Genomic DNA, 115,343 nt, shown 5'->3' on the forward strand with positions numbered 1-115,343 from the left:
ATTCCGGGGATCGTCGACATGATCGCGTCACGAGCGGAACCTGCGGAAGGACCGGGTCCGGTCGGGAGCCGGACCGCGGACTCCGGATCCGACGGGTTGTCGGGGGCCTGGACGCTGTCCCGTATCGGACGTCCGCCGCTACCGTCGACGTCCACACTGTCGGAACTGGGCGTACGTGACGGCGACCTGCTGGTGTTGGGTGTCGCCGAGCGTCCGGCACCGACTCCGTTGTTCGACGATCTCATGGATGCCGTGGCCCGGGCCGGCAACGACGACGTCGCTCAGTGGACCGCGCGTACTGCACGCACGGTCGGTTCGATCATCACGGGCTCGACGGTCCTGCTCGCCTGCGGAATCGTTCTGAGTGACCCGGTGCGAGCCGGTGCCGAGAACACGAGCAGCCCGGTCGAGGCAGTCGCCGCGGTCACGGCCGCGGTCCTGTTCGCCGTTGCGGGGATGATTCTCGGCCGGCTGTACGAGCAGGTGGCCGTCGCGGTGCTTTTCGGGGGATGCGCCTCGGCGCTGATGTTCACCGGTGGAACGCTGTTCGTACCCGGCCAGTTCGGGGCAGCTCACGTGATGTTGGGTTCGGCCATGGCAGGCTCGATCGCGCTGTTGTCTCTGCGAATCGGCGGTGCCGGGCTCGCCGTGTTCACCGGGTCGATCGTGCTGGCAGTGTCGGCGTTCGCCGCGGCGGCCTGCGCGTTGTTCACCGTGATGACGCCGGCGGCCATCGGTACCGTCGCGGCACTGGTAGGTCTGACCGGAATCGCCGTGTCGGCCCGACTGTCGATGATGCAGGCGCGGCTTCCGTTGCCTCCGGTCCCCACCGCCGGTGCCCCACTGGACACCGCCCAGGAGGCAGAGCTCGATTCGATGTCGTTCGCAGATCTGCAGGTGGCAGCCACGCGCGCACGGAGCTACCTGACGGGATTGCTCACGGCGTTCACGATCGTGGTGGTGATGGGAGTACTCGCTGCGGCGGCGAGCGACACCGCGACCGGTTCCGGGTGGCCCGGCATCGCCCTCGCCGCACTGTGCGCGCTGGTGCTACTTCTGCGCGGACGCACGTATGCCGTTGTGACACATGCCGTCCCACTCGTCGGTGGTGGTGCGGTCGTCCTGTTCTCGCTCTCGGTCGGGGCAGTGATCACATTTCCGGACCGTGCACTCGAGTTGTTCGGCGCGGCGTTGGCCGCCGCCGTCGTCGCATCCGTGTTCGGAGCCCTGGTTCCGACCCGCAACTATTCGCCGGTGATGCGGCGATCGGCCGAACTGGCGGAATACGCCGCGATCGCCCTCGTCATTCCGATCGCAGTATGGGTGTGCGGTCTGTACAGCGTCGTCCGCGGACTGTGACCGCGCGCCGGCGTCGAGCGCACACCGTTGCCGCGCTCACCGTCCTGACCCTCACCTACGAAGCCCTGATGGGACCGTCCTTCGCGCACGCCGAACGCCCGCTCATCGATCCGGTGCAACTGCCACCGCCCAGCCCTCCCGCGCCTTTGGAACCGACCGAGCAGAAGAACGCGTGCGCCGTCCCCTCCGAAACGATCGACGCCCGGGAAATTCCGACGGCGCAGCAAGCACTCGACTTCGCGTCCGTATGGCCGATCACTCGCGGAGCCGGTCAACTGATTGCCGTCATCGATACGGGCGTCACGCCTCACCCACGTCTGCCGGGTCTGATTCCGGGGGGCGACTACGTCGGCACCGGCGACGGATTGCTCGACTGTGACGCGCACGGCACGATGGTGGCCGGTCTCATCGCCGCACAGACGGCCTCCGGCAGCGGTTTCGCCGGCGGCGCTCCGGACGCCCGTGTCCTGTCGATCCGTCAGTCCAGCAACGTGTTTCAAGTCGTGGACAACAGGACCGACCAGGAGAAGACGACCGAACCCGAGAACGCTGCCGGGTACGGAAACGTACGGACGATGGCCATGGCAATCCGGGCGGCGGCCGACGCAGACGCATCGGTCATCAACATCTCCGAAGTGGCGTGCGTACCTGCCGGCGCAGGCGTCGCCGACGGCCCACTCGGTGCAGCAGTGCAGTACGCCGTTCGTGAGAGTGACGCCGTCGTCGTGGCTGCGGCAGGCAACTTCGGAAGCGGCGCGTGCAGGACACAGAACCCCATGCCCGATCCGGTCCGGCCCGAGGCGGACCCGTGGGAAGGGTTTGCGACCATCGCGACACCTGCCTGGTTCGACGACGTGTTGACCGTCGGTTCGGTCGAGTTGGACGGTTCGCCGTCGTCGTTCAGCCTGGCCGGACCATGGGTGGACGTGGCTGCTCCGGGCTCCAACATGACGTCGCTGTCGCCGGCGGGCAACGGCCTGGCCAACGGCATTCGGGGCACCGACGGCGTAGTACCGATGACCGGAACCAGTTTCGCCGCACCGCTCGTCGCTGCGACAGCGGCACTGGTGCGGGCGTACAGGCCCGATCTGTCCGCTCTCCAAGTGATCGACCGCATCGAGCGAACAGCTCATGCGCCGGCCGACGGATGGAATCCGTCGGTCGGCCACGGTGTCGTCGATCCACTCGCTGCGGTAACCGACGTCGTGACACCGACGCAGCGAACCGTCCCCGCAGATGCGGTCGCGATCGGTGCGCCGCTCCCACCGCTCGCCGTCGATCATCGGCCCCGCGATGCGGCGGTGGCCGGGTCGGTAGTGGTCGCGGTGATTCTGGGCCTCGGAACGGCAGTCTCCATTCCCCTGCGCCGACGACTGTGATCGGCTCGCCCACTCACCGGGACTACTTGGACGGAAGCGCGGCTGCCTGCGGGTCCGCCGCGACCCCGTCGTGCATGGTCAGCGCCTGACCACGCCCCAGAGTCGGCCCGCTGCCCAGCAACTGCAGAATCTGCCACGGTGCAGGAGCCGGAAGTCCGAAGCCCAATGCCGACGCTGCATCCGCACCCTCGACTCCGTAACGAACTCCCGTGTCGGCGACGAAGAAGACGCTGTCCTGACGGGTACTGGCCGTCGAGATACCGGTGCTTCGAACGAATCCGCCGCTACCCGGCGACAGATGGACCTGGTCGACCGCATCACCGCCGCCGTCCGCCTGAGCCAGTGCCACCGGTGAAGCGGTGGTATCGAGTGGCAACGACCGTCCTGCGGATTCGACCAGCTGCGCAGTCGGACCACCGTCGGCGACATCGAGTGGTGACCATGTCAGACACCCGACGGGCCTCTGGCCCGAGTCGACGATGTCGGGAGTCGTCGGTGGGAAGGTCGATATGTCGAGTCCGGACATCGTCTTGGGAGCGTCGGCCAGGACGTCGGGATTGACGGCCGTGATGTCGGGGCTGCCCTGCGAGTCGGCGAACTTGACGAGTAGGGCTGCGGTTTCGCTGATGGCTTGGATGCCGTCCTCGAGCACGACGTAGTACCGAACGTCGCGGCCGGCAACCTTGACCACGGAGCCGATAGGCCGGTTGTCGAACGGGTAGGCGGGGATCTCACCCGCTCGCGCTATGAACGGAGCCGTCACCGCAGGCGACTGCGGTACCGCGTTGAGCAGACCGGCACTGACGGGCGTCGGCGTCGCATCCTCGAGGCCCAGCGCCCGAACGACAGCTCTGTCCGCCAGATCGACCGGCGACTTGGTGCCGTCGTGGACGAGATACGCCGCACCGCCCGAAGTCCACAGGAATGCCTCGGATGGGCCGAGCGCAGCCGCGTTCTCGCCGTAGCGGGGCTCCCCCACGATCACTGTCGTGGACGTGACGCCGGCGATCGGATCGACGGTGTCACACACGGTCCACGACTCGGCCTCGCCGTCCGGGTCGTGCGGCAACGCCGACGGGGCACCTGGAATTCCGACCAGCGCACCGCGAGGTCGCGACGCCAGTTCCGACTCCTTCACCGTCACAGGGTTGTCGGGCCTTCCCACGATCAACCGCGCCGAAGCAAGGTTCAGCACCGGATGGAACACGCCGTCGACGCTGACGAACATGGCGGCCGACTCCTTACCGACCACGATCGACGCGTCGCCGATCTTGTCCTGAGGCCGAAACAGCGCCAGGGCAGCGCAGCCCGCCAGACCCACGCATGCGACGACGACACCCACCATGAGCGCGCGCGACTGCGACTTCATCGGGTCGTGCAGCATCCGCGCGTCGCGCCTGATGAGGGCATGTTCCATTCGTCGGACGAGAAAGCGGTATCCGCCGACCTGCCATTTCGTCGTCGGAGTAGATGCCACGATTCCTCCCCAGGATTGTGCCGACCCGATCCCCCATCGGGTCACGCGACACAGTACAGTTCGTCCGCACCCATCGGCGACCGCGTCGGCGACGATCGATCGGGCTGCAACCTTCGGGGGGAGGGTATGTGATGACGCGTTCGAGGAGACGACGGCGCACGTCGGTCGTGTCGTTCGCCGTGCCAACTGTTCGAGGGTTGCTCGCGGCCGAAATAACTACTGTGACAACAACTCTCGCACTACTCGCGACCGACATGCCCGTCGAGTTGACGCTCACCGCCGCAGCGACGGTGTCGCTCGTACCGTTCGTCGCCTTTCGGCGAACGTCGATCGCCGGCTGGCTGGTCGTCGCTCTACGCTTCGGATCCGGCCGAGTCCCTGCCGTCGGGGTGACAACAGAACATGTCGACCCCGACGGCCGGCCCGTCGGTGTGCACTGGCAGCGCGATACCGTCACGTGCACCGTGGAGATCATTGCACCGGAACACGACACGACGGTGCTGGCGCGAACGCGAGCCGACACACGACACACGCTGCCCATCGAGGCGTTGACGTCGTGCTTTCGGCAGCACGACGTCGAGGTTGCCGCAATCGACATCGTCGCGCTCGGGTTTCGAACCGCCGACGGTTCGGTGGCCACCGACGTGTACGAGGGCCTCATCGGCCCGTTGCCCGCCGTCGCGCAGCGGACGGTGTGGGTGTCCGTCACTCTGGACGTACGGGCCAACGCCCGGGCGATGGCAGCGAGGGGCACGGGCCGGACGGGGGCGGCCCGAACCGCGGTCGTTGCAGCCCTCCGCATTGCACGCGCCTTGGAATCTCATGGACTGTCCACACGGCTGTCGACGGCCACAGAACTCCGAGCCGCGGCATTGCACCTGAGCCGCGGTGTCGACACCGACGACCTGACTCAGGTGTGGTCCTACGCTCCATTGCCCGGCGTCGCGAGTACGGGTTACGGAATCGATTGCAGCACAATCACTGTCGAGGATCTTTCGGCCTTGTGGGCGACACCGTCGCTGGGTACGACCATGTCCGTTCACCTGCGCCCCACCGACGAGCCGAGCCGCGTCCGCGTTCGTGCGTCGTGCAGATTCGCTGCGCGAGAGGCAATCTCGAGGCCCGATGTTGCTTCACTGACCTCGATGGCCGGACGTCAACGAGACGGCATTTTCGCTCAATTGCCACTGGCTGTGGCAACACACTCGGCAGTGATGCCGGTCGGAACCCTCTCGACCTCCGCACTGCGGGCCTGGGCGTTCCCGGTGAGTGGTTGCGGCCAACTACTGGGATCGGATACGAACGGAAACGGTGTGGCAGTGCGAATCTTCGGGGCGAACCTGCCGCGGGTCAGCATCGTGGGCGAGCTCTACCTCGCCCAACAGCTTCTGTTCCGAGCCGTGGCGATCGGAGCGCGAGTTGTCGTCAGAACGGACAGACCGCACGCCTGGGGAGCCCTCCGCGACGCCATCGGGGAGCCCGAGCGGTTTCTGGTCGACAGCGACCACACACGGGTGCGGCCCTCGTACGACGTCGTCGTGGTCGACTTCGCAGACGGCTCCATCTCGCTCGATCACCAATCTGTCCCCGGCGTCACTGTGTTCTCGCTGACCGAGCACGAACCGCCGCATGATCCGGCGGCACCCGGGCCGACCCGACAGAGATTCGCCGCGACACTGTCGATCGTTCAGCCGCGTGCGTCCGGTGACCGAATTCGGGTGCGTTCGGGTCCGATCGACATCGAACTGACGCTGGTCACCATTCCGCAGGAAACGGCGTTCATCGGTCGCCCGAGAAGTCTTCGACCCGCCGTCCGAGTCTGACAGTGTCAGCCGGGGTACGGGACGCGCGACCGCGCGCTCGACACAGCGCCGGCCCACCACTCGAGTTGGTCGAGCAATCGCCCCAAGGAGTCGACAGCAGCGGGATCGTCGACGCCACCGGCCTCGTCGAAACGACGACGCACGCGATGGAGTGATACCGAATCCCGTACCGACACCATGTGTAGCTCTGCGGCGATGAGGCGCAGTTGCTCGGTCGCTCGCACACCACCCGCCAGACCGCCATAGGACACGAAGCCCACTGGCTTGGAACGCCATTCGTACTTCACCGTGTCGAGCGCGGTCTTCAGTGAGCCGGGCACACCGTGGTTGTATTCGGGAGTGACGAGGACGAACGCGTCGGCCTCGCCCATGATGCGGGTGAAACGATCGGAGCCCTCGCTCGACGTCAAGCTGTTCTGGAGATCGAAGTCCGCGAGATCGACATCCACAACCGTGAGGGAGTCGCGCGCCGACGCCACGCTCCGTACCCAGGATGCGACGGTGGGGCCCACCCGCCCCTCCCGAACGCTGCCGGTGACCACCGCGAGACGAATCGGCTGCATCGTGACGGCACCGGACCCGGCGCGATCATCGCTCATCCTTCTCCTCCACAACATTCGTCGCCGACGATTGCCGGTCGAGTCTCCCGGGTGGCAGCATTGCGCGCGGCCAACATGTCGGCTGGTGGATAGTCGACCCGCACCAGGGCAAGTCCGTGGGCCGGGGCCACTGCCACCTCGCTCGCGCGTTCTCGACGACCGAGCAGGGAACGTGCCCAGTCGGGGGTTCGTCGTCCTTCGCCGACGGCCTGCATCGCCCCGACCAGACTGCGCACCATCGACCAGCAGAACGCATCGGCGCTGACGTACGCGGTCAATCGATCCCCCTCGCGTTCCCAGTCGAAGCGCTGCAGTTCTCGCACTGTCGTGGCACCGTCTCGCCTCTTGCAGAACGCTGCGAAATCGTGCAGTCCGATCAGTGCCTGCGACGCCTCGCGTACCGCGTCCAGATTGATCGGCCGAGGCCAGGACACGACTCCGGCGACATCCAGAGGATCGACGCCGTAGAGCGCTGAGCCGAACCGGTACTCGTAGTGACGGCGATACGCCGAGAACCGCGCGTCGAAGTCGGGCGAGACCTCCGTGATCGCACGAACCCGCACGTCGGCGGGAAGAAAGCGCGCCATTCTTCGAATCAACCGGTCGTGCTCGTCCGGCACACCCACGGCGTCGAAATGTGCAACCTGACCGGTCGCGTGCACTCCGGCGTCGGTTCGACCTGCCACCGTCAGCTCGACCGGTTGACGGAGCACAGTGGAGAAAGCCTCCTCGAGCACGCCACACACGGTTCGGATACCGGGTTGCCGAGCCCAGCCGGAGAAGTTCGTGCCGTCGTACGAGATGTCGAGCCGATATCTGGTGGGGACCGACAAAGCGGGCCCGCCATCTCCTGAGGAAATGGCGGGCCCGCTTCGGTCGTGCTCGGAGCTCACAAGGACTAGTCCTTCTTCGCATCCTCGGCCTCGGGGGCGTCCGACGCGTGAGCGTCGTTGTCCTCGATGCCTTCGATGACTGCGTCGGCGTTGGCCACCTCGGCGTCGGTCGCGTCGGCTTCGACAGCCTCGACGACGTTGTCGTCTGCCGTGTCCTCGGCCGGAGCCTCGGTTGCGGCGGGAGCAGCCTTCGATGCCTTCACGCGGCGTGCGCGGTCGGCTTCGTTGGACACCGTCTGCTCGTTGACGAGCTCGATGATGGCCATCGGCGAGTTGTCACCCTTACGGGGGACGGTCTTGATGATGCGCGTGTAGCCACCGTCGCGATCGGCGAAGAAAGGCCCGATCTCGGCGAAGAGCTTGTGCACGACATCTTTGTTGTTGATCGTCTTGAGAACCTCACGACGATGGGCCAGATCACCCTTCTTGGCATGGGTGACGAGCTTCTCGGCGTGGGGACGAAGGCGCTTGGCCTTCGACTCGGTGGTGGTGATGCGGCCGTGCTCGAAGAGTGACGTCGCCAGGTTGGCCAGGATGGCCTTCTGGTGTGACGCCGACCCGCCGAGACGGCGGCCCTTGGTGGGCTTGGGCATGATGAATCTCCTAGTAAGAGCTCCAGCGAGCTGATTACAGCTGTTCTGTCTCGGCGTAGTCCTGCTCGGCGCCTTCGGTATCGCCGAAGGAGCCTGCGTCGGTGTCACTCCACGTGCCGGTGGTGGCGTCGTAGCCAGGCACGGTGCTCGGATCGAACGACGCGGGGCTGTCCTTGAGGGAAAGGCCGAGCGAGTGCAGCTTGACCTTCACCTCGTCGATGGACTTCTGCCCGAAGTTACGGATGTCGAGCAGATCGGACTCGGTACGACCAACCAGCTCACCGACGGTGTGAACACCTTCGCGCTTGAGGCAGTTGTAGGAACGAACCGTCAGGTCCAGATCCTCGATGGGGAGTCCGAAGGATGCGATGTGATCGGCCTCGGCGGGCGAGGGTCCGATCTCGATGCCTTCTGCTTCGACGTTCAGCTCACGGGCGAGGCCGAAGAGCTCAACCAGGGTCTTGCCCGCCGAAGCGAGCGCGTCCCGCGCGGTGATGGAATTCTTGGTCTCCACGTCGAGAACGAGCCGATCGAAGTCGGTGCGCTGTTCGACGCGGGTGGCCTCCACCTTGTAGGTGACCTTGAGCACGGGCGAGTAGATCGAGTCGACCGGAATACGGCCGATCTCGGCACCCGATGCCTTGTTCTGAACGGCGGGGACATAGCCGCGACCGCGCTCGACGACGAGCTCGATCTCCAACTTGCCCTTGTCGTTCAGGGTCGCGATGTGCAGATCCGGATTGTTCACCGTGACGCCGGCCGGAGGCACGATGTCGCCTGCGGTGACAGCGCCGGGGCCCTGCTTGCGGACGTACATGGTGACCGGCTCGTCTTCTTCGGAGCTCACCACGAGTCCCTTGAGGTTCAGGATGATGTCGGTGACATCTTCCTTGACTCCGGGAACGGTGGTGAATTCGTGGAGGACGCCGTCGATACGGATGCTGGTGACAGCAGCGCCGGGGATCGACGACAGCAGGGTGCGGCGGAGCGAGTTGCCGAGTGTGTAACCGAAGCCGGGCTCGAGCGGCTCGATGACGAATTTCGAGCGGTTGTCGGCGATGACCTCTTCGGTCAACGTCGGGCGCTGTGAAATGAGCATTCTGTGTTCCTCCTGTACGGGCGTCCGCTATTTGACGCCCACGTGTGGAGGCGAAGACGCATGTGAGCCTCGCGGGGAGACTCACATGCGTGCCGCGCCTTACTTCGAGTAGTACTCGACGATGAGCTGCTCCTGGAGCGGCACATCGATCTGTGCGCGCTCCGGCACCCGGTGAACCAGGATGCGAAGACGGTTGGGGACGACCTGCAGCCACGGAGCCACCGGACGATCGCCGTAGCTCTCACGGGCGATCTGGATCGGCAGGGTCTGCGCGGACTTCTCGCGGACATCGATGATGTCGTACTGCGAGACGCGGTAGCTGGGGATGTCCACTCGCTTGTTGTTCACGAGGAAGTGGCCATGGGTGACCAGCTGGCGTGCCTGACGACGCGTACGTGCGAGACCCGCACGGTAGACGACGTTGTCGAGGCGAGTCTCGAGGATGGTCAGCAGGTTCTCACCGGTCTTGCCGGCGGCCCTGTTGGCTTCCTTGTAGTACAGACGGAACTGCTTCTCCATGACGCCGTAGGTGAAGCGAGCCTTCTGCTTCTCCTGCAGCTGGAGCAGGTACTCGCTCTCCTTGATCCGCGCGCGGCCGTGCTGGCCGGGCGGGTAGGGACGACGCTCGAACGCCTGGTCGCCTCCGACGAGGTCGACGCGCAGACGACGCGACTTGCGGGTGATAGGACCGGTATAACGTGCCATTTTCTAAACCTTTCCTTCCCGCTAGACCCGACGCCGCTTGGGCGGACGGCAGCCGTTGTGCGGCTGAGGGGTGACATCGGAGATGGTGCCGACCTCGAGGCCTGCGGCCTGAAGTGAGCGGATCGCGGTCTCACGGCCGGAGCCGGGACCCTTGACGAACACGTCGACCTTCTTGACGCCGTGCTCCTGAGCCTTGCGCGCAGCGTTCTCGGCTGCGAGCTGTGCGGCGAACGGAGTCGACTTGCGCGAGCCCTTGAAGCCCACGTGTCCCGAGGACGCCCACGAGATGACGTTTCCGGCGGGGTCGGTGATCGACACGATCGTGTTGTTGAACGTGCTCTTGATGTGCGCAGATCCGTGCGGGACGTTCTTCTTGTCCCTGCGACGCGTCTTCTGCGCCTTCTTCGGACCGGTACCGCGTGCTTTGGGGGGCATTACTTCGCCTTCTTCTTGCCGGCAATGGTGCGCTTGGGTCCCTTACGGGTACGCGCATTGGTCTTGGTGCGCTGTCCACGGACGGGCAGACCACGACGGTGGCGAAGACCCTGGTAGCAGCCGATTTCGATCTTGCGTCGGATGTCGGCCTGCACCTCGCGGCGCAGATCGCCCTCGACCTTGAGGGACTCGTTGATGTAATCGCTGAGCTTGCGCAGATCGTCGTCGCCGAGATCCTTGCTGCGCAGGTCGGGGCTGACGCCCGTTGCTGCGAGAATTTCCTTGGAGCGGGTACGGCCGACGCCGTAGATGTAAGTCAGTGCGATCTCCATGCGCTTTTCGCGCGGCAGATCCACACCTGCGAGACGTGCCATGTGGCATTTCCTTTTCTTGTCCGGAGGTCTGCTCCCAGTCCGTCCCCTGTGTCCTTCTCACCGCTGGGGTGGGAAGCGTCTTTCAACAAACTCAGTGGGGCCCCGGCCTCCGTGCCGGGGGTCTGCCGCAACGCGTGTGTTGCGGTTGGTGCTGGGAGGTCATCTTCTAGCTGTTGCCAAGCCGACGTGCGTGATGCTCGGTGGTTATCCCTGACGCTGCTTGTGACGCAGGTTGTCGCAGATCACCATGACGCGTCCGTTACGACGAATCACCTTGCACTTCTCGCAGATCTTCTTGACGCTCGGCTGAACCTTCACGTCGTTGATCTCCTGTGTGTAGCTCGGACGCGCTGCGAGCAGCGGACCGAGCATGGTTCTCCCCGACCGGACATGGCCGAGGAAGCTCTTACTTGTAGCGGTAAACGATGCGTCCACGCGTGAGGTCGTAGGGCGAAAGCTCTACCACGACGCGATCCTCGGGAAGGATGCGGATGTAGTGCTGACGCATCTTTCCGCTGATGTGGGCGAGTACCTTGTGGCCGTTTTCGAGCTCAATGCGAAACATCGCATTGGGCAGCGGTTCGACAACTCGGCCCTCTACCTCGATAGCACCGTCTTTCTTGGCCATATCCTCCGCGATCCTGGCTCTCACACCTGGTTGATTGCATCTGTTTCCGTCACCGTGATGCCCACTGACCGACTCCTCGGAACCGAGTCGGAGTATCGCCGGAGGGCCGCACAGCCCTCGAGGCATGCGGACATCCGGTACGCAGGGCGCACCGTCGATCTATGTTACCGGCAAAGACACATCTGGCCAAATGCGCGCGAAGCGGGCACGAAACGCGTCGGATGGCGACGTTAGATTAACTGAGCTAACCTTTCGTCCGCCCGCCATCGTTCAGCCACCGAGCCCGCAAGGTGCCCTCTTGAGTTCCAACCCGTCCGGCCCAGCCGTCTCCGTGATCATTCCCGTACACAACGCCAGAGATGTGCTCGACGAGCAACTACGCGCGCTCGCCCACCAGGACTACGACGGCCCGTTCGAGGTCGTCGTCAGCGACAACGGCTCGACCGACGGAGTGCGCGAGTTCGTGCAGGACCACGCACTACGGGCCCGCTTGAATCTGAAGTACGTCGATTCGTCCGGCACCCCGGGCGCGTCGCATGCCCGCAATCGCGGTGCGGAAGCAGCCGAGGGCCCGCTGCTGGCCTTCTGCGATGCCGACGACGTCGTACACCCGACATGGCTGCGGCGCATCACCGCCGAACTGAACAGCTACGACCTCGTGGGAACCGGCCTGAGCACCGAGGCGCTGAACTCCGAAGCGACGCGCGCCGCAGTTCCGTTCGCCCCACCTTCGAATCAGGGCAAGTCGCCCTTTCGCCCGTTCGTCATCGGGGCGAGTATGGCGTGCCGCGCGTCGACCTACCGAGATCTCGGCGGGATGTTCGAATTCGTTCATGCCAGCGAGGACATGGAATTCTCCTGGCGCGCACAGCAATCGGGTGCCCGCCTGCACTTCATAGCCGAGCCGCTGGTCGAATATCGTCTGCGTACCGGCTACCGGGACAATTGGAAACAGGCGGGGGCACTCGGATACGGATCGGCCCACGTCCGCGGAATGTATCGGGCTGCCGGATGCCCGCCCTTCCGAATCCGCACAATTTCCGTAGCGCTCCTCGCGCTCGCGGTACGAAACCCATTGCTGCCGACCGCAGTGACTCGGATGCCGACTCGCCTCTGGCTACGCCTGACGGCCGCCCACCTCGGACTCATCCGAGGGGGCCGCCGGTACTCGTCACTCACCTGGTGAGCGTTGACCTGGTAGTTCTAACGAGGCCGAACCGTCAGGATTCGCGGGCCGTCCTCGGTCACCGCGACCGTGTGTTCCCAGTGCGCCGCACGAGAACCATCGGTGGTCACCACGGTCCACCCGTCGTCGAGAATGTCGGTCTCGTAGGTACCGAGCGTCAACATCGGTTCGATGGCCAGCGTGGAACCCACCACGAGCTCCGGTCCTTTGCCCGGCGCGCCCTCGTTCGCGAGGAACGGGTCCATATGCATTTCGCGGCCGATTCCGTGGCCGCCGTAACCGTCGACAATTCCGTATTTGCGACCGTGAGCATCCTCGGCCGCGTGCGTACCGGACTCGATGGCGTGGGAGATGTCGGTCAGACGATTGCCGGGGATCATCGCAGCGATCCCGGCCTCCATGGAAAGCCTGGTCGCGTCGCTCAGCAACGCATCGGCCTCGATGATGTCGCCGACGCCGAACGTCCACGCCGAATCTCCGTGCCAACCGTCCAGAACGGCACCGCAGTCGATGGACACGAGATCACCGGCGACCAACAACTCGTCCGCCGACGGAATGCCGTGCACGACGCGGTCGTTCACCGAGGAGCAGATGCTGCCGGTGAAACCGTGGTACCCCAGGAAAGAGGGCACCGCACCGGCATCACGGATGACCGCCTCGGCAACTCGGTCGAGTTCGAGCGTCGAGACCCCGGGCTTGGCTGCATCTCGTACGGCGACGAGAGCGGCACCTACCACGGCACCGGCTGCCGCCATCGCGTCGAGCTCACCGGCGCTCTTGAACGGGACAACTTTTCGTTTACGGCCGAACGCCATTACTTGCCGTGGTCCTCGATGGACTTCAGCGCGCGGGCGTTGACTTCGTCCACCTCACCGATCGCATCGACGGTGACCAGCTTGTCGGAGTAGTAGTCCAACAGCGGTGCCGTCTCGTCGCGGTATACCTTGAGCCGATTACGGATGACGTCCTCTTTGTCGTCCTCACGGCCGCGCGCCAGCATGCGGTCCACGACGACGTCCTCGTCGACGACAAAGGACAGCACTGCATCGAGATGCGCGTTCAGGTCGGAGAGGATGTCGACCAGAGCTTCGGCCTGGCCGACCGAACGCGGGAAACCGTCGAGCAGGAATCCGTTGACGGCGTCGGGCTCGGCGAGTCGACTGCGCACCATGTCCACGGTGAGTTCGCTCGGCACGAGGTCGCCCGCGTCGAGGTACTTCTTCGCTTCCAATCCGAGCGGGGTCTTCTCGCCGATGTTGGCGCGAAAGAGATCGCCTGTCGAAATGTGTGGCACGCCCAGCTTCTCGGAGAGGAGGACGGCCTGAGTGCCTTTGCCGGCACCGGGGGGACCGAGCAGAACAAGTCTCACTTGAGGAACCCTTCGTAGTTACGCTGCATCAGCTGGCTTTCGATCTGCTTGACGGTGTCGAGGCCCACGCTGACCATGATCAACACGGCGGTACCACCGAACGGAAGGTTTTGAGCTCCGCCCGAACTGCCGATGTCGAGGAACAGGTTGGGAAGCACCGCAATGGTGCCCAGGTACACCGCACCGGGCAGCGTGATGCGACTGAGAACGTAGTTGAGGTAATCGGCTGTCGGCTTACCCGGTCGGATGCCCGGGATGAATCCACCGAACTTCTTCATCTCGTCGGCCCGCTCTTCGGGGTTGAACGTGATCGCCACGTAGAAGTACGTGAAGAAGACGATCAGCCCGAAGAAGATAGCGATGTACACCGGGTTCGCCGGGTTCACCAGATACTCGTTGATGATCCGCTGCCACCAGCTCGGATCGGTTGCGGTGCTGGCGGACGTGAGCTGGGCGATGAGATTTGGTAGGTAGAGGAGCGAGGACGCGAAGATCACCGGGATGACGCCGGCCTGGTTGACCTTGAGCGGCAGATACGTGGACGAGCCGCCGTACATCTTCCGGCCGACCATGCGCTTGGCGTACTGGACCGGGATTCGGCGCTGACCCTGCTCGACGAAGACCACACCGGTGATGATGAGGAACGCTGCGAAGCAGACGAACCCGAAGACCAACCCGCCGCGGCTCTCCAGAATCGAGTTGCCCTCGGACGGGATGCGCGAGGCAATTCCGGCGAAGATCAGCAGCGACATTCCGTTGCCGACACCGCGCTCGGTGATGACCTCGCCGAACCACATCACGACGGCTGCGCCTGCAGTCATGACCAGCACGATGATGACGAGCCCGAAGATGGACTGGTCGGCGATGATGTCCTGCTGACATCCCTGGAGCAACTGGCCGCGCGAAGCGAGGGCCACCAGGCCGGTCGCCTGCAGGATGGCCAGTGCGATCGACAGGTAACGCGTGTACTGCGTCATCTTGGCCTGGCCCGACTGTCCCTCCTTGCGGAGTTCCTCGAACTTGGGGATGACGACGGTGAGCAGCTGCACGATGATGCTGGCGGTGATGTACGGCATGATGCCGATCGCGAACACCGAGAGCTGGAGGAGCGCTCCACCGGAGAACAAGTTGATCAACGAGTAGATGCCCGCCGAATCTCCACCGGAGACCTGGTCGATGCATGCTCGGACATTGGCGTAGTCGACACCCGGCGACGGCAGTGTTGCACCGAAGCGATACAGGGCCACCAGACCGAGCGTGAAGAGGATCTTCCGTCTCAGGTCAGGAGTCCTGAGGGCCGACACGAAGGCGGAAAGCAAAGATCCTCCTGGCACGACTGCGTTGACGTCGCGAGTGCTTCGTCGGGAGCGACTGATGCTCCCGTGAGCCTCACGAGCATGGACTGCGGACGACATGCGTCGACCGCATCGATACGAACTTCTCTGAACTCTAGAACTCTAACAGTGCGCATCGAACGGACCGACGGTCAGTGTTGGACCCTGGCCGATCGGTCGACACACACGACATTCCGTGTAGGCAACGATGGCCGCAGCTCAGCTACGAGAGCTGTGGCTGCGGCCATCGTCACGAACTGCTGCTCGACGCGCTGCTACTCAGCACATCGAAGCAATGCTCATACCTCGGTTGCAGAACCGCCGGCAGCGGCGATCTTTTCCTTGGCGGAGCCCGTGAACTTGTTGGCCGAGATATCGACCTTCACGGTGAGGTTTCCGTCTCCGAGAACCTTGACGAGCTCGTTCTTGCGAACAGCTCCCTTGGCGATCAGCTCGGGGATACCGATCTGACCACCCTCGGGGAACAGGCGCTCGATGTCGCGCAGGTTCACGACCTGGAACACGACACGGTTGCGGTTGGTGAAGCCCTTGAGCTTCGGGAGCCGCATGTGGAGGGGCATCTGGCCACCCTCGAAGCGTGCCGGCACGTTCTTGCGTGCGCCGGTTCCCTTGGTACCGCGACCTGCGGTCTTGCCGCGCTTGCCACCTTCACCACGGCCGACGCGAATCTTCGTCGACTTGGATCCGGCTGCGGGGCGCAGGTGGTGCAGTTTGATGGTCATGGTTAGACCTCCTCAACAGTTACGAGGTGGCGCACCGTGTTGACCAGTCCGCGGTTCTGCGGGTTGTCCTCGCGGACGACCGTCTGGCGGATGCCCTTGAGCCCGAGAGTACGCAGGCTGTCACGCTGGTTCGCCTTCTGGCCGATGGTGCTCTTGATCTGAGTGACCTTCAGCTGAGCCATTACTTCACCGCTCCTGCCTGTGCGCGTGCGCGCAGCATTCCGGCGGGTGCAACCTCTTCGAGGGTCAGGCCGCGGCGAGCCGCAACTTCCTCGGGACGCTGCAGACCCTTGAGGGCTGCGACGGTCGCGTGCACGACGTTGATGGCGTTGTCGCTACCGAGCGACTTCGACAGCACGTCGTGGACACCGGCGCACTCCAACACTGCGCGAACAGCACCACCGGCGATGACGCCGGTACCGGCGCTGGCCGGACGCAACATGACGACGCCGGCAGCGGCTTCGCCCTGGATGGGGTGGGTGATGGTGCCAGCGATCATCGGGACGCGGAAGAAGCTCTTGCGAGCCTCCTCGACACCCTTCTGGATGGCCGCGGGAACTTCCTTGGCCTTGCCGTAGCCGACGCCGACCAGTCCGTTGCCGTCACCGACGATGACGAGGGCGGTGAAGCTGAAGCGTCGACCACCCTTGACCACCTTGGAGACGCGGTTGATCGTGACGACCTTCTCGATGAAGTTCGACTTGTCCGCAGCGTTGCCGCCACGGCCGTTGTCACGACGATCGCGACCGCCACCACCGCGGTTGTCGCCGCGCTGGTTGTTGTCGCCACCTGCGTTGGGGCCACTGTTCTGTCCGGCGGGGCCGCTTCCGCCGTCACGCCGTTGACGTCCCGGCATCAGGCTGTCCTTCCGTTGTCAGTCATTGTCATCATCAGAACGTCAACCCGCCTTCGCGGGCAGCGTCTGCGAGTGCCGCGATGCGGCCGCTGTAGTTGTTGCCGCCGCGGTCGAACACGACTGCCTCGACGCCGGCTGCCTTCGCACGGCTGGCGATGAGCTCGCCGACCTTCGCGCTGACGGCCTTCTTGTCGCCCTCGAGTGCGCGCACATCGGCTTCGATGCTCGACGCGCTGGCCAGCGTGTGGCCCGCCAGGTCGTCGATCAACTGCACGTGGATGTGACGCGAGGACCGGTTGACGACCAAGCGCGGACGCTCGGGCGTTCCGGAGATCTTCTTGCGAAGGCGGAAGTGACGACGTGCCTTCGACAGGCGACGCTTCGTCGAGACGTCGGTGCCGCGCGGTGTGCGCTTGACGACGTTCGCCTTGTCTGCTGTTTGCTGGCTCATATCACTTACCCGTCTTTCCGACCTTGCGGCGGATCACTTCACCCTCGTAGCGGATGCCCTTACCCTTGTACGGGTCCGGACGCCGCAGACGACGAATGTTGGCAGAGATCTGACCGACCTTCTGCTTGTCGATGCCGACAACGGTGAATCGCGTGGGCGACTCGACCGTGAACGTGATGCCCTCGGGTGCTTCGATCAGCACGGGATGGCTGTAACCGAGTGCGAACTCGAGGTCCTTGCCCTTGAGTACGACGCGGTAACCGACGCCGTGAATCTCCATCTTGGTGGTGTAACCGTTGGTGACACCGGTGATGAGGTTCGCGACGAGAGTGCGCGAGAGACCATGCAGCGAGCGGCTCTTACGCTCGTCGTCGGGCCGAGTGACGGCGATGGTGCCGTCGTCGGCGCGGGCGATCTTGATGGGCTCGGCGACTGTCAGGCTCAGGGCACCCTTGGGGCCCTTGACCGCAACGTCCTGGCCGTCGATGGTGATATCGACGCCAGCGGGGACTGCGACCGGCAATTTTCCAATACGTGACATGGTGTGGCCTCCCCTACCAGACGTAGGCGAGGACTTCTCCGCCCACACCCTGCTTGGCAGCCTGACGCTCCGTGAGCAGACCGGTGGACGTGGAGATGATCGCCACGCCCAGGCCGCCGAGAACCTTGGGCAGATTGGTGGATTTTGCGTACACCCGGAGACCGGGCTTGGAGACGCGTCGCACGCCGGCGAGGCTGCGCTCACGGCTCGGGCCGTACTTCAGATCGACGATGAGGGTCTTGCCCACCTCGGCGTCTTCCGTGCGGTAATCGGAGATGTAGCCCTCACGCTTGAGGATCTCGGCGATGTTCGCCTTGAGCTTCGAGTGGGGAAGCTTCACCTCGTCGTGGTACGCCGAGTTGGCGTTGCGCAGACGGGTCAAGAAGTCTGCAATTGGATCGGTCATCGTCATGGTGTGACCTGTGCACCTTTCTCGCAGCGGTTCCCATGCAGCACGCGCGGGCTGGTGCCTTCCGGTTCCGGAGAACCCATCGGGCCTGGCTCGTCACATCGTGGGCCTACAGCGAAGTGAACATGTCCTGACCGACTGTTGCCGGTCAGGGGTTGCGCTCCAAGCAATGCATCGCTGCACTGCCAGGTGTTACGAGCTTCCGCATGTTCAATGCTGACGTGCGGAGAACTCGAGGTTGCGTTTGTTGTATTGCAAGGACTCGCGTGCAGGCACGACGAAGCCCGGGCAACCGCTCTAGTGTAGGCATCGCGCACCCGAAGACCAAATCGCCTTACCATTGCGGGACAGCTCGGGTCCAGTCGGACACCCCGACGAGTACTTCTTCGCTAACGTCGGACCATGACGGACTCGAAGGCAGTCGACATCGACCACCTCACCCACACTCTGCGTGACCGCAACATCGCAGGGGTGACGATCGGCTGGGTCGACAACAACGGCATCGTCCGATCACGCACCGTGCCCACCGCAGAATTGACTGCAGTCGCACGGCGTGGAGTGGGAGTCACCGCGGTGTTCGCGGTATTCGATTCGCATGACGGGATCACATTCGCCCACGAAGGACTGTCGACGCCGTCCGGCGATGTGCGGTTGATTCCGGTGATCGAGAGCGCGTCGAGCGTGGTCGCCCTGTCCGGACAGCCGGGGCTGGCCTGGGCGCACGGACGACAGGTCTCGGCAGACGGCACACCGTGGCCCTACGATCAGCGCTCAGTTCTCGAGCGGCAGGTGCAGAAGGCGTCCGATGCCGGTTTCGAGGTACGGGCCGGATTCGAGATCGAGTTCGCCCTGACTCGCGAGTCGGACGGACTGTCCGCTCATCGCGGACCTGCCTACTCGGCGAACGCACTCCGCGATGTCGATCAATTCGTCGTTCTATTGCTCGAGGCGCTGTCTGCGAATGGCCTCGACATCGGGCAGATTCATGCCGAGTACGGCGGCTCCCAGCTGGAGATCGCATTGAGTCCACTCGATCCACTTGCTGCGGCCGACGCGCAGGTACTCGCGCGGCAGACCATCCACTCAGCGGCCAAAGCCCAGGGCCTGAGGGCAAGCTTCGCTCCCCTGCCCTCGTCGAGCAGTGCGGGTAACGGATGGCACCTACACACATCACTGGTTCGCGACGGTCACAACGCTCTGACCGGCGACGGAGAGTACGGACTGTCCGACACCGGGCAGGCGTACATCGCGGGCCTCGTTCGAGAACTCCCGGGACTCACTGCCATCACGGCACCGAGTTCGGGGTCACTGCTGCGTCGTCGACCGGGGTACTGGGCAGGTGCCTTCGGATTCTGGGGCGTCGAGAACCGCGAAGCTGCAGTGCGACTCGTACCGGCCACGCCCCTTCTCGGCCCGGAACACACCAACGTCGAGTTGAAGGCGTGCGACGCGTCCGCCAATCCGTACCTGGCGCTGGCCGTCACGATCGCGGCCGGTCTGGCGGGAGTGGTGGATTCGGCGCAATTGCCGCCTCCGGTCCAGGAGGACGTAGGAGGTTGGGACGATGCTCGTCGGGATGCCGCGGGAATCTCGCCTCTCGCAACGACCCACGCGCAGCAGCGCGAAGACCTCCTGTCGTCCGCACTGGTCCGAGACGTGTTGGGCATGGAACTTCTGGGCGCGTTCGTCGCCTGCCGGGACGCCGATGCCACGTGGGCGGAGAGTCATACCGAGGACGAACTGCTCGAATCGTTGCGTTGGATCTACTGAGATGCTGCGCAGGTTCGCCGGGGCAACCACCATCGTCTCGGCCCTCGATCATGCTCTGCCGCAACCGGATCAACTCTGCGGACCGTTCTCGGCATCGGTTGCGCTGACGGCCGTCATGGGCGACGACGCACCGGGCGTGACGGCACTCGCGGTCGCGTCGAGGTCCGCGATCTGGCCGGGTGCAATCGACTCGGCCCGTCCTCCCGGAACCCCCCGAATCACCGACGGGTGGGATCTACTGCCGAGAGCCGCATCGATCGACGCAGCCGGGACCACGGCAGCAGGTCTCACGGAGGGCATCGAGACCGCGACCGATCACCGCGTCGCCGTGGTTCCCATCGTGGGGCCCTCCGTCGAGCGATTGCGTCTGCTACTCGACCGTCTTGCCGACGGGCCTTTCCGCTTCGCATCGTTGGCGAATGTACATACTGCAGAGTTGACCGACTTCGACTGGAACGTAGGACATTTCGTGACCGTCTGGGGATTCGATCCAGTCGAGGACGTAGTGGCGATTGCCGACACCTACCGGGAACTCGGAGACCCGGACATGCCGCCTGGATGTAGAACCGTCTCCACCGATGCCCTCGCGTCGGCGATGTCCGAGCGTGGCCTGCTGCTGATCGTCGACAGCCAGGATCATCATGCGGCGGTGGATCTGGTCCGCTCTCTGGATCTACGACACGACGTGTGGTCGGTGTGAAAGTCAGTACCTGAGCAACGCAAAATGGGCGTGGGTTCCTTTCGGAACCCACGCCCATCAGCGTGGTGTGGTGAAGCCCGGAGGCCTCAGATCACCAGGAGCTCTTGCGAACTCCGGGAAGCTCTCCGGCGTGTGCCATCTCGCGCACGCAGATACGGCAGAGGCCGAACTTGCGGAACACGGAATGGGGACGGCCGCAGCGGTTGCAGCGAGTGTATGCACGCACCGCGAACTTCGGCTTCTTGTTGGCCTTGTTGACCAATGCCTTCTTCGCCATGGACTCAGTTCTCCTTGAACGGGAAGCCGAGGTGCTTGAGCAGCGCGCGGCCTTCTTCGTTGTTGGTTGCGGTGGTTACTACGGTGATGTCCATGCCGCGCGGACGGTCGATCTTGTCCACGTCGATCTCGTGGAACATCGACTGCTCGTTGAGGCCGAACGTGTAGTTTCCGTTGCCGTCGAACTGCGTGCCCGAGAGGCCGCGGAAGTCCCTGATTCGGGGAAGGGCAATGGAAACCAGACGGTCGAGGAACTCCCACATGCGGTCGCCACGGAGGGTGACGCGTGCGCCGATGGGCATTCCTTCGCGCAGCTTGAACTGTGCGATGGACTTGCGAGCCTTGCGGATCTCCGGCTTCTGGCCGGTGATGGCAGCGAGGTCTGCAACTGCGCCGTTGATCAGCTTGGCGTCACGGGCGGCGTCGCCGACACCCATGTTGACGACGACCTTGACGATGCCGGGGATCTGCATGACGTTTTCGTATGCAAACTCGGTGTTCAGGGCGTCTTTGATCTCAGCGCGGTAGCGCGCCTTGAGGCGGGGCTGTTCGCCCGCGATGTTCTCGGTGGTAGTCATCTCAGATGTCCTTCCCGTTCTTGCGGGAAACACGAACGCGCTTGCCGGATTCTTCGTCGGTCCGGTAGCCCACGCGAGTGGGGTTTCCGTCCGAGTCGACAACTGCGACGTTCGATACGTGGATCGGGGCTTCCTGAGTGACGATGCCACCCGAGGATGCGCCGCGCTGGTTGGCAGAGACCGCGGTGTGCTTCTTGATGCGGTTCACGCCTTCGACCAAGACCTTGGAATCAGCGGGGTAGGCCTGAATGACCTTGCCCTTGGCTCCCTTGTCCTTGCCTGCGATCACGAGAACGGTGTCGCCCTTGTGCACCTTCATTTACAGCACCTCCGGGGCGAGCGAGACGATCTTCATGAACTTCTTCTCACGCAGTTCGCGGCCGACCGGGCCGAAGATGCGGGTTCCACGGGGGTCGTGGTCCGGCTTGATCAGCACCGCAGCGTTCTCGTCGAAACGGATGTACGAGCCATCCGGACGGCGACGCTCCTTGACGGTGCGGACGATGACGGCCTTGACGACCTCACCCTTCTTGATGTTTCCACCGGGAATGGCGTCTTTCACCGTAGCTACGATGATGTCGCCGATTCCGGCGTAGCGACGTGACGAACCACCGAGAACGCGGATGCAAAGGATTTCCTTCGCGCCCGTGTTATCAGCGACGCGTACTCGCGACTCCTGCTGAATCACTAACTTCTCCTTGACCTGGATGTACGTACGTGCCGGATTTCCGTCCCGACACGCGCGGTCGGCTGCCGAGAGCGGGCGTACAAAGACACACCGCTGCCACAGGCAACCGGTCAAGTGTAGGGGAACGCCGATGCCAGAGCCAAATCGCCGTCACGGAGGCGTGCTCGCCCCTTAGGTGTCGGACCTTGTCGGTACGGTTCGGAGATGGGGCAACAGGGGTGGGCGGGGAGCAGCTGTGATCGGGAACGGTGAGACCGCAGGCTGGTGGTCGAGTCTTCCCGCAGATCGAGTGACTCGACTTCGCGGGGCGTCCGAACGCGAGCTCGCCGAATCCGCGAACCCGCTCCCCGCCGACGCACCTGCGATCGTCTTCTTCACTGTCGACGAGTCGGCATCTCATCGTTCGGCAGACCTGGTCGAGATGGTGGTCACGTCGCTGGAGACCGCAGCGGTCCACTCGACCGCGCTGTGGCTCCCCGAGTTCGAGCACAACGCAGGGACCTCCACGTTGGAGCGGCGTGCCGCTCGCACGTCCGCCGTTCGCCTGGCTGCCGACTCGGCACACTTCGGCCCCTACATAGCGGCTCTGGCCGAGTCGGCTTCCTCGGGGCGGCCGATACGCCGGGCGGTGTTCACCGTCGAGACCCGCGCGGCAGGTTCGGCGCGAGCTCTCGCGGCAGCTCACGGCCGCAACATTGTCGCTCTTGTGCTGGTCGTACCCGACGCCGTGGACGCCGACTTCGTGTCGATCGCAGCGGAATGGCTGTGTGCTCACGCACGGGCGGGCGTGTGGCTCACCGGCGGTGGGTCGTCGAGGATGGACAGATTCCCGTCCGTATCGGTGCGCGCACCCGAAGTGCCTGCCGGCGTCAGCACTGTCCTCGATCGCTTCCGGCCGTTGAGCTATCCGCCGATCGCCGGACACCCACACCCGGCGAGCGATCCGGAGAAGCGCCTGTACCGAGCGCTGGACCAGCACGAATGGGCCACCGGTCGAGAGCACAATCGCTCGATTCGGCTCGGCGAACTCAGCCGTCCGTTCACAGTCGACGTACTGTGGCGCACCGAGAGAGTCATCGTGGAAATCGACGGCGACGAGCACCGTGCCGCCCAGCGCTTCGCCGAGGACCGCGTGCGCGACAACCAGCTGCAGACACACGGGTACATGGTGTTGCGGTTCACCAACGCTCAGGTGATGGACGACCCGCACCGCGCTGTGGCTACCATCCGCGAGGCAGTATCGAGAAGACGATCGAAGGGGGATCCTCGATGAGTACCGAAGACCTGAACGGCACCGAAGCAGCAGTACTGCTCGTTCTGATGGCCGAAGCGAGTCCGGTGAAGAACAGCGCCCTCAAGGCACTCGGCCCCGAACTACCGAAGGCTGCCCGCGACAAACTGAAGAACTCGGGATTGATCGAGGTCGATTCTTCGGTGCGCCCGATGACTCTGGAGCTGACCGACAAAGGGTGGCGCACCTGCGGTGAGCTCATCGGCGGTGAACCACCGGCTCGGTCGACAGGCGCAGGCAAGGCCATGTTCACCGTGTTGGCAGGGCTACGTCGCTGGCTGGATAGCACCGACAGCCGTCCGGCCGATGTGTTCTCGCCCCGCGGGGACGAGACCGCACCCCTCGACAGCTCCGAGAAGGCCGACAAGACCGTCGACATCGAGGCCTCGATTCGCGCCGCGTACGCGTCGCTCGCACGTGAACCCGGTAGCACCGTTCGGCTGTCTCGCTTGCGAAACGAGTTGCGAGACATCCCTCGTGCCGATCTCGACGATGCTCTCGCACGGCTGCGACGCGCTGCGGACGTCTCGCTGATACCCGAGGAAAACCAGAAGACGCTGACCGACGAGGAACGCGCTGCGGCCGTCGTCGTCGGCAATCAGCAGAACCACCTTCTCTCGATCGAATCATGATGGGCGTGAACTCCACGATGACGGACAACGAGCAGATACGGGCTCTGGAATCGGTACGGCTGAGCTGGGCCCCGACCCCCGACGACGTGTGGCGTTCGCAGTCCAACGTGCACGTTCCCGGTATGCACGAGCGGGTGTTCCTCGAGGTGATGAACGCCTATGACGACGCGGAGACGTCGGATGACGCCAGTCCGCTCGGAGTCGTCGTACGCGGGCCGGCCGGATCCGGCAAGACGCATCTGCTGGGGCAGGTGCGCGAGGAGGTGCAGCAGAAGGGCGGGTACTTCTTCCTGATCAGGCTGCTCGACGCCGCGGGCTTCTGGCGATCGACTCTCATGGGGATGCTCGACGACCTGATGCGGCCCTCCGGCCAAGGATCCGACAGCCAACTCGCACTTCTGCTGCGTCGCTTGTGCACGATCGGCGACATTCCCGACGAACAACGCGCAAAGATCATGGGCGAGAGCATGATCGACGCCGAGACGCTGAACGACTTCGTCACCGCCGTATACAAGGTCCACCCCCGACATCGGCGTACCTCGCAGCACACGCTGCGCGCCTTGGTGCTGTCCATCGCCCCCGATTCGGCCGTCCAGGATCTCGGTGACGCATACCTGCAGTCGATCGACGACGTCGATGCCGAAGAATTCTCGCCCTGGGGAATCCGCCGGGCCGAGCTCGGTCACCAAGGCATTGCCGAGAACATCTCACGACTGCTGGCCATCACCGGTCCGACAATTCTTGCGATAGACCAGATCGACACGTTGGTCGCGCAATCCCGAACGGGATCGGATCAGGAGTTCGCCGACGCACAGGAAGACAAGGTCGTCGAGCAACTGGCGCACGGTCTGATGTCGCTGCGCGAAACGCTTCCGCGCACCGCGTCGGTTCTCTCGGCACTGTCGAGCGCGTGGGAGTTGATCGCTGCCCGCGGCGTGGCACCGATGCGCGACCGCTTCCGAGTGACGCAGCCTCTCAAGCCGATTCCGTCGTCCGACATCGGACGCCTGTTACTGGGCCGACGTCTGGCGGCATGCTTTCTCGAGGCCGGCTTCACCCCGCCGCATCCGACGTGGCCGGTGGCACCCGACGCATTCGAGCAGGCCCCGGACTTCACTCCGCGGCAGCTGCTGATCGCGGTCGACCGTCACATCAGGCACTGCCTCGACACCGGCGTCGCGTCGGAGTTGGAGAGTTTCACGGACAAGTCCGGGCCCGCGGATGCGCAGGACCTCCCCAAAGCACGGGTCGACGAACTCGACATACTCGACGATCGCTACGCAGAACTGCGCAAACAGGTCGACGTCGCCATTCCGCTGAAGCCCGACAGTGAGGACTCGATCGTCCCCGCACTCCTGTCTGCGGGCCTGACCGCGTGGATCCACGAGCATCAGTCCTCGGACGACAGCCTTGCCCAGGACCCACCTCCGAGCGGCAAGCCTGCCCTGCATGCCAGGCTGCGACATACCGTCGACACCGATACGGACGACGAGGAGCACTGGTGCTTCCGCGCGGTCACCTCCGGCAACGCCAGGGCCGCGCTGGCCCGTGTGGAGCGTGCAGTGACCACGGCCGGCCTCAGGGCAGACATGCCGAAACGGCGACTGATCCTCATCAGAAACGACCCGTGGCCCAATGGCGCGAAGACCGAGCAGACCGTCGCCGCTCTGCGACGTGCCGGCGGCATTGTCGTTCCGTTCGGCGACGAGGATCGCAGGGCCTTGGCGGCTCTGTCGGTCCTGCTCGCCGAGAACTCCCCCGCTCTCACGTCGTGGTTGCTCGCACGCAAGCCCGCACACGAGGTCGAACTGTTCTCCTCCGTGTTGCCTGCAGTCAGCGTCGTCGACGACGACACCGCATTGATCGAACCCGAGAACACCGTCGCGGCCGAACCGATTGCGAGCCGCCGGCCGTCGATCGTCGCCGGGTCGGAAGTGAGCACCGGTGCGGACGTCGCAATCCAACTCGAGGCGCTCCGTAAGCACACAGCGATCTTCGCGGGTTCCGGATCGGGGAAGACGGTACTGATTCGCCGACTGGTGGAAGAATGTGCGCTGCAAGGTGTTTCGGCGATCGTGTTGGACGTCAACAACGACCTGGCTCGCCTCGGCACCGCGTGGCCCGAGGACGAACGGACGTGGCCGCCGGGCGACGAGGCCAAGGCGACGGCGTATCTACGCGACACCGACGTCGTGGTGTGGACGCCCCGCAAGTCGGCGGGCCGACCGCTGAGCTTTCAGCCACTGCCCGATTTCGTCAGCGTTCTCGGTGATGCCGACGAGTTCGATTCCTCCGTCGAATCCGCATTGGCGTCGCTCGAGCCCGCCGCCGGCGTCCTGGGTGCTTCCCAGAAGGCGAAACACGGCCGCGCAGTTCTGAAGTCGGCGCTCGATCTCTTCGGTCGACGCCCACAGGGCGGCACGCTGGCGGACTTCATCGACCTGCTCGAAGAATTGCCCGAGGACACCAGCGACCTGCGCGATGCCGTACGGATCGCGCAGGGACTGGCCGAAAATCTGAAGGCAGCCGTGGCCAACGACCCCATGTTCGCAGGGGCGGGCACCCCGGTCGACCCGGCAGTGCTGTTGACTCCGGCCGACGGAAAGAAGGCCCGAGTATCGGTTATCAATCTGGCAGGCCTGACCACCGACGAGCAGAAGCAGAGCTTCGTCAATCAGCTGCAGATGGGCCTGTTCTCCTGGATCAAGAAGAACCCCGCGGGTGACCGGCCGCTCGGCGGACTGTTCGTCATGGACGAGGCGCAGAACTTCGCCCCCTCCGATCGCACGACCGCAGCGACACACAGCACACTTGCGCTGGCGTCGCAGGCGCGGAAGTACGGTCTCGGTCTCGTATTTGCCACGCAGGCACCGAAGGGGTTGCACAACCGCATCGCCGGAAACGCGTCGACACAGTTCTACGGACTGCTCAACAGCCCGTCCCAGGTCGAGGCGGCCAAGGAGATGGCCCGCGTCAAAGGCGGCTCGGTACCCGATGTCGGCCGTTTGCCCGCGGGGCAGTTCTACGCTGCCGTCGAGGGCGCAGAGTTCCGGCGAACCGCCACTCCCCTGTGCCTGTCCTACCACCCGAAGAGCCCGCCGACCGAGGAAGAAGTCATCGAACTCGCGCGTTCCTGACAGCACGCGTCGACACTGGCACACTGGATCCGATGAAAAACCTCGCTCGCGGGGAGAACTGCCCCGCTCCGACCGGCCGGCTGACGGTGACACTTACCGCCTCGACGTCGGTCGACGTGTCTGCGCTGCTGTTGGGGCCGGACGGACGAGTGCGTTCGGACGCGGATCTGGTGTTCTACAACCAACCCGAGGGCGCGGGCCTCGAGTACCAGCGCGGACCGTCCGGCCATCTCGTCCTGATCGATCCCTCCGCGATTCCAGCCGATATCGAGACCGTTGCCATCGCGGCATCGCTGGACGGTACCGGTCCGGCAACGTTCGCTGCGGCCGGCCCGACATCGGTGACCGTCTCCGACACGTCGGGCGGTGCGATCGTCGGATTCACCGCCGACGCACTCGGCGACGAGAGTGCTCTCGTCATCCTGGAGTTCTATCGCCGCAACCAGCAATGGAAAATTCGGGCGGTGGGCCAGGGGTACGCCGATGGGTTGGCGGGCCTGGCCACCGCGTTCGGTATCAGCGTCGAGGACGACGATCCGCCCACACCCGAGGCACCGACGGCACCGCCCTCGCACCGAAGCGAAGCGATCGTGAATTCACCTGTCCCACAAGGAGTCCTGGCCATGAGAAGTGAACTGTTCGCGCCCGCCCACGCCGAAGTTCCCGGATCGGGGATTCAGAAACAGGGCAGCAAGATGTGCCGGGTGGGCATGAACGGCGAGATCATGGCTCGGGCCGGCTCGATGGTCGCGTACCAGGGCACTCTGCAGTTCGAGGCCAAGGGCTCCGGGGGTATAGGTCGAGCCCTCAAACAAGCCCTGTCCGGCGAAGGCGTCCCTCTGATGAAGGTCACGGGCCAGGGCGACCTGTTCCTCGCCAACGCCGCACAGGACGTCCATCTGATCGATCTCGACGGTACGGACGGGCTCACCATCAACGGGGCCAACGTTCTCGCGTTCGACTCCTCGCTGAGTTACGACATCAAGCGTGTCCAGGGTGCCGCTGCGGGTGGAAACGCGGGGTTCTTCAACTGTGTGTTCACCGGTCGGGGCCGTATCGCCATCACCACCGACGGAGTGCCGGTCGTCCTGAACGTCGACCAGCCGACGTTCGCCGACCCGCAGGCAGCAGTTGCGTGGTCGTCGTCTCTGCAGACGAGAGTGAAGAAGAACGACTCGTTCGGGCTCGGAACGTTGATCGGCCGCTCGACCGGAGAGAGGTTCACGCTGGAATTCGCCGGCCAGGGGTTCGTGGTGGTGCAGCCGTCGGAACAGCCGCCGGGTGGACTGGTCGGCGGTACCGGTGGCGGTGAGCAAGCAGGCGTCGGCGGAGCACTGGGCGGCTTGCTGGGCAGGTAAGCCGCATGCTTCGGAAAGCACAAATGCCCGCCCCCGGGAAGGGAGCGGGCATTTTTGTGCAGGTACTACTTGGCCTTTTCGAGAACCTCGACCAGTCGCCAGTGCTTCGTGGCGGACAGCGGACGGGTCTCCATGAGCTGAACGCGATCGCCTACGCCGGCGTCGCCCTTCTCGTCATGTGCCTTGACCTTGGTGGTGCGACGAATGATCTTGCTGTAGAGGGGGTGCTTGACCCTGTCCTCGAGCTCGACGACGATCGTCTTCTCCATCTTGTCGGATACGACGTAGCCGATCCGAGTCTTGCGGTTGTTGCGCTCTTCAGTCACAGTCTTTTCCTCGCTCATGCCGCGTCACCTGCAGTGTCCTCGGAAGGACCAGATGCCAAGCCGAGCTCACGCTCGCGCAGGACGGTGTAGATGCGCGCGATCTCGTGACGGACGGTGCGCAGTCGACGGTTGTTGTCCAACTGGCCGGTAGCCATCTGGAAACGAAGGTTGAACAGCTCTTCCTTCGACTCACGCAGCTTGGTGACCAGCTCTTCACCGGTGAGCTCGCGGAGCTCTGCGGCTGGGGTTCCGGTAGCCATCAGAACTGCTCCTCCCTGGTGATGATGCGTGCCTTGATGGGCAGCTTGTGGATGGCGCGAGTCAGTGCCTCACGCGCAATGGTCTCGTCGGGGTACGACAGCTCGAAGAGCACGCGACCCGGCTTGACGTTCGCGATCCACCACTCGGGCGAACCCTTACCGGAACCCATGCGGGTCTCGGCAGGCTTCTTGGTGAGCGGGCGGTCCGGGAAGATGTTGATCCAGACCTTGCCGCCACGCTTGATGTGGCGAGTGATCGCGATACGAGCGGACTCGATCTGACGGTTGGTGATGTAGGCGGGCTCGAGAGCCTGAATGCCGTAGTCACCGAATGTCACCTGAGTTCCGCCCTTGGCGGCACCCGAACGCTTCGGGTGGTGCTGCTTGCGGTGCTTGACCCGGCGGGGGATCAACATGCGTCAGCCCTCCTGAGTGGGCTCGGTCGAGGCCGGAGCCTCGGTTGCGGATGCCGCGCGGCCGGCCTCGGTACTGGTCGCCGTGGTGCCCGAGGCACCGCTGCGACGCGGACGAGTGGGACGCTCACGACGGGGACGGTCTGCACCGGCGGCCGGAGCCGCAGCGGCAGCGAGTTCACGCCGTCCGCCGACGATGTCGCCCTTGTAGATCCAGACCTTGACGCCGATGCGGCCGAAGGTGGTCTTGGCCTCGTACAGCCCGTAGTCGATGTCGGCACGGAGCGTGTGCAGGGGAACGCGTCCCTCGCGGTAGAACTCCGAGCGAGACATTTCAGCGCCACCGAGACGGCCGGAGCACTGAACACGAATGCCCTTGACGTTCGGCTGACGCATGGCCGACTGGATGGCCTTACGCATTGCGCGACGGAATGCGACGCGGTTGCTGAGCTGCTCGGCAACACCCTGGGCCACGAGCTGAGCCTCGGACTCGGCGTTCTTGACCTCGAGGATGTTGAGCTGAACCTGCTTGCCGGTCAGCTTCTCGAGCGCTCCGCGGATGCGGTCGGCCTCGGCACCACGGCGACCGATGACGATGCCCGGACGTGCCGTGTGGATGTCCACGCGAACACGGTCACGAGTGCGCTCGATCTCGACCTTGGCGATACCCGCGCGCTCCATGCCGGTGGCGAGGAGCTTGCGGATCTCGACGTCTTCCTTGACGTACTCCGAGTACTGCTTGTCTGCGTACCAACGCGACTTCCAGTCAGTGGTGATACCCAAGCGGAAGCCGTGCGGGTTGATTTTCTGACCCACTACTGAGCCCCTTCCTTGGACGCCTGGCCCTTACGACGGTTACGAGACGTTCCGCCGGTCTTGGGCAGGCTTTCGACGATCACCGTGATGTGGCTGGTGCGCTTGCGGATCCGGAATGCCCGGCCCTGAGCACGCGGCTGGAATCGCTTGAGGGTGGTGCCCTCGTCGACGAATGCAGTGGCGACGATCAGCGTGCTGGGATCGAGATCCAGGTTGTTCTCGGCGTTGGCGGCTGCGGACGCGATCACCTTGGCGACCGGCTCGCTCGCTGCCTGCGGCGCGAACTTGAGGATGTTGAGCGCGTCCTCGACGGAGCGCCCACGAACCAGATCCACGACGCGACGTGCCTTCATCGGCGTGACGCGAACGTGTTTCGCTACGGCCTTGGCAGTCGGATTGGCGGTGGGGGTGAAGTTGGTCATCGCCTCTTCGCCTTCCGGTCGTCCTTGATGTGACCCTTGAACGTGCGGGTCGGTGCGAACTCTCCGAGCTTGTGGCCGACCATCGAGTCGGACACGAACACCGGTACGTGCTTGCGACCGTCGTGGACGGCGAAAGTGTGACCGATGAAGTCGGGGAGGATTGTCGATCGACGGGACCAGGTCTTGATGACCTGCTTGGTTCCCTTGTCGTTCTGGACGTCAACCTTCGCGAGGAGGTGATCGTCTACGAACGGGCCTTTCTTCAGGCTGCGTGGCATTCTGAACTCCCTCCTAGCGCTTGTTCTTGCCGGTACGACGACGACGGACGATGAGCTTGTCGCTCGCCTTGTTCTTGCGGGTACGGCCTTCAGGCTGTCCCCAGGGGCTGACCGGGTGGCGTCCACCGGAGGTCTTGCCCTCGCCGCCACCGTGCGGGTGGTCGACCGGGTTCATCACGACACCACGAACGGTCGGGCGCTTGCCCTTCCAGCGCATGCGGCCGGCCTTGCCCCAGTTGATGTTCGACTGCTCGGCGTTGCCGACCTCGCCGACGGTTGCGCGGCAGCGCACGTCGACGCGACGGATTTCACCGGACGGCATACGCAGCGTGGCGTAGGGGCCTTCCTTACCGAGGAGCTGGATGCTCGCTCCGGCGGAGCGGGCCATCTTCGCGCCACCACCCGGACGGAGCTCGACCGCGTGAATGGTCGTACCCGTCGGGATGTTGCGCAGGGGCAGGTTGTTGCCGGGCTTGATGTCGGCATTGGCACCCTGCTCGATCGGCGAGCCCTGGGCGATGCCCTTGGGTGCGACGATGTAGCGCTTCTCGCCGTCTGCGAAGTGCAGCAGTGCGATGTTCGCGGTGCGGTTGGGGTCGTACTCGATGTGAGCGACCTTGGCCGGCACGCCGTCCTTGTCGTTGCGACGGAAATCGATGAGACGGTACGCACGCTTGTGACCGCCACCCTTGTGCCGGGTGGTGATACGACCGTGTGCGTTACGTCCACCGCGACCGTGCAGCGGGCGGATCAGCGACTTCTCGGGGGTCGAACGCGTGATCTCAGCGAAGTCGGACACGCTGGAGCCACGACGGCCCGGGGTTGTCGGCTTGTATTTACGGATTGCCATGAGTCTTCTCGTCCTCTATATCCGAAGAGTCCCAGTCGCTTACGCGACCGGACCTCCGAAGATCTCGATGGGCTTGCTGTCGGCGGAGAGCGTTACGAGCGCGCGCTTGGTGTCCTTGCGCTTGCCGTAACCGAACCGGGTCCGCTTACGCTTGCCCTGACGGTTCATCGTGTTGACGCTGGTCACGGTGACGTCGAAGATCTTCTCGACGGCAATCTTGATCTGCGTCTTGTTCGAGTCCGGGTGCACCAGGAACGTGTACGTGCCTTCTTCGATCAGTCCGTAGGACTTCTCGGAGATGACCGGTGCCAGCAAGATGTCGCGGGGATCGGCGATCGTGGTCACTTGCTTGCCTCCTCGTTCTTTGCAGGCCCAGCGATGAAGGTGTTCAGCGCTTCCACGCTGAAAACGACATCATCGGCGTTGAGCACGTCGTACGTGTTGAGCTGGTCGGGTGCGATGGGGTGCACGCCGTCCAGGTTCTGAACGCTCTTCCAGGCTGCGATGTCCTCGCGGCCGACGACGAGCAGGACCTTCTTGCGGTCCGAGATCTCGGCGAGGAACGTCTTCGCACCCTTGGTGGACGGAACCTGTCCGGCAACCAATTCGGTGATGACGTGCAGGCGCTCGCTGCGGGCCCGATCGGAGAGGGCTCCGCGCAGTGCGGCGGCCTTCATCTTCTTGGGGGTCCGCTGGCTGTAGTCGCGCGGCTGCGGTCCGTGGACCGTGCCACCGCCGACGAACTGAGGAGCGCGGGTCGAGCCCTGACGGGCGCGGCCGGTGCCCTTCTGCCGGTACGGCTTCTTGCCGCCGCCGCGAACCTCGCCACGAGTCTTCGTGGAGTGGGTTCCCTGACGAGCAGCTGCCAGCTGTGCGATGACGACCTGGTGCAGCAGCGCGATGTTCGCCGGTGCGTCGAAGATCTCCGCGGGGAGATCGACGGTGCCGTTGGTCTTGCCGCCGGCTTCCTTGACATCGAGCGTCAGCTTGGTCTCGGTGTTCTTCTCGAGGCTGGTCATGCCCGTGCACCACCCTTCAATGCAGACTTGACGATCACGACGTTGCCGCGACGGCCCGGGATCGCTCCCTTGATCAGCAGCAGACCGTTCTCGCTGTCCACCTTGTGGACCGAGAGGTTCTGCGTCGTGACGCGGTCGCCACCCATACGTCCGGACATGCGCATTCCCTTGAACACGCGACCCGGCGTTGCACAGCCACCGATGGATCCGGGACGACGGTGCACAGCCTGTGCACCGTGGCTCGCGCCCTGTCCCTTGAAGCCGTGACGCTTCATGGTTCCGGCAAAGCCCTTGCCCTTGCTGGTGCCGGTGACGTCGACGTATGCGCCGTCCTCGAACACTGCAGCCGTGAGCTCCTGGCCGACCTCGAACTGCGAGGCGTCGGCAACGCGAATCTCCACGATGTGGCGACGCGGCGTGACACCTGCCTTCTCGAACTGGCCGGTGGTGGGCTTGTTCACCTTGCGCGGGTCGATCGCACCGAATGCGACCTGGACGGCGCTGTAGCCGTCACGTTCCTGGGTGCGGATCTGGGTGACCACGTTGGGGCCTGCCTTGATCACGGTCACCGGAACGACGCGGTTGTTCTCGTCGAAGACCTGGGTCATTCCGAGCTTGGTGCCCAGAATTCCTGTCGCAGGCCGGTTCTTGTTATCAGTCATCGTTGTCTCCGCGCTCACTGGATGTTGACGTCGACACTGGCCGGGAGGTCGATGCGCATGAGCGCGTCCACCGTCTTCGGTGTCGGGTCGAGGATGTCAATGAGCCGCTTGTGAGTACGCATCTCGAAGTGTTCGCGCGAGTCCTTGTACTTGTGCGGCGAACGGATGACGCAGTACACGTTCTTTTCTGTCGGCAACGGCACCGGTCCGACGACGCGGGCACCCGTACGGGTGACCGTTTCGACGATCTTGCGCGCTGACGCGTCGATCGCCTCATGGTCGTAGGCCTTGAGCCTGATGCGGATCTTTTGTCCCGCCACGCTTAGTGTCCTTTTCTTGCCGCTTGGTCGTAGAACGGGCCGTTCGGCCTGCTCCACCTCGTCTGCACAGTCCCCGAGCCGGGGGAATCCCTCCGACTCGAACTGCCTTCGTGCACACACGACAGTGAAAAACGTTGACGACCAGGCGTGACCTGTATCCGTTGCCGCTCTTCATCTGTCATGGTTCTCCGGTCCACGCGGTCGGGCGTGTCGCGATTCCGCTCATTCTTCTGCGCTGAAACTTTCGCTTCAACCATCCGAGGGAGGAAACCCACACCGATCGAGCTGGTGGTCCGGACGCGCTCACGTGGAGCGCTGGTCTCATGTTCTGCTCAGCCGATCTCTCGATCGACTCACCTGGTTCAGGCCGCACGCAAGCGCGTCCCGTGTCCAGGCAACCCGACCAGTATGCCGCAGTATGCGCGACAGATCAACTCGGGGTCGATCCATACGCTCCGCACGACCTTACTCAGCAGTAAGGTAAGCCCATGAACACAGTCGCAACCACCACCGGGGCCACGTATCGAGCCTGGTCGAAGCTCCCGAACAACACTATCGGATCCACCGTGTTCTCGATCGGCATGTGTCTTCGTGTGCCCTACTTCGCGTCCGTGCTGCCGCGGGTGGTTGCGCTGGAACCGGGGCGCTGCGAGGTCACGGCCCCGAAATGGCTGGGGATCCGCAACCACCTCGGCACGTTCCACGCGATCGCCGCGTGCAACCTCGCCGAGGTTGCGATGGGGATGCTCGCCGAGGCCACCGTTCCGACGTCGCACCGCTGGATCCCCAAGTCGATGACCGTCCAGTACCTGACGAAGGCGACCACGTCACTGCGCGCGGTGGCAGAACTCGAGACCATTCCCGACTTCGCGACCATCACCGACGGATGCGAGATCGTCGTGCCGGTTGCCATCCGTGACACCGCGGGCGTCGAGGTGGTGCACGCCGACATCACGATCTGGGTATCTGCAGCCTCTCGTTGACATACTCGACCGATGGACACGGTGACGCGGTCGGAGCAGCAGAACTCGGTAGTGGTGGTCGGGGGCTCCGGAGCCGTCGGCCGGCTACTGGTCGACCTCCTGCGCAGCGACGGCGTGCAGGTCACCGTCGTCGACGCTCGAGCCGCTTCGACATCGGTCGACGCCGCGACGCTGGTCGGCGACATCACCGCACCCGACCACCGCGTCACAGCTGCACTGTCGACTGCGTCGACGATCGTGCTCGCTGTGCCCGAGTCCGTGGCACTGTCGGCCGATCTGAGCGCGGTACGCCCCGATGCACTGCTGGTGGAGACGCTGTCGGTCAAGTCCGGCTACTCGCAGTACGCCGGCCGCGGCGGACACCTCGGCCCGACGCTGGGCATCAACCCGATGTTCGCACCGTCCCTGGGCATGAACGGACGCCCCGTTGCCGTTGTCGTGCACCGACCCGGCACCTCGGCCGACGCGTTCGTCGACAGACTGCAGCACTGGGGTGGCCGGACCGTTCTCCTCGACGCCGAGCGTCACGACCGACTCGCTGCGGCGACCCAAGCGCTCACCCACGCCAGTGTTCTCGCGTTCGGGCTCGCCCTGGCCGAGCTCGATCTGCCGTTCGCCGACATCGACGCCGTCGCTCCTCCCCCACACACGACGATGCTCGCCCTCCTCGCACGCATCACCGGTGGGGAGCCCGAGGTGTACTGGGACGTTCAGGCAGGTAACCCACACGCCGCCGACGCGCGGGCGGCGCTGCACCGCGCGACGCAACTGCTCGGCGAGACCGTCGAATCCGGCTCGGAGCCCGAGTTCGCCGAACTGATGAACCGAGCAGGCAGCGCCCTCGGCAGCTCCGCCGATCGCTATCGATCCGTCTGTGCCGAGTTGTTCGGTATCGTTCGAGGTTCCGGCGACAATTCGTGATCGCCGGTCCGGACGCGGAGGCGGGGCACACGATGTTGGAACAGCCGACCTTGCCGGAGCACGACCCCCACGATGTCGTCGAGAGCGCGGTCGTAGCGCGGTTGGCGAAGAACTGGTCGCAGCGTGCCACCGTCAAGAAGCCCGAACCCCAGTTGGACGATTTGTTCGACACGACCAAGCGAGATTTCCCCGACGCCTTGATCCCGTTCGGAGAACACGACACGTTCCTCGGTGCCGAACCGGAACAGCAGGATCGGCTGCGGGCCTGGGGCTGGATCGCGTTCAACAAGAACGTGATGGATGTCGAGCAGCACGTCGTTCACCCGGGATTTTCGCTGCTCGCCCAGGATGTGTTCGAGACCGGGATGGGCGACACCCTCGCGGTCGCGGTGACTCAGGCCATGGTGGACGAGCAGTACCACACGCTGATGCACCTCAACGCCAGTGCGGCGACCCGTCGCGGTCGCGGTTGGGCGTTGTCCGAACGATCGCTGCCGTTCAGTTCCACCGTCCGCCGTCAGCGGACCGCTCAGGCAACCACCGACGACCCGTGGTCTGCGGCGATCAGCTCGCTCGCCTTCATGACGGTCGCAGAGATCTCCATCACGTCGTACCTCGATCTGATCGAGGACGACGACGTCATTCAGCCGATCAATCGGGCGACGGTCAAACTCCACAATCGCGACGAGTACTGCCACGCATCGATTGCCGACGACATGGCGGCGATCGTCTTCGACAGGCTCGGATCCAACGATCGACAGAAGTTTCTCGACGGCCTCGTCGACGGCATGGATGCGTTCTCGAGCAGCGACTTCTCGACGTGGGCCCGCATTCTCGAACTCGAAGGTGTCCGCGGAGCCGAGGCCATGATCGCCGATGTCGAGGCCGACAGGAGCCGTCGAGCGCTGGTTCAGGACTACAGCGGACTGCGATCCCTGTGCCGAAAGCTGGACGTCGAGGACAGTATCGATATCGATTGGGGCTGACGGCAGAACATCTGCGACTGCAATCCACAGGTAACATTTCCCGGCAGTTCCCGTATCAAGTAGTGGCCCTCCCCTCCACGGGCCCCGGCACTGCCCCGGCCCCATTCACCCCACAGCTCGGAGATCCGATGTCGTCAGCTCAGCACGCAGCCGTACACGTGGAGGACGTGCACAAGTCCTTCGGCGATGTGCATGCGCTGCGCGGCATCAGCTTCTCGGCCGAGCGGGGAACCGTACTCGGCATCCTCGGCCCCAACGGTGCGGGCAAGACCACGACTGTGAAAGTGCTGTCGACGCTGATCGCGCCCGACAGCGGCCGGGCCTTCGTCGCCGGCCACGATGTTGCTGCCGACGCTCCCGCGGTGCGGCGGTCGATCATGATGACGGGTCAGTACGCCGCCCTCGACGACACTCTTTCGGGGCGCGAGAACATCGAATTGTTCGGCCGCCTCATGGGTCTGGACAAGAAGGCTGCCAAGGCTCGCGCCAAGGCCCTGCTCGACGAATTCGACCTGTCCGATACCGGCAAGCGTCCGGTCCGCGGCTACTCCGGTGGCATGCGCCGTCGTATCGACATCGCATGTGGCCTGGTCGTGCGTCCCGAAGTCGTGTTCCTGGACGAGCCGACCACCGGACTCGACCCTCGGAGCCGACAGGGTGTGTGGTCGTTGGTCGAGGCACTGAAGGCCCAGGGCATCACCGTGTTGCTGACGACGCAATACCTCGAAGAGGCAGACGTACTGAGCGACAACATCATCGTCATCGACAAGGGCACGGTCATCGCCGAAGGTACGTCCGATCAGCTCAAGGCCATGACCGGCGGTAGCTACTGCGAAGTGGTGCCTCTCGATCCGGGTCAGCTACGAGCAGCGGCCGAGGCGCTGGGTGAGATGGTCCCTCCGGCGGTGCACGCCGAGATCACAGCCGCGTCCGACCGCCTGTCCGTGCCGGCCCCCGACGGTGCCGCAACCTTGTCCGAGATCCTCCGCCGTATCGACGCCCGTGGCATCGTGCTGGCCGACATCGCGTTGCGCCGCCCCTCGCTCGACGACGTCTTCCTCACCCTCACCGGCCATTCGCAAGCGAGCCCCACGCCGTGACGGCCACGACGCGAGGCGTCTCGAATACGCGTGCGGTCACCGCTCCCCGGACAACCACCGGGTCGACGACGCAACAGCCCAAACGCCGGTCACGAACGCGGCCGTCCGGCTTCGTGCAGTGGCAGGCGCTGACCGGGCGTGCACTGTGGACGATGCTCACCCAGGGTGAGCTGCTGATCGCGGTCATCGCTCCGCTGATCTTCACTATCGGCTTCTACCTTCCGCTCAAGTTCGTGATGGGCCTGCAGGGCATCGACTACGCACAGTTTCTGATGCCGATCATCGTGCTGCAGGCAATGGCGTTCACCGCCATCTCCGCCGCGCAGAGGGCATCGACGGAGGCGATGAGTGGACTCAACTCTCGGTTGAAGACGATGCCCGTCGTACGCGGCGTCCCGCTGGTGTCGCGAATCTCGAGCGGTGTCGTCCGCTCACTGGTATCGCTCGTATCCGCACTCGGCTTCGGCTACGTCATCGGCTTTCGGTTCTCCGCAGGATTCGGTCAGGCCCTGTTGTTCTGCGCGCTCGCCATGCTGATCAGCACCACGTTGTCGATCGGTGCCGACGCAATCGGAACGCTGTCGAAGAGCCCCGAAGCGACCAGCCAGGTGTTGACCCTGCCCCAGCTCATCCTCGGCATGGCTTCGTGCGGATTCGTTCCCGAGAGCGGCTTCCCGGAACTCATCCGACCGTTCGTTCGCAATCAACCGATTTCTCAGTTCTCGTTCGCCATGCGCGACATGGCCGAGGGCGGAGTCAGCTTCCAGGTGTTGTGGCCATCCCTCGCCTGGGTGGCCGGCCTGCTCCTGTTCTTCGTCCCGCTCGCCATCTGGGCGAGCTCGAGACCAGAATGACGAGTCCGAGATGACGATGACAGAAGCGTCGGTGAACGCTGCACGCGTATCCAACCTGACCTTTCCCGAACCCAACATGGCCCTGCGAGAAGGGTCGATTCGTGCGCTCGGGACACACAGCCTGATCCAGGCCAAACGACTTCTGATGCGATGGATGCGCGATCCGTCGACGATGATTCAGGCGTTGCTGTACCCCGCGTTGATGCTGGTCATGTTCCGTGTAGTGCTCGGGAACTCGATTTCCGCGGCCACCGGATCGCCGGCGATCTACGGCCAGGTGCCGATGATCGCCCTGGTCGGAGCCATGTTCGGGTCCATCGTCAGCGCCGTCGGCCTCAAGGGCGAACGAAAGTCGGGTCTGTTGGCTCGGTTCTGGACAACGCCCACTCACCGTGCGGCCGGCCTCCTGGGCAGGATGATTGCCGAAGCAGTTCGGGTGCTCGTGACCACCGTGGTCATCATCTGTGCCGGTGTAGCGCTGGGGTTCAGGTTCACCCAGGGAATTCAGGCCGGCATCTTGTTGCTGCTGATTCCTGTCGTGTTCGGTATTGGGTTCGCAGTCATGGTCACGTTCCTCGCCACGGTGGCCGGCGACGCACCACTGGTCGAAGTGGTGTCGATCTTCTGCACGTTGTTGATGTTCTTCAATGCGGGGTTCGTCCCCGTCCTCGCGTATCCGCTCTGGCTGCAGCCGGTGGTTGCAGCGCAGCCGATGTCGGTTGCGGTCTCCGCGATGCGCGCGCTGGCACTCGGAGGGCCCGTCATGACTCCGATTCTCCAAACTCTCGCGTGGTCTCTGGGAATGGTCGTGATCTTCCTCTACCCTGCGATTCGGGGGTACAAGAAGGCATCTGCGTCGGGCTGATCGCGTCGCCCGGGCCGACATTTCTACGTTGGGGGATTCGTTGTGGTCGACCGGGCACGACCTGAGCATCCGTCGGTATCGGTGATCATTCCTGTCGGTGGCCTCGATCCGCACTTGGACGCACAGTTGCAGGCTCTGGCCGATCAGGATGTCGGGTTTCCGTTCGAGGTGCTCGTTGCGGACAACACGCGAGGCGGGGACCTCGGCGAATACGTACTCACTCATCCTTTGCGAGAGCGGCTGCGGCTCAGGTCGGTCGATGCTTCCCGCGAGACCGGAGCGGGTTACGCACGCAACTGCGGTGCCCGAGAGGCGTCCGGCGATCTGTTGGCGTTCTGCGACTCGGACGATGTCGTGCACTCGTCGTGGCTCACCACGCTCGTACAGGAGGCGTCGTCGTTCGATGTTGTCGGTACTGCGGTCGAAACCGACACGCTGAACAGCGTCCGGGCGCTGTCGTGGACGCCCACGACAGCGCCGGAGAACCAGGGCCGCACCGACTTCCTGCCGTTCGCGATCGGCGCGAGTATGGCCTGCTGGGCATCGGTCTACAGCGATCTCGGCGGCATGGACAACCGCTACCGAGCAAGCCAGGATGTCGAGTTCAGTTGGCGGGCGCAACTGGCGGGCTACACCTTGGGGTTCAGTACCGAGGCAGTAGTGGCGTATCGACTGCGTGACGAGCTACGCCCTCTCCTGCGCCAGTCTTTCCGCCTCGGGTTCGGCTTCGCCAAGCTTCGCGGAATCTACCGGCCTCAGGGGTGCCCGGCACTGAAAGTGCGCCGAGTCGCGTCCTGGTGGATGGCGCTGCTGCTGCGCAATCCCCTGCTGCCGACCTCGCTGACCGGGATGTCACGCGGCCATTGGCTGCGTGCGTTCGTCATCCGGGTCGGCGAGCTTCGCGCAGGAATCAGATACGGAGCCATCGGTTGGTGATGTCCACCACACGGGCTCGCCGACCGGCCTGCCCGACCGGCACCCTTGACCTGCACGCCTGTTACGCCTGTGTGTCCGGCTGTTACGGTCGGGGACGCAGATGCAGGTGACAGCGGCGGATTCCCACGCCCCGGACGAGATAGAGGCCATGCCGAAGAAGTTCACGAGAGTATTGCCCACGGCGATTGCTGTCGCGGTGGCCGGTGCCCTGTCCTTCACCGGGACGGGCACAGCGGTCGCTGCGCCCTCGCCCACCGGAACCTCGGTTTCTGCCACGCCTACCCTCGAGGGTGCCAACGACTTCGGCTGTGTTCCCAGCGCGGCCCATCCCCGTCCGGTCGTGCTCGTCCACGGAACCAAGATGGATGCGTCCACGTGGAAGATCCTGGCACCGCAGCTGAAGAGCGAGGGTTACTGCGTCTTCGCACCCAACTACGGCGGAGTATCGCTGCTGCTCGACCCGGGCACGACCATCTGGGGCTCCGGCGACATCGCTGAGTCGGGCCGTCAGATCGGCCGTTTCGTCGACGAAGTACTCGCGGCGACCGGTGCCGAGCAAGTCGACATGGTCGGCCATTCGCAGGGTGGCACCGCCACTCGGCAGTACATGAAGTTCGATGGCGGCACCGATGCGCAGGACCCCGCCCGCAACAAGGTGCACACACTGGTCACACTGGGTGCCACCAACCACGGCACGACCTTCGGCGGTTTGCAGCAGCTCTCCGAACTGCTCACCTCGCTCGGCCTGCCCGGCGACGCACTCACCCCCCTGACATACAACATGGCGGGTGCCCAGCAACTCATCGGTTCGACGACGCTGACGAGCTTGAACGAAGGCGGAGACGTCGAACCAGGGGTCGAGTACACCGTCATCGCCACGCGCAACGACACCGTCTCGACACCGCCCGCGAACACCTTCCTCAAGTCCGGCGACCCTGCGATGGTGCACAACGTCTGGGTTCAGGACGTGTGCCCCACGGCGACGACGTCCCACGTCGGTCTCGTCGCCGATCCCGCTCCCCTGTACATGGTGAAGACCGCACTCGATCCCGATTACGCAACCACCACGCCCGCACCCTGCTGAACATTCTCCACACGCAACGACGAAGGCCTCACGACACGATGTCGTGAGGCCTTCGTCGTTGCCGAACGGACTACCGGTGCAATTCCGCGTCCAGCACGGGCCCGATCTCGGTCGATGCCGGCGACGACGCCATCTGCCAGTGGGTCGAATGGACCGGGACGACCGTCACGCCCTCGCTCAGCGCACCGCGCCACGTCGCCGCCGCCACGTTGCCCGTGGGATCGTCGGTGACCGATGCGAACAGCAGCGCTCGTCCTGTGAAGGTCTGTGGCACATAGGTTTCGATGAGCTCTGCCGATTGTGCGATCCCGTCGAGGATCCCGGCGACCCGTTCGCGGGAAATCGAGTCGAAAGGTGCCGGCATCGACTTCAACAGTTCGGCCACGGAGTCGACCGTGAGTTCACCGATCTCGAGGTGGTTGCCCGCACCGACACCCAGCCCGCCGAGAATCTCGTCCGCCGATACCGGCCTGTCGACGAGGTGGTCCGACCCACCCGCAACGAACGAGTCCATCATGGCCAACGTCGAGACCTCGTGGCCCTCACGTTGCAGTTGCACGGCCATCGCATGCGCGATCAGTCCGCCCATGGACCACCCCAGCAAGTGATACGGGCCCGACGGTTGCACGGCGCGAATCTTGTCCACGAATACCGCAGCCCACTGTTCTATCGACTGCGGCACAGGTTCTGCACCGGACAGCGCGGGCGACTGCAATCCGTAGATCGGACGGTCGTCGCCGATGTGTGACGCCAGGGCACCGAAGGCCCAGGACAGACCCACGATGGGGTGGATACAGAACAGCGGGGCCGAAGAACCGCCTACCCGTAGAGGTACCAGGACCTCGAGCCCGCTTGCTTCCGCTCCGTCGACTCCCGATGCCGTGGCAGCAGTGATCCGTGCCGCAAGGGAGGCAACGGACGCGTCCACGAACAACCAGTTCAGAGGAACAGGCCGACCACCGAGGGCCCCCTTCAGCGCGGAGACCAACTTGACGGCCAGCAGCGAGTTGCCGCCGAGCGAGAAGAAGTCGTCGTCGAGTCCCACGCGTTCGACTCCCAGAACGTCCGCGAACACACCGGCAACAGCTTCCTCCACCGGTGTCTGCGGCGACCTGAACTCGCGGGTCTCGAACTCCGGACTCGGCAGCGCCCGACGATCCAGCTTTCCCGCAGCGTTGAGCGGTAGAGCGTCGAGCACCACGAAGGCCGACGGAACCATGTAGGACGGCAGCGCAGAAATTGCCTCCGCCCGAACGAGCTCGACATCGATGTCGGTACCGGGAGTAGGAACCAGGTACGCCACCAACGACTCACCGACCGCCGAGTGCGACACCACGACGACAGCCTGACTCACCGACGACCGCGCCGTCAGCGCAGTCTCGATCTCTCCCAACTCGATTCGCTGCCCACGGAACTTGACCTGAAAATCGGTGCGACCGATGTACTCGAGCCGATCGGCATCCATCGACCACCGCACCAGATCACCGGTCCGGTACATCCGCGTCCCCACGCCGTCGAACGGGTTCGCCACGAACCGCTCCGCCGACAGGTCCGGTCGCGCAACGTAACCCCGCGCCAACTGCACACCCGCCAAGTACAACTCCCCCGGAACGCCCGCCGGTACCGGATGCAGACGCGAATCCAGCACGTGCACCGAGGTGTTCCACTCGGGCACACCGATGGACGCCGATCCGGACCCCGCCCCGTCCTCGGAGACATCGCGATAAGTGACGCTGACCGCCGCCTCGGTAGGCCCGTACAGGTTGTGCACCCGCGCATCCGACACTGCCCGCCAGGCATCGACGGTACCCGCGGGCAGCGCCTCACCGATGACGAAAACATGCCGCAGCGACGAGATCGACTGCGCCGACACCGCTTCGACGAACACCGTCAGCATCGACGGCACGAAGTCCGTCACGGTCACCCCGTGCCGCGCGATATCGGCGGCGACCGCCTCGACGTCACGCTGCGCGCCCGGGGCCGCCACGATCAACCGACCGCCGGTTCGCAGCGGCAGGAAGAAACCCCACAGCGAGACATCGAACGTCGTCGCCGTCTTCTGCAGGTACACATCCGACGCATCGAGACCGTATTCCTGCGCCATCCACGCCATCTGGTTGACGATGGCCCGGTGTTCGATCGCCACGCCCTTCGGACGACCGGTCGACCCGGACGTGAACAACACGTACGCCAGGTCGTCCCCGGCGGCGCGCGGAAACACCACCGACCCGGACGGCTCCGGTGGATCGGTGATGTCGACGACCGGAACAGCGGTCGCCGTGACGAAACCATCTCTGGCCGTGGACAACACGACCACCGGGGCGGCCGTGTCGAGAATGTAGTCGTTACGTTCGGTCGGCTGATCCGGGTCCACCGGAACGTACGCCGCGCCCGATCGCAGCACCGCATACATGCCGACGACCAACTCGACGGACCGCCGCATCGCGAGCCCCACCAGAACACCTGGCCCGGCACCGTGCTCCTGCAACAGCTGCGCAGTCGCGTCCACCCGAGCCGAGAACTCCCGATACGTCAGCGACCGTTCGCCGAACACCACCGCGACCGCGTCGGGCGTGTCGGCCACCACCCGATCGAAGCCGTCCAACAACACCTCGGCGGATTCGATGGCCACCTCGTCGCCGTTGCCGCGCACCATGATTCGTTCACGCTCGGCCGAATCGAGAACGTCGATATCACCGACCACGCCATCCGGACGAGCGGTCACCGCCTCGAGTACAGCCACCAACCTTCGCCCGAACGACGCCACCGTCGACTCGTCGAACAGATCCGTCGCGTACATCAGCTCGCCGGCCAGACCTGCGCCGTCTCCGAGTTCGGTGAGCGTCACCTGGAGATCGAACTTTGCCGACGCCGCCCCGGACCCGAATGCCTCGACGCCCAGATCGGGGAGCTCGAACGAACCCTGGGAGAAGTTCTGGAAGAACAGCGCTACCTGGACCAGCGGGTGCCGCCCTTGCGATCGCACCGGATCGAGTACCTCGACAAGACGCTCGAAGGGTACGTCCACATTGTCGAATGCCTCCAGGTCGGAGGTACGTACGGCATCGAGTACCGCACCGAACGAGGCGCCTCGAGCGATCTGCGTTCGCAGGACCACCGTGTTGACGAACATGCCCACCAGGTCGTCCAACCGTGCGTCGCCGCGACCACCCACCGGTGCTCCCACGGCGATGTCGGACGTCCCGGACAACGTGGCCAGCAGCACCGCCAACGCTGCGTGCACCACCATGAACGCGGTGGCGTCGTGCTCGCGTGCACACTCAAGTACGCGGGTGTGCAGTGCAGCGTCGATCTCGAACGCCGTCACCGCCCCCTGTCCCGATGCGACCCGCGGGCGCGGCCGGTCGGAGGGCAGATCCAACTGCTCGGGGAGGCCGTCGAGCGTGCGACGCCAATAGTCGATCTGCTTGCGGGCCACAGACTTCGGATCCGATTCGGAGCCGAGCATGTCGAGTTGCCAGAGTGTGTAGTCGACGTACTGGACCGGCAGCGGTGCCCACTGCGGTGCCGATCCGCCGTGCCGCGCGAGGTAGGCCGTCATGACGTCGCGGGACAGCGGGGCCATCGAGAGCCCGTCCGCCGATATGTGGTGGGCAACGAAGGCCAGCACGTACTCGGGTGCTGCACCGGCGGGGTCCGTGATGTGGAACAGCCGGACACGAAACGGGATCTCGACGGTGACGTCGAATCCCCGGGTGAAGAACTGTGTGACCGCAGCGAGCGCGTCGTCACGAGCGATGCGGACCACGTCCATCCCGACGTGCGTCTCGGCCTCGTCCCGCACCTGTTGATACCCGACACCGTCGATCTCCGGATACACGGTGCGCAACGATTCGTGTCGACCGACCACGTCCCCCACGGCGGCCTGCAGCGCGTCGACATCGAGTTCTCCGCGGAGCAACAGAGCGACCGGCACGTTGTTGAGGGCGGAATCGGTGTCGAGGCGGTTGAGGAACCACATGCGCTGCTGTGCAGACGACAGCGGGATGCGCTCGGGCCGCTGCCTCGACGTGTCCAGCGCAGCTCGAACCGGACCGTCCGCCGAATCGGCGGCCTGCGCCAAGGCCTCGACGGTGGAGGACTCGAACACCGAGCGCGCCGGAACGTGGACGCCCAGAGCCGAACCCAATCGAGCCGCGAGCTGTGTGGCGATCAGGGAGTTACCCCCGAGCGCGAAGAAGTCGTCGTCCAGGCCGACCCGTTCGACCCCGAGCAGCTCGACGAAGATATCGGCCACCACATGTTCGGTAGTGGTCGACGGGGGCCGGAACTCCGCGGCCTCGAACACCGGTTCCGGCAGTGCGTCTCGGTCCAGCTTGCCGGTGGGAGTCAGCGGGATCGAATCGATCCGTGTGATCACCGAGGGCACCATGTGCGCAGGCAGACTCCGCCCGGCCTCGTCCAGCACCCGGTCCAGGTCGACGTCGGTCCCTGCCACCGGCAGTACGTACGCTGCGAGAACGGTTGCGCCGGTGGGACTGCGGTGACCGAGGGTCACCGCGAAATCGACCCCGTCCTGCGCGGTGAGAACGGCGTCGATTTCACCGAGTTCGATTCTGAAGCCTCGGATCTGGACCTGAAAGTCGTTGCGGCCCAGGTATTCGATGGCCCGTCCGGACGCCACTTCCCGCCAGCGCACCAGGTCACCGGTGCGGTACAGTCGGCTCTGCTCCGAGTTACCCTCGGTTGCATACGGATTGGCGACAAAACGCGCTGCGGTCAGCGCGAATCGTCGATGGTATCCCCGCGCAAGGCCGGCACCGGTCAGATACAGCTCCCCCGGCACCCCGGCGGGCACCTGCCGCAAACGGTCGTCGAGCACGTGGTAGCCCATGTCCTTGGTGGACGGCCCGAGCAGCACGGCTTCGCCCGCGTTCAAGGGCGGCGAGATGTTGCACACCATCGACGCTTCGGTGGGGCCGTAGACGTTGTGAAAACGTCTGCCCGGTGCCCACTTCGACATCAGTTCCGAGGTGAAGGCCTCGCCGCCGATCGCGAGCACTCGCATGTCGGGCACCTCTGCCGGATCGAGTGAGGCCAGCGCCGCCGGGGTGATGAACGCATGGCTGACGCGGTGGCTGCGGAGCATGTCACCCAGATCGGAACCGCCGTAGACGCCGGGCGGGACGATGACCATCGTCGAACCTGCGCCCACAGCCATCAGTAGCTCCAGCACGGACGCATCGAAGCTGGGGGACGCGAAATGCAGTGTGCGCGAATCGGAGTCCAGCCCGTAGATCTCGACCTGAGTGGAGGTCAGCGGTGCCAGCCCGGCGTGGGAGACGGCGACGCCCTTCGGCAGACCGGTCGAGCCGGAGGTGTAGATGACGTACGCGAGCGTGGACGGGCGAATCGGTGCCCGTCGGTCGTCCGCCACGACGGGATCGTCGGACAACCCCTGGAGTGCACCTTCGGTGTCGGACGAGTCGAGGCTGATCCACGACACCGACGTCGGCATCGATTCTTCGAATTGTGTTGCAGTGACACCCATTCGCACGCCGGAGTCGTTCACCATGTGCGTGATGCGGGCGGCTGGGTAGTTGGGGTCGATGGGCACGAATGCAGCACCGGTCTTCGCCACGGCCCACACGGCCGTGACAGATTCGATCGAACGGGTCAGTGCCAGTGCCACGAAATCCTCGGGGCCGACCCCGCGTTCGATGAGCAGCCGGGCCAGCCCGGACGACCGGGAGTCGATCTCCCGATAGGTGAGCGACCGGGTGCCGCACTCCACCGCTATACCGTCCGGGTTCTTTTCCACCGCCGCGGCGAGCAGAGTCGGCAGCGCGACCGTACGGGCCGGTCGCTGTCGGGTGGGTCGTGCACGGGTAGGCCTGGGGCGGCTCGACCGTCCACCCACTCGGCCGCCCGACTCGGACGGTGTGCCGGTCGATCCATCCGAACTCATCTGAACTATGACTCCTCACCAGTGTTGCCCCGCGCTCGGTCGTGGACGACGCGTCGGCCGATCCGACCGTTCATCGTCCACGACGCGGCGAGCGTTGCAGTTCGCCTCACCTTATCGGGCGGCGGTTCCTATCGACCCGGGCAGACGATGCACCGGAATGTCGACACCGCTCATCTCGGCACCGTCACCGTCGACCGACACGATCGCAACGAGGTCCTCGATGTCCTCGGGTTGCAGTCGATCGACCGCGGCAGCATCTGCTGAGGCAAGGAACGCATGGGTGACCCATTCTGCGGACACGATGTCGGCGGCGTCCTCGGCGGACTCCGCCCGATCGGTCACCAGGGCTGCACCTGCCGTCACGGCGACCACACCGGCCAGAACTGCTGCACCGGAATCGAACCGGGTGGGGACGGCCAGCCGCGAATCGAAGGCCACTGCCCACTCCGCCACTGCGTTCGTCGCCAGTGCAGCGAGTGTTCCGTGGTCGATCACGGTGCCGTCGTCGACCACGACCAACGCTGGGCTGTCGGGTCCCAGAACCGCCGTTCGGTCCGAATACGTCACCGGCCGCCCAGAACTCGCGGCAATGGCGTCGACGACGTCCGGATGCCCGAGGTGGATGGTCGTGACGGACCCGGCCCAGCTCGGCGCATCGTCACCGTCCAGGACGAGGACGGACGCGCCTGTTCGCTGCAGAACGTCGGAGGAGTTCGACGGGGCGATCGGAGCCACGGCTCCGCCTGCCTTGGCCACCGCCCACTGCGTCACGACTGCCGCAACAGCGTCGGTGACGAAGACGCCGACCACGACTCCGGTTCGGACGCCACGTTCGATCAGTACCCGAGCCATACGTGAGGACTGCTCGTCGAGCTGACGGTAGGTGGACTCGACTCCGTCCGACGACAACGCGGGCGCATCGGGATCTGCGTCCACCGTCGAGGTGAGTACCTGCGGCAAGGTCAGGTCCGACCGAACCGGTGCCGCAGTGGAGTCAGCGGTCTGCGGGGTCTCGGTCAGTGCCGCCCGCTCGGCGGCGTCGAGAACGTCGATGTCGCCGACGACGACCGCTGGTGTTGTCGCCACTGCACCGGCGATGCGTGCGAATCGTTCCGCCAGCGACGCGACCGTGGACTCGTCGAACAGATCGGCGGCATACACCCATTCGACGTTCAGGGTTCCGGTGCCGCTGTTCCCGTCGGCGTGCTGGGTCTCCACCGTGACCTGCAGGTCGAATTTCGCCGTCGGCTCGAAGCCGCTGACGGGTTCGACCACCAGGTTCGGCAGCTCGAAGCGCGCCTCGCCGTGGGGCTCCACCGACAGAACCGTCTGGAACAGCGGGGTGTACCCGGCGTTCCGGTCCGGTGCGATCGTGTCGACGACCCGCTCGAACGGGACGTCCGAATTCGCGAAGGCCCGCAGGTCGGTCTCGCGTAGAGCGGTCAGCAGCTCTGCGAACGTCGCATCCGGGTCCACGTCCGTGCGCAGCGCCAACGTGTTGACGAACATGCCCACCAGTCCGTCGAGCGCCTCGTGCCCGCGCCCGGCGATGGGCGTGCCGACGGCGAAGCTGCGGGAGCCGCTCATCCGAGACAACAGCACCCCGAGGACGGCGTGCAACACCATGAACAGGGTCGCGTTGTTCTCGCGGGCGATCGCGGCGAGCCCGGTGTGTACCGACTCGTCCAGCTCGACACTCACACTGGCTCCGCGCAGGTTGGCGGTAGCCGCCCGCGGCCGATCCCACGGCAACGACACGACCGGGGTGATCCCGCTGAGCTCGTCCGCCCAGAAGGCCAACTGCTGCGACAGAATCGACGTGGGGTCGCTGTCCGAGCCCAGCACCTGCCGCTGCCATACCGCAAAGTCCGCGTACTGCACCGTCAGCGGTTCGGGCGTGTAGTCGGTTCCCGACGCGGCAGCGAGGTACGCAGTCATGACGTCACGGGCCAGTGGTGCCATCGATGCGCCGTCTCCGCTGATGTGGTGCATCACGATGACGAAGATGTACTCGTCCGGGCCGAAGCGGAACAGTGCTCCCCGGACCGGGGGTGCGACGGTGACGTCGAAGCCCTCGTAGACGAGTGCGCGAATCCGTTCGGCGGTGTCGGAGTCGTCGGTCGCGTCGATCGGAGTCAGATCGGGTACGACCGATCCGGCGTCGACGAACTCCTGGTACGGCGAACCGTTCGCATCTTCCGGGTAGCGCGTGCGCAATGCCTCGTGGCGTTCCACGGTGCTGGACACGGCTGCCTGCAGTGCCGCGACATCCAGCTCGCCTCGCAGACGGAGCGCCAGCGGCATATTGTAGGCCCCGGACTCGGGGTCGAGTCGGTTCAGTACCCACATGCGCTGTTGCGCGAGCGACAACGGAACGGTCTGTCCGGCCGGTCGGCGACGCAGCGGAATATCGTTCGCGTCGTCGATGCGTGATTCGGCGCGCGCTGCGAGTGCCGAGACCGTCGAGGCCTCGAACAGGTCTCGGACACCGACCTTCTTCCCGAGCGCAGCCGACACCCGTGCCGCCACTCTCGTGGCGATCAGCGAGTTACCACCGAGATCGAAGAAGTCGTCGTCCGATCCGACCCGCTGCACGCCGAGCAGCTCCGCGTAGATCTCCGCCACGATCTCCTCGACCGGCGTTGCGGGAGCACGGAACTCGCGAACCTCGAACACCGGCTCCGGCAGTGCTTTTCGATCCAGCTTGCCGCTGGTGTTCAGCGGGAATTCCGCGAGCACCATCACCGTCGCCGGCACCATGTACTTCGGCAGAGCGCCGCCGACAAAGGTGCGTACCTCGGCCGGGTCCAGCGTTCCACCCGGCGCAGGCACCACGTATCCGACGAGCTGGTCGCCGGCACCGGTGGTCGCCACCACGGCCGTGGCCTGGTTGACGTCGGGATGGGCCAGCAGTGCGGTCTCGATCTCACCGAGCTCGATCCGCTGGCCACGGAACTTGACCTGGAAGTCGGTGCGCCCGATGTACTCCAGGACTCCTGCAGCGCCCGGCCCCGATCGCCATCGGACGAGGTCTCCGGTGCGATACATGCGCTCGCCGGCAGCCGAGAACGGGTTCGCGACGAAGCGGTCCATCGTCAGGTCGACGCGCCCGAGGTATCCGTCGGCGAGCTGCGTCCCCGCGAGATACAGCTCACCCGCGGTCCCTGCGGCGACCGGATGCAGTCTGCCGTCGAGAACGTAGGCCTGGGTGTTCCACTCCGGCGCCCCGATCGGGACGGTCGCGCCCTCGTCGGCAGACGTCTCCCAGTACGTCACACTCACTGCGGCTTCGGTGGGGCCGTACAGGTTGTGGATCCTGGCAGAGGTGATCGCGCGGAAGTCCGTCACCGTCTCCGGCGGCAGTGCCTCACCCACCACGTAGACGTGTCGCAACGACCGGCACTGCTCCTCGGTGGCGTACGCGGCGAACACCGTGAGCATCGACGGCACGAAGTCCGTGACGGTGACGCCGTGCCGGGCGATGCGCTCCGCGACGTACGCCGGGTCGCGGTGGCCGTCGGGGGTCGCGAGAACGACGCTCGCACCGACCTGGAGTGGGAGGAAGAAGCCCCACAGTGACACGTCGAACGTCGTCGCCGTCTTCTGCAGGTAGACGTCGTTCTCGTCGAGCGAGTACTGGTCGATCATCCACGCCATCTCGTTGACGATCGCGCGGTGCGGCACCGCGACGCCCTTGGGTCGCCCGGTCGACCCGGACGTGAAGATGACGTAGGCGGTGTTCTCCGGGCGTACCGGTGCCAGTCGGTCGGCGTCGGCCACGGCGTCTGCCGGGTAGGACGCGAGATCGAGGGTGTCCAGTTCGAGAATCGGGAACCGTTCCGGCAGTCCCGTCCGATCGTGACTGGTCGAGAGAACGGCGACCGGCACCGCGGTGTCGAGGATGTACTCGATGCGCTCGGCCGGGTGGTCCGGATCGATGGGTACGTATGCGCCGCCGGCTTCGAGGACGGCGTACATGCCGACCATCAGGTCGATGCCTCGCCTCATGCCGAGAGCGACGAGCGATTGCGGGCCGACGCCGAGCGAAATCAGGTGTCGGGCAAGACGGTTGACCCGCACCGAGAACTCGGCGTAGGTCACTGCGGCGCCCTCGTACAGCACGGCCGTGGCGTCCGGGTTCGCCGCAACCCGAGCCCGGAACGGCGCGGTCAACATGATGCCGGCGTCGACCTCGTGCGCGGTGTCGTTCCAGGTGTCGATCACGCGGGTTCGTTCTTCCGAGCCGAGCAGATCGATATCGCCGACCGCCGTCGTGGTGTCGGAGACGAAGGTTTCGAGAACACCGACGAGACGGGACAGGATCGATTCGACGTACGCAGCGTCGAACAGATCGCTGATGTACTTGAGCGTGAACGAGATTCGATCCTCGGCCACGACCAACAACGTCAGTGGGTAGTGAGTGTTGTCGTTCGAGCTCACCGACTCGACGGTCATTCCGTCGATCGCTGCCGCTTGCTGCGTCAGCTCGGCTTCGTCCACCGGGTAGGACTCGAAGATGGTGAGGGTGTCGAACAGATTCCCCATTCCGATCGCCCGTTGGATGTCGACGAGTCCCATGTGATGGTGGTCGAGCAGGTCTGCTTGTTCTCCCTGAATCCGGACCAGGTAGTTCTCGACAGTGTCGGCCGGATCGAATCGAACGCGCACCGGGATGGTGTTGATGAACAGGCCGATCATGGACTCGACGCCTGGAAGAGCAGCGGGACGGCCGGAGACCGTGGCACCGAACACGACATCGGTGCGGCCGGTGATGTGTGCGATCAGCAGGCCGTAGGCCGCTTGCACCAGCGTGTTGACGGTGACGCCGAGCCTGCCACCGAGCGCCACGAGCGACGCGGTGGTCTCGGGATCGACGAATCGCTCCGTCTCTGCCGAGCGGGCGGAGATCTCTCGTCCGACACTCGGCGGTGCGACGAACGTCGGCTCCTCGACTCCGGCCAGCGCGGTGGTCCACGCACCGAGAGACACGGCCGGGTCCTGTCGGTTCAGCCATGCCAGGTAGGAGCGATACGAGCGAACCCTCGGCATCGACGAGGTGGAACCACGAGCGGCGTACAGGTACAACAGTTCCTTCATCACCAGCGGCAGAGACCACCCGTCGAGGAGCACGTGATGGTTGGTCATCGCGAGCTTGTAGGTGGTCGGGGTGATTCGCACGAGGACGAAACGCAGCAGCGGTGCAGTGGAGACGTCGAAATGCCGTCGTTGCTCGGCCGCCAGGGCATCGGCGACTGCTGTGCCACGTTCCGGCTCGTCGAGGTGCGACAGGTCCATCGTGGTCCAGGGCAACACGACGTCCTGATGGACGATCTGCACCGTCTCGCCGTCTGCGGTCGCGGTGAACGAGGTACGCAGATTGTCGTACCGGTCCAGCAGTGTCTGGGCAGCGTGATGCAACCGTTCGGCGTCCACCTCGCCGGCCAGGTCGAGTACGACCTGCATGGTGTAGACGTCGATCGACGCGTCGGCGAACAACGCGTGGAACAGCAGTCCTTGCTGCAACGGTGACAGCGACCAGATGTCGGTCAGCTGTGGGTAACGCGCCTCGAACGACGCGATGTCGGCCTGCGACAGCGCCACCAGAGGCACGTCCGACGGGGTCAGGCCGCCCGAGCCGGGTACCTCGGCGTACGAGGCCAGCGCCGTCAACGCCTCGGACCACAGCCCGGCGAGACGCTCGACCGTGTCCGCGGACACGGCTCCGGTCGGGAACGCGAAGCTGGCGCTCAGGACCCCGCCCTCGTCGGTGTCGAGCACGATCGCGTTGATGTCGACGGTCTTGTTCGCGGCCATGTCGGCGTCACCGGGCGCGGAGAGCTCACCGTCGGCGGCCGGCAACCAGCCGAGCGACTTCATCTCGTCCGGGACCTCGCCGGCGTCGACCCGGCCCAGGTAGTTGAAGCTGATCTGTCCGGTGCCGAGTTCGGCCAGTTCCGCAGCGGTCTCCGAGTTCAGGTAGCGGAGCAGTCCCCAGCCCATGCCTCGATCGGGCAGCGCCAGCATCTGCTCCTTGACTGCCTTCACTGCATCGCCGAGCTGCGACCCTCCCGCGAACGCAGCATCGACGTCGATCCCGGTCAGGTCGAGGCGAACGGGGAACAGGCTGGTCAGCCAGCCGACGGTACGTCCCAGATCAGCTCCGGGAACCACCGCTTCCTCGCGGCCGTGGCCTTCGAGCTGCACCAGTGTTGCCGGTGCAGTGATGCCGCGCTCGGACCGCAGTCTCGTGACGGCCAGAGCGAGCCCGGCCAGCAACCCGTCGCCCACTCCGCCGCGGAAGATCTCCGGAACGGTGGTCAGCAAGGTGCGCGTGACGTCGGGTGTCAGTTCGATGTTCACCCGTTCGAGCGTCGCCACGACATCGACCGCGGGATCGAAGGGGCGGTTGCCCAGCACGGGGTCCTCGGTGTCGGCGATCGAACGCCACAGCGGCAATTCGGCCAGCCGCGCCTCGCTCGCTGCCGCGTCGACCAGTGCATGGGTCCAACGCCGCATCGAGGTCCCGACCTCGGGGAGGGTCGGGGTCACTCCCCCCGACACCTGAGCCCAGGCGGAGACGAAGTCGGGGACCAGGATTCGCCACGACACTCCGTCGATCACGAGGTGGTGCGCCGCCACGGTCAGCGTGCCCGGCACCTCGGGTCCTCGATCGACCCAGACGAGGGCGAGCATGCGACCGGCCGTGGGGTCGAGCGTTCCCACCGCATCGTCGAATACTGTTGCAGCCGAATCGGTATCGGCCCGGGTGAGCAGTGTATCCACGTCGACGGTACCGGCGCCCGCAACATCGAGACCCCAGCCGCGGTCGTCGTGCACCAGGGTCGACCGCAGCACGTCGTGTCGATCGACCACTGCGGTCACCGTGGCGAGAATCCCGGCTCGGTCGATACCGAGCGGCAGCTCCAGTGTGACGGCCTGATGGAAGCGTGACCACCCGCCGCCGCGCTCGATCATCGCTACACCGAACGGGGGTAGCGGCAGCCAACCGACACCGCCGCCGTCGAGTTCCTCGAGCACGACCGCGTCGCTGCCCTCACCGACGATCACGGCGACCTCGGCGAGACCGGCAACGGTCTTGCGCTCGAACACATCTCGCGGCCCGAACTGAATTCCCCTGGCCTTGGCGCGAGAGACGAGCTGAATCGAGACGATGCTGTCGCCGCCGAGCGCGAAGAACGAATCGTCGACCCCGACGGCGTCGAGGCCGAGGACGTCTGCGAAGACCTCGGCAATGATGCGTTCGGTGTCGGTTGTCGCGGTACGGAATTCGGCATCGCTGCCGAATTCCGGTTCGGGTAGTGCTCTGCGGTCCAGCTTGCCGTTCGGCCCGAGTGGCAGGGCATCGAGCACGATGAGCCCGGCCGGAACCATGTATTCGGGAACAAGGTTCGCAACCGAGGCGGTGACCGCTGTGGAGTCGATAGTCTCCCCGGCGACAGGAACGACGTAGCCGACCAGTAGTTCACCTGCCGACGGCGTCCGGCGCACGAGAACGACGGCTTGGTCGACCGACGGATCTGCAGTCAACGCGGCTTCGATTTCGCCGAGCTCGATCCGCAGGCCTCGGAGTTTGACCTGGAAGTCGGTGCGGCCGAGGTACTCGAGTTCACCGTCGCGCCTCCAGCGCACCAGGTCTCCGGTGCGATACATCCGCGAGCCGGCACTGCCGTGCGGGTCGGCGACGAACCTGTCGGCAGTCAGGTCCGGGCGGCCGAGGTATCCGCGGGCCAGTTGACGCCCGGCGAGATACAGCTCCCCGGGCACCCCGACGGGAACGGGGTGCAGTCGCGCATCGAGCACGGTCACCCTCGTGTTCCACACCGGTGCACCGATGGGAACCGACACGGTGTCCGACGGCAGGACATGGTGATACGTAACGTCGACAGCGGCCTCGGTCGGGCCGTAGAGGTTGTGCAGCTCGGTTGCGGGCAGAGCAGTGCGCAGGGCCGAGGCAACCGATGCAGGCAATGCCTCACCGGAGGCGAACACCGCACGCAGGCCGGTGCAGTTCGACACACCGTCCGCAGCGGCGAACACGGCCAGCAACGACGGCACGAAGTGCGCGACCGTGACGCCGCGTTCGGCAACGGTGCGCACCAGATATGCCGGATCTCGGTGGCCGTCGGGCACCGCGATGACGAGTTCGGCACCGATCTGCAACGGCCAGAACAGCTCCCACACCGACACGTCGAACGTGACCGGCGTCTTCTGCAACACCTTGTCCTGCTCGGTGAGACGGTATTCGGCCTGCATCCACAGCAGACGGTTGACGATGGCCTCGTGGCTGACCGCAACGCCTTTGGGGCGACCGGTGGAGCCGGAGGTGAAGATGACGTACGCGGTGTCCGCCGGTCGCAGCGGTGCGGTTCGCTCGGCATCGGTCACCGGTGCCGTGGACAGACCTGTCGTGTCGACGGTGTCGACCAGGATTCTGGCGGCGTCGGTCACGAGATCTGTACCGTCGCGCTCGGTCGTGAGCAGCACCACCGGTGCCGCCGTGTCCAGGATGTAGCCGATTCGTTCGGCCGGTAGATCCGGGTCGACCGGAACGTAGGCACCACCGGCGGCGAGCACGGCGTAGATACCCGCCAGCATGTCGATGGAGCGGCGCATGGCCGTCGCCACCACGGTTTCCGGGCCGACTCCCTCGGCGATGAGCAGACGCGCGAGCGCGTTGACCCGTTCGGAGAATTCGCGGTACGTCACCCGATCGTCGAGGAAGCTCGTGGCGGTGTTGTCCGGGGACTCGACAACTCGGGTCTCGAACAGCGACACCAGAGTTGCGCCGGGATCCACCTCGTGCGCGGTGGCGTTCCAATCCTCGAGGACGCGGGTACGTTCGCCCTCCTCGAGGATGTCGATGTCGCCGACGACCCCGTCCGGTGTGTCGGTCAGCGCGTGCAGTACCCGGACGAGCCGTCGCCCGAGGGAGGCCATGCTGGATTCTTCGAATAGATCTGTGGCGTAGTCGAACTGCACGTCGATTCCGGCGGGAGCACCGCGGTCGTCCGTGTTCTCCCAGAGCGTCACCTGCAGGTCGAATTTCGCGAACGCGCTACCCAGGTCGATGCCCTCGACACTCAACCCCGGCAGGGCCAACGTCTGGCGGTTCAGGTTCTGGAACGTCAGCATGACCTGGAAGATCGGGTGGCGAGCCTGTGAGCGGTCCGGGGCCAGCTCGTCGACGAGCCGCTCGAACGGCACGTCGGCGTGCCCGAAGGCTCCCAGGTCGGCCTCGCGAACTGCGGCGAGTTGCTCGCGCAACGTTGCCGCGGGGTGCACCGCGGTACGCAGGGCGAGCGTGTTGACGAACATGCCGACGAGCTCGTCCAGATCGGCGTCACCGCGGCCGGCGACCGGGGTCCCGATCGTCACGTCGTCGGTACCCGCCATCGCGCCGAGGAGCACCGCCAGCGCGGTGTGGACCACCATGAAGTTCGTGGCGTTGTTGGCGCGGGCCGCGCGAGCGATGTTCGACTGCAGAGCCTCGTCGATCGAGAAGTTGTATGCCGCACCGCGATACGACGCCACCGCCGGACGCGGCCGGTCGGTCGCGAGATCGAGCTGTGCTGGGGCACCGGCCAGAGCCGAAGTCCAGTAGGCGAGCTGCTTCGCCAACGGCGAATCGGGGTCGTCCTCGGAACCGAGTACCTCGCGTTGCCACAACGCGTAGTCCGCGTACTGCACCGGAAGTGGTGCCCACTGCGGGTTCTCCCCCGCGGCACGGGCGGTGTAGGCCACCATGACGTCGCGCGTCAGGGGTCCCATCGAGAACCCGTCCGCGGCGATGTGGTGGGCGACGAAGGCCAGTACGTGCTCGGTCTCGCTGACCCGCAGGATCCGGATTCGGACCGGAACAGCTCGGGTCACGTCGAATCCCGCGGACACGAAGTCGCGCAGGGCCTGCTCGATCGAACTCTCGTCGACGTCGTCGACGACAACCGTCACGCCGGCCTCCGCGGTACCGAGTACCACCTGATGGCCTCGTCCGTCGACCTCCGGGTACACGGTGCGCAGAATTTCGTGCCTCGCCAGCACGTCGTGCACGGCGTTGGTGAGTGCATCGACATCGATGCTGCCGGACAACCGAATTGCGACCGGGATGTTGTTCACGGCGGAGGTCGGATCGAATTGGCTCAGGAACCACATGCGCTGCTGAGCCATCGACAGCGGCACCGAGTCCGGTCGTGTTCGAGCCGTCAGTGCCCGGCGCGCACCGGTACCCACCTCGGACTCGATCGCACGTGCGAGCGACTGCACCGTCGGAGACTCGAAGATCGAGCGGACAGGCACCTGAGTATCGAGCGCCGCCCCCAGCCGGGAGACCACCTGAGTGGCGATGAGCGAGTTACCGCCGAGCGCGAAGAAGTCGTCGTCCAGACCCACGCGCTCGACAGCGAGCACCTCGGCGAAGACCGCCGCGACGGCCTCTTCCACCGGATTGGTCGGCGCGCGGAATTCGGCTGTCTCGAACTGCGGTTCGGGGAGCGCCTGTCGATCCAGCTTTCCGTTGACGCCGCGAGGAAGAGCCTCGAGCACGACGAAGGCCGCCGGGATCATGTACGACGGCAGACGTTCGGCGAGTGCACGACGGATGCCGTCCTGATCCAGCGTCACCCCATCGGCGGGCACGAGGTAGGCCACGAGCCGCGCGCCTGATCCCGTGTCCGCGAGAGCGATCACGGCGACGTCGCGAATCTCGTCGAGCGATCCGAGAGCGGCATCGATGTCGCCGAGCTCGATACGGAAACCGCGAATCTTCACCTGGAAGTCGGTGCGCCCGACGTACTCCAATTCGCCGTCGGCGCGCCAGGATACGAGGTCACCGGTGCGGTACAGGCGGCCGCCGGGGGTGAACGGGTCCGCGACGAATCGCTCGGCGCTCAGATCCGGCCGCGCGAAGTACCCGTCGGCCAGCTGCGCACCCGCGAGGTAGAGCTCACCTGCGACGCCGACCGGAACGGGAGCCAGACGCGAATCCAGCACGTAGACACGGGTGTTCCACTCCGGGCCACCGATCGGAACCGTGGTGCCGTCGACGGTCGTCACCCGATGCGAAGTCACCGAGACCGCGGCCTCGGTCGGTCCGTACAAGTTGTCCAGTCGCGCAGCCGAACTGCGCAGCGCGCGCTCGGCCGTGGCGACCGGCAGTGCTTCGCCGATCGCCAGGATCCGCGTCAGGGGTTCGGGCAGGGTGCCCGCCGACGCCGTGACCAGCGCGTCGAGCACGGACGGCACGGTGTGCAGTGTCGTCACCGATTCCCGGTTCATCAGATCGACGAGGTAGGCGGGATCGCGGTGGCCCTCGGCGTCGGCCACGACGATCGCACCACCGGAGACGGTGGCGACCCAGAACTCCCACACGGACAGATCGAAGGTGGCCGCGGTCTTGAGCAGTACTCGGTCGGTACTGCCCAGTCCGTAATCGGCGCTCTGCCACAGCAGCTGATTGACGATGGCGGCATGACTCACCGCGACACCCTTGGGGCGGCCGGTGGATCCGGACGTGAAGATGACGTACGCGGTGTTCGCAGGCCGCAGCGGCGAGGTGCGCTCACTGTCGGTGACGGGCGCGTCCGAGACCTCTGCGTCGAGCACTCGAGGATCGGTGTCGACCAACAGCACCGGAACCGAGTCGACATCGACACCGTCCCGCGCAGTACTCAGGACCAGAGCGGGAGCAGCTACCTCCAGGATGTAGGCATTGCGGTCCGCCGGCTGATCCGGATCGATGGGCACGTACGCCCCGCCCGCCTTGGCGACGGCATACATCGCGACGAGCAGATCCACCGAGCGCCTGATAGCCAGAGCAACCGTCACCTGCGGGCCGACACCGGCACCGATCAGGACGCGGGCCAACCGGTTGATTCGACGATCGAACTCGCCGTACGACAGTGACTGACCGGCATGGACCACCGCGACCGCGTCGGGCTGCGCCTGCACCTGTCGATCGAACAGCGATACCAGCGACTGCGACGCATCGACATCGTGATCGGTGTCGTTCCAGGTGCGGACGATCCGGGTGCGTTCCTCGGGCGAGAGCAGCTCGAGATCGCCGACGACGGCCGACGGGTCCGCGGCCACGGCAGCGAGGAGGCCAACGAACCGGTCGGCAAAACCTTCGACCGTCGCGCGATCGAAAAGATCGGTGGCATAACTGAATTCGGCCGACAGTTCCGCGGGCGAGCCGTCCGGGGCGTAGCGATCCGAGATCGACAGTTGCAGATCGGTTTTCGCGGTCACCGCATCCGCCTCGACGGCACTCACCGTCAGACCCGGCAGCTCGAACGTCGACTCGGCAAGGTTCTGGAAGGACAGGCCTACCTGGAACAACGGGTTGCGTGCCGTCGACCGCACCGGGTTCAGCACCTCCACGAGACGCTCGAACGGAACGTCGGAGTGCGCGAACGCGGCCAGGTCCCGCTCTCGGGCCTGAGCGAGCAACTGGCGGAAGGTCATCGACGATTCGACCGACGACCGGAAGACCAGGGTGTTGACGAACATACCGATCATCGAGTCCAGAGCCCGCTCACCGCGGCCGGCGATGGGCGTTCCGACCGCGATGTCCTCGGAACCGGACAGGCGTGCGAGCAACACGGCGAATGCCGAGTGCACCACCATGAACAACGTTGCCTGCTCGGTACGTCCGAGTTCGGCGAGAGCAGCGTGCGTGCCGGCGTCGACGGTGAACCGCACGGCATCGCCACGGAAACTCTGCGCCGGCGGGCGCGGGCGATCGGTGGGCAGCACCAGCTGATCCGGCAGCTCGGCGAGCGTATCCTTCCAGAACGACACCTGCTGCGCTGCAACCGAATCGGGATCCGATTCGGTGCCGAGTACGGTTCGCTGCCACAGCGCGAAGTCGACGTACTGCACCTCGAGTGGCTCCCAGTCCGGAACCGTCCCTGCAGATCTCGCGGTGTATGCGGTCATGACGTCGACGGCCAGCGGGCCCATCGACGCGCCGTCGGCCGACACGTGGTGGACGACGAAGGCCAGGACGTGCTCGTTCTCGTCGACGCGGAACACGCGCGCGTCGACCGGTACCTCGACGGTGACGTCGAAGCCACGCGTGAAGAATTCGGTCACGGCGGTGACGACGTTCGCACCGGCCACGTCTCGGACGGCGAGGTCCATCGGTACCTCGGACGCCGACAACACCTGCTGGAACGGGCCCTGTGCCGAGTCCGGGTACCGGGTACGAAGAGACTCGTGGCGCTCGACGACATCGCGCACCGCCGACTGCAGCGCAGCGACGTCGAGCTCACCCGACAACCGCACGGCGAACGGAATGTTGTCCACCGACGACGTCGTGTCGAACTGGTTGAGGAACCAGTACCGCTGCTGCGCAGGCGAGAGCGGCGGGTGCTCGGGACGCGGACCCGCCACGAGTGCAGCTCGTCCCCCCGAACCGACAGCGCTCTCCACGTGCGCCACCAGTGCGGCCACGGTCGAGCTCTCGAACAGCGCCCGCACCGGGACCACCGTGTCCAGGGCCGCGCCGAGCCGCGAGACCACCTGGGTGGCGATCAACGAGTTACCGCCCAGGGCGAAGAAGTCGTCGTCCAGTCCCACTCGCTCGAGGTGCAGGACGTCGGCGAACACTCCGGCGACGATCTCTTCGACCGCGGTGGTGGGTGCGCGGAATTCCCGGGCCTCGAACACGGGCGCGGGAAGCGCGGCGCGATCCAACTTGCCCACCGGGGTCAGTGGAACGGTGTCGAGAACGATGATCGACGACGGGATCATGTAGGCGGGCAATGATTTTCCGACGAAGGCGGTCAGCTCGTCGACGTCGACGACCGAACCACGCGCCGGCAACACGTAGGACACGAGAGTGGTGACACCCGAGGGCAGTTCGTGTCCGAGTGTGACGGCGAAGTCGACCTCGGGAACAGCGGTGAGCGCGGAGTCGATCTCGCCGAGCTCGATACGGAACCCGCGCACCTTGACCTGGAAGTCGGTGCGGCCGACGAACTGCAGCTGCAGGTCGTCCGTCCATCGCACGACGTCGCCGGTGCGGTACATCCGTGCGCCGTCGATGCCGTACGGATTGGCCACGAAGCGCTCGGAGGACAGACTCGGCCTACCGAGATAACCGCGAGCGAGCGCACCGCCCGACAGATACAGGTCACCCGCGACACCGGTCGAAACCGGTTCGAGCCTGGAATCGAGGATGAGCACGGACATGCCGTGAATCGGTCGACCGATGGTGATCGGCTCGCCGGGCGTCAACTCGGCGAAGCTGGAGATGATCGTGGTCTCGGTCGGTCCGTACCCGTTGAAGTACTTCCGGTCCCCTGCCCACCGGGCGAGGAGTTCGGGAGTGGTCACGTCGCCGCCCACCGAGAGCACCTCGAGCGAATCGATCCCGTGGGGATCCATCGTGCCGAGCACCGCGGGCGTGATGATCGTGTGAGTGACCCTCTCCGCCTTCAACAATTCGGCCAGTTCGGTGCCGCCGAGAATCGATGCCGGTACCACCACCAACGTCGCGCCGACGGAGAACGCCGCCATCCACTCCAGAACCGACGGATCGAAGTTCGGCGAGCAGACGTGGAGGAACCGCGAGGCCGGTTTCAGGTGATAGAGATCGGTTGCTGCGTCGAGGACGCCGCCGAGTCCGGCGTGCGTGACGACGACGCCCTTCGGCTTGCCCGTCGAGCCCGAGGTGTAGATGACGTAGGCGGGGTTCTGGAACGTGACGGGTCGCAGGCGGTCGGCGTCGGTGACCGGCTCGGCAGAGCGGGTGCGGACCTCGGCCACGAACTCGTCGTCGTCGACGCTCAGCCAGGTCAGGTCCTGCTGTCCGCCGGCGAGCCGATCCGAGTGTGCCCGGGTGGTCAGGCCCAGTAGGGCCTCGGAGTCCGAGACCATGTGGGCGACGCGATCCTGCGGATACGTCGGGTCGACGGGTAGGTGCGCGGCCCCCGATTTCGCCACTGCCCAGACCGCGAGCACCATGAAGTAGGAGCGCTGGAATCCCAGAGCCACAACGGATTCGGGGCCGGCCCCGCGCTCGATGAGCACCCGGGCGAGCTGCGAGGACGTCGCATCGAGTTCGGCGTACGAGATCGAGCGGCCCTCGTAGCGAATCGCGGTCGCCGACGGGTCGAGTGCGGCTCCGGCAGCGAAGATCTCGGCCAGAGTGCCGCCGGCCAACACGTCGTCACCGTGGACGTGGGTGAGCCGGTCGTATTCGTCGTCGTAGAGGATGGACAGATCGCCCACCGGGGTGTTCGGTGTCGCCACGATCGCTTCGAGCAGCCAGCGGAAACGTCGCGAGAACACCTCGATCGTGTTCTCGTCGAACAGGTCTCGCGCGTAGAGGAAACCGGCGGACAGACCGGTGCCGTCGGCCTTCTCGTGCAGCGTCAGCGACAGGTCGAACTTGGCGGTGTCGACCTCGACGTCGACCGCCGAGACCGTCAGATCGGGTAGGTGGAATTCGCTCGGCGGCAGGTTCTCGAACGCGATCGCCACCTGGAACAGCGGGTGCCTGGCCGTCGTGCGCTCGGGTTCGAGCAGATCGACGAGCCGCTCGAAGGGGATGTCCGCGTGTGCGAATGCATCGAGGTCGACGTCCCGGACGTGGCCGAGGAGGTCGGTGAATCCCTTGCTTCGATCGACCGAGGTGCGGAGCACCAGGGTGTTGACGAACATACCGATGACGTCGTCCAGGACGGCCTCGCCGCGGCCTGCGACGGCGGTACCCACCGCAACGTCGTCCGAGGTGGACATGCGAGCCAGGAACAGCGCGAGAGCACCGTGGAGCACCATGAACAGGGTGGTTCCGGTCGACCGGGCCAGATCGTCGAGCGAGGCACGCAGATCCGCATCGATGTCGAACTGGAACCGCCCGCCCGAGTACGACTGCACCGCAGGACGCGGCCGGTCGTACGGCAGGGTCAGCTCACTGGGCAGGTCCGCCAGGGCCGAACGCCAGTAGTCCGCCTGTGCTGCCATCAGGCTGCTCGGATCCGCGTCGTCGCCGAGCACGGCGCGCTGCCACAGCGCGAAGTCGGCGTACTGCACCGCCAGCGGCGTCCACTGCGGAGCGTCGCCGGCCACACGAGCGAGGTAAGCCGTCATCACGTCGCGGGTCAGCGGTCCCATGGACCACCCGTCTGCGCTGATGTGATGAACCACGACGACCAGCACGTACTCGTCGTCGGTGACCTGGAACAGTTTCGCGCGCAGGGGAATCGACTGGGTGACGTCGAATCCTTCGGAGGCGAACGCGATCAGGTCGGCCACCGCACCGTCGGCGGACGGTGTGGTGGGGGTCAGGTCCGGTGCCACCGATTCGGCAGGCAGGATCACCTGATGCCCCGCTCCGTCCACACTCGGGTAGACGGTGCGGAGTGCTTCGTGCCGGTCGAGAACGTCGACGACCGCTGCGTTCAGGGCCGCAGTGTCGAGTGCTCCGGTGAGCCGGATCGCCACGGGGATGTTGTTGACCGCCGATTCGGGCTCGAATCGGTTGAGGAACCACATCCGCTGCTGGGCGAGAGAGAGAGGAATTCGTTCGGGGCGTTCCTGCGGTACCAGAGGCGCGGAGACTCCGTGGCCGACGTGGCTTTCCAACGCAGCAGCCAAGGCTGCCACCGTGCCTGCCTCGAACATCGTTCGGACGGGCACCGTCGTGCCCAGCTCGGCACCGAGTCGTGCGGCGACCTGAGTGGCGACGAGCGAATTGCCGCCGAGCGCGAAGAAGTCGTCGTCCACACCGACTCGGTCGAGTCCGAGGACCGCGCCGAACACGTTCGCGACGATCTCTTCGACCGGATCGGACGGTGCTCGGTAGGGCGTTGCCTCGAATTCCGGATCGGGCAGCGCGTTTCGATCGAGCTTGCCACTTCCGCCGAGAGGGAACTCGGCCAACTCCACGACGGTGGTCGGCACCATGTACTCGGCCAGACGTCCACGTAGCGCGGTGCGTACCCGGTCCAGATCGACCGGGCCTTCGGTGGGGACGACGTAGGCAACCAGTTGTTCTCGTCGCACGAGCACCACGGCCTGAGCGATCTCGGGAAGATCCAACAGAGCCGATTCGATTTCGCCGAGTTCGATACGGAGACCACGCAACTTCACCTGGAAGTCGGACCGGCCCACGTACTCCAACTCACCGGCGGGCAGCCACCGCACCACGTCGCCGGTTCGGTACATCCGCGCACCGTCGACCGCGAACGGATCGGCAACGAAGCGATCCGCGGTCAGATCGGGTCGGCTCACGTATCCCCTGGCGAGCTGGACACCCGAGAGATAGAGCTCTCCCGACACCCCGACCGGAACCGGCCGCAACGACGAATCCAGAACGCGCACATCGGTGTTCCACACCGGTGAACCGATCGGCACCACGGCTGTGTCCGCGTCGGAGACCGCGTGATAGGTCACGTCGACAGCAGCTTCGGTCGGGCCGTACAGGTTGTGCACCGACACCTGTGGGAGTGCGCGGCGCAGCGACTGTGCAGTAGCAGGCGCAAGCGCCTCCCCCGAGGCGAACACCGTACGCAGCGACGCTCCCGCGTCGGGCCTACGCAACGCCTCCGGCGTGAACACCGACATCATCGACGGCACGAAGTGCACTACCGAGACATGTTCGCGTGCAATGACATCGAGCAGGTACGACGGATCACGATGACCCTCGGGAACCGCGACGACCACCGATGCGCCGACCTGGAAGGCCCAGAAGAACTCCCACACCGACACGTCGAACGTAGCCGGTGTCTTCTGCAACACCACGTCCTGCGGACCGAGGGGGTACTCGTGCTGCATCCACGACAACCGGTTGACGATCGCCGCGTGCGATACGCCGACGCCCTTCGGCCGACCCGTCGAACCCGAGGTGAAGATGACGTATGCGAGGTTCTCTGCCCGCAGCGGTGCCGTCCGCTCCGCATCGGTCACCGGTGCCGACGAGAATTCGGACACGTCCACGGTGTCGATGTCCACCGTCTCCACACCCGGGAACTCGACGTGGTCTCGGGTGCTCGAGAGCACCCGTACCGGCGAGGCCGTGCTCACGATGTACTCGTTGCGCTCCGACGGCTGAGCCGGATCGATGGGTACGTACGCAGCACCGGCCTTGACGATCGCGTACATACCGACGAACAACTCGATACTGCGGCCGACTGCGAGGCCGACCGTCGAATCGGTCCCGACACCCACCGACACCAGGTACCGCGCCAGGCGGTTCGCGCGCGCATCGAGCTCGGCGTACGTCAGCCGAACGTCCTCGAACACCAGGGCCTGCGCGTCGGGGGTCTGCTCGACGCGACCATCGAACTGCCCCACCAACGTTGTTCCGCTGGTGATCTCGTGCGCCGGTCCCGAACCGAACGTCAGCACCGACTCCCGCTCGACCGAGTCGAGCAGGTCGATCTCTCCGACGGCTGCAGCGGGCGCTGCGGTGATCGCACGAAGAACACGAACGAACCGTTCTCCGAATCGGGCCATCGTCGATTTGTCGAACAGGTCCGCGGCATAGGTCAGGGCGACGGTCAGGCCCGCGGGCTCGGAGCCGGCCGGTGCCGAATCCCACAGCGTCACCTGCAGATCGAACTTTGCCAGGTCTGCCTCGTAGTCGACCGCTGCGATGGTCAGGCCGGGGAGCTCGACCGAGGTTCGATCCAGGTTCTGGAACGTCAACATCACCTGGAACAGCGGGTGGCGTGCCTGCGAGCGAGCCGGGGCCATTGCATCCACCAGACGCTCGAAGGGCACGTCGGCGTGCGAGAACGCAGCGAGGTCCACCTCCCGGATCTCGCGCACCAGATCGTCGAACGACGTCCGTGGATCGACTTCGGTGCGCAGCACCAGTGTGTTGACGAACATGCCGACGACGTCGTCGAGGGCCGCGTCTCCACGGCCGGCGACCGGCGTACCGATACTGATGTCGTCGGCGGCCGCGAGCTTGGCCAACAACACGGCCAGCGCGGCGTGCACGACCATGAATGTCGTTGCGTTGTGGTCTCTTCCGAGCTTCTCCAGCGCGCGGACCAGTTCGGCGTCGATCTCGAACGTGTGCGTGCCGCCGTTGGTCGTGGCGACCGCCGGGCGGGGACGGTCGGTGGGTAGCTCCAACTGGTCGGGTGCGCCGCCGAGTCGGTGCCGCCAGTAGTTCTCCTGCGCCGAGATCAGAGATTCCGGATCGTCCTCGCTGCCGAGGACGGCCCTCTGCCACAGCGTGAAGTCGGCATACTGCACCTCGAGCGGAGTCCACTGCGGTTGCTGCCCGTTGGTGCGCGCCACGTATGCGGCCACCACGTCTCGGGTCAGCGGGCCCATCGAGAATCCGTCGGCCGCGATGTGGTGCACCACGAACGCGAGCACGTGCTCGGTCGCGGCCGTCTCGAGAAGCACCGCCCGGAAGGGCAGCTGTACCGCCAGATCGAAGGGCCTGAGCGCGAACTCGAGCAGCACGGCGGGAACGTCGGCATCGGTTGCCGTCGCGCGCTCCAATTCCACTGCCACCGCATCGGATTCGAGTACTTGCTGGAAGCCGATGCCGTCGTGATCCGGGTAGACCGTCCGCAGCGACTCGTGCCGGTCCAACACGTCGATCAAGGCCGCCTGCAGGGCGGTGAAATCGAGTTCACCGCTCAACGCGATGGCGACCGGGATGTTGTTGACTGCCGAGTCCGGCTCGAATCGGTTGAGGAACCACATCCGTTGCTGGGCCAGCGACAGCGGCACACGTTCGGGCCGCTGCTGTGCCACCAACGGAGGTCGCGCGTGCGTCGAGCCTGCGGCATCGACGGCCGCGGCGAGTTCGGCGACAGTCGGTGCGTCGAAGAACGACCGCACATCCACTGCTGTGCCCAGTTCCGCGTTGACTCGCGCGATCACGCGGGTGGCGTTGAGCGAGTTTCCGCCGAGAACGAAGAAGTCGTCGTCCACGCCGATACGGTCGATACCGAGAACCGTCTCGAAAATTGCCGCCAGAGCAGTTTCGGTGTCGGTGCCCGGGGCGCGATACTCGCGTACGAGCGAGGCGAAATCGGGCGCAGGCAAGGCTTTTCGGTCCAGCTTGCCGCTGGCGTTCAGGGGGAATTCGTCCAGCACGACGAACACCGACGGCACCATGTACTCGGGCATGCGCCGGCGCACCGCATCCGCCAGGCCGTCGTGATCGATATCGGGCTCGGTGCTCACGACATAGCCGACGAGCTGCTCACCCAACTGGGCCTGCGATCGGTCGGCGTGAACGAGTACCGCAGCCTGGGTCACCTGCGGCTCGGCGAGCAGCGCTTGCTCGATCTCGCCGAGTTCGATACGGAGGCCACGCAGTTTGACCTGGAAGTCGGTGCGGCCGATGTACTCGATCTGGCCGTCGGCGCGTCGGCGCACCAGGTCGCCGGTGCGGTACATCCGGTCCCCCGGCTCACCGAACGGGTCGGCGACGAATCGATCGGACGTCAGGTCCGTGCGTCCGAGGTATCCGCGAGCGAGCTGCACGCCCGCGAGATAGAGCTCTCCCTCGACTCCCCGGGGTGAGCGCCGCAGACCCTCGTCGAGCACGTAGAGGTCGGTGTCGTCGACGGCAGCACCGATCGGTACCGAGCCGTCCTCCACCTGCTGGGTTCGGTAGTACGTGACGTCGACGGCTGCTTCGGTGGGACCGTACAGGTTGTGCAACTCGGCACCGGAGATCGCGTGGAACGCGTTGACGGTTCGCGCCGGCAGCGCCTCACCGGAGGCGAACACCATGCGAAGCGAATCGGCCTGTGCTGCGGTGGGTTCGGCAACGTAGACCGACAGCATCGACGGTACGAAGTGGGTCACCGTCACGCCGTGTTCAGCGATGACGCGGGCGAGATAGGCGGGGTCGCGGTGCCCGTCGGGCTCGGCGATCACCAGTGTCGCGCCGATCTGCAACGGCCAGAAGAACTCCCAGACCGACACGTCGAACGTGAACGGCGTCTTCTGCAAGACGACGTCGGCCGGGGTCATCGTGTATTCCCGCTGCCGCCAGGAAATATTGGCGACGATCGCGCGGTGGCCCACCGCCACGCCCTTCGGCCGCCCGGTCGAACCGGACGTGAAGATGACGTACGCGAGGTCGTCTTCGCCGAGGGTGCCGAGCCGGTCCGCATCGGTGATGCGCCCTGCAGTCACGCCGGAGACGTCGACGGCATCGACGAGCAGAGTCTGCGTGCCGTCCGGCAACTGCGGCAGGTCCTCCGATGTCGTGAGCACCAGAACCGGTCGCGCGGTATCGAGGACGTAGGCGAGTCGATCCACCGGGTGCTCGGGGTCCAACGGAACGTAGGCACCACCGGCTGCCGAGATGGCGTACATACCCACCAGCAGATCGAACGAGCGGCGGATCGACAGCCCCACCGTCGAATCCGGGCCGACTCCCCGCTCGATCAGAACCCGGGCGAGGCGTTCGACCGACTCTGCGAACTCGGAATAGGACCGACTCTCGCCGCCGAACACGAGCGCGGGCGCGTCCGGTGTCCGCTCGGCCTGATCGGCGAACAGGGTGTAGAGGGTGGTTGCCTCGGGTTCGGCCGGGCTCGACGCCGAGTCGTCGTCACCGAGAACCGTCGCGGCATCGGAGACCACCGACGAGACCACGGCGTCGAGACCACCGTCGGTGGCCTCGATGAGGCCGGGAACGGTGTTGGACAGCACGACCGGGACCAGCGCGTCCGGGCCGAGAACCCCACCCATGGCCGTGTCGAGGGTGGTGATCTCCTCGTCCAACCGGGCGTAGGTCAACTCCGTGCCGAGGTGCGCGAGCGCCACGCGGTCCGGTTCGACCGCAGCGACGCTCCGAACCAAGCGCGGAAGGTCCTCGACCGTCAATGCTGCCTCGCGTCGACGTCCAACCGCCATCTAACTTTTCCTCCTGATCGATCCACGTGCACAACCGGCGAGCTCGGCTTTCGTCACGACGACGCGATCACCGACTCCGCCCGTTGGATCAACGATGCCAGAGCGGTCGACAACCCCTCTGCACCGAGGGCGGGCAAGATGCCCGGAATCAGTGCGGACAGCGTGACCGTCACCAGAGCCTGAGGCTTCATCGCCGCGCCCATCGTCGCCGACATCTGCGTCAATTTGGCGTTCAGGGCCGCAAAATCGACACTCGTCGATTCGTGCTCGAGCGCCACCGCATCGGGCGCGGTCGCCGCTGCGTCGGCAATCAACTGCGGTAGGTCGTCGACCGTCTTCGGCTTGGCGCGCGGCGCGAACTCGGCCTTCTCCTCGTCCGTGAGGATGTCGATGGATCGCAGCACCACCTCGGGATCGGAGACGACCGTCCGCAGAATCTTCGACAGCCGCTCGGCGAACGTCGCTATCGTCGATTCGTCGAAGATCGACGTCGCGTAGGTGAACGTCGCCTCGATGTCCTGCAGCGCTCCGGTCTCGTCGAAGTTCTCGACAGCGGTCAGCTGAAGGTCGAACTTCGCCTGATCGTCGCCTGCCGGCAGCGCCTGCACCTGCAGGCCCGGCAACTCGAACGTGCCCGTCGCATGGTTCTGGAACGTCAACATCGCCTGGAACAGCGGTGTGTAGGCGCTCGACCGAGCGCGGCCGAGCGCATCGACCAGCCGCTCGAACGGAACGTCCGCGTGGCCGAACGCCGCCAGGTCCTTGTCCTTCGCCTGACGCACCAGGTCCAGGAACGTGCCGTTCGGGTCGATCTGCGTGCGCAGCACCAACGTGTTGACGAACATGCCGACCAGGTCGTCCAATTGCTCCTCGCCGCGTCCTGCGGTCGGGGTGCCGATGCTGATGTCCGACGAGTTGCTCAACCGGCCCAGCAGAACCGCGAACGCGCTGTGCACCACCATGAACGTCGTCGCCGCATGCTCGCGGGCGATCTTCTCTATGGCCGACGCCACGTCGGAACCGAACGTGAAGCCGTACGACGCGCCTTCCATGGTCGGTCGAGGTGGCCGTGGGCGATCGAGCGGCAGTGCCAGTTGTTCCGGCGCTCCCGCCAGCTCGGCGGTCCAGTAGGCCAGCTGCTTCGCCAGCGGACTGTCCGGGTCGTCCTCGCGGCCGAGTACGTCACGCTGCCACAGCGCGAAATCGGCGTACTGCACCGGCAGCGGTGCCCACGACGGCATCTCCCCCGCCACCCGAGCGGTGTAGGCGACCATGACATCGCGGATCAACGGCCCCATCGAGAACCCGTCGGCGGCGATGTGGTGAGCCACCACGGCGAGGACGTGTTCGTCGTCGCCGACCTGCAGCAGCGCAGCCCGGACCGGGACGGTCTTCGTCACGTCGAATCCCGCACCGAGGACGTCCGTCAGGCGGGACACCACGGCGTCCGGTGCCACCTGTTCGGGTTCGAGCTCCACCCCGACGTCGGCTACGCCACCGATCTGCTGCACCGGGCCGTCGACCGAATCGGGGTAGGCCGTCCGCAGAATCTCGTGGCGACCGAGCACATCGTCGAACGCGCCGCGGAGCGAGGCGATGTCGAGGGCACCGGTCAACCGCACCGCGACGGGGATGTTGTACGCGGACGAACCCGGGTCGATGCGGTTGATCGTCCACATCCGTTCCTGGGCGATCGACAGGGGTAGTCGATCGGGACGCTCGCGAACCGTCAGTTCCCGACGGGCACCGCCGCCGACGAGCGGCGCGATGTGTGCAGCGAGGCCCGCCACCGTGGACGCCGCGAACACCGATCGCACGGGAATCTGCGCGTCGAGAGCCTGGCCGAGGCGCGAGACCAGTTGGGTTGCGATCAACGAGTTTCCGCCGAGGGCGAAGAAGTCGTCGTCCAGCCCCGCGCGGTCCAGCCCGAGCAGTTCGGCAACGGTCGTCGCGACGATCTCCTCGATCGGGGTGACCGGTGCGCGGAACTCGGTGGCCTCGAAGTGCGGCGCGGGCAGCGCCTTTCGGTCCAGCTTTCCGTTGGCATTGAGCGGTAACGCTTCGAGCACCACGAATGCCGCAGGCACCATGTACGACGGAACGAGATGCGAGAGTTCGGATTCGACGTGCGCGACATCGACGACCTCCCCGGCCCGGCCGACGACGTAGGCCACCAACTGGTCACCCATGGACTCGCCGCTGTGCACCACGACGGCCGAATCTGCCACTGCCGGCTGCGACCGCAGGGCCGCTTCGATCTCACCGAGCTCGATGCGGAATCCGCGAATCTTCACCTGGAAGTCGGCCCGATCGATGTACTCGAGGTGCGCCGGGGCCGGCGTTCCGTCGACGACGGGCACCCGCCAGCGCACCAGGTCGCCGGTGCGGTACATCCGAGAACCGTTCGCGTCGAACGGATTGGCGACAAATCGCTCCGACGTCAGGTCCGCGCGCCCGAAGTAGCCGCGCGCCAGCTGCGCGCCGGCCAGGTAGAGCTCGCCGCTGACACCCGCAGGCACCGGATGCAACCGCGAGTCCAACACGAACACCGTCGTGTTCGCCTCGGGAACACCGATCGGCACCGCGGTCGTATCGGCGTCCGTCACCGCGTGCGCGGTCACCGACACCGCTGCCTCGGTCGGCCCGTACAGGTTGTGCAGGTCGGTCGATCCGTTCCGCTTGCGGAACTCCTGTGCAACGGCAGCGGGCAGTGCCTCACCGATCGCCAGCACCCGCCGCAGGCTCGGCGATACCTCGCCCGCGGCGACGGTGCCGAGCATCGACAGCATCGACGGCACCAGGTGCAGTGTCGTCACCGACCGCGTGCGAATCAGCTCCAGCAGGTAGTCGGGGTCACGATGACCGTCGGCCTCGGCCACGACGAGCCGTCCGCCGGAGGTCAGCTGCGACCAGAACTCCCACACCGACAGGTCGAACGTCGCTGCGGTCTTGAGCAGCGCTGCGTCGGTCTCGTCGAGTGCGTACTCCGCACGCAGCCAGTTCAGCTGGTTGACGACGGCACCGTGCGAGACCGCAACGCCCTTCGGACGACCGGTCGATCCGGACGTGAAGATGACGTACGCGGTGTTGGCTGCGGTGAGCGCACCGGTGCGTTCGGACGCGTCCACCGGACCACCCGAGTAGGCATCGGCGTCGAACCGGGCCAGATCCACGATCGGAGCAGCATCGGTGATCTCGGCACCCACATCGCCGGAGATCAGAATGCACGCAGGAGCGGCTGTTTCGAGGACCAACGCGTTGCGCTCGGCCGGCTGGTCCGGATCGATCGGAACGTACGCCCCGCCTGCCGTCGAGATGGCGTACATGCCGACGAGAAGATCGACCGAGCGCCGAATGGCAAGGCCGACAGGCACTTCCGGCCCGACACCCATGCCGATCAGGTGACGCGCGAGCTGCGAGACCCGCTCGGCGAACTCTCCGTACGTCACCACGCCGTCGTCGTGGACGAGTGCGACTGCAGCGCGGTCGCGTTCGGCGGCTGCACCGAACAGATCTGGAAGGGTCGTGTGTTCCACGGCACCGAAATCGTGAACCGTGTCGTTCCAGTCCTCGACGATCGCAGATCGCTCGCCGTCCAGCAGCACGTCGAGATCGCCGATGGGTGTCGACGGCGACGCCACGACGGCGGCCAGCACGGCCTCGAAGCGGGCCACGAGTGAACGGGCGGTGCTCTCGTCGAACAGATCCGTCGCGTAGGTCAGCAGGGCATCGAAGCCACCTGCCGCGCCGTCGCCCTGCTGGGCATCGGACACGATCAGATGCAGATCGAACTGTGAGTTGCCGGTCTCGGTGTCGAGCGCCGAGATTTCCAACCCGTCGAGCTCGAACTCGCGGCGAGCGAAGTTCTGGAACGAGAAGCCGACCTGGAACAGCGGGTGCCGAGCCGTCGAGCGCGTGGGGTTGACCACATCGACGAGCCGCTCGAACGGGATGTCCGAGTTGGCAAACGCCTGCAGATCGGTTTCACGTGCGGCGTCGAGGAGATCATCGAAGGTCGCCTCGCCCGGAACATCGAGTCGCAACACCAGGGTGTTGACGAACATGCCGACGAGATTCTCGATCTCGGCCTCGCCGCGACCTGCGATGGGTGTACCCACGACGATGTCCGAGGACCCCGAGATCCGCGAGAGCAGCACTGCGAAGGCCGCATGCACGGCCATGAAGACGGTCGCGTTGTGCGCACGTGCCAGTTCCGCGAGACGCGCGTGCGCGTCGACGTCGATTCGGAAATCGATGCGATTGCCGCGGAACGTCTGGCTCGCCGGACGCGGGCGATCGAGAGGTAGCTCGATCTGCTCGGGCAACTCCGACAGCGCGGCAGACCAGTATCGGATCTGTTGCGCTGCAATCGATTCGGCGTCGCCCTCGGAGCCGAGAACGTCGCGTTGCCAGAGCGCGTAGTCGGCGTACTGCACCGGCAGCGGAGCCCATGCGGGATCGGAATGCCGGGTACGGGCGGCATAGGCCGTCATGACGTCGGTCGACAACGGCATCATCGACAGACCGTCGGCGCTGATGTGATGGACCACCATCGCCAGCACGAACTCGGTGTCGGAGACTCGGAACAGCGAGGTCTTCAACGGAACCTCTGCGGTCACGTCGAACGTCGACGCCAGCAGCTCCAGCACCCGAGCGGTCACCGATTCCGCGTCGGTGTCGATCACGTCGAGAGTCGTCGGCACCTGGGACATCGGCACGACCACCTGATGCGGTCCCTCGGGCGAATCCGGGTACACCGATCGCAGTGTCTCGTGCCGCTCGATGACGTCCGAGACCGCGCTCTGCAACGCGCCGACGTTCAGGACGCCGCTCAGGCGCAGAGCGAACGGGATGTTGTACGCCGTCGAGTCCGAGTCGAACCGGTTGAGGAACCACATCCGCTGCTGCGCGAGCGACAGTGGAACTCGATCGGGACGAGGCCCTGGCACCAGCGCCGGCCGCGCGCCCGAGCCCTGCTCGACCCTCGCGGCGAGTGCCGCGACCGTCGGGGCCTCGAACAATGCCCGAACCGGGACCGTCGTGTCGGCGGAGGCACCGAGTCGGGACACCACCTGGGTGGCCACCAAAGAGTTGCCGCCGAGTTCGAAGAAGTCGTCGTCGAGACCGACCCGGTCGAGACCGAGGACGTCGGCGAACACCTCGGCGACCATGGACTCGATCGGAGTCGTCGGTTGCCTGAACTCACGGGTTCGTGCGGCCGGTTCGGGCAACGCTCGCCGGTCCAGCTTTCCGTTGGTGGTCAACGGAATTGCGTCGAGCACCACGAACGCCGACGGGACCATGTACTCGGGGAGCTGCTCGGCCACCGACGCACGGACGGCGTCGACGTCGATCGTGGAACCGGTTGCGGGCACCAGGTAAGCAACAAGGCGCGCGGCACCGGGAGCGTCCTCGCGCACGATCACCGCGGCCTGTCCGACGGCCGGAGCCGACAGAACCGACGATTCGACTTCGCCCAGTTCGATGCGGAAGCCGCGGATCTTGACCTGATCGTCTGCGCGACCGACGAATTCGAGCTCACCGGTGGGCGACCACCGGGCGACGTCGCCGGTGCGATAAAGCACGGAACCGTCGCCTGCGAAGGGATCTGCCACGAATCGTGTCGCCGTCAGGTCCGGCCGACCCAGGTATCCCCGCGCCACCTGACCGCCCGAGACGTACATCTCTCCCGGGACACCCGCCGGCACGAGGCCGAGTCGCGCATCCAACACGTACACGGACAACCCGGAGATCGCCCGACCCACCAGTGACCCCGATGGGTCCGCGGCAGCCTGCGCATCGAGCGCCCGATGCGAGACGTGGACGGTGGTTTCGGTGATGCCGTACATGTTGACCAACTGTGGGGAACGATCGCCGTGCCGATCGAACCAACCGCTCAATCGACGCAGCTCCAACGCTTCTCCGCCGAAGACGACGTAGCGCAGTGTGTACTCGGCAGCACCCGATGCCGTGCGGTCGGCCTGATCGAACTGGTAGAAAGCAGACGGGGTCTGGTTGAGCACGGTCACGCGTTCGCGAATCAACAACTCGCGCAGCGCTTCCGGCGACCTCGACGTGAAGTAGTCGACCACGACGACGGTGCCACCCGTGGTGAGCGGGCCCCACAGTTCCCACACGGAGAAGTCGAACGCGTACGAGTGGAACAGAGTCCAGACGTCGGCGGGGCCGAAATCGAAGTGCCGCTGGGTGTTCGCCAGCAGGCGGACGACGTTGCGGTGCGGGACGACGACGCCCTTGGGGGTGCCGGTCGAACCCGAGGTGTAGATGACGTACGCAGCTTCTGCGGCCGTCACCGTCGGCAGAACGTCCGTCGCGAACCGGGACTCGTCCGCTGGGGTGTCCATGTCGACCCTGGGCAGTTCCGGCGGTAGCGCGACCTCGACGCCGGTCCAGGTCAGTACCGCGGCGGGACGCGAGTCGGCGAGCACGAACTCGATGCGATCGGCCGGGTACGACGGATCGATCGGTACGTATGCACCTCCGGCCTTGAGCACCGCGAGCAGCGCCACCACGAGATCGGCCGTGCGAGGCAGTACGACTGCGACCGCGGATTCGCGGCCGACACCCTGTGCGACAAGAACTCTCGCCAGTGCCGTCGACTCGGTGTCGATGTCTCCGTACGTGCGCGAGCGACCGTCGAAGACGACGGCGGCAGCGTCCGGGTTCTCCGCGACCCTGGCCGCGAACAGGGAGACGATGGAGTCGGCAGAATCCGCGACCGCCGGTGCGTCCTGAGCAAGGGCGAGAACGTGATCGCGCTCGGCCGTATCCATCACCGGGATGTCCCCGACGGGCTGCTCGGCATCGGTACCGACCGACTCCAGCACGCGGATCAGGCGCTCACCGCAAGCGCGGGCTGTGTCCTCGTCGTAGAGATCACGGGCGAATGTCACGTCGATGGCCGAGCTGCCGTCCGCCTGGTTCTCGGTGAACGTGAACTGGATGTCGAACTTCGCCGTCTCGACGTCGAGATCGACTCCGCGCACGGTCAGGCCCGGGAGCTCGAGTTCGGTCTGCTCCATGTTCTGCACGGTGAGCATCACCTGGATCAGCGGATGCCGCGCGGCCGACCTCGGTGGGTCGAGTACTTCGACGAGTCGCTCGAACGGCACCTCCGCGTGCGCGAACGCCGACAGATCGGTGTTGCGCGTCCGGGCGAGCAGTTCGGTGAAGGCAGCACCGGGATCGATCTCGGTGCGCAGCACGAGGGTGTTGACGAACATACCGATGACGTCGTCGAGTGCCGCCTCACCGCGACCGGCGACCGGAGTACCGATGGCGATGTCGGTTTCGCCCGACAACCGGGAGAGCAACACCGCGAGAGCAGAGTGCAACACCATGAACAGTGAGCTCTGATTGGCGCGGGCTACCGCACCGAGACGCGCATGCGTCTGCGCATCGAGCGTCAACCGAATGTTGCCGCCGCGGTAGGACGACCGATCGGGACGCACTCGGTCGCCGGGGAACGTGCTCTCGTCCGGCAGTCCCGACAGCGTTCGCGTCCAATGTCGGATCTGGCCGGACACCGGTGAATCGGGATCGCTCTCGGAACCGAGCACGGTCTGCTGCCACAGGGTGTAGTCGGCGTAGCGAACCGCGAGCGGTGCCCAACCCGGTTCGCTTCCTGCACTCCGGGCCGCGTACGCGATCATGAGGTCGCGAGTCATCGGTCCGATCGAGAAACCGTCTGCGGCAATGTGATGTGTGGCCAAGGCCAGCACATACCGGTTCGAGTCGAGCTCGAGCAGGATGGCACGGAGTGGGGGTGCGGCCGTGACGTCGAAACCCTGCACGAAGAACTCGGCCAGGGCGGCGGTGACGTCGTCGGCGGTGACCTTCGTCGGTGCCAGCTCCGGAGCTACCTGCGCTGCGGGGACGATGACCTGAGACGCCACCCCGTCCACCTCGGGGTAGACGGTGCGCAGCGATTCGTGCCGTTCGATGACGTCGGCCACGGCAGAGCGCAGCGCGACGACGTCGAGGTCACCGATCAGTTCGATGGCGACGGGCAGATTCTCCGTTGCCGAATCGACGTCGAAACGGTTGAGGAACCACATCCGGCGCTGGGCGAGCGACAGCGGAACGAAGTCCGGCAACTCGGTGCGCACGAGAGGAATCTTTCGTCCCGATCCCGAGAGTTCGTCCAGCTTCGCCGCCAGAGCCGCCACCGTCGACGCCTCGAAGATGGTCCGAACACTGACCGTGGTGTCCGTCGCGGCACCGATGCGCGACGCCACCCTGGTCGCCACGAGCGAGTTACCGCCGAGAGCGAAGAACTCGTCGTCGGCTCCGACGACATCGACGCCGAGCACGTCGCGAAACACCTGCGACACCACGATTTCCGACGTGGTCGTCGGAGCGCGGAAGGCACGCTGCTCGATATCCGGTGCCGGGAGCGCGCGCCGGTCGAGCTTGCCGTTGGCGGTCAGCGGAAGTGCGTCGAGCACGACGGTCGCAGCCGGAACCATGTACCCGGCGAGCGAGCGGGCGGCGAACGCCGTCAGGTCGGCCACGTCGACGGTCGCACCGGAGGCGGGGACCACATAGGCGACCAGTTGATCTCCGGCGACGGCCGTCTGCCGAACCAGCACCACGGCCGACTCCACCGACGGGTGCCGGCGCAGCACGGTCTCGATCTCCCCGAGTTCGATGCGCAGACCACGCAACTTGACCTGGAAGTCTGTGCGGCCCAAGTACTCCAGACGCCCGGTGTGAGACGAGGACTCCCGCCAGCGCACCAGATCGCCGGTGCGGTACATGCGAGAACCCGGTTCGCCGAACGGATCCGGCAGGAATCGATCTGCTGTCAGATCTACTCGACCGAGGTAGCCGCGGGCCAGTTGGACTCCGGCGAGATAGAGCTCACCTGCGACCCCGGGAGCAACCGGGGACAGTCGGGAGTCGAGGACGTACGTTCTGGTGTTCCACACCGGAACACCGATCGGAACCAGGTCGACGTCCGCCTCGGACACCTCGTGATAGGTGACGTCGACAGCCGCTTCGGTGGGTCCGTAGAGGTTGTGCAGCGCCACGCCCGGCAGGACGCGTCGGACGCGTTCGCCGACCTCGGCGGGCAGCGCCTCACCGGAGGCGAACAGAGTCCGCAGCGACGCGGCTGCGGACGACGACTCGGCTGCGACGACGGAGACGAAGACCTCGAGCAACGACGGCACGAAGTGTGCCGTCGTGACCGACTGCGCCTCGATGGTCTCGAGCAGGTACTGCGGGTCTCGGTGCCCGTCCGGCTTCGCGATGACCAGCGTCGCCCCGATCTGCAACGGCCAGAACAGTTCCCACACCGACACGTCGAACGTGACGGGGGTCTTCTGCAACACGACATCGTCGGCGACGAGCTCGTATTCCGACTGCATCCACAGCAGACGGTTGACGATTGCCTCGTGTGTGACGGCCACGCCCTTCGGCTGCCCGGTCGACCCGGACGTGAAGATGACGTATGCGGTGTTCGTCGGGGCCAGTGCACCGATTCGGTCCGCGTCGGTGATCGGTGCATCGGAGACCCCGGACAGGTCGAGAACGTCGATGTCGATCACGTCGAGCCCGTCGGCATCCACCGAGTCTCGTGACGTGCTCAGTACGCACACCGGTGCCGCGGTGCGCAGAATGTGCGCGATTCGCTCGGCAGGCTGATCCGGGTCGATCGGTACGTAGGCACCGCCCGCCGCGACGATCGCGTGAATTCCGACGAGGAGCTCCACCGAACGACGGGCAGCGATCGCCACGGTGGTCTCGGGCCCGACACCACGATCGACGAGGTACCGCGCAAGACGAGCCACCCGTGCGTCGAACTCGCCGTAGGACACCGACTCGTCACCGAATACCAGTGCGGTTCCGTCGGATTCGACCGACCGCCCGAGGGAGGCCAGCGTCTGCGACCGGTCGACGTCGTGGTCGGTGTCGTTCCAGTCGTCGAGCACGCGCTTGTACTCGACGTCGTCGAGCAGTTCGATGTCGCCCACGACGGTCGAGAGGTTGTCGGCGACGGATTCGAGGACCTTGATCAGGCGCTCACCCAGGGTGACCACCGTGGACTCGTCGAACAGGTCGGTGGCGTAGGTGACATCGAACGTCATACCCTGCGCCGCGCCACTGGGTCCGAACGATTCGACGAACGTGAACTGCAGGTCGAACAGTGCAACCAGGGTCTCGAAGTCGACGCCCGAGACCGACAGTCCCGGTAGTTCGAGATCCTTCTGCCCCAGGTTCTGGAACGCGAGCACCACCTGCACGAGGGGATGACGTGCCGTGGAACGTACCGGGTTGAGGATCTCCACCAGACGCTCGAACGGAACGTCCACGTGTGCCAGCGCCGACAGGTCGGTCTCGCGAGCATCGGCGAGCACCTGGTCGAACCTGCGCGCGGTGTCGATCTCCGTTCGGAGCACGAGGGTGTTGACGAACATGCCGATCAGGTCGTCGAGCGCCGCCTCACCGCGGCCCGCGACCGGTGTGCCGATCGCGATGTCGGTCTCGCCGGACAGCCGCGACAGCAGTACCGCGAGGCTGGTGTGCACCAGCATGAACAGCGACGCGTTCTCACGTCGGGACGCCTCGATCAGAGCGCGATGCAGTTCTCCGTCGATCGAGAAACGCACCAGCGCACCGCTGTTCGATGCCACTGCCGGCCGGGGACGGTCGGAGGGCACATCGAGCTGATCCGGCAGACCGGCCAACGTCGTCGTCCAGAAGTCGATCTGCTGCGAGACCACGGATGTGGGGTCGTCCTCGGAGCCCAGCACCTCGCGCTGCCACAGGCTGTAGTCGGCGTAGTCGACCGGAAGCGGAGTCCAGTACGGCTCCTGGTTCATCGACCGCGCCGCATAGGCGTTCATGACGTCGCGAGTGAGCGGGCCGAGCGAGAAACCATCGGCGGCGATGTGGTGCACCACGAACACCAGCAGGTGCTCGGTGGGGCTCACCTCGAACAACCGGGTACGGAACGGGAGGTCCTTCGACAGGTCGAATCCTGTCGTCGCCAGCTCGCGCATGGCATCGGCCACCTGATGCGCGGAAATTTCGATCGGCGTCAATTCCGGTGTGGCCGACTGCGCGTCGACGATCACCTGATGAGCCGTGCCGTCGGTCTCCGGGAACACCGTCCGTAGAGACTCGTGCCTGGCGACGACGTCCGCGACCGCAATCTGCATGGCCCGGCGGTCGAGCAGACCGGACAACCGGACGGCGATCGGGATGTTGTTGGCCGCCGATTCGACGTCGAACTTGTTGAGGAACCACATCCGCTGTTGCGCCAGCGACAGCGGAATGTGCTGCGGACGCTGCTGCGGTACCAGCGGCGGCCTGCTGCCGGTGGCGACCAGGGTGCCCAGTCTGGCTGCGAGGTCGGCCACCGAGGACGCGTCGAACAGCTCGCGAACGGCGATCCGGGTGTCCAGCGCGACGCCGAGTCGGGACACGAGTTGCGTTGCGATGAGCGAGTTTCCGCCCAGCTCGAAGAAGTCGTCGTCGAGACCCACGCGCTCGACGCCCAGCACCTGGGCGTACACCTCGGCGACGGTGCGTTCGATGTCGTTGGTCGGTTCGCGGTACTCGGTGACCTCGAATGCGGGGTCGGGCAACGCTTTTCGGTCGAGCTTTCCGCTGGCACCGAGCGGGAACTCGGGCAGCACGATCAGTGTCGACGGCACCATGTACTCCGCCAGACGGCCGCGTAGCGCCGACAGAACGGCTCCGGTGTCGACCGACACCCCCGAAGGAACCACGTATCCGACGAGTTGGTCGCGGCGGACCACGACAACGGCTTGAGAGACCGACCGCTGCGCGAGCAGCGCCGTTTCGATCTCACCCAGTTCGATGCGCAGGCCGCGCAACTTGACCTGGAAGTCGGAACGCCCGACGTATTCGAGCTCGCCGTCGCGATTCCAGCGCACGACGTCGCCGGTGCGGTACAGCCGCGCGCCGCCATCGGCGAACGGGTGAGCGACGAACCTGTCCGCGGTCAGGTCGGGGCGTCCCACATAGCCACGCGCGAGCTGGGTGCCGGCGAGATAGAGCTCACCTGCAACACCGACCGGGGTGGGATGCAGTCGCGAATCCAGCACGTAGACAGCAGTGTTCCAGACCGGAGCACCGATCGGCATGACGTCGGAATCCGAATCCGTGACCGCATGGTACGTCACGTCCACGGCAGCCTCGGTCGGTCCGTACAGGTTGTGCAGTTCCACCGATGCGACCGCACGCCGCAGTGCGCGAGCGGTGGTGGGCGGTAGCGCCTCGCCGGAGGCGAACATCAGTCGGAGCGAGGCTCCCGCGCTGCGACGCCGCTCGACTTCGGGCACGAACACCGACATCATCGACGGCACGAAGTGCACCACCGAGACACGTTCGCGTGCAATGACATCGAGCAAGTAGATGGGATCTCGGTGACCGTCGGGAACGGCGATCACCACCGAGGCACCGACCTGGAGCGCCCAGAAGAACTCCCACACCGACACGTCGAACGTGGACGGCGTCTTCTGCAGCACCACGTCGCGCGGAGTCAGGGCGTATTCGCCCTGCATCCACAGCAGTCGGTTGACGATCGCGTCGTGCGACACCCCGACACCCTTGGGACGGCCCGTCGAACCCGATGTGAAGATGACATACGCGAGATTCCGCGAACGCAGTGGGGCGCGTCGGTCGTTGTCGCGCAACGGTTCCGACGACAGGTTAGAAGTATCGAGCGTGTCGATGTCGATCGTGTCGACGTCGGGGAATTCGACGTGATCGCGCACGGTGGACAACACCCGGATCGGTGCCGCGGTGGCCACGATGTAGTCGTTGCGATCCGCCGGTTGGGTCGGGTCGATCGGCACGTATCCGGCCCCGGCCTTGACGATCGCGTACATGCCGACGAACAGGTCGAGGCTGCGGGCGATCGCGAGGCCGACCAACGTGTCGGGCCCGACGCCCAGCGAGACCAGATGGCGCGCAAGACGGTTGGCGCGTGCATCGAACTCGGCGTACGTCAGCCGCTCACCCTCGAAGACCAGCGCAGTTGCGTCCGGGGTCAGGGCGACCTGTCGGTCGAACAGGTCCACCAGAGTGATGTCGGCGGGGACCTCGTGTTCGGTGTCGTTCCATTCCGCCACCACGCGGTCGTGCTCGCCGTCGTCGAGCAGATCGATGTCTCCGACGGCCACCGACGAATCGGCCACCACGGCCGTGAGCATCCGTACGAACCGGTCGGCGAACCCGCGAACGGTCTCGGCATCGAAAAGATCTGTCGCGTAGGTCAGTTCGGCGGCCATGCCCTGTCCGCGGCCGTCCAGTCCGATCGACTCGGTCACGGTGAGCTGCAGGTCGAACTTGGCGATTTCGGCATCGAGGGCGACGCTGTCCACCGACAGGCCCGGCAGGTCGACGTGTGTTCGGGTGAGGTTCTCGAACGAGAGCATGACCTGGAACAGCGGGTGTCGAGCTTGCGACCGCGACGGGTTGAGGACCTCGACCAGACGCTCGAACGGTAGATCGGCGTGGCCGAAAGCTCCGAGCGCGACTTCGCGCGCGCGGCCGATCTGTTCGGAGAACGTGCGTCCGGAGTCGATGTCGGTGCGCAGAACGAGCGTGTTGACGAACATGCCGACCACGTCGTCGAGCGCTGCGTCACCGCGGCCGGCGACCGGAGTACCGATGGCGATGTCCTCGGTGCCGGACAGCCGGGCCAGAAGCACGGCCAGTGCGGCGTGGACGACCATGAACAGCGATGCGTTGTGGGTGTGAGCCAGGGCGGACAGGCCCTGGTGCACATCGGCAGGCACGTCGAATCCGATGGAGGAGCCCTGGTAGGACTGGCGACTGGGGCGCGGCCGGTCGGTCGGCAGATCGAGCTGGTCGGGTAGGCCGGCGAGGATGTCGGCCCAGTAGTTCACCTGACCGGAGATCAGCGACTGCGGATCGTCCTCGGAGCCCAGAACCGAACGCTGCCACAGGCTGTAGTCGGCATACTGCACTTCCAACGGCATCCAGGCCGGGTTCTCCCACGCGGTGCGCGAGGCGTAGGCGATCATGATGTCTCGGGCCAGCGGTCCCATCGACCATCCGTCGGCCGAGATGTGGTGCACCACCATGGCGATCACGTGTTCGCGTGGGCCGATCTCGAACAGTCGGGCCTGGATCGGAACGTTGACGGTGACGTCGAACGTCGTCGACGCGAGCGCGAAGACCTGTCGCTGAATGTCGGCTGCCGAGGTCGGAATCGGCATCAGGTTCGGCACCGTCTGAGCGGCGTCGAGAATGGACTGCTGCGGTCCGTGGGCGGTGTCGGGATAGACGGTGCGCAGCGACTCGTGCCGGTCGATCACATCCATGATGGCGACCTGCAGTGCCGCGACATCCAGGTCGCCGGTCAGCTTCAGCGCGAACGGAATGTTGTATGCGGCGGAGTCGACGTCGAACCGGTTGAGGAACCACATGCGTTGCTGCGCAAGCGACAACGGGATGCGCTCCGGCCGGACGGTCGCGACCAGTGCAGTCCGGCCGCCCTCCCCCGCGGCCTGTTCGACGCGCACCGCGAGCAGTGCAACCGTCGACGCCTCGAACAGCATGCGCACCGGCACGGTGGCGTCGAGTGCCACTCCGAGCCGCGAGACCACCTGGGTGGCGATCAGCGAGTTACCGCCGAGCTCGAAGACGTCGTCGTCCAGTCCTACTCTCTCGACGCCGAGGACCTCGGCGAAGACGTCGGCGACGATCTCTTCGATCGGTGTCGTCGGTGCGCGGAAATCTCGCACCTCGAACACCGGCGCAGGCAGTGCGCGCCGGTCCAGCTTTCCGTTGACCGTCAACGGAATCGTCTCCAGTGCAACGAACGCCGACGGAACCATGTACTCCGGCAACAGTTCGGCGATACCGGTTCGCAGATCCTCGAGGTCGAGGGTCGGCCGACCGTTCGCCACCGCCGAGACCACGTAGGCGACCAACCGGGCCGCCCCGGGCGAATCCTCACGGACGACGACGGCGGCCTGGGTGACGGCGGGGTGCGCGGTGACCGCGGCCTCGACCTCACCCAACTCGATTCGGAAGCCGCGCACTTTGACCTGATCGTCGGAGCGCCCCAGATATTCGAGCTCGCCCGATGCGTTCCACTGCGCCAGATCGCCGGTGCGGTAGAGCAACGACCCGGCATCGGGGCCGGAGGCGAACGGATCGGCCACGAACCGCACCGCGGTGAGCGGTGCGCGTCCCAGGTATCCGCGCGCCAATTGTCCACCGGCAACGTACATCTCGCCGGGCACCCCGACCGGGACCGGATGGAGCCGGGTATCGAGAACGTAGACGCGCAGCCCTGCGATCGGCTTGCCGACCACCGATGCGGTCGTTGCGACGGACGCGGAGCCCAACGCTTGATACGACACGTGCACCGTGGTCTCGGTGATGCCGTACATGTTGATCAGCTGCGGTGCACGATCGCCGTGCCGCTCGAACCAGCCGCTCAATCGACGCTGTTCGAGCGCCTCGCCGCCGAAGATCACGTAGCGCAGAGACAGCTCGCCGCCGGTCGAGGCCGCCGTGCGATCGGCCTCGGACAGTTGGTAGAACGCCGACGGAGTCTGGTTGAGCACCGTCACTCGTTCGTCCACGAGCAGCTGATGGAACGCTTCGGGTGAGCGCGAGGTGAAGTAGTCGACGACCACCAGAGTGCCGCCGTACAGCAACGGACCCCACAGTTCCCACACCGAGAAGTCGAACGCGTAGGAATGGAACATCGTCCACACGTCGTCGGCTCCGAAGCCGTAGACCGCATCGGTGTTCGCGAGCAGCCGAACCACGTTGCGGTGCGGCACCAGAACACCCTTGGGGCGACCGGTCGACCCCGAGGTGTAGATGACGTACGCGACGTTGGTGGGGCGAAGCGGGCGAATGCGATCGGTGTCGGTCACCGGTGCGTCCGAGATCGACGACAGATCGACCGTGTCGATGTCGACGAACGTTGCGCCGATACGAGATTCGACGTCCGCGGGCAGCTCGATCGGGTCCGTTCCCGAGAAGAGAATCGATGTCGGACGCGCATCGTCGAGCATGTACTCGACGCGGTCCAGCGGGTAGCTCGGATCGACGGGGAGGTAACCGCCACCGGCTTTCACGACCGCGACCAGCGCGACGACGAGTTCCGCCGACCTCGGTAGGGCGACCGCGACGAGGCTCTCGGGGCCGACGCCGTGCGAGATCAGTACGCGGGCAAGGCGATTGGTCCGAGCATCGAACTCGGCGTACGTCAGCGACGTGTCGCCGAAGCGCACGGCCGCTCCGTCCGGCTGTGCCGAGGCCGCAGCGTCGAGCAGGTCGATCAACGTCACGTCGCGAGAGACGTCCGGCCCGGACACGTTCCAGGTGGACACGACGGACTCGTATTCGGCGGCGTCCACGATGTCGACGTCGCCGACCGGAACCGACGCGTCGGTGGTGACTGCGTCCAGAATTCCGAGGAAGCGCCGCGCGAAGCTGTCGACCAGATCTGCGTCGAACAGATCGGTCGCGTACTCGAACACCGCATCGATACCAGCGGCAGTTCCGTCGACCTGGTGCTCGGTGAGCCAGAGCTGGAGGTCGAATTTCGCTATCGGGACGTCGAATTCGGCGGCCACGGCGCGGAGCCCGCCGACGGTGAGTTCACGAGACATGGCCGATTCCAGGGAGAGCGCCACCTGGAACAACGGGTGCCGTGATGTCGAGCGGACCGGATTGAGAACCTCGACCAGGCGCTCGAACGGAACGTCGGCATGCGCGAACGCCGACAGGTCCGTGTCGCGGACGCGAGCGAGCAGCTGCTCGAACGACAGTGCCGGATCGACATCGGTACGAAGTACCAACGTGTTGACGAACATTCCGACGAGGTCGTCGAGTGCAGGCTCACCGCGACCGGCCACCGGCGCGCCGATGGCGATGTCGGTGGTGCCGCTCAGTCGAGCCAGCAACAGCGCGTACGCCGACTGCATCACCATGAACAGCGACGAGTTGTTCGCGCGGGCGAGATCGGCCAGAGCACTGTGCAACCGGGCCGGAATCTCGATGCGCAGCTTGCTGCCTGCGTTGGACGACACGGCGGGGCGGGGCCTACTCGACGGCAGCGCCAGCTGATCGGGTAGATCCTCGAGTGTGGCACTCCAATAGGCGATTTCGCGTGCAGCGAGCGAATGCGGATCGGTTTCGGGACCGAGTACCGCACGCTGCCAGAGCGCGTAGTCGGCGTACTGGACCTCGAGCGGCGTCCACTCGGGAGCGCGGCCCTGTATCCGGCTCGAGTAGGCCAGCAGGACGTCGCGCGCCAACGGTCCGAAAGAGGCTCCGTCGGCAGCGATGTGGTGCAGGACCATCGCCAGTTCGTACTCGGTGGGCGACATCTCGAACAGCGCGATTCGGAACGGCGTGTCGATCGTGACGTCGAAGCCCTTGGCCACCAACTCGTGCAGTCGGCCACCGAGCTCGTGCCGTTCGATGCGGATCGGGGTGATCGTGGCCGGTGTCCTGGCCGCGTTGAGCACGACCTGCTCGGGCGATCCGTCCACTTCCGGGTACACAGTGCGCAGCGTCTCGTGTCGTTCCACGACGTCCGCGAATGCGGCCGACAGGGCACTCACGTCGAGTGGACCGCTCAGATGGACCGAGAACGGCAGGTTGTACACCGCAGTGGCCGGATCGAACCGGTTGAGGAACCACATGCGTTGCTGTGCGGGCGAGAGTGGGATGCGCTCGGGGCGTTCCCGGGATTCGAGGATCGGGGTGTCGGATCCGCGGCCGGCAGCCGACTCGGCCCGGGCAGCCAGTGCGCCGACGGTGGGGGCCTCGAACAGCTCGCGCACTCCCAGGCGTACTCCGAGTGCGCCGCCGACTCGTGTCACCAACTGTGTGGCGATCAGCGAGTTGCCGCCGAGCTCGAAGAAGTCCTCGTCCAGACCGACCTTGGACGCGCCGAGCAGGTCCTCGTAGATTCCGGCGACGACGTATTCCGCGCGGCTCTGCGGTGCTCGGTACTTCTTGGCGCTGGTGAACACCGGCTCCGGCAACGCTTTTCGATCGAGCTTTCCGCTGGTGTTGAGCGGCAGTGCATCGAGCACGACCACTGCTGCGGGAACCATGTAGGACGGCAGCGCATGCCCGGCGAATTCGATGGCCTCGGCGGAGTCGATGGACTTCCCCGGCCCGGCGACGACGTAGGCGACGAGTTGGTCACCGGTGACCGTCTGCACGACCAATGTCACTGCCTGCGAGATGGATTCGTGTGCGAGCAGCACGGTTTCGATCTCGCCCAGCTCGATGCGCTGGCCACGGAACTTCACCTGGAAGTCAGTGCGTCCGATGTAGTCCAGCACTCCGTCGCTGCGCCACCGAACGAGGTCGCCGGTGCGATACATCCGCTCTCCGGCGTCGCCGAAGGGGTTGGCCACGAACCGATCCGAGCTCAGGTCGGGGCGACCCACGTAGCCCCGCGCCAGCTGGACGCCCGCGAGGTAGAGCTCGCCCGCTTCTCCCACCGGAGTGGGTCGCAGCCGGCTGTCCAGTACGAAGGCGCGGGTGTTCCACTCGGGCACACCGATCGGGACGGTTCGCGTGTCCTGTGGGCTGCTCTCGTGGTACGTCACCGAGACCGCCGCCTCGGTGGGACCGTAGAGGTTGTGCAGTCCTGCGGCGCAGACGGATCGGAATGCTGCTGCCGTCTCGACCGGAAGCGCCTCGCCGATCACGAAGACGTGACGCAGCGAAGCACAGGTGTTGGCCGGCGCGTTGGCGACGAACACAGTCAGCATCGAGGGCACGAAGTCGGTGACCGTGACGCGATGCTCGGCGATCCTGTTCGCCACATAGACCGAGTCGCGATGCCCGTCGGGGGTGGCGAGCACCATCGTCGCGCCCACTCGCAGCGGCAGGAAGAAACCCCACAGCGAGACGTCGAACGTCGTCGCCGTCTTCTGCAGATAGACGTCGGTGGTATCCATCGGATACTCCGCCAGCATCCACTCCATCTGATTGTGGATGGCGGCGTGCTCCACGGCGACGCCCTTCGGGCGGCCGGTGGAGCCGGAGGTGTAGATGACGTACGCGGTGTTCGAAACACGAAGCGGCGCAATCCGTTCCGCGTCTCCGACCGGAGCGGACGACCGGGCGGACAGGTCGGCCAGATCGACGGCGACCGTCTCGGTGCCCTCGGGCAGCGACACGTCGTCACGCGACGAGATCAGTACGCACCGCGGCTGCGCGGAATCGAGGATGTAGGCCGTGCGTTCGGCAGGATGATCCGGGTCGATCGGTACCCACGCTCCGCCTGCCGCCACGATGGCGTACATGCCGACCACGAGATCGAACGAGCGTCGAATGGACAATCCGACGAGAGTCTCCGGGCCGACGCCCATGTCGATCAGATGGCGAGCGAGGCCGTTCACCCGCGCCGACAGTTCTCCGTAAGTCAGGACGTCGCCCTCGTACACCAGAGCCGTGGCGTCGGGACGAGCTGCCGCAGCAGCCTCGAATGCGGTGAGCAGAGTGCTGGGCGTGGTCTCGTGTTCGGTGTGGTTCCACTCGGAGACGACCAGTGCGCGCTCGGATCCGTCGGTCAGAGCCAGGTCCCAGACGAGGTCCGTCGGGGCTGCTGCCACGAAACGGCCGAGGAAGTCGACGAACCGCTCGTGATTGCGGCCGGACTGATCGGGGCCGTAGAGGTTGGGGTTGGACTCGAAGTCGATGTGGGTCGTGGCCCCGGCGACGCTCGTGTAGAGGTTCAGTCCGAAGTCCTCGATGAGGCCGGTGGAGAGGATGTTGATCCCGCCGACCATCGATCCCAGGCGCACCTCGCCGAAGAACAGCATGATGTTGACCCAGGGACCGAAGAACGCAGCTTGACCGCTTGCGCCGCCGGCGTCGCGGCGAATGTCCTCGTGCCGGTACCGCTGGTGGCGCAGTGCACCGGAGACTTCGGCGTTGACGCGCGCCAGCATCGTTTCGACGGTGGTGTCGCCCGAGACGTCGAACCGCAGCGGCACCACGTTGGACACCATGCCGCCGGAGCGGCGCAGAACCGCGGTGGTTCGCGCAGTCACCGGCAGTGACAGCACGACGTCCTCGCGGCCGGTCATCTGGGCCAGATACGCCGCGAACGCGGCGATGACGATGGTCGCCATCGTCGTGTCGGTCTCGGCGCGCAGGGCATCGAGACTGCTCATCGTGTCGGTAGACAGAGCGGTGCTGTCGATCTGACTCTTCGGGGCCGGCGGAGCGGTGTGTCCGGCGAGGGTGGTGACTCCGTCGATTCCGTCGATCCGCGACGCCCAGTATTCGCGATCGGCCTGAAAGCGGCTCGAATCGCGGTAGGACATCTCGATGTCGTAGACCTTGGTCAGATCCGAGGCCAGGTTCTTCGTCGGTTCGGTGCCCTCGACCTCGGACGTGTACAACTCCGCAGCGCGGTTCATGAAGGTCACGGCACCGAAGCCGTCGAGAACGACGTGGTGCACGCGCTCGTACCAGAACCAGACATCGTCCTCGATACGCAAGACGGTGGCGGCGATCAGTCGATCGCGAAGAATGTCGATCGGAGCGCTGTAATCGGCGTGCATCCACTCGAGGGCGGCCGCGCGAGGGTCGTTCTCGCCGCGCAGATCCACCAGTCCGAGCGAGTCGTCCAGGGTGGGGTCGACGATCTGTCGTGGCTCCGCGTCGATCTCGGTGATACGGACGAAACCGGACTGCAGTTCGAGGGCTGCGCGCGACGATGCGCGCCGCAACAGTTCGACGTCGAGATCACCGCGCAGCTCGACGTACTGCGCGATGTTGGCGGGTACCGAGGGGTCCACGTGCTGCGCGAACCACATCCCCAATTGGGCCGGTGACAGTGGGAACGAGGGATGCTGCCGACTGTCGACTCCCGTGTCGTCGTCTCCAGCACCTTCCACACCTAGCGGGTCCAATCGATTCCTCTCTTTCCCACAATCACACGCGCCCCCACCGGCCGCCGAAGCGGCGGACAACGATGGGCACCGAACACATCGAGCAAGCTGACTACGTCGATCTCTATTTTCTCACCATGAACAACTCGGAAGTTACCTTTCAGTACTTATCCGTCGAGATGGGCCGGACCGTTACATGCCCAGCACGCGTCGAGAGCACCCGCCCCCGTACGTGCAGAACCGGTGGCTGGATTCGGCACCCGGCCAATCTACAGGCCCTCACGCGCGGAGTTCGTCGGTTGTCACGCCGTCATGTCGAAAGCGGCAATCACCTTGGTAGGTACCAAACGAACGATCAATTCGCCCGGAACTCCATTGCGTCTGCCGAACTCCTCCCCTCTGTCGCGGCCCATGTACCGCGCTCCGATCTCGGTGGCCGTACGCACCAGTTCTCGGGGATCCTCGTCGATCGAGGCAACGCCCTGCACCTGCACGAACCCGTACGGCGGCTCTTCGAGATCGACGGTCAACACGATCCGAGGGTCCCTGCGGATCGCTCGCCCCTTGGCGGTATCGGCTCCGGTGTTGAACACGATGGAATCGTCCTCGACGACGAACCAGATCGGGGCGACCAGGGGCCGTCCGTCCGAAGCAAGGTAGCCGACCTTTCCGGTGCGGGTACCTGCCGACAGAAACTCTCGCACGCGTGGATCGGTGAAAGACGTCATCGACGTCACGCTACTCGGCCGGACCGACAGGTTCACGTCACCGACGAACTCGGCCAGGACGTGCCGCTCGATAGACGATGCTGTGCCGGGCACCGTCCGCATATCTCGCGCGTCGAATCGACGATCTCCTGCACGAGATCGCGGAGGGGCTTCGTCGATACGGCCCTCTCAGCGACCCAACGTCGCTCCGATCAGAATCAATCTCATCGCTCGCTCCGTGGCATCGGTCAGAAACTCGGCACCTCGTTCGAGCGCTTCGACCAGTTCGACCGGCGAGGGCAGAATGCCTGCGAAGGCGTCGATACCCGAGTCGTAATTGGCCCGGGCATCGAGACCGATGGTGCCCGCGAGCGCCACCACTGGTTTGCCGTGGAGCTTCGCTCGGCGCGCGACCTCCGTAGGGATCTTGCCCTTCGGCGTCTGCTTGTCGATGGAACCCTCGGCGGTCAACACCAGATCGGCCGTCGCGATGAGGCTGTCGAGATCGACATGATCGAGCATCACCTCGAAGCGCGGTAGGAGCTCTGCTCGCAGGACTGCAGCCACGCCGGCACCCATCCCGCCGGACGCCCCCGTGCCCGGCCCGGTGCGCAGGTTCAGGCCCGAGGGCCGTGTCGACACGTCACGCTCGAGCACCTCGGCCCAGCGGTCCATCGCAGCCGACAGAACCTCCACTTGCCCCGGAGTGGCACCCTTCTGCGGTGCGAAGACCCGGGCGACTCCCCCCGGTCCACACAGAATGTTGTGCGGATTGCATGCGACCCTGATCTCCACACCGCTTCCCGGAGTCAGACGTGGATCGAGACCGGACACATCGATGTGATCGAGACGGACCAACTCGCCTCCGCCGTCACCCAATTCGAGGCCTTCGGCATCGAGGAGTCGCACTCCGAGCGCTTGGAGCAAACCTGCGCCGCCGTCCGAAGTACCGGAATCACCGCAGCCCAAAAGAATTCGTTCGGCACCGTAATCGAGGGCGGCGCGGATGAGCTCACCGACTCCGCGGCTCGTGGTGATCGTCGGGTCACGCATATCTCGCGGAACCAGCGACAGGCCGGCCGCCGCTGCCATCTCCACGACCGCTGTGATCGGCCCGTCGGTTCCCAGGAGAGCGAAATGGGACGCCACCGGCGTGCCGACCGGCCCGGTCACGACGGCGTCGATCACCTTTCCCAGGGTGGCACCGGCAAGTGCGCGGGCAGACCCTTCACCCCCGTCGACCAGGGGAACCGAGCTGACGATGGCACCGGGCACCACCCGGCGGATACCTGCACCGATAGCCACTGCGACCTCGTCGGCACCGAGGGATTCCTTGAACCCGGACGGGGCGACGACGAAGCGGAGAGGAGTTGAAGAGGGCATGGTGATCGTGTCCTTGTCGGAAGTCGGAGATCAGGAGATGGGAGTGCCGAGCAGAGGCCACACGGCGACGGCGAAGAACAGCACGGTCACTGCGGTCAGCGGCGCGAGGAACGCGGACAGCCGCAGCAGGTCCTTCGGTGAATATGTATCCACACCTTCGGCTTTGGCGAAGATCGCCACTGGCTTCGCCGAGGACGGCATGGTGTGGCAGAAGCCTGCCGCAGCCGTCGAGGCGAAGGCCGCGGCCACTGGATCGATGCCGAGCGCCACAGCCGTGGTGACGACGAGTGGAACCAGCACGGACGAACGGGCCGAGCGAGATTGGATGAGAAGATGTGACGCGACGGACAGAACGATCACCACTGCAATGAACACCCAGGGCGGTGCCGATCCGATCGGGACCACCGTGAACAGCCCGTCCGAGAGCCACCCTGCCGCACCGGACGTCGTCAGCGCGGTCCCGAGGGCCAGCGTCGCCGCCATGAACAGCAGCAGCGACCACGGCACCGTCGACAGCGCCTTGCCGAAATCGGTGGTACCGAAACGCGGAGAGGTGGAGATCAGTGCACCGAGCAGGGCGATGATGGCGGGGTGCACGCCGTGCAGCGGTTCCGAGCACCACAGCACGATGACGACGGCCAGCAACGTCGCGGCCCGGTTCTCCGCGATGGTCAGCGGTCCCGTCACCGGGGTGGGAAGCCGCGACGCCATGTCGGATACGTTTACCGCCAGTGGGATTCGGCGATCCTCACGATCGGTGAACAGCAGCAGTACGAGTTCGGCCGCACAGTGGCTACTGACCACGGCCAGCGGCACACCGAGCAACAACCACGCGGTGAAGCTGATGCCGGTGCCCGTCGCACTTTCGAGCACCTGGCTGGTGATCAGATGTGCCCCCGCGCCGATGAGGGTCGCCACAGCGGACAGCAGGATGACGGTGGGAAACAGGATTGCCAACGCCCGCACCACCCGCTTGCGCTCGGCGAGCGCCTGCGCCAACGCCACGAACACCGGCAGCGCAAGTGCCGCACGACCCGAGGTGGCAGGAATTGCGAATGCGGTCACGATCAGTGCAGACGTCACCAAATGGGCGAGCTGGCGTACGCTGCCCGCACCGCTGACGATGAACACCGCTGCGCGCGTTGCCAAACCGGACTCGCGAACTCCAGCGGCGATGATGAACGCCGCGATGAGAAGCCAGATGGTCTCTTCGCCCAGAGTGTCGAACAAGGCGTCGGTGCTGACCACACCTGTCAGTACCAGAGCCAGTGCGGCACCGAGTGCGACGTAGGTGTCGTCGATCTTGGTGAACACCCAGAGGGCGACAGCTGCCGAGAAGACGACGAGCGTCGTCCGTCCCGCGCTCGGCAACCCTTGCGCCGCGCCGGCGAGCACGGCCAACAGCACCAGCAGTGCAACCGAACTGACGACGAGCTGAACCACCCGGCGGGTCCACAGATCGCGAAAGCGCCACGCCCGCATCGGTTGCGGAAGGGGAGGTGGCTGCGTCCTGAAGCTGACCGTGTTCATGATTACCAGTCTGGAGCCGACCGATGAAACGCCGATGAACAGTCCATGAGCGTTCTTTCATGAGCGGTTCTGCTCAGGCCAGGCGGTACCCCATCCCGCGCACCGTCTCGATTCGATCGGAGCCGATCTTCTTGCGCAGCATACGAACGTAGACGTCGACGACGTTGGAGCCGGGGTCGAAATCGTATCCCCATACGTGACTGAGGATCTGCTCACGAGAGAGGACCTGCCGTGGGTGACGCAGAAACATCTCGAGCAGAACGAACTCGCGCGATGTCAGCGACACCACCACACCGTTCACCACGGCACGTCTGGTGTGCAGATCCACAGCCAGAGAGCCTGATTCCAGAACGGAGACCGAGGGCTCTCGGTCACCGCCACGCAGCCGCAGTCGAACACGTGCAAGCAGCTCCTCGAACCGGAACGGCTTGGTCATGTAGTCGTCCGCTCCCCCTTCGAGGCCGGTCACGGTGTCGCGCACCGAGTCCCGGGCCGTCAGGATGATCACAGGAATACCGACACCGGCGCCTCGTAGCGATTCGATCACCTCGAACCCGTCCTTGCCCGGCAGGCCCAGATCCAGAACGACGAGATCGAAGTCTCCGGTCGTCGCATAATCGATCGCGGAGATGCCGTCGGCCACGGTGGTCGTGGTGAAACCGTTGGCCCGTAAACCCTTTTCGATGAAGGACGAGATGCGGACGTTGTCCTCGGCGATCAATATTCGGCTCATCGTCGGTCTCTCATCGTGCCGGCAGGTCCAATCCGAAGGTCGCACCCGCACCGGGTCGACTGTCGAGCGTCGCGGCACCGTGGTGCCCGTCGGCAATTGCTCGCACGATGCTCAGCCCCAGCCCTGCGCCGCCACTGTCCGAGCGACGCGAGCCACTGCTTCCGCGGGCGAACCGTTCGAAGATGGTCGACGCATCCACGCTGGACACACCGGGCCCGGTGTCGCTCACCCACAACCGAACTCGGTCCAGGGCAAGCTCCGAGCCCACGACGATCCGGTCACCGGTCCGGGTGTGCGACACCGCATTCTGCGCCAGCTGAAGCACTGCCTGCGTGACTCGCTGCGGATCGACCCGCACCGAGCCCGTACCGACGTGCCCCAGGATCCAATCGCGGTCGGCGAGCGCTCGCACCTTGGCGTCGATGTCGCGCGTGAGGATCTCGAGATCGACCGGTTGCTTGCGGACGAAATCCGGCCGCTCGGCTTTGGCAAGGATCAACAGGTCCTCCACGATCCGGTTCATCCGGTCCAACTCGTCGGTGACGAGCCGAACCGTCTCTTCACGCTCGTGTGGGTCCTCACCCATCAGTTCCAGATGCCCACTGACGATCGTGATCGGCGTACGTAGCTCATGGCTCGCGTCGTCCACGAATTGTCGCTGCGCGGCGAACGCGGACTCCAGCCGGTCGAGCATGTCGTTGAACGTGTCCGCGAGCTCGGCGACGTCGTCGCGGCCCTCCACCTCGATCCGCCTGGACAGATCGTCGGTGGTGATCTGGGCCGCGGTCCGGCGAACGAGACGTACGGGCGCAAGAATCTGCCCGGCCACCACCCAAGCGATACCGCCGGTGAACAGAAGTGCCATGAGCGATACCCCGACAACTACACGAATGGTGTTGGACACGTCTGCGCGCTCACGGTCGACCAGGATTCCGATAGCGAACGTCCCGGCCTGGCCCCCGCCGGAAGGTTCGGCCACCTGTTTCGCCCAGGCGACTGCTCCCTCCGAGGTCGGTGTCGATCCCACGCTGTCGGGTGAGTCCACGATGGCCGATACGACAGCGGCGTCGGCGACCAGATCCCCCGGACCGCCGCGCTCCTGACGCAGGAGTCGATCGGTGTATCCGAACAAGATCTCGTCGTCGTCCGGGTATTGACGCTGCAGGTGCAACTGGAGCAGATCTGCCACATTGCCGAACGGCAGACCGTCGTCCGGGTCACGGCCGGTCGCCGCGAACTCGCTGAACTCGCTGATCTCCTGCTCGAGCGCCACTGCGGTGTCTCGCTCGACGTCCGCGAGGAGGATCGTTCGCACTGCAACGCCGACGGCCAGCATTGCCAACGCCATGACGAACAACAGCCAGCCGAGGATGCGCACCCGTGCCGGAACTCGGCTTCCCACCCGGGGGCGACGAATCGCAGGCTCGGGCTCGAGTCCCGTCGGCGCGAGCACCTCGGTGCGGGCGTTGCTTCCGTCGATCACCTTTTCGGTCGAGTTCACCCGTCGTCATCTTCCGCATCGTCGTCGCCACCCACATCGTCCTGGTTGCCGACGTCGTCGTCATCATCCCCGTCCGGCAGAACCACCACGGGCGGCGGGGCCGGCACGACGATGGATTGCGGTGCTGATGGTGGAACGGCTGGAGCATTCCCGACCGACGGCCCCGTGTCGGTAGGAGCGCCTGCGGTGATGGGTGGGGCGGCGGTCGCCGGTGGGGCTGCGGTCGCCGGTGGGGCTGCGGTTGTCGACGGGGCAGCAGTCGTCGATCTGGCTGCGCCCGACGTCTGAGGTGCACCGCTCGACGTCGCGACTCCGACGGTGACGCGCGGCTCGAAGCTCGGTGGCTGAGGGGTGTCGGCCAGCACGGTGCTCGCGAGCGCGACGCCTACCGGCACGATCACCACAGCCGCCAGGACTGCAATCTTGGGTGCGAACTTCACACCGCCACACTCCCTCCGGTGCGTGAGACGACGATGAAGGCGACATGAGTAAGTTTTCATGTCCGCGATCGGACCGAACCTCGACGGCATTCGGGTCCCGCCGAGCCGGGTGCTATACCGCAGCTGCGTGTGTCAGCGTGCCTGCACAGACCGTTGCCCTGATCTCCGTCTCCGCCAGATCGTGCGCCGAGCGATGCACCGGGTGCTCCTCGAGAACGACGATGTCCGCGACGTCCCCGACGCGGAGCGCAGCGCGGTCGCCGCTCGCCGCCTGTAGTGCCGCGTCGAGAGGAACCGATTCCTCGGCATGCCACGGCGGCCGGTCGTCGTCGGTTCGGAATACCGCCGCCGCAACGCCTGCCAATGGCTCCGGTGGACTCACCGGAGCGTCGGAGCCGAAGAGCAGCGTGGCACCGCTTCGATGGAGCGACCCGTAGCCGTAGGCCACCGAGCGCCGACCTGCCCACAGATCCTCGGCGATGTCGCGGTCGGCCATGGCGTGCTGCGGCTGCACCGACGCCGCAACGCCCAGCGCCGCGAAGCGTGCGATGTCTTCGGGGACGAGCTGCTGCGCGTGTTCGATACGACCTCCGCAACCCGCCCGCTCGAACGCATCGAGCGCAACACCGTTCGCCCGGTCACCGATCGCATGGACAGCAGAGGTGATTCCGCCGCGAGCTGCGCGAGAGACGAGCTCGAACAGTCCGTCGTGGGTCTCGAGCAACAGTCCGTAGGCGTTGTCACCGTCGACGCCCGGGTAGCGATCGTGACAGCAGGCCGTTCTGGTGTTCAGCGAGCCGTCGAGCATGACCTTCAGCGGTCCGCGCCGAATCATGTCCGAGACGGCCGAGACGTCGCCGGTGCGCTCCCCACGATCGAGCGCTTCGTCGAGCCACTGCGGCCACACCGTGGTGTCGACGCGCACTGCGGGAGATCCGGCCGACAGGCGTCGATCCCAGACCGTCCGGTTGTCCGCGAACTCGAAATCGACGACGCCGGTCACTCCGCGGACCGCCAGTGCCGCGGTGGCGTCGAGCACCGCTCGGTCCAACTCGGCCGGGTCCTCCAAGGCCTCCAGCGCCATGACGGCCTCGAGACCGTCGACGTCACGAAGCACTCCGGTGGGATGGTCGATACCGAGATCGCGCAGCAGCGCCGGACTCAGCCACAGCGTGTGCAGGTCCATGCTCGTCAACGCCACACGCACACCGGGCAGCGCGTTCTCGAGCAGGTCCTTGTGTGGTTCGTCGGGCCACTGCGCGTCCCGAAAGCCGTTGGCGCGCACTACGGAATCGCCTGCTGTGCGCGCATAGGGGAACACCAGTGCCGCCGCATCGGCCGCCGACGAGGCCGGCCCGACGTCGATACGCCGCCGCGCCGCTGCCCATTGCGTCAGATGAACATGACTGTCCACGAAACCCGGCAGGGCCACTCCCCCCGCCCCGTCGACGACCTCGACGCCGCGGGTGCGATCGCGACCGGCCGGGGTGATGGACCCGATGGTCGAGCCCACGAGTTCGATGTCGAAGAGCACGCCGGAATCATCCAGTGCGACATTGGCGATAATCACTCCTGGGACTCTAGAGCGTCGCCCCCGACGCAGGCGCGCATGCCATCCTCTAGCAATGAAGACAGAGCCTGTGGCGATGCAGACAGATCGGATCGACCCCGTCGGATATCACGCGACCGTCACGGTGCGGTGGTCGGACATGGACGCATTCGCGCACATCAATCACGCCCGGATGGTCACTCTGCTCGAAGAGGCGCGCATCGAATGGCTGCTCAGCGAGGGCGAGGCCAACGAAAGCCTGATCAAGAGTGCGTTGATCGCGAACGTCACCATCGCGTACAAGAAGCCGCTTCGGCACTCGGACGGTCCGCTCGACGTCACACTCTGGTTCGAGAAGGTACGTGCGGTCGATTTCACCATCGGCTACGAGGTACGGGCAGCGGGCGCGGCCCCGGATTCGCCGCCTGCGGTGGTGGCGACCACTCGCATGGCGATTGTCGACGTCGGGGCGGAGACTCTGCGCCGGATAGCGCCCGAGGAGAAGGCCTACCTCGCGCGCTGGACTCGCTGATACTCCGCCGCGCGATCTGCGAACCACCGCACCGCCTCCGGATCGTCGACGGCACTGGTGTCGAGAGCAGTTGTCTCGGCAGCACCCTGGAACATTTTCTTGAGCGGCACTTCGAGCTTCTTACCGGTCCGCGTGTGCGGGATCGCGGGCGCTGCGACGATGTCGTCGGGAACGTGCCGCGGGGATGCCTGTGTCCTGATGACGGCAACGATGCGCTCGCGTAGCTCCGTGGTGAGCCCGTCCGGGACCACCACGAACAGCGGCATCCAGTATCCCCCGTCGGGCTGTTCCATGCCGAGCACCAGGGCCTCGGTGACCTCGTCGAGAGATTCGACGGCCTGATAGATGTCGGCGCTTCCCATTCGAATCCCGTTGCGGTTCAGCGTCGCATCGGAACGACCGTGCACGACGACGCTGCCGCGTTCGGTCACGGTGATCCAGTCGCCGTGCCGCCAGATGCCCGGATAGGTATCGAAATACGCGTCCCGATAACGGGTTCCGTCGGGATCGTTCCAGAACCGCACCGGCATGGACGGCATCGGTTCGGTGACGACCAGTTCGCCCACTGCGCCGTGCACCGAGTTGCCTGCCTCGTCGTAGGCATCGAGCGCAACGCCCAGGAACGGAACCGACAACTCGCCCGCCCAGACAGGCACGGTCCGCACTCCCCCGGCGAACGCCGACACCACATCGGTACCACCGGAGATCGAGAACACCGGTACGTGGGCTCCGACCTTCTCCGACAACCAGATCGACGACGTCGCGGGCATCGCAGGCCCGGTGATCCCGATGGCGCGCAGGCTCGAGAGATCGTGATCGGCACCGGGGTGTGCGTCCGCCTTGATGCACGCGAGGACGTACCCGGGGCTGGTACCGAGGTACGTCACGCCCTGCGCGGCCGCAATGCCCCACAGCGCATCCGTTCTCGGGAACGCTGGATTTCCGTCGGTGCACACGATCGTGGCCCCGACGAGCAGACCGGCCACCTGGAAATTCCACATCATCCAGCTCGGGCTCGTGTACCAGAAGAACACATCGTCGGGTCCTAGGTCCGAGTGCAGTGCAACGGATTTGAGATGCTCGAGCAGCACGCCACCATGGCCGTGCACGATCCCCTTGGGTCGTCCCGTCGTCCCCGACGAGAACACGACCCACAACGGGTGATCGAACGGCACTGCGACCGGAGCGAGCTCGCGCGGTGTCGCGGTCGCGTCCGCCCAATTCAGCCTAATCCCCGCGGTTCCCACAGTCCCCGCGCTTCCCACAGTCCCGGCAGCGTCGCCGATCGTGACCACCGTGCGTACCGTCGGCAATCCCTCTGCGAGAGTGTTCACGTCCGCATCTTTGTCGCGGAAGGCCCCTCCGTAGACGTACCCGGACGCGGTGATCAACGCCGCGGGATCGAGCTGTCCCAATCTGTCGAGTGCTGCCGCCGCCGAGTAGTCCTGCCCGCACGCAGCCCACACCGCGCCCAGACTTGCTGTCGCCAGGAAGGCGATGACCGCCTCGGGCACGTTCGGCAGGTATCCGACGACGCGGTCGCCGCGTCGGACGCCCGCGTCGGACAGGGTGCCCGCCAACGCACCGGCCTGGGCGATCATCTCGGACCACGTGACGGTCCGGGTCGAACCGTCCTCGGAGGCATGAACGATGGCGGCTCGATCTCCTCGAGCGTGCCGGACGACCTGATCGACGTAATTCAGCTCGACACCCGGGAACCACTGCGCCCCCGGCATACCGTGGCCCTCGAGGACCGACGCCGGCTCGATGGTGGAGCGAATGTCGAAGTAGTCCCACACGGCTTTCCAGAACGATTCGATGTCGTCGATCGACCACCGCCACAACGCTGCGTAGTCGGGCAGCGTCACCTCGTGGCGCTCCTCGACGAACCGGGTGAACTCGGTGACCCGAGCGTGCTCGACATCGGTATCGGTGGGCGTCCACAGCGCACTGGTCATGGACGTCAGTATGTCAGCCCAACGGCTGGGTTCAGATCAATCCGAGCGAGCGTTCACGCATCTCGACCTTGCGCACCTTGCCGGTGACGGTCATCGGGAACTCGTCGACGATGTGCACGTAGCGCGGAATCTTGTAATGCGCGAGGCGACCGTCGCAGAACTGCCGCACCGCGTCCGAATCCAGTGGTGCGGCACCGTCTCTGAGCTGTATCCACGCCATCAATTCCTCGCCGTACTTCTCGTCGGGCACACCGATGACCTGAGCGTCGAGGATGTCGGGGTGGGTGTAGAGAAATTCCTCGACCTCGCGGGGATAGATGTTCTCGCCGCCGCGAATCACCATGTCCTTGATGCGCCCGGTGATCGCGACGTAGCCGTCACCGTCCATGACCCCGATGTCGCCGGTGTGCATCCACCCGTCGCTGTCGATCGCCTCTGCGGTCTTGTCGGGCTGCTCCCAGTAACCGATCATCACCGAGTAGCCACGGGTGCACAGTTCACCCGCCTCGCCTCGCGGCAGTGTCTCACCGAGAACGGGGTCGACGATCTTCACCTCCAGATGCGGACCCACACGACCGACAGTGGACACTCGCTGCTCTATCGAGTCGTCGCTGCGAGTCTGCAGCGATACCGGCGACGTCTCGGTCATGCCGTAGCAGATGGACACCTCTGCCATTCCCATGCGTTCGATGACCTGCTTCATCACCTCTGTGGGACAGGGTGATCCGGCCATGATTCCGGTACGCAGGCTGCTCAGATCGAATGCGCCGATGTTCTCCAGTGCCAACTCGGCGATGAACATGGTCGGTACGCCGTAGAGCGAGGTGCACTTCTCATCGGCCACGGCCGTCAACGTCGCCACCGGGTCGAACGCGGGACCGGGGATGACCATCGTTGCTCCGTGCGACGTGCACGCGAGATTGCCCATCACCATGCCGAAGCAATGGTAGAACGGCACCGGAATGCAGACCCTGTCGTTCTCGGTGTAATGGCAGAGCTCGCCGACGAAGAAGCCGTTGTTCAGTATGTTTCGATGACTGAGCGTCGCACCCTTCGGGAAACCCGTTGTACCCGAGGTGTATTGGATGTTGATCGCGTCGTCCGGGCGAAGTGTGCTCGACACGTCGGCGACCATCCGCGGAGTCTTCGCCAACGCTCGGTGCCCTCGATCGGTCATTGCTTCCCACTGAATGCTTCCGATGAAGAGGACCTCGCGCAGAGTTGTCACCTCCGGTCGCACGTCGTCGATCATGGCCGTGTAGTCGGACCCTTTGAACTCGGTGGCCGACAACAGCACCGAGACACCCGCCTGTCTCAGCACGAACTGCAGCTCGTGCGAGCGGTACGCCGGATTGATGTTGACCAGAATTGCCCCGATCTCCGCCGTCGCATATTGCGCCAGCGTCCATTCGGGGCAGTTCGGTGCCCAGATCCCTACTCGATCGCCTACTTGCACTCCGGCCACGAGGAGCCCCGCCGCCAACAACTCGACGTCCGCCGCGAACTCCGAGTAGGTCCACCGCCTGCCCGATGCGACATCGACGAGGGCATCGCGTTCGGCGTGCCGCTCGACAGTGCGATGCAGGTTTCGGCCGATCGTGTCGTCGAGTATCGCTGTGTCCGAATCGCCGCGGGCGTAACTGTCCATGAGCCTCACGGTAGTGACGCCGGTCACGGCCGGCCACCCCCGAATGGGGGTCCTACTCGAGTGTGATGACGTCCGCAGCCTCGAGCACCTCGGCGCGCGACGTGTCCTTGAGCGCGACGCCGGACCGTCCGAGCTTCCTGGCTCCGGCCAGCAGACCTGCCACGATGCGGGCCGACTGCGCGTACCCCTGCCCCTCGGGCGGGTGGATGTTGGAGATGCAGTTGCGATCGGCGTCGGTACGGCCGGGCTTGGGGAGGTGCGTCAAGTAGATGCCGAGACTGTCCGCGACGGACAGGCCGGGTCGCTCCCCGATGAGAACCAGTACCGTCCGCACGCCCATCGCCGCCGCGATGTGATCACCGAGCGCCACTCGGGCCTCGGTCGCAATGACCGGTGCAGCAATAGAATACCGCTCGGCAAGTTCGGTTTTCAGTGCTTCCACCATGGCGACACCGTGATCCGCCAGGGCCCGGGGAGACAATCCGTCGCTCAGCACGATGCCTATCTCGTCCTCCGAATGTGCAATCGCCGACAAATCCTTCGGCTGACGACCCAGGTCCGGACGACGCAGATACTCGGCCCGGCTCGTCGCCAACGACGTCACCACCGACGGTGTACCGAGCCCCACCTGCTCCACCCGACGTACGAACTGGTCGACCTCGAGTGGCATGTGCACCGCATCTCGGGCCGCGGCGTGCGCCGAGCGAAACTCGAGCACCCGCGTCGTCGGCAACGAATCGCCGATACGCCCCAGACCGATCCGAGCTTGGGTACTCGCCCGCAACTCACCCCAGAACTCTGCCTCCGGTCGTTCCGCAGGCTCCACTCCCAAATCCGGTCGTTCCGCAGGCTCCACTCCTGCCGCTTCCGGTCGTTCCGCAGGCGTGCTCATCGCGCACTCATCAAGGCCCGCAGCGGCGATCCCGCGGCATCGACGTCGAGGACTCGACCGTCGGCGTCCGCCATCCCCAGCCGCGAGAGCCACGACTCGAATTCCGGTGCGGGCCGCAGACCGAGGACCTGTCGCACGTAGAGCACATCGTGGAAGCTCAAGGACTGGTAGCCGAGCATGACGTCATCGGCTCCCGGCACTGCGATGACGAACGCGACGCCGGCCGCACCGAGCAACGTCAGCAACGTGTCCATGTCGTCCTGATCGGCCTCGGCGTGATTGGTGTAGCAGACGTCCACTCCCATCGGCAGTCCGAGAAGCTTGCCGCAGAAGTGGTCTTCGAGGCCTGCCCTGATGATCTGCTTGCCGTCGTACAGGTACTCCGGCCCGATGAATCCGACGACGGTGTTGATCAGCAGCGGCTCGAGATCGCGGGCCACCGCGTACGCACGCGTTTCGAGGGTCTGCTGATCGACGGGCCGGTCGCCGGTACCGATGTGCGCGCCTGCCGACAGCGCCGAACCCTGGCCCGTCTCGAGATACATGACGTTGTTCCCGACGGTTCCGCGGTGCAACGATCTGCCGGCCTCGTTGGCCTCGCGCAGCAACGGAATGTTCACTCCGAAGCTCGAATTGGCACCCTCGGTTCCCGCGATGGACTGGAACACCAGATCGACTGGAACTCCTTTGTCGATCAATTCCATCGTCGTCGTCACATGAGAGAGGACGCACGACTGTGTCGGGATCTCGAAACGCTGCCGAATCTCGTCGAGCAGATGCAGCAGATCGGCGGTGGCCTGAGGTGAGTCGGTCGCGGGATTGATTCCGATAACCGCGTCACCCGACCCGAGGAGCAGCCCGTCGAGTGTGGCCGCGGCGATGCCACGCGGGTCGTCGGTCGGGTGGTTGGGTTGCAGACGCGTGGTGAGAGTCCCGGGTAGGCCGATCGTCGTCCGGAACGCCGACGTCACCTGCGCGGCCCGAGACACCGCGATCAGATCCTGGTTCCGCATGATCTTGCTGACCGCCGCGACCATCTCGGGTGTCAATCCGGCCGCGACCGATCGTAGTGTCGCGGCCGCATCGGGCCCCGCGGTCACCTGCAGCAGCCAATCCCGAAGACCTCCCACGGTCAGGTGTGAGATGGCCCCGAACGCGATGCGGTCGTGCGAATCGATGATGAGCCTGGTGACCTCGTCGGTTTCGTACGGAACGAGCAGATCGTGCAGGAAGACATCGAGGGAGACCTCGGACAACGCCCACTGCGCGGCAGCCCGTTCGGCATCGGATTCGGCCGCGCAGCCGGCCAATTCGTCACCCGATCGCAGCGGTGTCGCTTTGGCCATCAGGTCGACCAGACCGTCGAACGTGTAGGTGGTCCCGGATACCTGCTGGGTGTAGATCGTCATTCCAGTTCGGCCTCGGCCTCGGCCAGTGCGGCGAACTCCTCGTCGGGCGAGTTGGCGACCAGATGATGTCTGCTGTAGATGCCGAAGTAGGCCATGAACGCGACGAACACTGCCAGACACCACAGTGCCGCAGTGGAATCGACGACGAAGGTGGCGACGACGGCGAGTGCCGCGATGATCAACGCGAATCCGGTGGTCACAACGCCCCCGGGGGTTCGGTACGGCCGTTCCATGTTCGGCTCGTTGCGGCGAAGCACGATGTGGCTGACCATCATCAGAACGTAGCTCAGTGCCGCACCGAATACGGCCATGTTCAGCAACATTCCGCCCTGACCGGTCAGCGAGAGCAGGAATCCGATGACGCCGGGCACGATCAGCGCGAGCGTAGGGGCTTTGCGAGAGTTGGTGATGGACAGCGTCTTCGGCAGGTAGCCGGCACGGGACAGCGCGAAGAGCTGACGCGAGTACGCGTACATGATCGAGAAGAAGGACGCGACCAGTCCGGCCAGGCCGATGTAGTTGACGATCTTGCTCGCAGTTCCGTCACCGAGCGCCTCGACCAACGGGTTTCCCGATTCCTTGACGGCGTCGGCCCCGCCCGCTCCGGTCACCAGGAACAGCACGACGGCACCGGTGACGAGCAGTACGCCCATGGCGGCGATGATGCCGCGCGGGACGTTCTTGGTCGGATCCTTGGCCTCCTCGGCGGCCAGCGGCACGCCCTCGATGGCGAGGAAGAACCAGATGGCGAACGGCACAGCCGCCCAGATGCCGAGGTAGCCGAACGGCAGGAATCCCGAGGCTCCGGCTGCGTCGGTCGGCGCGATGTCGGTCAGGTTGCTCGCATCGAATTGTCCGAGGGCAGCGATCGCGAACACGATGAGTCCGACCAAGGCGACAGCGGTGATGACGAACATGATCTTGAGGGCTTCGCCTGCGCCGGAGAGGTGGATTCCGATGAACACGGCATAGACCACCAGGTACACCCACCACCCGTCGGTGATCCCGAACAGTCCGAGCGATTCGACGTACGCGCCGATGAACGTGGCGATAGCGGCGGGAGCGATGGCGTACTCGATGAGAATGGCTGTGCCGGTGGCGAACCCGCCCCACGGTCCGAGAGCACGGCGGGCGAAGGTGTAGCCGCCGCCCGCAGCGGGCAGTGCCGAGGACATCTCGGCCATTCCGAGGACCATGGCCAGATACATGCCCGCGATGATGATCGCCGCGATGAGCAGACCACCGAAGCCGCCCTCGGCGAGACCGAGGTTCCAGCCCGAGTAGTCACCGGAGATGACGTAGCTGACACCGAGGCCCGCGAGAAGTACCCACCCGGCGGTCCCCTTCTTCAAGGTTCTCTTGGCCAGGTAGTCACCGCCCTCGACGTGCGACTGTGTGCCCTCGTAGGAGCCGGATTTCGGGTGAGGCGACTGTGGATCTTTCACGGACATTGCAAGCCTCTCGTACCAGGTCCCTCGCGAGGGGACGCCCATTCGGGTGTGTGGGGCGCGCGAACCGGTTCACGATAGGTCCGTGATGTAAGCGGGGTGTCATCGGTGAATGACGGGCGAATTACGGCTGCTGTGCAACCGCATTCACGTCACCGATATCTCCCTCGTCCGGTTCTGCGACTGTCAGTACTGCGTCCACCACAGCTCTGTTGGTTTCCAGCTCACGCTCCAGCCGCCGGAGCGTGTGCGCGATGCGTGACTCTGCGAAGTCACCGACGAGATCGACACTCGCCACCACGTAGATCTGTTTGGGACCGACGAACTCGATGCGAACGAACCGGACCGACGCCACCTCGGGGAGTAGCTCGATTCGCTGCACTACCGCGTTCCATAATGCTCTCGATCCTGGCTCCCCGGTAAGGAATCGGCGGTTTCGATCGATCAGCACGAACGCCACGATCCCGAGTAGAACGCCCACCAGAATCGAGCCGATGGCGTCGAACGCCGCCGAACCGGTGAGCTGGTGCAAACCGATTCCCGCACCGGCGATCACGATGCCGATCAGAGCCGCGCTGTCCTCCGCGAACACTGCCCGCAGCGTCGGATCCGAGGTCTCCAACGCGTAATCGAGAAAGTCCTTGTCGTATTGCGCTGCCTCGCCGCGTATTTGCCGTACCGACTGCAGGAAGGACACGCCCTCGAGCAGAAAGGCGATGGCGAGCACGACGTAGGCGACGAGGTAGTTCTCACTGCTCGACTCGCCGGCGAGCAACGAGGTGATGCCGTGCCATACCGAGACCGCCGCACCGGCGACGAACAAACCGATGGCCGCGAGCGTCGACCAGAAGTACGTCTCCCGGCCGTACCCGAGCGGCCGCCGATCGTCGGGCCCGCGCGCCCCGCGGCGATTGGCGACGAGCAGGAAGATCTCGTTACCGGTATCGGCCCAGGAGTGAGCGGCCTCGGCGACCATCGACGCAGACCCGGTGAACACCGCCGCGAACGTCTTGGCAATGGCTACACCGAGGTTGGCGACGAACGCGATCACCACGGTGCGCAGGCTGTCGCCGCCGTCGGCCGCGTCGGTTTTCGATGAGCTCTTCATCGTTCGCACTGTATGCGCTGCGCGCAGTGGTGCGGCTATGTGCCGCCTGGGGCACACGGGAGTGTAGCCCGCGGAACGACCCGGAAGCGGAGCCGCACCACTGCCGTATGCACTCAGCCCTGGAGCATTCCCGGCACGGGACAGGCGTCGACGGCCTCGGCGACCACGAGTGGGTCGTCGGGTACCGGCGGTCGTCGGCCCTCTTCCCAGTCGACTCCGACGAGAGGTGGATGCGCGGCGAGAAGTTCGTTCTCCTCCGGGGTGTACGCGCGCCCACGGCTCAGGAACCGCACGCCTTCGGGCGATTCGAGCGAGAATCCGCCGCCGCGGCCCGGCACCACGTCGAGTACGAGTTGGGTGTGTTTCCACGCTTGGAACTGCGAACCCGAGATCCACACCGGTACGCCGTCGACACCCTCGGGGAGGTCCTGGGCGATCTCGCCCACTCCGAGCCTGAGGTCGATGTACCCGAGCAGAACGTCGCGATCGCCGACGATGAATTCGCCTGCGGGATAACACATCGGCGACGAGCCGTCACAGCATCCGCCGGACTGATGCATCATCAGTTCGCCGTGCATACCGCCGAGGCGACGGAGAAGATCCATCGCCTCGGCGGTTGTCTTCAGCCGCGCGGGCGGCCGAGCGTTCTCCATCAGAAGAAGCCCTGCGCCTTCTGGGCGTAGCTCACGAGCAGGTTCTTGGTCTGCTGGTAGTGATCGAGCATCATCTTGTGGTTTTCGCGACCGATACCCGACTGCTTGTAGCCGCCGAACGCGGCGTGCGCGGGGTACTGGTGGTAGGTGTTGGTCCACACTCGGCCGGCCTTGATGTCGCGGCCCGCCCGGTAGGCAACGCCGCCGTCGCGGGACCAGACGCCTGCGCCCAGTCCGTAGAGGGTGTCGTTGGCGATGTCGATGGCGTCGTCGTAGTCCTTGAACGACGTCACCGACACGACCGGTCCGAAGATCTCTTCCTGGAAGATGCGCATGTCGTTCTTGCCCGTGAAGATCGTCGGCTGCACGTAGTAACCACCGTTGAGGTCGCCGCCGAGCTGTGCGCGTTCGCCGCCGGTGACGACCTGTGCGCCCTCGCCCTTGCCGATCTCGATGTACGAGAGGATCTTCTCGAGCTGATCGTTGGACGCCTGGGCACCGATCATGGTCTCGGTGTCGAGCGGATCACCCTGCCGCACAGCCTTCGTGCGGATCGCGGCCAGTGCGAGGAACTCGTCGAAGATGTCAGCCTGGATCAACGAACGCGACGGGCAGGTGCACACCTCGCCCTGGTTCAGGGCGAACATCGTGAAGCCTTCGAGGGCCTTGTCCTGGTAGTCGTCGTTGGCCTGGAGCACGTCGGAGAAGAAGACGTTGGGGCTCTTGCCACCGAGTTCGAGCGTGACCGGGATCAGGTTCTGCGACGCGTACTGCATGATCAGGCGGCCGGTGGTGGTCTCGCCGGTGAAGGCGATCTTGGCGATGCGCGGGCTCGACGCCAGCGGCTTTCCTGCCTCCACACCGAATCCGTTGACGATGTTGAGCACGCCCGGGGGCAGGAGGTCGCCGATGATCGAGATCAGGTGCAGGATCGAGGCGGGAGTCTGCTCGGCGGGCTTGAGCACCACTGCGTTACCGGCAGCGAGCGCGGGCGCGAGCTTCCAGACGGCCATGAGAATGGGGAAGTTCCACGGAATGATCTGTCCGACGACGCCCAGCGGCTCGTGGAAGTGGTAAGCGACTGTGTCGCTGTCGATCTCGGACAGTGAGCCTTCCTGCGCACGGATGCAGCCGGCGAAGTACCGGAAGTGATCCACCGCGAGGGGGATGTCGGCGTTGAGGGTCTCGCGGATCGGCTTGCCGTTGTCCCAGGACTCGGCCAGAGCGATCGACTCGAGGTTCTCGGCGATGCGGTCGGCGATCTTGTTGAGGATCACGGCGCGTTCGGCCGCGGACGTCTTGCCCCAGGCGGGAGCGGCGGCGTGCGCGGCATCGAGGGCGAGTTCGATGTCCTCGGACGTGGAACGGGCGACCTCGCAGAAGTTCTCACCGGTGACCGGAGTCGGGTTCTCGAAGTACTGGCCCTTGACCGGTGGCACCCATTCGCCGCCGATCCAGTTGTCGTAGCGCGACTGGAACGACATGACGGAATCGGCGGTACCTGGACGGGCATAGACGGACATTGAAAATCCTCCTGATCGACACGTGCTGCACTGCTGATGCGGTGTGTGATTCAGGACACTAGGGGGTGCAACGTTGCAACTACGTTGCCGTCACTCCGACGGCACCGCCGCGACGGGTGCGTCAGACTCCGAGATCGCGGTCGAGCAGGTCGATACGTGCGCTGACCTGGCCGTAGAGTGCGGAATCGCGGCTCAGCGTGGCGCGATAGGCCTCCCATGCGATCACGTCGGATCGACCGTGAATGGAGGAGGTCCACTGGGCGAGCAACACCGGATCCCCCAGCCGCAACAGTGCAGCCTGCATACGAGACCGCAATTCTTCGCGAATCTCCTCGATGCCGGGTGCGGACGAGCCGGGCAACACCGGTCCGGTGTAGATCCGCAGAGCCGCCTCGACGTCGCCGCGGTCCAGGGCACGTCGGATGTCGCCGACATCGGAGGACAACTCGCCGACCAATCGGTACGGCCGGGATGCGAGGCCTGCGGTACCGAAAGACTTACGCAGCCGCGACATCTCTGCGCGGATGGTCACCGAATCGAGTTCCTGCTCGTCGAGCAGGACGGCGAGATGGTCCGAACTGAGCCCCTCCGGATGATCGCCGAGCAACAGGAGAATCTCGGCGTGCCGCTGTGAGAGAGGCGTTCGACCCGAGCCGCGTACCACTCCGGGCCGGCCGGATCCGAGGACCTCGAGACGAGGAGCGGTATCGCCCAACGATTTCGGTGAGTTCAACAGGTGCAGGCGTAATTCGGACTCGGCGGCTGCGACGGTGGCCCGCACCAGCGAGAGCACCTCGGGTACGGCCACCCGCGGCCCGCCGGTGATGTCGATGGCTCCGAGGATGTGGCCGCTGGTGGGGTGATGCACCGGTGCTGCCGAGCAACTCCATTCGTGGACCGATCGCGAGAAGTGCTCGGACGCGAAGATCTGCACGCTGTGATCGACGGCGAGTGCCGTTCCCGGCGCGTTGGTCCCCTTGCTCTCCTCGCTCCAGTCGACGCCCTCGGCGAAATCCATCGTCAGCGCGCGGTCCTTGGCCGAGGAATCGCCCTCGACCCACAACAGGCGGCCCTCCGCGTCCGAGATTGCGACGAGCAGACCGGTGTCGGAGGCGTCCTCGACGAGCAGTTTGCGAATCACCGGGCGGATGAGTGCCATCGGATGCCCGTTGCGGTAGCGGTCGAGGTCCGGCCCACTCAGGGCCGGTGCCTGACTACCGCCGTCCGGGTCGACACCCTTGGTTCTACTTCGCATCCACGAGTCGAGTACGACGGACCGCACCGCCGAGCCGTGTGTACGGATGTCGTCGACGAAAGATTGATGGGCACTGGACATTTGGCGCGCCAGCACAGTGACATCCTCACCGGGGCGCACTGCGACCCAGGGGTTGCCGCCACTGTCCGATCGGCTTGCCATTCGACGCTTCCTCCGTGACCTGTCCACATCGTTGTAACCCAGCTCACAGGCAAGGATACAGCCGCTGTCGACGGGTGCGACCGGGGCCGGTCCCGTCGACGACGACCGGCTACTTCTTCTTGACGGCGGAGGTGATGATGTCGTTGCTGGTGTCTCCACTCGACTTCGCTCGCTTGTCGGCGCGCTTGTCCTTGAGTGATTTGCCGGATTTCTTGGTCATCGTGTTGCGGGGCGATTTGTCCGACATGGCAGAAACCCATCTGTTGGGGAACCTGAACGGTCCCCAGACCACGAACGCTACGCCTTACGCGCCGCGATCGTGCCGATCGATCAGCGCCGCGGCCCGCTCGGCGAACATGACGGCCGTTGCGTGGGGCCCTCTGCTGGGCACTACCGGGAACGCCGAGGTGTCGATGACGTACACGCCGTCGACCCCACGCACCCGACAATGGTCGTCCAGAACCGACCCCGGATCCGATTCGGGCCCCATTCGGGCGCTCCCGGACAGGTGCAACGACGTACCGAGTGGCGCGAGCGGATCGGCGATGGCGGGAACGTCCACGGCCGACGCCATGGCCGGGGATCGGAGCAGATCCACGGCGAGTTCGACCCCGTCTCGCATCGCCCGACGGTCCTGTTCCGATTCGAGGTAGTGGTAGTTCACCGCGGGAGGAGTGAACGCGTCCGCCGTGCGCAACACGATGCGTCCTCGCGCGGTCGAACGCATCAGACCGACGCCGAACGAGTGCGGCCCCACGTCCAGTCCGGGTATCAATTCGTCGAACCGCCTCGTGTACGGCCGGATTTCCACGTCGCCCGCATGCAGCACCGCCTCGAGCGGAGACGACAACCGATCATCGGGGCAATGTTCGGGGGAACGTTTCGGAACGACGGGAACGGCGACCTCGGGGTGGTCGGAGAATCCGCGACCCACACCCGGACTGGCAACCACCATCGAGATACCCAGCGGGACAAGATTTTCGGGGTCACCGATACCCGACCGCATCAGCAGCGCGGGCGTGTGCACGGACCCGGCCGCCACGATCACGGTATCGGCTCGGACGATACTGCGCACTCCGCCGACGACGATCTCGACTCCGATCACCCTGCTGCCGTTGAACTTCAACGACACCACTGTCGTATCACCCTGAACACGAAGGTTCGTCCGGTCGGCATTCGGCAGGAGGTATGCCCGGGCCGCGCTCACCCTCAGCCCGCCCAGAACGTTCGAGGGAACAGCACCGACTCCGCCCGCCCCCGCATCGGGAGCGTTCAGGTCCTCGCGATAGCCGATCCCGGCGTTCGTCGCCGAGTCCACGAACGCGGCCGTCAGCCGATGCCAGGCCCGCGCGGGTGGTCGGGTGATCGGCATCGGCCCGTCCGATCCGTGCCATCGACGGTCGACGCCGGTACCGCCGGCGGCATCGACGTCGAGATCGGTCTCGGAACGACGAAAAGACGGCAGCACCTGATCGAACGACCAGTTCGACTGTGGCCACGCCTCGAAGTCGGCGGGGATCGCCCGGACGAAGTAGCCACCGTTGACGGCACCGGATCCACCGAGCACTCGGCCTCGCGTCACCGTGCGCGTGACGTCGCGGGTGAGTTCGGCGGTGTAGCGGCTCACCCACCGGCTGTCCGGACCGATGGGGAGCGTCGTCGAGTCGCCCAGGCTGCGCGGAATGTCGTCGACCCCCGCAGATGCCGGCCCGGCTTCGAGCAGCAAAACTGAGCGGTCGGGATTCTCGCTCAGTCGCGCGGCGACGACACAGCCGCACGACCCACCTCCGACGACGATGACGTCGGCGTCGAGTGGACTTCCCTCGTCGTCTGCCCGGCTTTCCCGGCGCACGGGTCAGCCGTCCAGGCGGGGCTTCAACGCCTCGATGGAACGAGCCGACAGCGCACCGCTCCACAGCCCGGTTCCGTACGCGATGTCGTCGGCGCGTTTGAAGAAGATGTATCGAACCGGATCGAGCCCGCCCAGTTCACGATGCTTGTACCAATCCGAACACGCTTCTGCCACAGCCATACCGAGCGCGATCTTCCGGATACGGCTGGACAACAACACCGCGAGCAACGTGATCGGCCAATAATGTCGACACAGCGCCGAGGCAAGTTGCCACAACCCCGCCACGAAACCCTCGGCAGCGAGAACGGCCGCGATGCGGGTGGGCTGATCGAGACCGACGAACATCTTGCGCAGCCGGACGACCGTGACCCCGAAACTGGCCAGAGCGCCGAGCAATCCGATACGCGTCAGACTGGCGGCGAGCAGACACGTCACCAACGTCCACGGCGACATCGCGATCGGTGGCACCATGCCCGGATGACGCGCGGACAACGGCGTGGCACCGGTGCCGTAGAACAGTTTGCGGGCGAACCATTCGACGAAGGCGACGCGGTGCTCGTGCGCCACGTGGGCCACGGGCTCGTAGCGCAGTCGCCAGCCCGCCTCCTGCAGACGCCAGCACAGATCGACGTCCTCGGCCACGTGCATCGACTCGTCGAACCCGTGGCATTCCACCGCGGCAGACCGGCGAAGCAACATGGCGGCACTGGGTACGTACGACACCGCGCTCCCTGCGCGCACCGCCGCTTCCTTGCGTCCGAGGTCGAGCGAGGAGCGGGCGTGCTCGTAGCGGGCCAGTGCGCTGCCCTCGGGCTCCAGCGCGACGATTCGGGGTGCCACCAGGCCCACCGCCGGATCCGAGAAGTGCCCGAGCATCACCTCGAGCCAGCCCTTGCGCGGCACCACGTCCGAGTCCAGAAAAGCAACGAAATCCGTTGTAGCGCAACGTAGTCCAGTATTACGTGCGGCCGCCGGCCCGCGTGAGGTCTCGTGCCGCAGCACCGTCACGCTGCCCACGCTCCACGACACGGCAGGAACCGCCACCGGGACGTCGGATCCGTCGTCGACGATGATCACGTGCATGCCGTGCATCGCCGTGATCAGCCGCGCGAGCCCGGCCTCGTTGTTCTTCAGCGGCACCACGACGGTGACATCACTGGGCGACGGGATGGACATGGGCCGCGGGTTGCCCACCCCCGAGTCGAGCAATTTGCGCGCCACGAGGGCGGACTGCGAATCGGTCACCTCGATGAAACCGTCACCGATCATTGCCGCGGCCGTCGGTGCCAACGTGAGCATCCGCATCGGTGAACCACCGATCAGAACGCGTCCCTCGGAGAATGTGCGTACGCGTGGATCCACTCGCACCCCGAAGCCGTCAGGCAACCGACCTTCACCCATCAGGGCATCGTAAGCGGACAAACGGTCGGTGTGTCGGCCACCCGGTAAATCGGTCGGAACATACCTGCTCCCCGTTTCTGTTCGAGGCCTCGAACAGGCTTTCCGCCGGTTCTGTACCGCGATCGCTCACACGATGACGCCGTGCGGGGACGGACTCCATCTCTGCACCGCACCCAGCACGCGTTCCCGCAGTTGCTCGAAAATGAGCCGTCCCTCCTCGGCGGTGGCCCCGAGGGGATCGCCGAGCACACCGTTGGCCGTGACGGGCGCCAGGCCGCCGGCGCGCAGCTCGGGCAGTAGAGCCGCGATCTCGGTGGTGTTTCCCGGTGCCGCTTTCGTCATGTCGACCACGTCGGCCGAAAGATGCAGCAGCAGCGATGTTTCGGTGCGTCCGGCATGCGCATCCGCTCCCGGCACCGAGCACGGGAACCATACGACGTCGCGCCCCTCGTAACGCAACAGCGTCACCGCCGAGCGCAGGGTGGGACCGTTGCCGCCGTGGCCGTTGACGAAGACGATCCTCTCTGCCCACCGGCACGCGGAGCGCCCGTATTCCACCAACAGCGCCTCGAGCGCGGCGGACCCGATGGACACGGTGCCGCCGAAGCCCTCGTGCTCGCCGCTGGAACCGTACGCCACCGCGGGTGCCACGAGAGCGTTCGGAACCGTTCGCGCGACGGCGTCGGCGATGCGGGTATCGGTATCGAGAGGTAGGTGCGGCCCGTGTTGCTCGAGCGAGCCGACCGGAACCACGAGAAGCTTCGGTCCGACGATGTCCGGCCAGTACTGGGTACCGAGCGTGTCAGTGGCCATGAGTGCAGATGCTATCGGACGGAACCGAGCCGTCACGCGGACGAAACACACGGCCGATAATCTTCGATTCGTGCCACCCCGCCGTCGGTCGATATTGCTCTCGCAATTGTCCATATCGGCACCGGGTGGCCCGCAGCCGACAATTCTGGACGAGCTCCGACGCGTCATCCTGGCCGGTGACGCTCCTCCGAATACACCCATTCCGATAGACGAGGTCGCGGAATTGTTCGGCGTGAGCCGCAATCCGGTACGAGAATCCCTGAAGACTCTGATCGGCGAGGGATTGGTCGACCATCGACCAAATCTCGGCTACCGGGTGGCGCAGCTGACAGCGGCAGAACTGCGCGAAATGTACAT

The 115,343-nt window shown here is 65.5% G+C and carries 77 protein-coding genes, 1 tRNA gene and 1 pseudogene (2 of these 79 cut by a window edge); 21 read left to right on the forward strand and 58 right to left on the reverse strand.

Features of this window, described 5'->3' with window-relative positions; all coding sequences use genetic code 11:
- Window positions 1-1,359 carry the 3' portion of a type VII secretion integral membrane protein EccD gene (gene eccD / locus CH285_RS01135; protein WP_052066176.1) on the forward strand. It extends 198 nt beyond the left edge of the window, so the window shows 1,359 of its 1,557 coding nt (coding positions 199-1,557); its start codon lies beyond the left edge, outside the window; it ends in the stop codon at window positions 1,357-1,359.
- Window positions 1,320-2,738, forward strand: a complete 1,419-nt coding sequence (gene mycP, locus CH285_RS01140; RefSeq protein WP_052053790.1) for a type VII secretion-associated serine protease mycosin — start codon at window positions 1,320-1,322, stop codon at window positions 2,736-2,738. Before eccD ends, mycP begins: the two co-directional genes overlap by 40 nt.
- Window positions 2,739-2,760: 22 nt before the next feature.
- Here mycP and eccB read toward each other — a convergent pair whose 3' ends face one another.
- Window positions 2,761-4,215, reverse strand: coding sequence for a type VII secretion protein EccB (gene eccB, locus CH285_RS01145; RefSeq protein ID WP_032388234.1), 1,455 nt, complete (start codon window positions 4,213-4,215; stop codon window positions 2,761-2,763).
- Window positions 4,216-4,436: 221 nt separating this feature from the next.
- Between eccB and eccE the strand changes: the two genes are divergently transcribed.
- The gene (gene eccE, locus CH285_RS01150) at window positions 4,437-6,038 is read left to right on the forward strand and encodes a type VII secretion protein EccE (protein WP_052066175.1); all 1,602 of its coding nucleotides are present in this window, start codon (window positions 4,437-4,439) and stop codon (window positions 6,036-6,038) included.
- Window positions 6,039-6,043: 5 nt separating this feature from the next.
- On the opposite strand, the gene CH285_RS01155 is transcribed toward eccE, so the two are convergent.
- The 9 genes from CH285_RS01155 to infA all read right to left on the reverse strand — a co-directional run bounded on the left by CH285_RS01155 (window position 6,044) and on the right by infA (window position 11,364).
- Entirely contained in the window at window positions 6,044-6,637 is a 594-nt protein-coding gene (locus CH285_RS01155; RefSeq protein WP_230597304.1) for an NADPH-dependent FMN reductase, read from the reverse strand.
- Entirely contained in the window at window positions 6,634-7,530 is an 897-nt protein-coding gene (gene truA / locus CH285_RS01160) for a tRNA pseudouridine(38-40) synthase TruA (RefSeq protein ID WP_032388202.1), read from the reverse strand. The genes CH285_RS01155 and truA overlap by 4 nt, the downstream gene beginning before the upstream one ends.
- A 5-nt stretch (window positions 7,531-7,535) precedes the next feature.
- On the reverse strand, window positions 7,536-8,123 hold the full coding sequence (rplQ, locus tag CH285_RS01165; RefSeq protein WP_027496333.1) for a 50S ribosomal protein L17: 588 nt from the start codon (window positions 8,121-8,123) through the stop codon (window positions 7,536-7,538).
- Between the two features lie 34 nt (window positions 8,124-8,157).
- The gene (locus CH285_RS01170; protein WP_027496332.1) at window positions 8,158-9,222 is read right to left on the reverse strand and encodes a DNA-directed RNA polymerase subunit alpha; all 1,065 of its coding nucleotides are present in this window, start codon (window positions 9,220-9,222) and stop codon (window positions 8,158-8,160) included.
- Window positions 9,223-9,321: 99 nt separating this feature from the next.
- Window positions 9,322-9,927: a 30S ribosomal protein S4 gene (gene rpsD / locus CH285_RS01175; protein WP_008718223.1), complete on the reverse strand. Its 606-nt coding sequence runs from the start codon at window positions 9,925-9,927 to the stop codon at window positions 9,322-9,324.
- A gap of 21 nt (window positions 9,928-9,948) precedes the next feature.
- A complete protein-coding gene (rpsK, locus tag CH285_RS01180) occupies window positions 9,949-10,362 on the reverse strand; it encodes a 30S ribosomal protein S11 (RefSeq protein ID WP_027496331.1) in 414 nt (137 codons plus the stop codon).
- A complete protein-coding gene (gene rpsM / locus CH285_RS01185) occupies window positions 10,362-10,736 on the reverse strand; it encodes a 30S ribosomal protein S13 (protein WP_027496330.1) in 375 nt (124 codons plus the stop codon). The genes rpsK and rpsM overlap by 1 nt, the downstream gene beginning before the upstream one ends.
- Window positions 10,737-10,940: 204 nt before the next feature.
- Entirely contained in the window at window positions 10,941-11,054 is a 114-nt protein-coding gene (gene rpmJ / locus CH285_RS01190) for a 50S ribosomal protein L36 (RefSeq protein ID WP_025347279.1), read from the reverse strand.
- Window positions 11,055-11,142: 88 nt separating this feature from the next.
- A complete protein-coding gene (gene infA / locus CH285_RS01195; protein WP_005140011.1) occupies window positions 11,143-11,364 on the reverse strand; it encodes a translation initiation factor IF-1 in 222 nt (73 codons plus the stop codon).
- A gap of 298 nt (window positions 11,365-11,662) precedes the next feature.
- On the opposite strand from infA, the gene CH285_RS01200 reads away from it, so the two are divergent.
- Window positions 11,663-12,550, forward strand: a complete 888-nt coding sequence (locus CH285_RS01200) for a glycosyltransferase (protein ID WP_176458565.1) — start codon at window positions 11,663-11,665, stop codon at window positions 12,548-12,550.
- Between the two features lie 17 nt (window positions 12,551-12,567).
- Here the strand turns inward: CH285_RS01200 and map are convergent, their stop codons facing one another.
- From map to rpsH, 9 genes are all read right to left on the reverse strand, one after another.
- On the reverse strand, window positions 12,568-13,365 hold the full coding sequence (gene map / locus CH285_RS01205) for a type I methionyl aminopeptidase (RefSeq protein ID WP_027496329.1): 798 nt from the start codon (window positions 13,363-13,365) through the stop codon (window positions 12,568-12,570).
- A complete protein-coding gene (locus CH285_RS01210; protein WP_027496328.1) occupies window positions 13,365-13,919 on the reverse strand; it encodes an adenylate kinase in 555 nt (184 codons plus the stop codon). Before CH285_RS01210 ends, map begins: the two co-directional genes overlap by 1 nt.
- A complete protein-coding gene (gene secY / locus CH285_RS01215; protein ID WP_027496327.1) occupies window positions 13,916-15,238 on the reverse strand; it encodes a preprotein translocase subunit SecY in 1,323 nt (440 codons plus the stop codon). Before secY ends, CH285_RS01210 begins: the two co-directional genes overlap by 4 nt.
- A 314-nt stretch (window positions 15,239-15,552) precedes the next feature.
- Window positions 15,553-15,996, reverse strand: a complete 444-nt coding sequence (gene rplO, locus CH285_RS01220) for a 50S ribosomal protein L15 (RefSeq protein ID WP_027496326.1) — start codon at window positions 15,994-15,996, stop codon at window positions 15,553-15,555.
- 2 nt (window positions 15,997-15,998) lie between these two features.
- Window positions 15,999-16,178 carry a 50S ribosomal protein L30 gene (gene rpmD, locus CH285_RS01225; RefSeq protein ID WP_008718256.1) on the reverse strand — a complete coding sequence of 60 codons (180 nt, stop codon included), beginning with the start codon at window positions 16,176-16,178 and terminating at the stop codon, window positions 15,999-16,001.
- Complete coding sequence (rpsE, locus tag CH285_RS01230) at window positions 16,178-16,852, reverse strand: 30S ribosomal protein S5 (RefSeq protein WP_032365630.1); 675 nt, start codon at window positions 16,850-16,852, stop codon at window positions 16,178-16,180. The genes rpmD and rpsE overlap by 1 nt, the downstream gene beginning before the upstream one ends.
- 34 nt (window positions 16,853-16,886) lie before the next feature.
- The gene (gene rplR, locus CH285_RS01235; RefSeq protein WP_032365631.1) at window positions 16,887-17,303 is read right to left on the reverse strand and encodes a 50S ribosomal protein L18; all 417 of its coding nucleotides are present in this window, start codon (window positions 17,301-17,303) and stop codon (window positions 16,887-16,889) included.
- A gap of 1 nt (window position 17,304) precedes the next feature.
- On the reverse strand, window positions 17,305-17,844 hold the full coding sequence (gene rplF, locus CH285_RS01240; protein WP_027496323.1) for a 50S ribosomal protein L6: 540 nt from the start codon (window positions 17,842-17,844) through the stop codon (window positions 17,305-17,307).
- Window positions 17,845-17,857: 13 nt separating this feature from the next.
- The gene (gene rpsH, locus CH285_RS01245; protein ID WP_008718266.1) at window positions 17,858-18,256 is read right to left on the reverse strand and encodes a 30S ribosomal protein S8; all 399 of its coding nucleotides are present in this window, start codon (window positions 18,254-18,256) and stop codon (window positions 17,858-17,860) included.
- Between the two features lie 399 nt (window positions 18,257-18,655).
- Between rpsH and CH285_RS01250 the strand changes: the two genes are divergently transcribed.
- Both CH285_RS01250 and CH285_RS01255 read left to right on the forward strand, forming a co-directional pair.
- On the forward strand, window positions 18,656-20,023 hold the full coding sequence (locus CH285_RS01250) for a glutamine synthetase family protein (protein WP_051365096.1): 1,368 nt from the start codon (window positions 18,656-18,658) through the stop codon (window positions 20,021-20,023).
- Between the two features lies 1 nt (window position 20,024).
- The gene (locus tag CH285_RS01255) at window positions 20,025-20,723 is read left to right on the forward strand and encodes a DUF6885 family protein (protein WP_027496321.1); all 699 of its coding nucleotides are present in this window, start codon (window positions 20,025-20,027) and stop codon (window positions 20,721-20,723) included.
- A gap of 91 nt (window positions 20,724-20,814) precedes the next feature.
- On the opposite strand, the gene CH285_RS01260 is transcribed toward CH285_RS01255, so the two are convergent.
- Genes CH285_RS01260 through rplN form a run of 4 tightly spaced genes read right to left on the reverse strand, consistent with a single transcriptional unit; the run spans window position 20,815 to window position 22,265 of the window.
- Window positions 20,815-21,000 (reverse strand): type Z 30S ribosomal protein S14, encoded by a 186-nt coding sequence (locus CH285_RS01260; protein ID WP_008718273.1) that lies wholly within the window; start codon window positions 20,998-21,000, stop codon window positions 20,815-20,817.
- A 4-nt stretch (window positions 21,001-21,004) separates the two neighbouring features.
- Window positions 21,005-21,577, reverse strand: coding sequence for a 50S ribosomal protein L5 (rplE, locus tag CH285_RS01265; protein ID WP_008718275.1), 573 nt, complete (start codon window positions 21,575-21,577; stop codon window positions 21,005-21,007).
- A 1-nt stretch (window position 21,578) separates the two neighbouring features.
- The gene (gene rplX, locus CH285_RS01270) at window positions 21,579-21,896 is read right to left on the reverse strand and encodes a 50S ribosomal protein L24 (RefSeq protein WP_008718278.1); all 318 of its coding nucleotides are present in this window, start codon (window positions 21,894-21,896) and stop codon (window positions 21,579-21,581) included.
- Entirely contained in the window at window positions 21,897-22,265 is a 369-nt protein-coding gene (gene rplN, locus CH285_RS01275; protein WP_027496320.1) for a 50S ribosomal protein L14, read from the reverse strand.
- A gap of 235 nt (window positions 22,266-22,500) precedes the next feature.
- Here rplN and CH285_RS01280 point away from each other — a divergent pair, with 235 nt between their 5' ends.
- Genes CH285_RS01280 through CH285_RS01295 form a run of 4 tightly spaced genes read left to right on the forward strand, consistent with a single transcriptional unit; the run spans window position 22,501 to window position 28,683 of the window.
- Window positions 22,501-23,538: an endonuclease domain-containing protein gene (locus tag CH285_RS01280; protein WP_094643268.1), complete on the forward strand. Its 1,038-nt coding sequence runs from the start codon at window positions 22,501-22,503 to the stop codon at window positions 23,536-23,538.
- Window positions 23,535-24,188: a hypothetical protein gene (locus tag CH285_RS01285; RefSeq protein WP_094643269.1), complete on the forward strand. Its 654-nt coding sequence runs from the start codon at window positions 23,535-23,537 to the stop codon at window positions 24,186-24,188. Before CH285_RS01280 ends, CH285_RS01285 begins: the two co-directional genes overlap by 4 nt.
- 17 nt (window positions 24,189-24,205) lie before the next feature.
- Entirely contained in the window at window positions 24,206-27,325 is a 3,120-nt protein-coding gene (locus tag CH285_RS01290) for a helicase HerA domain-containing protein (protein WP_094643289.1), read from the forward strand.
- Between the two features lie 32 nt (window positions 27,326-27,357).
- On the forward strand, window positions 27,358-28,683 hold the full coding sequence (locus tag CH285_RS01295) for an AIM24 family protein (RefSeq protein ID WP_094643270.1): 1,326 nt from the start codon (window positions 27,358-27,360) through the stop codon (window positions 28,681-28,683).
- 65 nt (window positions 28,684-28,748) lie between these two features.
- Here the strand turns inward: CH285_RS01295 and rpsQ are convergent, their stop codons facing one another.
- From rpsQ to rpsJ, 11 genes are read right to left on the reverse strand one after another with little or no spacing between them, the layout of a single operon-like run.
- The gene (gene rpsQ, locus CH285_RS01300; RefSeq protein ID WP_027496315.1) at window positions 28,749-29,027 is read right to left on the reverse strand and encodes a 30S ribosomal protein S17; all 279 of its coding nucleotides are present in this window, start codon (window positions 29,025-29,027) and stop codon (window positions 28,749-28,751) included.
- Window positions 29,024-29,269 (reverse strand): 50S ribosomal protein L29, encoded by a 246-nt coding sequence (gene rpmC / locus CH285_RS01305; protein ID WP_027496314.1) that lies wholly within the window; start codon window positions 29,267-29,269, stop codon window positions 29,024-29,026. Before rpmC ends, rpsQ begins: the two co-directional genes overlap by 4 nt.
- The gene (gene rplP, locus CH285_RS01310) at window positions 29,269-29,685 is read right to left on the reverse strand and encodes a 50S ribosomal protein L16 (RefSeq protein WP_027496313.1); all 417 of its coding nucleotides are present in this window, start codon (window positions 29,683-29,685) and stop codon (window positions 29,269-29,271) included. Before rplP ends, rpmC begins: the two co-directional genes overlap by 1 nt.
- A 3-nt stretch (window positions 29,686-29,688) precedes the next feature.
- Window positions 29,689-30,498, reverse strand: a complete 810-nt coding sequence (rpsC, locus tag CH285_RS01315) for a 30S ribosomal protein S3 (protein WP_027496312.1) — start codon at window positions 30,496-30,498, stop codon at window positions 29,689-29,691.
- Entirely contained in the window at window positions 30,498-30,920 is a 423-nt protein-coding gene (gene rplV / locus CH285_RS01320; protein WP_027496311.1) for a 50S ribosomal protein L22, read from the reverse strand. Before rplV ends, rpsC begins: the two co-directional genes overlap by 1 nt.
- Window positions 30,917-31,198, reverse strand: coding sequence for a 30S ribosomal protein S19 (gene rpsS, locus CH285_RS01325; protein ID WP_008718309.1), 282 nt, complete (start codon window positions 31,196-31,198; stop codon window positions 30,917-30,919). Before rpsS ends, rplV begins: the two co-directional genes overlap by 4 nt.
- Window positions 31,199-31,211: 13 nt before the next feature.
- Window positions 31,212-32,048: a 50S ribosomal protein L2 gene (gene rplB / locus CH285_RS01330; protein ID WP_008718311.1), complete on the reverse strand. Its 837-nt coding sequence runs from the start codon at window positions 32,046-32,048 to the stop codon at window positions 31,212-31,214.
- A gap of 39 nt (window positions 32,049-32,087) precedes the next feature.
- Window positions 32,088-32,393: a 50S ribosomal protein L23 gene (gene rplW, locus CH285_RS01335; protein ID WP_027496310.1), complete on the reverse strand. Its 306-nt coding sequence runs from the start codon at window positions 32,391-32,393 to the stop codon at window positions 32,088-32,090.
- Window positions 32,390-33,067, reverse strand: coding sequence for a 50S ribosomal protein L4 (gene rplD, locus CH285_RS01340; protein WP_008718317.1), 678 nt, complete (start codon window positions 33,065-33,067; stop codon window positions 32,390-32,392). Before rplD ends, rplW begins: the two co-directional genes overlap by 4 nt.
- Window positions 33,064-33,729 (reverse strand): 50S ribosomal protein L3, encoded by a 666-nt coding sequence (gene rplC, locus CH285_RS01345; RefSeq protein WP_027496309.1) that lies wholly within the window; start codon window positions 33,727-33,729, stop codon window positions 33,064-33,066. Before rplC ends, rplD begins: the two co-directional genes overlap by 4 nt.
- A 14-nt stretch (window positions 33,730-33,743) precedes the next feature.
- On the reverse strand, window positions 33,744-34,049 hold the full coding sequence (gene rpsJ, locus CH285_RS01350; protein WP_003938093.1) for a 30S ribosomal protein S10: 306 nt from the start codon (window positions 34,047-34,049) through the stop codon (window positions 33,744-33,746).
- 488 nt (window positions 34,050-34,537) lie between these two features.
- Here rpsJ and CH285_RS01355 point away from each other — a divergent pair, with 488 nt between their 5' ends.
- The 8 genes from CH285_RS01355 (at window position 34,538) to CH285_RS01390 (ending at window position 41,778) form a co-directional block, all read left to right on the forward strand.
- A complete protein-coding gene (locus CH285_RS01355; RefSeq protein ID WP_027496308.1) occupies window positions 34,538-35,032 on the forward strand; it encodes a hotdog fold domain-containing protein in 495 nt (164 codons plus the stop codon).
- A gap of 12 nt (window positions 35,033-35,044) precedes the next feature.
- Window positions 35,045-35,953: a prephenate dehydrogenase dimerization domain-containing protein gene (locus tag CH285_RS01360; protein WP_032393354.1), complete on the forward strand. Its 909-nt coding sequence runs from the start codon at window positions 35,045-35,047 to the stop codon at window positions 35,951-35,953.
- A gap of 32 nt (window positions 35,954-35,985) precedes the next feature.
- The gene (locus CH285_RS01365) at window positions 35,986-36,939 is read left to right on the forward strand and encodes an AurF N-oxygenase family protein (RefSeq protein ID WP_094643290.1); all 954 of its coding nucleotides are present in this window, start codon (window positions 35,986-35,988) and stop codon (window positions 36,937-36,939) included.
- A 128-nt stretch (window positions 36,940-37,067) separates the two neighbouring features.
- The gene (locus CH285_RS01370) at window positions 37,068-38,039 is read left to right on the forward strand and encodes a daunorubicin resistance protein DrrA family ABC transporter ATP-binding protein (RefSeq protein WP_027496305.1); all 972 of its coding nucleotides are present in this window, start codon (window positions 37,068-37,070) and stop codon (window positions 38,037-38,039) included.
- Window positions 38,036-38,893 (forward strand): ABC transporter permease, encoded by an 858-nt coding sequence (locus CH285_RS01375; protein ID WP_032365639.1) that lies wholly within the window; start codon window positions 38,036-38,038, stop codon window positions 38,891-38,893. Before CH285_RS01370 ends, CH285_RS01375 begins: the two co-directional genes overlap by 4 nt.
- Before the next feature lie 10 nt (window positions 38,894-38,903).
- The gene (locus CH285_RS01380) at window positions 38,904-39,758 is read left to right on the forward strand and encodes an ABC transporter permease (RefSeq protein ID WP_032365640.1); all 855 of its coding nucleotides are present in this window, start codon (window positions 38,904-38,906) and stop codon (window positions 39,756-39,758) included.
- A gap of 81 nt (window positions 39,759-39,839) precedes the next feature.
- Entirely contained in the window at window positions 39,840-40,694 is an 855-nt protein-coding gene (locus tag CH285_RS01385) for a glycosyltransferase (RefSeq protein ID WP_176458062.1), read from the forward strand.
- Between the two features lie 148 nt (window positions 40,695-40,842).
- A complete protein-coding gene (locus CH285_RS01390) occupies window positions 40,843-41,778 on the forward strand; it encodes an esterase/lipase family protein (protein WP_032393438.1) in 936 nt (311 codons plus the stop codon).
- A gap of 70 nt (window positions 41,779-41,848) precedes the next feature.
- On the opposite strand, the gene CH285_RS01395 is transcribed toward CH285_RS01390, so the two are convergent.
- From CH285_RS01395 to CH285_RS27645, 3 genes are all read right to left on the reverse strand, one after another.
- Window positions 41,849-47,707 carry an amino acid adenylation domain-containing protein gene (locus CH285_RS01395; RefSeq protein WP_094643271.1) on the reverse strand — a complete coding sequence of 1,953 codons (5,859 nt, stop codon included), beginning with the start codon at window positions 47,705-47,707 and terminating at the stop codon, window positions 41,849-41,851.
- A 111-nt stretch (window positions 47,708-47,818) separates the two neighbouring features.
- On the reverse strand, window positions 47,819-69,574 hold the full coding sequence (locus CH285_RS01400; RefSeq protein ID WP_094643272.1) for a non-ribosomal peptide synthetase: 21,756 nt from the start codon (window positions 69,572-69,574) through the stop codon (window positions 47,819-47,821).
- A gap of 53 nt (window positions 69,575-69,627) precedes the next feature.
- Window positions 69,628-80,532, reverse strand: a complete 10,905-nt coding sequence (locus CH285_RS27645) for a non-ribosomal peptide synthetase (protein WP_176458566.1) — start codon at window positions 80,530-80,532, stop codon at window positions 69,628-69,630.
- On the opposite strand from CH285_RS27645, the gene CH285_RS27650 reads away from it, so the two are divergent.
- Window positions 80,485-80,591: transfer RNA gene (locus CH285_RS27650), tRNA-OTHER, on the forward strand. The two genes, CH285_RS27645 and CH285_RS27650, sit on opposite strands and share 48 nt — an antisense overlap.
- A 97-nt stretch (window positions 80,592-80,688) precedes the next feature.
- Here CH285_RS27650 and CH285_RS28595 read toward each other — a convergent pair.
- From CH285_RS28595 to CH285_RS01440, 8 genes and pseudogenes are all read right to left on the reverse strand, one after another.
- Window positions 80,689-90,495 (reverse strand): annotated as a pseudogene (locus CH285_RS28595) (amino acid adenylation domain-containing protein); the annotation flags it as partial.
- Between the two features lie 296 nt (window positions 90,496-90,791).
- Window positions 90,792-91,217 (reverse strand): PPOX class F420-dependent oxidoreductase, encoded by a 426-nt coding sequence (locus tag CH285_RS01410; RefSeq protein ID WP_027496298.1) that lies wholly within the window; start codon window positions 91,215-91,217, stop codon window positions 90,792-90,794.
- A gap of 168 nt (window positions 91,218-91,385) precedes the next feature.
- Window positions 91,386-92,579, reverse strand: coding sequence for a glycerate kinase family protein (locus tag CH285_RS01415; protein WP_027496297.1), 1,194 nt, complete (start codon window positions 92,577-92,579; stop codon window positions 91,386-91,388).
- A gap of 30 nt (window positions 92,580-92,609) precedes the next feature.
- On the reverse strand, window positions 92,610-94,109 hold the full coding sequence (locus CH285_RS01420; RefSeq protein WP_080729324.1) for an SLC13 family permease: 1,500 nt from the start codon (window positions 94,107-94,109) through the stop codon (window positions 92,610-92,612).
- A 73-nt stretch (window positions 94,110-94,182) separates the two neighbouring features.
- Window positions 94,183-94,842: a response regulator transcription factor gene (locus tag CH285_RS01425; protein ID WP_027496295.1), complete on the reverse strand. Its 660-nt coding sequence runs from the start codon at window positions 94,840-94,842 to the stop codon at window positions 94,183-94,185.
- Between the two features lie 10 nt (window positions 94,843-94,852).
- Window positions 94,853-96,343, reverse strand: a complete 1,491-nt coding sequence (locus CH285_RS01430) for a sensor histidine kinase (protein WP_094643274.1) — start codon at window positions 96,341-96,343, stop codon at window positions 94,853-94,855.
- Entirely contained in the window at window positions 96,340-96,783 is a 444-nt protein-coding gene (locus CH285_RS27705) for a hypothetical protein (RefSeq protein ID WP_051365094.1), read from the reverse strand. Before CH285_RS27705 ends, CH285_RS01430 begins: the two co-directional genes overlap by 4 nt.
- Before the next feature lie 112 nt (window positions 96,784-96,895).
- Window positions 96,896-98,353, reverse strand: a complete 1,458-nt coding sequence (locus CH285_RS01440; RefSeq protein ID WP_032383551.1) for an amidohydrolase — start codon at window positions 98,351-98,353, stop codon at window positions 96,896-96,898.
- A gap of 76 nt (window positions 98,354-98,429) precedes the next feature.
- Between CH285_RS01440 and CH285_RS01445 the strand changes: the two genes are divergently transcribed.
- Window positions 98,430-98,864 carry an acyl-CoA thioesterase gene (locus CH285_RS01445; RefSeq protein ID WP_032388225.1) on the forward strand — a complete coding sequence of 145 codons (435 nt, stop codon included), beginning with the start codon at window positions 98,430-98,432 and terminating at the stop codon, window positions 98,862-98,864.
- Here the strand turns inward: CH285_RS01445 and CH285_RS01450 are convergent.
- From CH285_RS01450 to mftE, 13 genes are all read right to left on the reverse strand, one after another.
- Complete coding sequence (locus CH285_RS01450; RefSeq protein ID WP_094643275.1) at window positions 98,840-100,822, reverse strand: acetoacetate--CoA ligase; 1,983 nt, start codon at window positions 100,820-100,822, stop codon at window positions 98,840-98,842. The two genes, CH285_RS01445 and CH285_RS01450, sit on opposite strands and share 25 nt — an antisense overlap.
- A gap of 31 nt (window positions 100,823-100,853) precedes the next feature.
- Window positions 100,854-102,470 carry an AMP-binding protein gene (locus CH285_RS01455; RefSeq protein ID WP_176458061.1) on the reverse strand — a complete coding sequence of 539 codons (1,617 nt, stop codon included), beginning with the start codon at window positions 102,468-102,470 and terminating at the stop codon, window positions 100,854-100,856.
- A 52-nt stretch (window positions 102,471-102,522) separates the two neighbouring features.
- On the reverse strand, window positions 102,523-103,296 hold the full coding sequence (gene eutC / locus CH285_RS01460) for an ethanolamine ammonia-lyase subunit EutC (protein WP_094643277.1): 774 nt from the start codon (window positions 103,294-103,296) through the stop codon (window positions 102,523-102,525).
- Window positions 103,297-103,358: 62 nt separating this feature from the next.
- Entirely contained in the window at window positions 103,359-104,771 is a 1,413-nt protein-coding gene (locus tag CH285_RS01470; RefSeq protein WP_094643278.1) for an ethanolamine ammonia-lyase subunit EutB, read from the reverse strand.
- Window positions 104,768-106,222 (reverse strand): ethanolamine permease, encoded by a 1,455-nt coding sequence (gene eat / locus CH285_RS01475; protein WP_032383547.1) that lies wholly within the window; start codon window positions 106,220-106,222, stop codon window positions 104,768-104,770. Before eat ends, CH285_RS01470 begins: the two co-directional genes overlap by 4 nt.
- Before the next feature lie 121 nt (window positions 106,223-106,343).
- Window positions 106,344-107,327: a cation diffusion facilitator family transporter gene (locus tag CH285_RS01480; RefSeq protein ID WP_027496286.1), complete on the reverse strand. Its 984-nt coding sequence runs from the start codon at window positions 107,325-107,327 to the stop codon at window positions 106,344-106,346.
- Window positions 107,328-107,440: 113 nt separating this feature from the next.
- Complete coding sequence (locus CH285_RS01485; protein ID WP_176458571.1) at window positions 107,441-107,980, reverse strand: DUF779 domain-containing protein; 540 nt, start codon at window positions 107,978-107,980, stop codon at window positions 107,441-107,443.
- Window positions 107,980-109,503 (reverse strand): aldehyde dehydrogenase, encoded by a 1,524-nt coding sequence (adh, locus tag CH285_RS01490; protein WP_094643279.1) that lies wholly within the window; start codon window positions 109,501-109,503, stop codon window positions 107,980-107,982. The genes CH285_RS01485 and adh overlap by 1 nt, the downstream gene beginning before the upstream one ends.
- Window positions 109,504-109,624: 121 nt before the next feature.
- Window positions 109,625-110,920 (reverse strand): transcriptional regulator, encoded by a 1,296-nt coding sequence (locus CH285_RS01495; RefSeq protein ID WP_027496283.1) that lies wholly within the window; start codon window positions 110,918-110,920, stop codon window positions 109,625-109,627.
- 109 nt (window positions 110,921-111,029) lie between these two features.
- Window positions 111,030-111,167 carry a hypothetical protein gene (locus tag CH285_RS27710; protein WP_167326762.1) on the reverse strand — a complete coding sequence of 46 codons (138 nt, stop codon included), beginning with the start codon at window positions 111,165-111,167 and terminating at the stop codon, window positions 111,030-111,032.
- A gap of 57 nt (window positions 111,168-111,224) precedes the next feature.
- The gene (gene mftG / locus CH285_RS01505) at window positions 111,225-112,772 is read right to left on the reverse strand and encodes a mycofactocin dehydrogenase MftG (protein ID WP_052061458.1); all 1,548 of its coding nucleotides are present in this window, start codon (window positions 112,770-112,772) and stop codon (window positions 111,225-111,227) included.
- 3 nt (window positions 112,773-112,775) lie between these two features.
- Window positions 112,776-114,173, reverse strand: a complete 1,398-nt coding sequence (gene mftF / locus CH285_RS01510; protein WP_027496281.1) for a mycofactocin biosynthesis glycosyltransferase MftF — start codon at window positions 114,171-114,173, stop codon at window positions 112,776-112,778.
- Window positions 114,174-114,299: 126 nt separating this feature from the next.
- Window positions 114,300-114,986, reverse strand: coding sequence for a mycofactocin biosynthesis peptidyl-dipeptidase MftE (mftE, locus tag CH285_RS01515; RefSeq protein ID WP_032383543.1), 687 nt, complete (start codon window positions 114,984-114,986; stop codon window positions 114,300-114,302).
- A gap of 70 nt (window positions 114,987-115,056) precedes the next feature.
- On the opposite strand from mftE, the gene CH285_RS01520 reads away from it, so the two are divergent.
- Window positions 115,057-115,343: the 5' end (the start) of a GntR family transcriptional regulator gene (locus tag CH285_RS01520; protein ID WP_094643292.1), read on the forward strand. Its footprint extends 439 nt past the window's final position; only the first 287 of its 726 coding nucleotides appear in the window; it begins with the start codon at window positions 115,057-115,059; the stop codon falls past the right edge of the window.

It is taken from the genome of Rhodococcus sp. 05-2256-B1 (assembly GCF_002258465.1).
GTDB lineage: Bacteria > Actinomycetota > Actinomycetes > Mycobacteriales > Mycobacteriaceae > Rhodococcoides > Rhodococcoides fascians.

Excerpts from the sequence above, each read along its gene's own strand:
- CH285_RS01380 (WP_032365640.1), top strand. The coding sequence starts at position 38,904 with ATGACGATGACAGAAGCGTCGGTGAACGCTGCACGCGTATCCAACCTG.
- rpsK (WP_027496331.1), bottom strand. The coding sequence starts at position 10,362 with ATGCCCCCCAAAGCACGCGGTACCGGTCCGAAGAAGGCGCAGAAGACG.
- CH285_RS01285 (WP_094643269.1), top strand. The coding sequence starts at position 23,535 with ATGAGTACCGAAGACCTGAACGGCACCGAAGCAGCAGTACTGCTCGTT.
- rpsQ (WP_027496315.1), bottom strand. The coding sequence starts at position 29,027 with ATGAGCGAGGAAAAGACTGTGACTGAAGAGCGCAACAACCGCAAGACT.
- rplQ (WP_027496333.1), bottom strand. The coding sequence starts at position 8,123 with ATGCCCAAGCCCACCAAGGGCCGCCGTCTCGGCGGGTCGGCGTCACAC.
- rpmC (WP_027496314.1), bottom strand. The coding sequence starts at position 29,269 with ATGGCTACCGGAACCCCAGCCGCAGAGCTCCGCGAGCTCACCGGTGAA.
- CH285_RS01260 (WP_008718273.1), bottom strand. The coding sequence starts at position 21,000 with ATGGCGAAGAAGGCATTGGTCAACAAGGCCAACAAGAAGCCGAAGTTC.
- CH285_RS01450 (WP_094643275.1), bottom strand. The coding sequence starts at position 100,822 with ATGACCAGTGCGCTGTGGACGCCCACCGATACCGATGTCGAGCACGCT.
- eat (WP_032383547.1), bottom strand. The coding sequence starts at position 106,222 with ATGTCCGTGAAAGATCCACAGTCGCCTCACCCGAAATCCGGCTCCTAC.
- CH285_RS01355 (WP_027496308.1), top strand. The coding sequence starts at position 34,538 with ATGAACACAGTCGCAACCACCACCGGGGCCACGTATCGAGCCTGGTCG.
- CH285_RS01155 (WP_230597304.1), bottom strand. The coding sequence starts at position 6,637 with ATGAGCGATGATCGCGCCGGGTCCGGTGCCGTCACGATGCAGCCGATT.
- rplC (WP_027496309.1), bottom strand. The coding sequence starts at position 33,729 with ATGACTGATAACAAGAACCGGCCTGCGACAGGAATTCTGGGCACCAAG.
- infA (WP_005140011.1), bottom strand. The coding sequence starts at position 11,364 with ATGGCCAAGAAAGACGGTGCTATCGAGGTAGAGGGCCGAGTTGTCGAA.
- CH285_RS01170 (WP_027496332.1), bottom strand. The coding sequence starts at position 9,222 with ATGCTCATTTCACAGCGCCCGACGTTGACCGAAGAGGTCATCGCCGAC.
- CH285_RS01425 (WP_027496295.1), bottom strand. The coding sequence starts at position 94,842 with ATGAGCCGAATATTGATCGCCGAGGACAACGTCCGCATCTCGTCCTTC.
- CH285_RS01365 (WP_094643290.1), top strand. The coding sequence starts at position 35,986 with ATGTTGGAACAGCCGACCTTGCCGGAGCACGACCCCCACGATGTCGTC.
- CH285_RS01420 (WP_080729324.1), bottom strand. The coding sequence starts at position 94,109 with ATGAACACGGTCAGCTTCAGGACGCAGCCACCTCCCCTTCCGCAACCG.
- CH285_RS01400 (WP_094643272.1), bottom strand. The coding sequence starts at position 69,574 with ATGGCGGTTGGACGTCGACGCGAGGCAGCATTGACGGTCGAGGACCTT.
- CH285_RS01290 (WP_094643289.1), top strand. The coding sequence starts at position 24,206 with ATGACGGACAACGAGCAGATACGGGCTCTGGAATCGGTACGGCTGAGC.
- mftE (WP_032383543.1), bottom strand. The coding sequence starts at position 114,986 with ATGGCCACTGACACGCTCGGTACCCAGTACTGGCCGGACATCGTCGGA.
- CH285_RS01360 (WP_032393354.1), top strand. The coding sequence starts at position 35,045 with ATGGACACGGTGACGCGGTCGGAGCAGCAGAACTCGGTAGTGGTGGTC.
- CH285_RS01255 (WP_027496321.1), top strand. The coding sequence starts at position 20,025 with ATGCTGCGCAGGTTCGCCGGGGCAACCACCATCGTCTCGGCCCTCGAT.
- CH285_RS01410 (WP_027496298.1), bottom strand. The coding sequence starts at position 91,217 with ATGACGTCTTTCACCGATCCACGCGTGCGAGAGTTTCTGTCGGCAGGT.
- rplB (WP_008718311.1), bottom strand. The coding sequence starts at position 32,048 with ATGGCAATCCGTAAATACAAGCCGACAACCCCGGGCCGTCGTGGCTCC.
- rpsE (WP_032365630.1), bottom strand. The coding sequence starts at position 16,852 with ATGCCGGGACGTCAACGGCGTGACGGCGGAAGCGGCCCCGCCGGACAG.
- CH285_RS01250 (WP_051365096.1), top strand. The coding sequence starts at position 18,656 with ATGACGGACTCGAAGGCAGTCGACATCGACCACCTCACCCACACTCTG.
- rpsM (WP_027496330.1), bottom strand. The coding sequence starts at position 10,736 with ATGGCACGTCTCGCAGGTGTGGATCTGCCGCGCGAAAAGCGCATGGAG.
- CH285_RS01470 (WP_094643278.1), bottom strand. The coding sequence starts at position 104,771 with ATGACGATCTACACCCAGCAGGTATCCGGGACCACCTACACGTTCGAC.
- CH285_RS01295 (WP_094643270.1), top strand. The coding sequence starts at position 27,358 with ATGAAAAACCTCGCTCGCGGGGAGAACTGCCCCGCTCCGACCGGCCGG.
- rpsS (WP_008718309.1), bottom strand. The coding sequence starts at position 31,198 with ATGCCACGCAGCCTGAAGAAAGGCCCGTTCGTAGACGATCACCTCCTC.
- rplO (WP_027496326.1), bottom strand. The coding sequence starts at position 15,996 with ATGACCATCAAACTGCACCACCTGCGCCCCGCAGCCGGATCCAAGTCG.
- CH285_RS01370 (WP_027496305.1), top strand. The coding sequence starts at position 37,068 with ATGTCGTCAGCTCAGCACGCAGCCGTACACGTGGAGGACGTGCACAAG.
- rpsD (WP_008718223.1), bottom strand. The coding sequence starts at position 9,927 with ATGGCACGTTATACCGGTCCTATCACCCGCAAGTCGCGTCGTCTGCGC.
- rplV (WP_027496311.1), bottom strand. The coding sequence starts at position 30,920 with ATGACCAACTTCACCCCCACCGCCAATCCGACTGCCAAGGCCGTAGCG.
- CH285_RS01445 (WP_032388225.1), top strand. The coding sequence starts at position 98,430 with ATGCAGACAGATCGGATCGACCCCGTCGGATATCACGCGACCGTCACG.
- rplR (WP_032365631.1), bottom strand. The coding sequence starts at position 17,303 with ATGAGCCAGCAAACAGCAGACAAGGCGAACGTCGTCAAGCGCACACCG.
- CH285_RS01455 (WP_176458061.1), bottom strand. The coding sequence starts at position 102,470 with ATGGACAGTTACGCCCGCGGCGATTCGGACACAGCGATACTCGACGAC.
- CH285_RS01415 (WP_027496297.1), bottom strand. The coding sequence starts at position 92,579 with ATGCCCTCTTCAACTCCTCTCCGCTTCGTCGTCGCCCCGTCCGGGTTC.
- adh (WP_094643279.1), bottom strand. The coding sequence starts at position 109,503 with ATGTCCGTCTATGCCCGTCCAGGTACCGCCGATTCCGTCATGTCGTTC.
- map (WP_027496329.1), bottom strand. The coding sequence starts at position 13,365 with ATGGCGTTCGGCCGTAAACGAAAAGTTGTCCCGTTCAAGAGCGCCGGT.
- CH285_RS27710 (WP_167326762.1), bottom strand. The coding sequence starts at position 111,167 with ATGTCGGACAAATCGCCCCGCAACACGATGACCAAGAAATCCGGCAAA.
- rplP (WP_027496313.1), bottom strand. The coding sequence starts at position 29,685 with ATGTTGATCCCCCGCCGGGTCAAGCACCGCAAGCAGCACCACCCGAAG.
- rplF (WP_027496323.1), bottom strand. The coding sequence starts at position 17,844 with ATGTCACGTATTGGAAAATTGCCGGTCGCAGTCCCCGCTGGCGTCGAT.
- CH285_RS01495 (WP_027496283.1), bottom strand. The coding sequence starts at position 110,920 with ATGGCAAGCCGATCGGACAGTGGCGGCAACCCCTGGGTCGCAGTGCGC.
- rplE (WP_008718275.1), bottom strand. The coding sequence starts at position 21,577 with ATGACTACCACCGAGAACATCGCGGGCGAACAGCCCCGCCTCAAGGCG.
- CH285_RS01390 (WP_032393438.1), top strand. The coding sequence starts at position 40,843 with ATGCCGAAGAAGTTCACGAGAGTATTGCCCACGGCGATTGCTGTCGCG.
- CH285_RS01485 (WP_176458571.1), bottom strand. The coding sequence starts at position 107,980 with ATGGAGAACGCTCGGCCGCCCGCGCGGCTGAAGACAACCGCCGAGGCG.
- rpmD (WP_008718256.1), bottom strand. The coding sequence starts at position 16,178 with ATGGCTCAGCTGAAGGTCACTCAGATCAAGAGCACCATCGGCCAGAAG.
- rpsH (WP_008718266.1), bottom strand. The coding sequence starts at position 18,256 with ATGACGATGACCGATCCAATTGCAGACTTCTTGACCCGTCTGCGCAAC.
- rplD (WP_008718317.1), bottom strand. The coding sequence starts at position 33,067 with ATGACCAGCCTCGAGAAGAACACCGAGACCAAGCTGACGCTCGATGTC.
- rplX (WP_008718278.1), bottom strand. The coding sequence starts at position 21,896 with ATGAAGGTGCACAAGGGCGACACCGTTCTCGTGATCGCAGGCAAGGAC.
- CH285_RS01395 (WP_094643271.1), bottom strand. The coding sequence starts at position 47,707 with ATGAGTTCGGATGGATCGACCGGCACACCGTCCGAGTCGGGCGGCCGA.
- mftF (WP_027496281.1), bottom strand. The coding sequence starts at position 114,173 with ATGGGTGAAGGTCGGTTGCCTGACGGCTTCGGGGTGCGAGTGGATCCA.
- CH285_RS01480 (WP_027496286.1), bottom strand. The coding sequence starts at position 107,327 with ATGAAGAGCTCATCGAAAACCGACGCGGCCGACGGCGGCGACAGCCTG.
- mycP (WP_052053790.1), top strand. The coding sequence starts at position 1,320 with ATGGGTGTGCGGTCTGTACAGCGTCGTCCGCGGACTGTGACCGCGCGC.